Origin of the sequence: Hymenobacter glacialis (genome assembly GCF_001816165.1) — a bacterium.
GTDB lineage: Bacteria > Bacteroidota > Bacteroidia > Cytophagales > Hymenobacteraceae > Hymenobacter > Hymenobacter glacialis.
In genome coordinates, this window is the sequence record NZ_MDZC01000017.1 from 1 (window position 1) to 112,197 (window position 112,197).

The window sequence follows — 112,197 nt, forward strand, 5'->3', positions numbered from 1 at the left end:
CAAGTGGCCTACCGCTACCTGTTGGCCGACAGCTGGTACGCCTCGGCCGAGAACCTGAACGCCGTGTTGGGGTTGGACCATGATTTTATTATGGCCCTGGAATCCTCGCGCACGGTGGCGCTGAGCGAGAAAGAACGAAAGAATGGCCGCTTCCAAGCCCTTGATACCCTGTCTTTTCCCGATGGGCAGCCCGTGCGCGTCTGGCTGCGGTCCGTCGAGCCGGCGGTGCTGGTAGCCCGACAAGTCTTTACAAACAAAGACGGCTCGCAAGGCGTGTTATATCTGGTGAGCAGCGATACCAGTTTGGACCAAGCCCAACTCACGACGATTTACCAGAGAAGGTGGAAAGTTGAAGAATACCACAAATCACTGAAACAGAATACATCGATGGGCAAATCGCCCACCAAAAAGCCCGATACCCAGGCCAATCATTTTTTCGCCTCCATTCTGGCTTACACCAAGTTAGAAGTACTCAAACTGCAATTCGGCCTGGGGCATTTTCGCTTAAAAGCTCAACTCTATTTGACTGGGCTCAAAGCCATGCACCAGCAACTAGCCCAATTCACCGCGTAACATCAGTTAATGATATATAATCAATTTTAGAATTTATTATGACTCCGTCTTTCCCTAAAGCCTTTGACGTTAAAAACGGGACTCCTTCTTGAGTAAATTCATCTGCCTTCGGATAATCACCTCCGTAATTACCATCTTGTATTTTTTCACATACATCTCTTAATTTCCTCCATTTCCACTCCCCCTCAAACCCAGGGAAGCGCAAGGCCGGCACGTTCAGTTGCTTGGTTGCTGCGGTCATCACTTAAAAGGGCTTGGCGATTCCTAATTCGGCGCAGAAGTCGGCTACTACGCGGTCGGTGTCGTGCATCTGGGTTTCGAGCGCGGCCAGGGCGGCCGCCAGCTGCGGCAGGTCGATGGCCGCTTCGGCCTCAAACGTATCCACGTAGCGCGGAATGTTGAGGTTGAAGTCGTTTTCCCGGATTTCGGCCAGGCTGGCCGCGTGGCTGTACCGGGCCTCGGGGCGGCGCTCCCGGTAGGTGGCCACCAGCTTCTCGATGTCTTCGGGGCGCAGGTAGTTCTGGGTTTTCTCGCGGCCGAAGTGCTGACTGGCGTCGATGAACAGGACGCTGTCGGCCTGCTCGCGGCACTTCTTCAGCACCAGAATGCAGGTAGGAATGCTGGTGCCGTAGAAGATGTTGGCGGGCAGGCCAATCACGGCATCGAGGTAGTTGCGGTCTTCGATGAGGTACTGGCGGATGTGGCCCTCGGCCCCGCCCCGAAACAGCACGCCGTGGGGCAGCACCACGGCCATGGTGCCGTTCTCGGCTAGGTGGTGCACCATGTGCTGCACAAAGGCGAAGTCGGCCTTGGAGGCCGGGGCCAGCTTGCCGTACTGGCTGAACCGGTCGTCGGAGAGGTGCAGGGGGCTGGCGCTCCAGTTGGCCGAAAACGGCGGGTTGGCCACAATGGCCTCAAACTGCTGGTCGAGGTGCTGGGGGTGCTCCAGGGTATCGTCCTGCCGGATGTCGAACTGCTGAAAGTGCACGTCGTGCAGAATCATGTTCATGCGGGCCAGGTTGTAGGTGGTGCGGTTCAGCTCCTGCCCGTAGAACTTGCTCACCTCCTTCACCTCCTTGGCCACGCGCAGCAGCAACGAGCCCGAGCCGCAGGTGGGGTCGTACACCGACTTGAGCTGGGTTTTGCCGGTGGTCACCAACTTGGCCAGCACCTTCGATACCTCCTGCGGGGTGTAGAACTCGCCGGCCTTCTTGCCCGCGCCGCTGGCAAACTGCCCAATCAGGTATTCGTAGGCGTCGCCGAGCACGTCGGCCTCCGAGTCTTCCAGCTTGAAGTCGATGCGGTCGAGGTGGCCCAGCACCTTGGCGATGAGGTCGTTTTTGGCGGCCTCGGTGCGGCCCAGCTTGGTGGAGGTCAGGTCGAGGTCTTCAAAGAGCTTGTTGAAGTCGTCTTCGCTTTCGGTGCCCATGGTGCTCTGCTCGATGTGCTTGAGCACCTGCGTGAGCTCGTCGAGAATGAAGTTGCTGGCGCCTTCCTCCTGGTTGGTGGCGTTGCCCTTGCGGGCCATCTCGCTGAACAGTTCGGAGGGCAGCAGGAAGTAGCCCAGGCTGGCCAGCGCCTCTTCGCGGATGGCGTCGAGGTACTGCCGGCCCTCGGCGGTGTGCTCGTCGAGGTCGAGATACTTGATGCCGTCTTCGGCCAGAATGCGGTTGGCGTAGAGGTTTATCTTCTCGGAGAGGTACTTATAGAAAATGAAGCCCAGGATGTAGTCGCGGAACTCGTCGGCGTCCATTTTGCCGCGCAGGGTATTGGCAATGTTCCAGAGCTGCTGTTCGAGCTGGCGTTTGTTGTTGTCAGACATGTGGTGGCTGGTAGATTCCCGTTTTTTTGCTTGGGTCGGGAAGTACCAAAGCTAAGGCCGGGGGGCAGCTTTCGCATTAATGAGGGTAGCAAATACTGGCGGGTTACCTGACTGTTTGACACATACAGTCGTGTACTGAGCAAAGCGGCTGCGGGTGGCGCTACGCGGGGGCTTGAGGCGCTGAACTCGTCCCCGAATTAGAGAAGTAAGCGTAAGGGCTGTTAGAAAGGCTAGGAACAAACCGCCTTTTTATGGATGCCGTATTCCTTTGGATATCTTGCGCCCTGAACTCCCATTCTACTCCTGCCCGCATGGCAAACCTTTCCCCCGCTTCTGCGCTGCCCAACGATGAAAATGCCCGGCTTTTAGCCTTGCGTTCCTTTGATTTGCTTGCTGCCCTTGCCGAGCCCGTATTTGAAGAATTCGTTGCCCTAGCCGCACGCCTGTTTCAGGTACCCATCTCGCTGCTGTCGGTGGTGGAGGAAACCGATGTGCATTACCTGGCCAACGTGGGCATGCCCGGCCACCGCCAGCAGCCGCGCGTGGAGGCCCTGTGTTCCACTGCCATTACGCAGGGCCAGGCCGTGGTGTACCACGACGTGCTGCTGGAACACCCTACAAACATTCCGAAAGAAGCCCTGCAGGCGGCTGAGAATAACCACCTGCGGTTTTACGCCGGCGCCCTGCTGCACTTGCCAGACCAACGCCCGGTTGGCACGCTGTGCCTTATTGACCGCGAGCCCCGCCCCTTCACCCCCGACGAGCAGCACATTCTGGAGCTGCTGGCGGGCCTGGTAAGCCGCACCCTGGCCGTGCGCCACCAGTGCCGCGCCCGCCCAGGCACCGGCGAAGCCCAATGGACGCAGCTGAGCGCCGAGCTGCAGGAAGAAATTGGCGCCCTGAATGCGCTGGTGCGCTACCTCAACGCCCGCAATGGCAGCGAGGTACCCGTGCCCACCGCCTTTCTGGCCCAGGTAGAAGGCCGCATGCACGACTTGCAATCGGTGCTGGATGCCTATCATTTCCAATAAAAGCACTGCATTGCCCCGTAGCCGGGTAGCTCTTGGCGCTGAGAATAGCTGGTACACCGTAAACCATAACGAGGCATCCCGGTTCGCATTACTATTATTGAACAACGCCTGAGACAGGCAATGAACCTGGCAGCATTTCGGTGGCCCGGCTACCGGTAGCCGGTACGTCTTGTTTCCCTCCCTTTACTTATGATGAACGCAACTACCCCGCACCAGGAAGACGCCATGCAGGCGGAAATAGCCGAATTTACCGCCGTGCTGCACCAGCAGGGCGTGCACGAGGCCCTGGGCTACCTCAACCGCCGCACGCCCCACCGCTACACGGGCATGTGGCGTTTTGATGGCGACATGCTGCGCAGCGAGGTATTGTTTGACCGAAAAATGGCCGACGTGCGGCAGGGGGCCGATGCCCCAATGGCCGCTACGTACTGCTCGCTGGTGGGCCGCCACGAAGCCCCGGTTCAGATTCTGGACGCTACCGTGGACCCGCAGGCGCTGGGCATCGAAACCCCGGTAATCTCCTACTGCGGGGCACTCATTCGCGATGGAGAGGGCAAAGCCTTCGGCACGCTGTGCCACTACGACGTGCAGCGCTGCCAGGAGCGCACCACCGACCAGCCCCTGCTGACTGCCGCCGCACAGCTGCTGTATGAGCGGCTGCATTCGAGCACCGCGCAATAAGCCACACACAGCAAGAGCCCGGTAGCAGCACCGGCACCAGGGCCTACCCGCGACCGGCCAAATCCGGTGGCCGGCTAGCCGTGGGTGTACTGGAGTGCCCTACGTTGCTCACAGCCTAGGAAAACCGAGGGTGCTCAACAAGCCGCTGACCAGGGAGCATATGCAGGCCGTAGCGGATGAGCATTGGGGGGCGGGCCCGGTGAGTTGACCCAGGCCAACTTCAGCGCCTTATATTTTCTCCCACCGTACGGCGAACTCCTGCTTGCTGCAATGCATCCACAGGCGGGAGACGGGGTTGATGATGATGATTTCGGCTGGTCGCTCATCATCGGCAGGGCTCAGGCCTAACTCCAGCTCGTATTCCTGGCCGTTGCGGAACCCGGCGTAGCCGTCCATGCCGCGAAACGTGTACTTCTTTTTTTGAAACTCCATGCGGCAAAGGTAGCGGCCGAGCCGGCTGGCCGAAGGGAAATAATGACCGGTTTCCGGCCTGCTGCAAGCCACCTTGCCGAGGACGGTTCCGGGATAAAAACGTGCTGGCGTAGTGCACGCTGCTCTTATTTGGCTGCGCTTTGCGAACAGACTTTATTAAATAGCCTTAACCTGTGCCCCCTTTGGGCCGTATTAATGGGTAGCAGGCGGCCGTTTACATCCCGGCCGGCCCGCTGATACTGATGGCCGATACTTCCAAGAAAGACAATCAGAATAAAGAGCCCAATAAAATAGAGGTGCCGAAAGAAGGCGACCCGCTTTTCACGCTGCACCACGCCCAGGCGGAAGCCGCCGTTGCCGCGAAAAACGGCGATGATGCCAGCTCCGTGACCAATGAGTACATGACGGAGGAGCAACAGAAAAACGTGGACGATGCCATAGCCCCGCGCGACAGCCAGGGCTTTATCCGGGGCGTACACGAGCCCGGCATTATCGGCTCCAATGCCGGTGACCATAATTAACTCCGCTGGGCCCACCGTGAATGCGGCGGGCCAATGGTGACATGAAAAAGGCCTGCCCGGTAGCAACGAAGCTACCGGGCAGGCCTTTCTGTTTGGAGCACAATGGATGAATCACCGGCGGCGTACCAGTGCAAGTAGTCCACCATATAAGCTGCTAGAAGCGCGCCGACAGGCCGCCACCGCCACCGAAGCGGTTGTCGTAGCTGCCCACGAGCGAGAAATTGCGGGAGAGCAAATACTCCAGCCCGGTACTCCACACCACTTCCTTGGTGAAGCTGCGGTTGTTCTCGAGCTTGGTTACCCACCCAAAATCGGCCTGGTACTCGTAGTAGCCAAACGCTGCCAACCGGGGAAAAATCATGATTTCGCGGCCCAGGCTCAGGCGCGGGCGCAGCTTGTTATCGAGGCGGGCGTCGAGGCTGAACAGGTAGGGCGTGAGAAAGCGCAGGCCGGCTACGGCCGTGGCGGAGCTTTCGGTCATCATTTTGCCCGGGCCCGGCTCGTTGGGCACTGGCACGGCGCGGCGGCGGGTGTTTTCTATGTTTACGCCGCCGAACACGCGCAGGTAGTCGTAGAGGTAGCGCTCGTAGGTGGCCTCGGTTTCCATGTTGCGGTTCCAGCCGTACTCCACGCTCAGGTTGAACTGGTTGCGCAGGTCGGACGACGTCAGGTTGAGGCTGCTCATGTGCGAGGCCACGTCGAGCCGGCCCCAGGTGTAGTAGCGGTTGGTCTCGTGCAGCAGGTTGCTCAACGGAAATCCTTTCAGGCGCGGGTCGCGGGGCGTGTCGTAGCTCGCAATGCGGGCCATGCCGCCCATCATGTGGTAGAGAATATGGCAGTGCAGGAACCAGTCGCCCGGCTCGGTGCCCAGCACCTCAATCGTCACCTGATTCATGGGCGGCACGTTTACGGTGTGCTTGAGGGGCGAGTACTCCCCGTTTTCGTTGACGACGCGAAAAAAGTGCCCGTGCAGGTGCATGGGGTGGTGCATCATCGTCAGGTTGTTGTAGGTGATGCGCGTAATCTGGTTGCTGCGAATCGGGATTTTATCGGCCGATGACAGGGGCACGCCGTTCATGCTCCAGATGTAGCGCTGCATGTTGCCGGTGAGGTTGAGCAGGATTTCGCGCACGGGCACCGTGTCGGCGTAGGCCGTTTTCTGCGGCGCGCGCAGGTAGTCGTAGTTATACTCGGCGAACATATCCATGCCGCCCATGGAACCCGCTTTCTTCTGGCCGCCCATGTCCATGCCGGCCATCGGTTTGGCGGCGTCCGTTTTCATGCCCTTCATTAGCAGCTGGTGGCTAGCGTGGGCCGTATCGGCAGGCATCTTCATACCGGACATTTTATTTGCGCCAGCCATGTCCGACTTGGGTTTTGCGGGCTGGTCGTTCTTCTTCATGCCGTCCATCTGCTGGCCGCCGCCGCTCCTATCCATGTCGGCCATCGGCTTGTCGCCGCCCATATTCATGTCGCCCATCTTGTGGTCGCCCATTTTTCCGTGCTTTCCCTGCATGTCCATCTGCATGCCCCAATTAGCTTTCATCTGCTGGGCATCAACGTGGCTGGGGCGGAACTTGAGGGCGGGGGCGCCCATGCGCATCTTCATCTGAGCCATCTGCTGCATCAGCCCGATTTTGTCGGGGCGGGGCAGTACCGGGGCGGCCAGCTCTGGGCCAGTGCCCAGGTAGGCCGAGGTGGTGCCAGAGCCATCCTGGGCCATGGCCCGCAGCTCCAGCTGTCCGCTGGCGGGCACGGTCACCAGAAAATCATAGGTTTCAGCCACCGCGATGAAGGTTTTGTTGTGCTTCACCGGCACTACGTCCTGGCCGTCGGCGGCTACCAGCAGCGGGGCCTCGCCTCCAAACGTCATCCAGAACTGCGTCGAAGCCGAGCCATTGACGATGCGCAAGCGCACCCGCTCGCCGGGCCGGAATTCGGGGTAGCGCTGCACCGGCTGGCCGTTCACCAAAAAGGCATCGTAGTAGATGTCGGCAATGTCGAAGCCTTCCATGCGCTGCTTCCAGAAATTGAGCTGGGCCCCGAAGGCCCCGCGGGCCACCACGCGGTTGAGCGGCGTGGCCGTGCCCTTGCGGATGTTGTACCACTCGGTGCCCCGCTTGAGGAAGCGTAGCACGTTCTGGGGCTTCTGGTTGGTCCAGTCCGAAAGCACCAGCACCAGGTCCTTATCGTAGGTCAGGCGCTCCTGACGGGGCTCGATGACGATGGCGCCGTACACGCCGCTTTGCTCCTGCAGCATGGTGTGCGAGTGGTACCAGTAGGTGCCGCGCACCCGCTCGGCAATCAGGTTGTCGAGGCGCACCACGGCGCGGCGGCGCTCCTCCAGCTCCTGGCGCAAGCCCTGCTCCTGCTGGCTGAGCTGCTGCACCATCTGGTCTTCCTTGGTTTTCAGCGACAGCAGGTTTCGGTTTTCGTTGAGCTGGGTGTTCAGCAGGCTGCTTTTGCGGCGCTGCTGCTGGGTGAGGCCCGTAAGCTGCTGGTGCAGGCGCGTCTGCGCCCCCATAATGCGGGCTGCCTGGCGCTGGCGCTCCTCGGTGTACTGCCGCACGTAGCGCAGCCGCAGGGCAAATTGGTTGAACGAGTCAGAGGCAAACAGAAACATGAGCTTGTTGAAGCCATCGGCCGTTTTGGAGGCCGTATACAGCAGCCGCGCGTATTCGGTCTTCAGCTCCCGCAGGGTTTGCTGGGTCTTGAGGACCTGCGTGGCCGTTTGGTTCACATTGGATTCAATGCCCTGCAGCTGCGTTGAGATGCCCTGAATGACCTCCTTCTTCACCGTCAGCTTTTCCTTGATGACGTTGAGCTGGCCCAGGCTGGCTTTTTTCTTTTCCTGGGTTTGGTTTAGCTCTTGGCTGGTTCGCTGAATCTGGCGCAGGTTGCTCAGCCGTTCGCGCTCTAGCTGGGCCTTGCTTTTGGGGCGCGCGGCGGGCCGGGTGGTGGGGCTGGTTTTGGGGCGGGGCTTGGCTTTGGGGGCAGTGGTGGGGCGGGCCTTGGTGGTTTTGGCGGGTTGTTTTTTCGTATTCGGGCGCTGCTGCGCCACGACGGGCACGGCCAGCCACAGGCTCAGCACCAGCAGCAACCACACGGTTCCGCCTCTTCTCGCCCCAGCAATGCCTGCCGGGTTCCTCAACTCCTCGATTTGGTGTGCCTGTTTATCCAACGTGTGCCTTGCTGAGCTTTTTTGTTAATTCTGCCGCTTGTAGCCCTTGGGCACCGAGAAGGGAAAGGCCAGCCGCTCGCGGCCAGCATTCACCTTGGTGTAGTTGATGGCGGCCGTGGCCACCCCCGATTCGGGCTGCTGGGCCTGAATAAACGTAGCGTGCGCGAAGGACACACTGCCCTGCTCCTCCAACGGCCGGAAATCGGTGTAGTCCACCGTTAGGTTGCGCTTGGTGGCCTCGTCGCTCACTTTCAGTTGCTGCACGCGGCCGGTGCCGGCTTGCAGCAGGCGCTCTATTACCACATCGGCCAGCGGGTAAGCCACGCGCTGGCGACCCGCTTCCTCGGTGGTTACGGTGGGCGTGGTGCCGGTGGGCGCCGGCACGTAGTCGCCCAGCAGCAGGGCCTGCATCTGGGCAAAGCTCACCGGCACGTTCAGCAGCTTGCTGAGGTAGTCGTAGCCACCGGAGAAGTAGGTTTTTTCCAGGCGGTTGATGACGTGCACCGAGTCGTTGGTGAGCACGGCCCGCACCCCCTCAATACCCGCCAGTGAGGCCGATACCCAGATAATGCTGTCGCGGCGCATGCGCAAAGCCAGGTTGGCACCCTGCTTGTTGCCTTTGAGGCTGATTTGGGCCTTGCCCTTGGCGTTTAGAAACGTGAAGGTGGTGTTGGTGGCACGCACCGTGGACTCGGCTACCGGCACCGAGGTGCCGGGACCGATAGTGGAGGCAGTGGGCACCGCCTTGCGGGCGCAGCTCCCGAGCAACAGCCCCAGGGCCACCAGCAAAGTGAGTTTATTCATACAATTTTCGGTCTTTCAATTTGCGTTCCAGCAGGTCCGACGCCATGCCGGCTTTGCGGGCTCGCTGCCACTGGGCCACGGCTTTGTCTTTTTCACCCAGCTGGTACAGGACGTCGCCGTAGTGCTCCATCACCGACGCATCTTTGGTGCTTTCCAGCGCTTTTTCCAGCGCTGCTTTGGCGCCGGCGTAGTCTTTCATCTTGTATAATACCCAGGCATAGGTGTCGAGGTAGGTATCGTTGTCGGGGAACTGCTTCACTACTTTGCCCGACATCTGCTTGGCCTTCTCCAGCTTTTCGCCCCGCAACGACAGGTAGTAACTGTAGTTGTTCAGCACCTGCACGTTGTTGGGCTCGCTCACCAGCGCCGCTTCGTAGGCCGCATCCGATTTGTCGTACTGCTTCAACTCGTTGTAGGCATCGCCCAACTGAGCGTCGAACTGCCCCAACAGCGCGGGGTTATTCAGCACCAGCTTGCGGCCGTACTCCAGCGCTTTCACGCCTTTTTGTGGCTGCTTTTTGAGCAGATTGGCCACGCCGTTGTAAAACCAGAGCGACGACTGGTTCGGGAACAACTCCAAAGCGCGGTTAGTGTGCACGAGCAGGGAGTCGGTGTGGTTCAGCTCGGCATCAATGAGCACGACCTGCTCCCACAGCTGGAACTTGGAGTTGTCGTAGCGCAACGCTTTCAGATACGCGTCACGGGCCTCTTTGCGGTGGTTGGTCAGTGCCTGCACATCGCCCGCCACCGCGTACGCCTTGGCTTCTTTGGGAAATGCCTTGATGGTGGCGGCGGCCAGGTCCTGCGCCAGTTGGTTCACCGGCTCCTTGGGGCTGGGCAGCTGCTTGATATAGCCCACCAGAATGCGCACCCGCTCGTCGATGTCGAGCGACGGGTTGGCGAAAGCCAGCTTGAGCTGCTCAGCGGCCTGTTCGGGTTGGTTTTGCTGGCGGTACACTTCGGCCAGCACCATGTGGGCCTGGGGGTTGTCGGGGTCCACGCGCAGGGCCTGCTTGGCCACACGCACGGCATCGTCCATACGGTTATTGCTGGCGTACATCTCGGCCTGGGCCAGTACGTAGCGGCTTTCGTTGGGATTGGCCCGAATGAGCTTCTCCCCCTCGCCCAGCGCTAAATCCAGCTTGTTCTGCTTGAGGTAAATCTGCTGTTTCTTGAAGGAAATTTCGTCTACCTGCCCAAATTCCTTTTCGGCTTGCTCCAACGTAGCCAGGGCCTCGGGCAGCTTGTTCTGCACCAGGTACAAATCGGCCAGATTAAACAGGTAGCTGCCCGAGTTGGGCACCTGCTTGATGAGGGTGGCGTAGGTTTTGCTGGCCCCATCGTACTGTTTCTGGCTGGCCTGAATGGTAGCCAACAAGAGATAGTAATAGGCGTTTTTGGGGTCGAGGCGCGTGGCGGCCTCGGCGTAGTTGGTGGCGTCGCGCAAGTTGCCGCTTTGCAGGTTAGCCTCCGCTATTTTGTAGTTGACGGCCGCATTGTCAGGGTTCAGGGCGTAGGCCTTCAGCAGGTTTTCCAAGGCCTTGGGGTAGTCTTCCAGCAGGGCGTACTTCACCCCTTCCACAAACAGGGCTTCGGTGTGCTCTTTCTCGCGCTCGGTGAGGGGCGGTACCAGGGCACGCTTGGCCCGGGCATCGGCCAGTTTCTTGTTGAGGTCGCGCTGCTCTTTTTCCAACGCGCGCTGCTCCTTGCGCGTCAGCTTAGACGGGGGCGTCCCGGTGCCAGCACCGGACTGCGCGTAGCCAGAGGCCACCAGCCCCAGGCAAAACAACAGACTAAGAACAACTTGACGCATATGCAATAAAGCCGGACACGGGGCCCGGCTCACAAAATTACGGGTAATAATGCCCAACGACGCGGCCCTCCGCAGAAGGCCGCGTCGTTGTAACGCATTTACTCCCTAAAATGTCACACCCGCAGCTGGTTATAATCGCCCAGGCTCAAGTCGTCGGGCGTGCCGGTCACGGTAGCAAAGTTGCCAATCATCGAATTGGTGATAACGGCGTTGAGCACCGAAGCCGACTGCTGCACAATGGAGTTCGACAAGCGCGAGTCGCGCACGTTGGACTGGTCGCCCAGCGACACGTGCGGCCCCACCACCGAATCGGTAATAATAGCGTTTTCGCCGATGTACACCGGCTCGATGATAACGGAATTGGTGATTTTGGCCGATTCTGCTACCAGCGACTCGCCCCGCTCCTTGAGGTATTCCAGGTAGCGTTGGTTGGTGAATACGGTAGCGTCCTTGTTGCCGCAGTCCAGCCACTCGGTCACGCGGCCGGGCACAAACACGGTGCCCTTGTTCTTCATGTTTTCCAGGGCATTGGTGAGTTGGTACTCGCCCTTGTCCTTGATGTCGTTATCGAGCAGGTACTGCAACTCGCTGCGCAGGTACTCGCCATCCTGAAAATAGTAGATGCCGATGATGGCCAGGTCCGATACAAACGTCTGGGGCTTCTCCACAAAGTCGGTGATGCGACCCTGAGCGTCCAGCTTCACCACGCCAAACGGCTTGGGGTCGGCCACCTGCTGCACCCAAATGGTGCCGGGCACCGAAGAATCCAGCGTAAAGTCGGCCTTAAAGAGGGTGTCGGCGAATGCCACCACCACCGGGCCACTCAATGACTCCTTGGCGCACAAAATGGCGTGGGCCGTTCCCAGCGGCTCGTCCTGGTACACAATGGTACCCTTTGCGCCCACCGACTCGGCAATTTTCACCAAGCTCTTCTCTACCGCATCACCAAACCGGCCGATGATGAACGCCACTTCCTCCACTTGGTCGCCGCACACCTTAGCAATGTCCTCCACGAGGCGCTGCACAATGGGCTTGCCCGCAATCGGAATCAGGGGTTTGGGAACGGTGAGCGTATGGGGGCGCATGCGCTTGCCCATGCCGGCCATTGGTACGATGATTTTCATGTTGAGTTAGTGGTTTTGATGATTAGCGAATGAGTAAGAACGTCATGCTGAGCGCAGCCGAAGCATCTCGCGTGCAATACTAAATTCAATTGGTTTGATTAGTGGTGGCACGCGAGATGCTTCGGCTGCGCTCAGCATGACGTTTCGAGTACGCACGAGTGATTACCCAACGCCCGTACTTCCATACCCGCCCGCGCCGCGTTGGGTTGCGCTGAGCTCCTCTACGGGCTGCCAGGAAATGGTTTCGTGCTTGGCAACTATCAGCTGGGCAATGCGTTCGCCGTCGTTTACCACAAACGGTTCGTTAGATAGATTAACCAACAGCACCTTGATTTCGCCGCGGTAGTCGGCGTCAATCGTGCCGGGGCTGTTCACCAAGCCAATGCCGTGCTTGTAGGCCAGGCCACTGCGGGGCCGGATTTGCGCCTCGTAGCCCACCGGAATTTCCAGGCTGAGCCCCGTCGGAATCAGGGCGCGCTCCAGTGGCCCCAGCGTCACGGGTGCCTCCAGGTGGGCGCGCAGGTCGAGGCCGGCGGCGTGGGGCGTCTGGTATTCGGGCAGCGGGTGGTGGGAGGCGTTTATTACGGGAATATGCATAGTCAGTCACAAGAGAGACGCGCAAAGATAGCAACGGCCCTATACTGGCAGCACCTAAGCTAAACGGCTGCCGCTGCCGCCACCCGAGGGCGCTCAATGAGCCACAGCGCCAGCAAAAACCCCACCGTGAGCCCGGCGTGCCACGCGTGGCGCACCCACCAATCGGTGGGTTGCACCCACCAGCCCAGCGCCACCAGCCCGGCCGCGCCCAGCAGCCACAGCCCCAGCCGTAGCGCCGGGTACGGCACTGGAAAGTGTCGCTCGCCCAGCCGCCAGCACAGCATTGCCATCATAAAGTAGCACGCCAGCGTGGCAATGGCGCAGCCCAGGTAGCCCAGCACCGGAATCAGCAGGAAATTGAGGGCAATGGTGAGTACCGCGCCGCCCACCCCGATGTAGGTGCCGTAATAGGTTTTATCAGTGAGCTTAAACCACACCGACAGGTTGTAGTACACGCCCAGAAACAGGTTGGCCAGCAACAGAATGGGCACCACTACCAGCCCCTGCAGGTACTCCGGCCGCCGCAAAAACAGCTGCCCGAAGTCTTCCACGTTCAGGCTGATGCCCACAAATATCACGGCGCAGCACAGCGTAAACCACTTCAAAATCATGGCAAACGTAGCCGGCGAGTTCTTCTCGGTGCTTTGCGCGAAGAAAAACGGCTCGGCCGCGTACCTAAACGCCTGAATAACCAGCGACATGAAAATACTGAGCTTGTAGCACGCCCCGTATATACCCACCGCCGTCAGGCTGCTTTGGCCCGGATAAAAGTCCTTCGGCAGCCAGAGGGGCAACAGAATGCGGTCCAGTGTTTCATTTACCATGCCCGCCAGCCCCATAAACATGAGCGGATAGGCGTACTTAAGCAGCGGCCGCAACGGCTCCAGATTCAGGCGGAACCGGAAGCCCAGCAGCTCGCGCCACAGCAGCAGCAGCGTGAGGCCACTCGCCACCAGGTTGGAGAGGAAAACATAGCCCACGCCCACTGCGGGGTCGTACAGCCGCGCCACTAGCGGCTGCAGGCCCGGCAGCCATTCGCCGCGCATTACCGCCGGGCACAGCACAATAAAGAAGAGGTTCAGGGCTACGTTCAGCGCAATGCTGGCCAGCTTGATGGCAGCAAACTTGCGGGCCTTGTTCTCGAGCCGCAACCGGGCAAACGGAATAGCCGCCAGCGCGTCGAGCCCCAGAATAAGGGCCACCCACACCACGTACCGCTCGTGGCCCGCCGGAATATTCAGCAAGTCGGCCAGTGGCCGCGCCAGCAGCAGCAGCCCCGCCGTGAGCACCGCACTGCTCAGCAGCAGCAGGGTCTGCACCCGGCTATACAGTTCGCGCCGGTCGGTACCGGGGCGGTTGGCAAACCGGAAAAACGTGGTTTCCATCCCGTAGGTAAACACCACGTTCAGAAACGACACGTAGGCGTACAGCCCCGTCACCACGCCATATTCTGCCGCCGCGAAAGCGGCCGTGTACACCGGCACCAGCAGGTAGGTGAGCACCCGGCCCACAATGCTGCTCACCCCATACACGGCGGTTTGCGACGCCAGTTTTTTAACTACACTCATTCTTTATCAATGAAGAATGAGGAATGAAGAATGAAGAATTATTGCAACTGTCACTGGGGCAATTCCTTATTCTTCATTCCTCATTCTTCATTGCCGAAGGCCTATTTCCCGGTGAATACCGCCGCGCGCTTTTCCACAAAAGCCGTCGTGCCCTCCTTAAAATCGTCGGTTTCAAACGCCCGCCCGAAGGCTTTGGCCTCGGCTTCGTAGCCATTAGCATCTTTAGCGTAGTGCGCGTTCACGCATTCCAGCACCATGCCCACCGCTAGGGGCGCCTTGCCCAGAATTTTGCCCAGCAGCTGCTGGCAAAACGCCAGCAGCTCGGCCTGCGGCACCACGTGGTTCACCAATCCCAGGCGCAAAGCCTCGTCGGCTTTCACCAAGTCGGCCGTGAGCAGCAGCTCAATGGCCTTGCCCTTGCCAACGAGCTGGGGCAGGCGCTGGGTGCCGCCGTAGCCCGGCAGCAGGCCCAGGTTCACCTCGGGTTGCCCAAAGCGGGCGTTGTCCGATGCCACGCGCATGTGGCAGGCCATGGCCAGCTCGCAGCCGCCGCCCAGCGCGAAGCCGTTTACGGCCGCCACCACGGGCTTGGTGCTCTCCTCAATCCGGCAAAAGGCTTCCTGCCCGTGTTCGGCGGCGCGCAGGGCCTGGGCGGGCGTCAGGGCCGCCAGCTCGGCAATGTCGGCGCCGGCCACAAAGGCCTTCTCGCCGCTGCCCGTCACAATAATGCCGCGCACCTGGGGCTCGTCCAGCGCCTGTTGCATGGCCGCACCAATGTCTTCAATGGTGGCGGCGTTCAGCGCATTAAGCTTGCTGGGCCGGTTGATGGTGATGGTGAGGATGCCGCTGGCGGCATCCAGCTCATAGAGCAGGTTTTCGTAGGAAGCAGACATAGCGAGCAAAGGGCCTGAGTGATTTGGTCACGCCAAAGATAAGGCACGGGCCCGGCGGCACTGGGCAGGGCTTCCCCCTGCTGGTCGTCCCAGCACCCTTGTGCACCGAAACCCACCGCCAGGCACAGGTGAATTTTCCCAGCTTTGCCCCAGAATAAGCAATTGTTATTTACTCACATAATTAGCTTTATCAACACATCCTCTTTTCTTCACCTTACTGCGACACTTCAACGGGCTTTGTTTCCAAATTCAAAGAGTTTATCTCCAAAGGCGACGTCCTGGACCCAGCAGTCGGCGTCACCATCGGGGCGGCGTTTGGCAAAATCGCCACTTCGCTCACCCATGACATCCCCATACCCGTCCTGAGCTTGTTCACCGGGGGCATAGACTTGCAGAACATGTTCGTCGCGCTCGATGGCAAGTCCTACACCACGCTGGAGGAAGCTAAGAAAGCCGGCTCAGCTGCTCTGGCTTATGGCAACTTTATCAATGAGGTAATCTGCTTTCTCATCATCGCCTCCGTTATCTTCTGGGTGGTAAAAGCGGCCAATAGCGTCAAGAAGAAGCCCCTCGAAGTATCGGCCGTGCCCGCTGCCCCTACCGCCGAACAGCAGCTACTCATGGAAATCCGTGATTCGCTACGCACCCATCGCGGCTAAGAACACTCTTTCGTTCAACGTGAAAAAGCCGCTGTCCACCGAGTTGTGGGCAGCGGTTTTGTCGTTTTAGGCTCAAGTATTCATTTTATTGGGGATAGATAAATTGCCGAATCAAAATAAGTTGCGAGATTTGTTTTCGTTAATTGCAGTCGGTTATCATCCGGCCGCTGCATTGAACTCGCCTTGTCGCTCATCCGTTAGGCTGCCATCCTTCCTCCACTTCACCTGTCGTTGAAATGAAATTTCTGCTCGCTGCTACACTCCTAAGCGGTCTAAGTCTGGTTGCCGTTGGCAGTGCCGCTGCCCAGTCCGGCCCCGCATTTCCCACGCCCGGCCAAAGCAGCAGCGAAACCGGCGCGCGGCGCACCACCGGCAACAATGCTGAGGAATTGCTCCGCAACCAACGCCGCGCGGCCATGACGCCCGACCAAATCAAGCAGGACCAGCAAATGGAGCTTTTGCAAGCCCGCACCGGCAACACCAGCTTCGGTACCACCGACCGGCAGTTCGACTCTAACCGTAGCGGCCGTGGTTTCATGGTGCGCAAGTACAAAGCCAAAAAAGGCTTTTCGGAGCTCAAGCGCGGCATGAGCCACTCGGTAGGTGGCTCCAACCCTCCCGGCAAGCCGCTGGTACACAAGAGCAAAATGAAGAAGGATTTCTTCATCTTCTAACCCAAAAAATTAGTTTAGTTGCTCGTGGTTGGTTGTCAGCAAAACACTACTGATACCATAATAACTAACCAGTAGTAACTAACTACCCTCCATTCGTTAAGCACGAAAAAGCCCCGTCTGCATCTGCAGACGGGGCTTTTTCGTGCTTTCAGGCAGCGCCCTGTCCTTACAGGGTGCGCTTGATTTCCTTCTCTTCGAAGCCCTCAATGTTGTCGCCTTCCTGCAACTCGTTGAAGTTCTTGATGGAGATACCGCATTCGTAGCCTTGGCGAACTTCGTTCACGTCGTCCTTGAAGCGCTTGAGGTCCTGGATTTCGCCGGTGTGCAGCACAATACCGTTGCGCACCACCCGCACACGTGTCTTGCGCTGGAACTGGCCTTCCGTCACCATGCAGCCGGCAATGGAGCCCACCTTGGTGATGTTGAATACCATCCGTACTTCGGCATTGGCCGTCACCACTTCCTGCACCGTTGGGGCCAGCATGCCTTCCATGGCATCCTTCACCTCGTTGATGGCGTTGTAAATGATGCTGTACAGGCGGATGTCAATCTGCTCGTGCTCGGCCAGCTTGCGGGCACTCTGCGAGGGCCGCACCTGGAAACCGATGATGATGGCGTCGGAAGCCGAAGCCAGCAACACGTCGCTTTCCGAGATGGCGCCCACCCCTTTCGAGAGGATGTTCACCTTTACTTCCGGCGTGCTCAGCTTCAGTAGCGAGTCGGAGAGTGCTTCCACCGAACCGTCCACGTCGCCTTTCACCAGGATGTTGAGCTCCTTAAACGAACCGATAGCCAAACGGCGGCCGATTTCGTCCAGGGTAATATGCTTCTTGGTCCGGATGGTCTGCTCGCGGGCCAGCTGCAGGCGCTGGGTAGCCATTTCGCGGGCTTCGCGCTCCGTTTCCATTACCTGGATGCGGTCGCCAGCCTGTGGGGCACCGGTCAGGCCGAGTACCTGCACCGGCGTAGCGGGCGGCGCGGTTTTCATTTTCTTGCCGCGGTGGTCGGTCATGGCCTTCACACGGCCAAAGTGCGGGCCGGCCAGGATGATGTCGCCCACGTTCAGCGTACCGGTTTGCACCAGCACGGTGGTTACGTAGCCACGGCCTTTGTCCAGCGAGGCTTCAATTACGGTACCAATGGCGCCGCGGTCGGGGTTGGCTTTCAGGTCGAGCAATTCGGCCTCCAGCAACACCTTTTCCAGCAACTCCTCAATACCAATGCCCGATTTGGCCGAAACCTCCTGGCTCTGGTATTTGCCACCCCATTCTTCCACCAGGATGTTGATGGCCGAAAGCTCCTCGCGGATTTTCTCGGGGTTGGCCGAAGACTTGTCAATCTTGTTGAGGGCGATGATAATCGGCACCCCAGCCGCTTGCGCGTGGTTGATGGCTTCCTTGGTCTGCGGCATCACCGAGTCGTCGGCGGCTACCACAATAATGGCGATGTCCGTCACCTTGGCACCACGGGCACGCATGGCCGTAAAGGCTTCGTGACCAGGCGTGTCAAGGAACGTAATGGGCTGGCCCGATTTGGTGCGCACCTCGTAGGCACCAATGTGCTGCGTGATGCCGCCGGCTTCACCTTTGGCCACACTCGCGTCGCGGATGTAGTCAAGCAGCGACGTCTTACCGTGGTCGACGTGGCCCATGATGGTTACAATCGGGGCGCGGTGCTTCAGGTCGGCTTCGTCGTCGCCGGCATCGATGCTGATTTCTTCCTCTTCTTTCGACAGGAATTCCACGTCAAAGCCGAATTCGTCGGCAATCACAGTAATGGCTTCGGCGTCGAGGCGCTGGTTGATGGACACAAACATGCCCATGCCCAAACACACCTTGATTACCTCGTTCACGTTCACGTCCATCAGCGAGGCCAGGTCGTGGGCCGAGATGAATTCGGTGAGTTTCAGCGTCTTGGCATCAAGCTCGTTCTGCGCGCGCAGGGCCTCGCGGTCTTCTGCCAGCATGCTCCGCTTGTCGCGGCGATACTTGGCGCGGTTGGCCTGGCCGGTGGCTTTGTTGCCGCCGAGCTTGGCCAGCGTGGCCTTAATCTGCTCCTGAATCTGCTTCTCAGCTTGTTCAGGGGTGAGAGCGGGCGCATTAACCTTGGGAGCCGACTGACCGGTACGCTGACCGGGACCGCCGGGGCGCTGGCCGGGGCCGCCGCCGGGGCGGTTGCCCTGGTAGCCGCCACCCTGGCCGGGAGCACCCGCCGGGCGGTTGCCCTGGTAGCCGGGGCTAGGAGGCGAGGTAGTGCTGCCGGGAGGGCCAGGCAAGCGCGTGCGCTTCTTCTGGCCAGGGCCTGCTGGCAAGCCACGCTTGCTCACATCCGAAGAGGCAATGGGACGAGGGCCACGGCCACCCGGACCACGGCGGTCGTTGTTAATAGACGACAAGTCGATTTTGCCGAGAACCGTAAGGCCCTTCAGCGTGTCTGACTTGGCTACAATAGTGCTGGTGTCTTCGGGCGTGCCGCCATCGGCAGGCACCTCGGGAGTAGCAGTAGCGGGTGATATGGGAGCAGCAGCAGCGGGGGCCGGTGCAGCCGGAGCAGGCGCTGCCGGTGCAGCTGCCGGTGCAGCAGGTGTTGCTTCGGCTTTTGCCACTGGAGTAGCTACCGGAGCGGCTGGCACAGGAGCCGGTGCCGGGGCAGCGGGCTTTTCCGCTTTGGGAGCAGGCACAGCAACAACTGGAACCGGAGCAGCCGGAGCAACCGGTGCAGGGGCTGGCACTGCCGCCGGCGTTTCAGCAGGCTTGGCTTTGGGGGCCACTACCCGGCCACGGCTGTCCAGCTCAATTTTGCCCAATACCTTAAGGCCCGGTGCGGCTGGCGCAACGGGCGTTGGGGCGGGGGCAGGAGTTGGTGCGGCGGCCACGGGGGCAGCCGGAGCCACTGGAGTTGGAGCAGGCGCGGGCACTGGTGCCGCAGCCACGGGGGCAGCGGGCGCGGCCGGCTTGGGAGCAGGAGCAGCCGCAGGCACCGGGCGCGGGGCCGGGGCAGCAGGTTTGGGAGCCGCATCAAGGTCACTCTGGCGCTTGTCCTGAATGACCTTTTGAGCCTCCTGCCGGTCATGGGCATAGGCCGCGAACTCCTTCTCAAGCGAGGCCACTTGCTCACCAGTGAGCTTCGTGGTGGGCTTGTTCTCTACTTGTATACCTTTCTTGGCCAGGGCTTCGACCACCCTGTCCATTCCAATATTCAGGTCTTTGGCCGCCTGTTGTAGCCGTTTCGGGGTTGCTTCCGCCATTCTATCTGTTACTCGCGTTCGATACGCTTCTAAGTGCAAAGGTATTACATTAAATCTTGCCAGCAGGGCGCAAACCGCGCCAACTGGCACGATTTGTTACCCTTGCCGTACCGGCCGCGCGGGCGTCATTGGGCTGGCTCGGCGGGAGAGCTTGCGCCCGCATCCTCAGTAGCTGCTTTGGGTTGTTCGGTCATTTCAGCCTCCAAAGGGGTGTGTTCGGGGGTAGTTTCGGCTTCGGAAGCATGCGTAACGGCCGCTTCTTCGCCTTTTTCGTCATTTTTTGCCTCAGGAGCAGCATCGTTGGCGACGCGCTTTTTAGCGGCATCCAGCGAGCTGTCGTCGAGGTCTTCGTCGTCGGCAAATTCCTGGCGGATAATGCGGTACACATCGTCCACCATTTCTTCTTCCAACTCCGTGCGGCGCACGATGTCGTCCTTTTTAACAGCCAGTACGGCACGGCCGGTGTCCAGACCAATCTTTTTCAGTTCGGCCAATACCCAAGGCTCGATTTCGTCCTGGAACTCGTCCAGCGAAATATCTTCCTCGTAGTCAATGGCTTCGCGGAATACGTCGATTTCCATGCCCACCAACCGGCTCGCCAGTTTAATGTTGGCACCGCCACGGCCAATGGCCAGGCTCACCTGGTCGGGCTTCATGAATACCGAAACCCGGCCGCTCTCCTGGTTTATCTTCATAGAACCCACTTTGGCCGGCGATAGTGCCCGCGCAATATAGAGTTCTAAGTTGTCGGTGTAATTGATGATGTCGATATTCTCGTTCTCCAGCTCGCGCACCACGGGGTGGATGCGGCTGCCTTTCATGCCCACGCAGGCACCCACGGGGTCGATGCGCTCGTCGTAGCTTTCTACGGCTACTTTGGCGCGCTCGCCGGGCTCGCGCACCACGTTTTTGATGACGATGAGGCCATCGTAAATCTCGGGCACTTCCAGCTCGAACAAGCGCTCGAGGAAGGCCGGAGCAGCGCGGGAAAGGATGATTTTCGGCGTGCCGTTAATCACTTCCACGCGGTGTACCACGGCGCGCACGGTGTCGCCTTTGCGGAAACGGTCCTTGGGGATTTGCTCGCCCTTGGGCATCACCAACTCGTTGTCGTCCTTGTCCATGATGAGGGCCTCGCGGCTCCACACCTGGTAGACTTCCCCGGTCACTATCTCGCCTACCTGGTCCTTGTATTTCTGGTAGAGGTTGTCGCGCTCCAGGTCCTTCACGCGCTGAATGAGCGTTTGGCGGGCCATGAGCACGGCACGACGGCCAAAATCCTCGAGCTTCACGCCTTCGGCCACGGACTCGCCCACCTCGAAATCGGGCTCGATTTTCTGCGCGTCGGTGAGGGTGATTTTGTCGTGGTCCCAGATGTCCTCCGAGTTATCGTCCACGATTTCGCGGTTGCGCCAGATTTCCAGGTCACCGTTATCGGGGTTGATGATAACGTCGAAGTTTTCGTCCTGGTCGTACTTTTTGCGAATCATCGTGCGAAACACGTCGTCCAGGATGCTCATCATCGTGGGCCGGTCAATGTTTTTGCTCCGGGCAAATTCGCCGAAGGATTCGATTAGTTCGTGGCTGTTCATATTAATACTGTCATCCTGAGCGCAGCGAAGGACCTTATCATGTCCGGGCTGCAATGAGTTAGTAATTCTGACGAAAGCAGCGGTGATAAGATGCTTCCTTCGTCAGCATGACAAGAGGCTTACTTGAAAGAGATAACCACCTTGGCTTCCTGGATATCCGCGAAGGGATAGAAGGCGGCGGGCAGGGTGGTTTTCTTGGTTTTCTGTTTGATGACTTCTTCAATTTCCACGCCTTCCGGGGTGGCGGCGGTGAGGACGCCGGTTTTCTCGGTACCGTCGGCCAGCTTCAGGGCCAGGGAACGGCCGATGTGCCGGGTATACTGGCGTGGGTCGGTGAGGGGCTGGTCGGCACCGGGGCTGGTGACTTCCAGGGAGTAGGCAGAATCCTCGCCGTAGTGCTCGTCGATGCGACGGGCTAGGCGACGGCTGACGGTGGCACACGCCTGAATGGCCAGGCCAGTGGGGCCGTCGAGGGTGACGGTCACCTTCGGCAGCATCGAATCGGAGAGGGTGAGGCCCACGATGAACAGCTCCTCTTCGCCGATGGCGTCCTGGAGCATTTCCAGCAGTAGGGTACGGTCGAAATGCATAACTAGGGAAAAAAGCGGGCAAAAAAAGAGGGGACTGCGCGTCCCCTCTTTGCTAAAGCGAATACCAACTTCGGGTGCAAAGGTACGACAAGAGGCGGCGGAATGCAATACGAGCCCGGCGGTGGGTGACGCGCCCCTCACCCGCTCTGGCAGGCAGACCGCAAGCGTAGCACCATGACGCAACTTCTGCTTACAGATTACTGACTTTAGAACCACAAGCCCACCGGCAGGGTTTCACGACGTGGGCAGCAAAGGCAGCTCGTTATTCACGGTTAACAAAACAAAGTCAAATGAAAACCATTCAACTATTTCGCCAGGTGGCGTTCGGGCTGGCCACGGTGCTGACCACCAGCATTGCTTATGCGCAAACGGAGGCCCCGAAAGCAAAGGCCAGCCCTGCGGCCACTGCCAGCGGCAAGATTGGCAGCGCCAACGTGACGGTGAACTACAGCAGCCCGGCGGTGAAAGGCCGTAAGGTTTTCGGCGGACTGGAGCCTTTTGACAAAGTGTGGCGCGCCGGGGCCGATGAGGCCACCACGGTAGAGTTCAGCCAGCCGGTGATGGTGGAAGGCAAGGCCCTGCCCGCCGGCAAGTACAGCTTCTTCGTGATTCCGACTGCTGCAAAGCAGTGGACGGTTATTTTCAACAAAGAGCCAAATCAGTGGGGCGCCTACAAATACGACCAGAAGCTGGATGCCCTGCGCGTATTGGTGAAGCCCCGCAAGCCCGCTGCCATGGCCGAGCGGCTGGTGTACGAAGTGACGCCCAAAGGCTTGGTACTGCGCTGGGAAAACGTAGAAGTGCCCGTAATGGTGACCAGCAAGTCGTCGTAGGCACGGCACTTCCCCTTTTAACTGGGAGAGGAATCCACACCGCGGCACTTTTGCCCGGTTGGGGTTCCTCTCTTTGCATTTTGGGCGAACTCAGGCCCCCAACTCCGAGACTACAAAACTCTTTGCGGACTTTTGCAGTCTGCAACCAGCGGCTTAGCCCCTCTTTTCTTCTCGATATGACCCCCACCACCGAATACAAACTCACTCAATACAGCCACGGCGCGGGCTGCGGCTGCAAAATTGCGCCAGCCGTGCTCGACCAGATGCTGCACACCACCATTGCGCAGCCCCAGTACCCCAACCTGCTGGTGGGCAACGCCAGCCGCGACGATGCGGCCGTGTACGACATTGGCGGGGGCCAGGCGGTGATTTCGACCACCGACTTTTTCATGCCCATTGTGGACGATGCCTACGACTTCGGCCGCATTGCCTCGGCCAATGCCATTTCGGACGTGTACGCCATGGGCGGGCGCCCCCTGCTGGCCATTGCCGTGCTGGGCTGGCCCGTGGACAAGCTGCCGCCCGAAGTAGCTGCCCGCGTGCTGGAAGGCGCCCGCAGCATATGTGCCGAGGCGGGCATTCCGCTGGCCGGCGGCCACAGCATCGATTCGCCGGAACCCATTTTTGGGCTGGCCGTGACGGGTATGGTGAACATCGTGGACTTGAAGCAGAACGACACGGCCACCGCCGGCTCGGAGCTGTTTCTGACCAAGCCGCTGGGCGTGGGCATCCTGACCACGGCTCAGAAAAAAGGCATTCTGCGGGACGAGGACGCAGCTATTGCCCCCGCTCAGATGATGCAGCTCAACAAAATTGGGGCGGAGCTGAGCAAGCTGGACGCGGTGACGGCCCTAACCGACGTGACGGGCTTCGGCCTGCTGGGGCACTTGTCGGAAGTGTGCGAAGGCAGCGGCCTGACGGCAGAAATCGAGTTCTCGAAGGTGCCCCGCATCGCGGCGGCCGATGACTACCTGAAGCAGGGCAGCGTGCCCGGCGGCACCGGCCGCAACTGGGCCAGCTACGGCCACAAAGTGGGCCCCATCAGAGACGAGCAGCGGGCGTGGCTCTGCGACCCGCAGACCTCCGGCGGCTTGCTGGTGTGCGTGGCACCCCAGGGACGCGCGGCGGTGCTGGAGGTATTTGCCAAGCACGGGCTGGCGCTGGAAAGCTTTGGCCACCTGCGGGCCCGCGCCGAAGGCGAAGCCTGGGTGCAGGTGGGCGCATAGCCCAGCGCTTTACGTACATGAAATTCGCTTTTTTAAAGCCGCTGCTGGAAATAGCGGTAGTGCTCCTTCTGGTGCTGGGTGCGTTGCGATGGGTGACGAGCCTGTTTTCGAAGCGCACCCACGTTTACCAGGTGACGGCGGCGCGGCAAATGCGCCTGTTGTTTTGGCCGCTGCTGGCGTTGGGGGCGGGCCTGAGCGTGGTGCCGGCCGTGGCCATGGGCGGGCCCGAGGCCAGCACCTTCGAATGGGTGCTCACGGCCGGCTTCGTCCTGTTTACCCTGGCGTTGAGTGGCCCGGCGCTGCTGCTTCATGTGCGGTACTGGACGCTCAATGAGGGAACCGTGCTGGTTTTTCAACCGGCCGAAAACCGCCTGGAGGTGTATGAAGCAGAGCAGCGGGTAGCCTTTGAGCGGCGCGACCTGGTGAAAGTAGAGCGGGTTACGTGCCGGGCCCGCCGGACTTTTTGGGTGAAGTACGACTACCTGCGCCTGCACCTGCAGGATGGCCGTGTGGTGGTGCTCACTTCCCTGCTGGCCGATTTGGAGCCAGTGGCGGTGTTCCTGCGAAACTTACCCTCCGACAATCAGCAGAAAACCTGGTGCTGGGTGTAGAACTCCCGCCTTTTTATTTCGCCTGGCGGCGGTATAGTCCGGGTGTGCCAGTGGGCTGGTACACCCCGAATACCGCGGGCAGCAACTGCTTGAGGCGCGGCACCTGCGCCACTTGGTCGAGCAAGTAGTCCGGGGGGGAGGCGCTCACTTTCTGGGCAATGCGCACCACGGCGGCGTATTCGTTGAGGTGCCCGAAGTCGGCCTGGGAAAGCGCCCAGTCCAAGTACGGCGTGGCAGGCCGGTTATGGAAATATGCTCGGTCGTCCTGCCCCATAATGAGAAGGGTGTGGCCGCGCAGAGCCGCATAGCGCGGGTCGGGCTGGAGGCCGAAGCGGCTTTCGGCGGGCATCTGCAGCAGGGCTTCGAGGCGGGGCACGTGGGCCCGGTAGCGCAGCACCAGCGCCGCGTTGAGCACGAGCAGCAGCAGCAGCTCCAGCATCCAGTTGTGTTGGTAGCGCTGCCACAGAAACAAGCTAAAATACGCCAGTGGTGGCAGCAGCAGCACCAGCACGCCCGGTGCCGCCCCACGCTCTACGGCCGCCGTAGCAATGGCCACGGCCAGCCAGACCAGCATCATCTGCCGGAATTTTATCTGGAACACCAAGCCCAGCGACGTGCCCAACGACCGCAACAGGGCCAGCCCCAGTACCAGCACCGGCACAATGAGCAGGCGCAACTGCAAGCCGGCCGGCAGGCCACTGCTAATCAAATCGGTGAGGCCGGGCTGCAGGTGAAACTGCGTGAAGCCCGCCAATGCCCCGGTGTAGAAAAAGAACGTGGCCACCAGCGCGTAGGGAAAGAAAAACCCGCACAGCAGCAGCAGGGAACTCCGAAAAGAATTGGCCGCGAAAATAACCACCGCAAACAGGCCCACCACCACAAATAGCGCCAGAGGCAGGTAACACAAGGCCGCCACGCCAATAAAAAACCCAGCCCGGAACAACCGGCGGTTGTCATAGCCCTCCCGGGAAGTTGGCAGCAATGCACTGATGGCAAACACGACGAACGTGTGCCCCAGCAGCAGAGGCGAGAGCGTGTCCAAATCGGTACTCACGCTGCCCACCAGCAAGTAGGTGAGGGCGGCCAGGTAGCCGCGCTCGGGGTGCACATCGTAGCGGTTCAGCACCAGGTTGAGCCGGAAAGCCTGCGCCAGTAGCAGGGCAAGGGCAAATACCCGGTAGAGCCACACCGGGCGCGACATCACGGCCTCGAGCACCGCGAAGGTGGCGGCGGCCAATGGCGCGGTGCCGTCGTAAAGGTCGCGGTAGGGCATGGCGCCGCCGTATAGCCGCTCGCCTACTAGCAGGGCCCGCAGTTCGGCCGCCGTCACGGGCAGGCCCAGCCACAGCAGCGGCAGGCGCAGGGCCAGCACCAGCACCAGCAGGGCCAGCACCTGCGCAGGCAAAGAGCTTTTGAAAAAGCGAAGCAACTACGGGGACGTAAAAAAGACGGGAACGGGGGAGCCACGCAAAGGTATTGATCCCAAGACCTTCCCCGCTGCCCCGGCCAAGCGCCGTACTTCTAAATTACCTTCTTCCCCAATCCGTACCTTTGTTCTGTAATATGGAAAGCAAACGACAACAAAAAATGGCCAGCCTGCTCCAGCAGGAGCTGGCACAGGTGATGCAGCGCGACCTGCCGCACCTCTTCGGTGGGGGCCTGGCACCTAGCATCAGCATGGTGAAGGTGACGCCCGACCTGGGCCAGGCCCGCGTGTACCTGAGCCTGCTGTTGGGCAATGATGCCAACGAGCGGCTCGAAATTGTGCGCGATAACGCCAAGGCCATTCGCCAGGCGCTGGCCAAGCGCATTCGCCAAACGGCCCGCGTGGTGCCCGAGCTCATTTTCTTTCACGACGACAGCGCCGCCTACGCTGCCCATATGGACCAGGTGCTGGGCACGCTGGACATCCCGGCCGCACCCAAAGACGAGGCAGATGCTTCGGAGGAGAAACCTGCCCGGCCGCGCCTTTTCAAAGGAGAATAAGCTAGGGGGCATCTGGATGCATGGCTGCCAGGTAGTCGTGCGCGCATTTGCCCATCAAGCCATTCACCCACTCACCCATTCGCTTACTCACCGCCTTGTACTACGACCCGATAAAGAAGACGCTCGGCCAGGTATTCAACCGCACGCCGTGGCTGCGCCGACTGTTTTACCACTTGCTCGATTTGCTGTTGTTGCGCACCTGGCACGTGCACCGGGAGCTGCGCCAGTGGGCCAAGGGCCGCACCCAGGAGTCGCTGCACATCCTCGATGCCGGCTCCGGCTACGGGCAGTACACGTACTGGCTGAGCGGACTGAGCGCCAAATGGAACATTCTGGCCGTGGACGTGAAAGACGACCAAGTGGCCGACTCCAATCGGTTTTTCCGGCAGATTGGCCGCCGCAACGTGCAGTTTGCGGTGCAGGATTTGGTGCTGTACCAAGAGCCCAATTCCTTCGATTTGGCGTTGTCGGTGGACGTGATGGAGCACATTCTGGAAGACGTGGAGGTGTTTCGCAACATTCACGCTTCGCTGAAAGACGGTGGCATGCTGCTCATCTCCACGCCCAGCGACCAGGGCGGTTCCGACGTGCACGACGACGGCGAAACCAGTTTCATTGAAGAGCACGTGCGCGATGGCTACAACATTCGCGAAATCCAGCATAAGCTGAGCACGGCCGGTTTTGAGCGCATCGAAGCCCGCTACGCCTACGGCGAGCCGGGCCAGATTTCGTGGCGCCTCAGCATGAAGTACCCCATTCTGATGCTGGGCAAATCGCGCCTGTTTTTTATCCTGCTGCCGTTTTACTACGCCGTGGTATTTCCATTCTGCCTGCTCCTCAACTGGCTCGACGCCCGCACCGTGCACGATTCGGGCACGGGCCTGATTGTGAAGGCCTGGAAGTAAAACCCAATGGTGACCGAGTACACTCAAATTGCGCGGGTTTGGGGGCCGCTGTCCGCCGGTTTCGCGTTGTCGACACGCCATTTACGTCTCCGTTAGCGTAGCTTTCCGTTCCCAATCCTCGCACAGCCACTCTACCGCTACCGAAGGAGTCGTCCACTAAATCCGCTTAATCCGGGCGAAATCCGACGAATCCGTGCTTTATGAACGTTCCACTTCTCATTGCGCGGCGCTACTTTCTCTCGAAGAATAAGCGCAACATCATCACCATCATTTCGAATATTTCGATGATTGGGGTGGCGGTGGGCACCATGGCCCTGATTATCGTGCTGTCGGTGTTCAACGGACTGGAGGACCTGGTGCGCACGCTCTACGGCAAGTCGGACCCCAATCTGGTTATTTCGGCTACCAAGGGCAAGGCGTTTGACGTGGACCGCACCTTCCTGATGAAGCTGGAAAACACGCCCGGCGTGGCCCTGCTCACGGAGGTTGTAGAAGACAATGCCCTGCTGCAGTACCACGACCGCCAGATGGTGGTGAAAATGCGCGGCCTGAGCGACAACTACTTCGGCCAGAGTCAGATTGACGCCAATATTAGAGAGGGCGACCACCGCCTGCGCCGCGACAGCCTGGAGCTGGCCTTGGTAGGGGCTGGTGTGCAGCACGAGCTCAGCATCACGCTCAACAACCGCCTGGCGCCCATGCGCCTGCTGTACCCGCGCAACACACCGGGCAAAAAAACCCTCAGCATCGACCCGTCTAAGGCCTTCAATGAGCAGACCCTGATTGCGGGCGGCGTGTTCCTGATTGAGCAGCACATCGACGACAGCTACATCTTTGTGCCGCTTTCCTTCGCCCAGCGCCTGTTGGGCTACACCACCCGCCGCACCGCGCTCTACGTGAAAGTAGGCGCCAGCTTCGAGATAGACCAGGTCAAAGAGCAGCTCCGCAAGCAGCTTGGGCCAAGCTTCAAGGTGCAGGATTCGGATGAGCAGCACGTGAGCTTGTTCAAGGCCATTAAAGTGGAGAAGCTGTTCGTGTTCATCACCTTCACGCTCATCCTGCTCATTGCCTCGCTCAATATCTTTTTCTCCCTTTCGATGCTTGTCATTGATAAGAAAAAGGACATTTCGGTGCTGCTAGCCATGGGCGCCACCGAGAAAACCGTGCGGCAGACGTTCCTGCTCGTGGGGGCCATTGTGGCGCTGGTGGGCGCGGCCACGGGCCTCGTGCTGGGCGTGACGCTGTGCTGGCTGCAGCAATATTTCGGCTTTGTGAGCATGGGCATGGCCACGAGCGTAGTGGATGCCTACCCGGTGAAAATGCAGGTTTCGGACATTGTTTTCACCTGCCTGTCCATCATTCTCATCACCCTGGCCGTGAGCATTCGCCCCGCCCTAAACGCGAGCAAGCTGGACCTGCGGGAGAATTTGTAAGGCCGGACGCATCCCTGCTGCCCCCCCATCGTAAGGGTTCAACTCTGCTGTTATTGCCGTAAAGCTCTTCTGTGCCTGTTTACGCTTTCAGCCCTACCTTGCGCTTTCCGCGTGTCCGGCTATGAAAGTATCTACTGCAGAACCTTTTCAAATCGTTTACTCGCTCTTTGAGCACGAGTTCCTGGGCCATTTGTTTGCGGCTTATGTGGTGCAGCTAGGCCCCCGGGGCCAGCTCACGCTGCAGCACCAGACCGTTTCGGGGAAAAACGCGCACGAATTCGAAGCCAGCCTCGATGCCACCGACTTCGAGTTGGTGGAACTTTGCGACCAGATTCAGCAGGAAGCGGTGGTGAAGGAATTTTGGCCCCGCAAGATTGCCACGTCCGAATTTTTTCTCAAGACCTACAACGCCGAAAAAGGCGACAAACCGCTGCAGGAGGCCATTGCTAGGCACGTGCAGACCCGCATGGCCGCCCTGCTGGCCCGCTTGGCTGGCAAGCGCGTGTTCATCATGGGCCGCGATGGCGAACCCACTTGGAAGGAAATTGGCCTGGCGCCAGCCAAGGCTTCCATTTTGTTCCATTTCCGGCGCAACGACGATGGCACGCACTACTTCCCCACCATTCAGTACCAGAACCAGCGCCTCGACTTCCAGTACAAGGATGCCCTGCTGGTGTGCCTGCAGCCGGCCTGGCTGCTGCTCGGCGACTTGCTCTACTCCTTCCGGACTGAGGTAGACGGGCGCAAGCTGCTGCCTTTTCTGAAAAAGAAATTTATTGTGGTGCCGCGCAACGTGGAGGAGAGCTACTTCCAGAAGTTTGTGGCACCACTCATGGAATCCTTTGAGGTGCACGCTCGCGGCTTCGACATTCGGTCGGAGCGCTACGTGGCGCGCCCGCGGCTCACCTTCAGCGATGCGATGCCGGCCGCGCCCCCGCCCGAGGCGCCCGTGCGACCGCCCGGGCCGCCGCGCCGGGGCCGCATTCCGCTGCCCAAGCCCGTGGCCCCGCTCCTCACCGGCGGCGAAACCGAGCAGATTCATTTCGAGCTGAGCTTCCGCTACGGCCCGCACCTCATGCCCCTGGGCACCGACAAACCGGTGAGCGTGCGTCTGGAAAAAACCGACGAGAGCTACGTGTTTCACCGCCTGCTGCGCAACCCCGAGCAGGAGCAAGCAACAGTGGCCGAGCTACGGGAGCGCCTGCTCACGGTGGAAAACGGCCAAGCGATGCTGCCCAAGGGCGAAGCCTTTAAGTGGCTGCACGACAACACCACGGCCCTGGCCGAACTGGGCTACACCGTGGAAGCGGCTTCTACGGCCACCAAAAGCTACTTCATTGGGCCCACCAGCGTGCACGTGGGCATTCAGGAGGCCGGCGACTGGTTTGACGTGCGCGGCACCGTACGCTTCGGTGAAATTGAGGTCCCGTTTATCCGGCTGCGCGGGCACATTCTGCAGCGCCGGCGCGAGTTCAAGCTGCCCAATGGCCAGATTGCCATCATTCCCGAGGAGTGGTTTACGGACTACCTGGAGCTATTTGCTTTTGGGGAAGAAACCCCCGAAGGCCTGAACCTGCGCCGCCACCACCTGGCCCTGGTAGCCGATTTGCAGAGCAACGAGCTGGCCACCGTGCGCATGGGCCGCAAGCTGGCCAAGCTGCGCGATTTTGCCGAAGTAGAAGACCACCCCCTGCCCGTTGGCTTTTTGGGTGAGTTGCGTCCCTACCAAAAGGCCGGCTACAACTGGCTGCGCTTTGTGCAGGACTACCATTTCGGGGGCTGCCTGGCCGACGACATGGGGCTTGGGAAAGCCCAGCCGCTACATTCCAACATCCTTACGCCCAGTGGCTGGAAGAAAATGGGCGAGATAACGGTCGGTGATGCCATTATCAATTCGCAAGGCCGCACTTCGCGGGTAACGGGCGTCTTTCCGCAGGGCGAAAAGGAAGTTTTCAGGGTTACGTTCACCGATAATTCCACGGCAGAGTGCTGTGCCGACCATTTGTGGGCCGTGCAAAGTCCGGTGCAGAAGTACCGGGGCCAGGCGTATCAAGTGAAGGCTTTGCATGAGTTTAGCAACGACCTGCACGACAAACACGGCAATACCAGGTGGTTTATTCCGCTAGTAGAACCCGTGGAGTTGCCCGCGCAGCCAGTGCCAGTGGACCCTTATTTTATGGGCCTGCTACTTGGCGATGGCTGCTTCCGCCAAAACAGCATCAGTTTGTCGACTGCCGATGCCGAAATTGTAAACTACGTGGCCCAGACGCTACCAGCCAGCCTGGTGATGCGCCACGCAGCGGCAACCTATGACTATGCCCTTGTGAAGCGTGGTACGGGTTGGACTAATGAGTTGATGCAAATCATCAAAAATTTGGGTCTTAAAGGACTGGGATCAAAGGCCAAATTCATTCCCGAGTCCTACTTGTTGAATGATGTGGCCACTCGCCTCGCCGTGCTTCAGGGTCTAATGGATTCGGACGGGTATATGTCGGCAGATGGCGATGTGTGCCAGTTTTCTTCGATTTCGACAGCATTAATTGAAGGCGTCACGTTTCTGGTGCAGTCATTGGGCGGCACCGTAAAAGAATCGAACAAGATTCCGTCGTACACCCACAAAGGCGAAAAACGGAGCGGTCAGTTAGCCTACACGCTCACCCTAAGCTTCCCCCCGCGTATCCAGCCGTTCCGCCTGACCCGAAAGGCTACCCTCCACCGCCCCAAAACCAAGTACGAGCCCTATCGCGGCATCAAATCGGTGGAGCTGGTAGGTACCATGCCGGCGCAATGCATTTCGGTGGATGCTCCCGACCGTCTGTATGTGACGGACAATTTTGTTTTGACACATAACACCGTCCAGACGCTGGCCATGCTGCAGCAGCGCGCCGAAAGCGGCGAAGCGCAGAACGCTGCCTCGTTGCTGGTACTGCCCACTTCATTGGTGTTCAACTGGTTGAATGAAGCACAGAAATTTACGCCGGACCTGCGCGTGCTGGCCTATACCGGCACGTACCGCGACAAAAACCCCGACCGGTTTGCCGACTACGACGTGGTGCTGACCAGCTACGGCATTGTGCGGCTCGATACTGAAATGCTGGCCAGCTACAAGTTCGACTACGTAATTCTGGACGAGTCGCAGGCCATCAAAAATCCCTCATCCACTACCTCGCAGGCGGTACGCCAGCTGCGTTCCAAGCACCGCCTGATTCTCACGGGCACGCCCGTGGAGAACAGCACCATGGACCTGTGGTCGCAGATGTCGTTCATCAATCCCGGCTTGCTGGGCACGCAGGCTTTCTTCCGCAAGGAGTTTCTGAAGCCCATTGAGAAACACCAGGACGAAGGCCGCACCCGCCGCCTGCACGCGCTTATCAAGCCGTTCATTCTGCGCCGCCACAAGTCCCAGGTGGCCAAAGAGCTACCCGAAAAGACCGAGCAGCTAAGCTACTGCACCATGACCGAGGAGCAGGCCCACGCCTACGAGGAAACCAAGAGCTTCTACCGCAACAAAATCCTGCGCAACCTGGACGAAAACGGCCCGGCCAACACGCAGTTCCTGCTGCTGCAGGGGCTCACCCGCCTGCGCCAGATTGCCAACCACCCGCGCCTCGCCGACGATACCTACATCCACGAATCAGGCAAGCTGCGCGAAGTCCTGAGGATGCTTCGCAACGTGGTAGCTGAAGGACATAAAGTTCTGGTTTTTAGCCAATTTGTGCAGCACCTGGCGCTGGTGCGGGCTGCCTTGGATGAGCGGCAGATGCCCTATGCCTACCTCGACGGGGCCACCCGCGACCGGCCCGCTGAGGTAGCGCGCTTCCAGGAAACCGAAGACCTGAAAATCTTCCTCATCAGCCTGAAAGCCGGCGGCGTGGGCCTCAACCTCACCGCCGCTGACTACGTCTTCATTCTCGACCCGTGGTGGAACCCCGCCGTGGAAGCCCAGGCCGTAGACCGCGCCCATCGCATCGGCCAGCAGCGCCCGGTGTTCACCTACAAGTTCATCACCCAGGGCACGGTAGAGGAGAAAATCCTGGCGCTGCAGCGGCGCAAGCTGGCGCTGGTCAGCGAGCTGATTGCCACCGACGAAGCCGTAATTAAGCACCTCACGCGGGCTGATATTGAGGAACTGCTGGGGTAGCGAAGGGGTTTGTTTCGGAGAAAAGAGCGGCGTTTTTACGGCCAAGGCTGTGTGCTTTTTGGCGAAGCAAGCCGTTACTTTACAAAAAATGGGATTTTATGCCCTCAAAACTGTATTGTTAACATCCAAGCTGTCCTTTTTGCTGCTGGTGAATCCTTGCCTGGTACTCGTGCTGCTCATGTGCCCGGTGGTGCTGGTTGCTCAACCAGCACGCAAGGCCCTGCTCCCCACAGTATACACCAACGCGGGCGCCAACTACCAACTCACTTACCCGCCGACGTGGAAGGTGCGCAAAAACGTGGCCGGGGCGGAGGCCGCATTCTACGCCGGGGCGGCTTCGGAGCCGCAGCCGGCCGTGGCTACCCTTACCGTACAGCCCCTACCCGATACCCAGAAGGACTTGCCCATCACCACCTTTGGCGGGCAGGACTCGGTGTGGCGCAGCATAGTGCGGCTTCCGCAGGCACAGGTGTTACGGCTCGAACAGCGCGACCTGGGTCGCTACAGCGAGGTGAGCTACGACTACACCTACGTGCCTGCGCCGGCCAGCCCCACCCGCACTCACGTGGTGGGCCGCCGCATCCGGCGCAACGGCTACGACATTAAAGTGGAGTACCAGGGCGCGACCAGCCAGGACAGCATGTACCTGGCGGCGGGGCAGGAATTGGTTAAATCCTTTGCTTTCACCGGCAAGCCGCTGCCCAGCCGCCGCTACGCCGACCAGCTCTGCGACAACAAGATGTTTGGGATTGCGGCCACCCGCTACCACAACGGGCAGTGGGAAGACGACTGCCGCACCATTCACGAGTTTGCGAGCAACGACCTCACCGTTGCGCCCAAGATTCACCGGGAGGTGCTGCCGTTTCAGTCCTACGCGCTGGCCAAGGGATTTGATAATTGCCTTTACTCCGTGACCAAAGCGCCCACCGATGCGCCGGAGCTGGTGTACCGCTACAATCCGGCCACGCGCCAGGGCGGCTTCACCACGTGGCGGCTGCCGGCTCAGGGACCTGATGTGAGCTGGATTTCGGCGGCTACCGACGAGCGGGGCGACCTGTACTTTATGTCTTCTGATGCGAATAAGCTGGTGCGGGTGAGCCCCTACGACGGCAGCGTAACGCCCATTTGGGCCGCCGACCCGCTCCGGAGAGCGCCTTTTTACCCGCAGATTGGCTACAGCGGGGCGGGTTCCCACGGCAACTTCTGCCTCGACGATGCCAACACCATGTACCTCGTGTACAGCACCGACGGCTCGCTGCTCAAAATCGACCTGAAAAATCAAAAACCCAACCCCGAGATGATGGCCCTAAGCGGCCTGCCCGAACGCGGCGGCTACAGCGACTTGCTGATGCAGAACGACGAGCGCGGCCGGCGCCGGATGTACCTGGCCGGGCCCAAGGGGGTGTATAAAGTAGACCTGGCCCGGCGCCAGGCCACTCTTATGCGCAAAGGCACCTACACCGACCTGGCCGGCTGCAACCTGTTTAGCGTGGTGCGCCGCATGATAGCCCCACCGCCCGTGCCCACCACCGCCGCGTGGCGCGGCCGGGTCCTGAATGCCCTCACCTACCAGCCGCTGCCGCAGGCGCAGCTTCGCATGGGGCTTTCCGGCTTTGGCAAGATGGTGAAAATCAACCCCAAAGGCGCATTTTCTCATCCGGGCACCCCGGGGCTGACTTATACCTACCACGCCCAGCTCAACGGCTACATCGCCACCGACAGCACCTGGACGGCCGTTCCGGGCCCTTCGGTGCAGGACGTGCTGCTGCGGCCGCTTAGTGTGGGCACCACCGTGCAGCTGGCCAATGTGCAGTTTGAGCAGGGCCAGGCGGTGCTTCTGCCCTCGTCCTTTGCCGCGCTCGACAAGCTGGTGAGCTTACTGAACGACAACCCGGGCATGACCATTGAGTTGCGCGGCCATACCGACAACGTGGGCGACCCCGCCAAAAACGTGCTGTTGAGCCAGCAGCGTGCCACCACCGTGAAGGGTTATCTGGTGCGGAAGGGCATTGCGGAGGCACGCATTGCCGACACGGGGCTCGGGGGTGCCCAGCCCACGGCCAGCAATGCCCAGGAGGTGACCCGCAAGCTCAATCGGCGGGTAGAATTCCGGGTAACGGGCCTGCAATAACGTCCGCCCCACCCAGCTGGCGCAAACAAAGGAGCACCTGCCCCGTTGTGCTGGGTACTATGCACGTAACTCTTCGTACCACCGTAGCGCAGGCCCCGGCACAGGTAATGGCCGGCTTTACGCGCGCGCTTTTTGTGGCCCTGGCGCCACCGTTTCCCAGGCTGCGGGTGGTGCGTTTTGATGGGTGCCGCACCGGCGACAAGGTCGAGATTGAGCTGGATACGCTGGTGAAGCGCCTGCCGTGGACGTCGCTCATCACCGACCACGGCACGCTGCCTGATGGCACCTGTTTTTTTGTAGACGAAGGCCAGGCACTGCCCCCGCCCCTGCGTTTCTGGCGCCACCGGCACCTGCTGGAGCCCGGCCCAAAAGGCACCTGCGTAATCGTGGATGCCCTGGAGTACTGCACAGCCTCGCCCCTGCTCGATGCGCTGCTGTACCCGGCCATGTGGGCCCAGTTTGCCTGGCGAAAGCCCATTTACCGGCGCTGGTTCGGCAAGGCCTAACTAGAGGTCGAGCACCATTTTCACGTTGGTGCGCTGGTAAGGTGTGGGCGGTACGGGCACGTGCCGGAAGCCCAGTTTAGCGTAGAGCGCCAGCGCAGGCCTAAGCCGGGCATTGGAGAGCAGCTCGACGCGGTGGGCACCTAGCTGCCGGGCTTTGGCTACCACGGCCTGCCCAAGGGCCCAGCCGATGCCCAGACCCTGCGCCCGGGGCGAAACCGCCATTTTGGCCAGTTCATACACGCCTTTGTGCTCCTTGATGAGGGCGCAGGTGCCCACAATTGCTCCACCGTGGCTGGCCATGAAAATGTGGCCGCCGGGTGCCAGGATGTAGCCTTCGGGGTCGTCGAGCATCTCATTATCGATGGGCTCAATGGTGAAGTAGTGAGCTATCCATTCGTGGTTGAGGGCCCGGAACGCGGGCTGGTGCGCGGGTTCGTAGTCGAGAATAAGCAAGTCGGAATTCATACAAAAACAGGAAGGCGGCAAAGGCGATAACCGGAGTGCAAAGTTCGCACAGGCGCCGCCGTACCTTTGTGGCCTATGCTGAACCCCGCCACCATCGTCCTCAAAAACGGAAAAGACCACTCCCTGCGCCGCCGCCATCCCTGGGTGTTCTCGGGGGCCATTGCCCGCGTGAAGGGCGACACCCACGAGGGCGACCCTGTGCGCGTGGAAGCCATCGACGGCGAACTGCTGGGCGTGGGCCATTTTTCGGGCGGTGGCTCCATTGCCGTGCGCATGCTGGATTTTGGCGAAAACAGCGCCTTGCCTTCGCCTGAGTTCTGGGAGAAAAAGCTGCGCAACGCCTACCAGCTGCGCCAGCGCCTGGGCCTCACCGGCACGGCCGACACCAACGTATTCCGCCTCGTGCACGCGGAGGGCGACGGCCTGCCCGGTCTCATTATCGACGTGTACGGCGACGTGGCCGTGGTGCAGGCCCACAGCGTGGGCATGTACCGGGCCCGCCCCGAAATTGCCACGGCCCTGCAGGCTGTGTTTGGCGACAAGCTGCGCGCCATTTACGACAAGAGCGCCGAAACCGTGCCCGGCAATGCCGTGCCCGATGCCAAAAATGGCTACCTCTTGGGCGAAAGCACCGGCACGGAGCACTTGGTGATGGAGAACGGCCACCAGTTTGCCGTGGACTGGGAAACGGGCCAGAAAACCGGCTTCTTCATCGACCAGCGCGACAACCGCGCCCTGCTGGCCCGCTACTCGCCCGGCCGCAAGGTGCTCAACACGTTCTGCTACACGGGTGGCTTCTCGGTGTATGCCCTGGAAGCCGGCGCCGAGTTGGTGCACTCCGTGGATTCGAGCAAGAAAGCCATTGCCCTCACCGAGCGTAACGCCGAGCTTTCAAACCACGCCGACCGCCACACCGCCTACCCCGACGACGTGCTGGGCTTCCTCAAAAACCACTCGGCGCAGTATGACCTGCTGGTGCTCGACCCGCCCGCTTTTGCCAAGCACATGGGTGCCCGCCACGCTGCCCTCATGGGCTACAAGCGCCTGAACATGGCCGGCATTGCCCACCTCGCGCCCGGTGGGTTGCTCTTTACCTTCTCGTGCTCGCAAGTGGTGAGCCCCGAGCTGTTTGAAGGTGCCGTACTCGCGGCCGCCATTGAGGCGGGCCGTCCGGCGCGCATTCTGCACCGCCTCACCCAACCCGCCGACCACCCGGTGAGCCTGTTCCATCCGGAGGGCGCTTATTTGAAAGGGTTGGTGCTGGCGGTGGAGTAGCGCGGAAGCAGCTATAGCAATCGAAAAAACTTCCAGCACGTCGTGCTGACTAATCCCTGAACAACTTCTCTCATTTATGTCCCTTGCCAACACAGTGCTGATGGCGCGTCCCGCCAGCTTTGGATTCAACACTGAAACGGCCGATTCCAACCGCTACCAGCGGCAACTGACCGCGGCTGGCCTCACCGCGCAGGTGCTGGCCGAGTTTGATGCGGCGGTGGCCACTTTGCGCGGCCGGGGCGTGCGGGTGCAGGTTTTCGATGACGCGCCGGAGCCGGCCAAGCCTGATGCGGTATTTCCCAACAACTGGTTTTCGACCCATGCCGACGGCCAGTTGCTGCTCTACCCGATGTGTGCGCCTAACCGCCGCTCCGAGCGCCAGCCCGAACTTATAGCGGCGCTGGCTCGTGAATTTGATGTGCGCGAAGTCGTGGATTTGTCCGGGACGGAGCAGGAAAATCGGTTTCTGGAGGGCACTGGCAGCATCATTTTCGACCACGTACACCGGGTGGCCTACGCAGGCCTGTCGCCGCGCACCGACGCAGCTTTGTTTGAGCAGGTGGCCGAGCAACTGGGCTATCGGCCGGTGGCTTTCCGAGCCACCGACGCGCAGGGCCAGGAAATTTACCACACCAACGTGATGATGTGCGTGGGGCCGGGCGTGGCCGTGGTTTGCCTCAGCAGCATTGCCGATGCCACCGAACAGGCCGCCGTGGTGGCGTCGCTCACCGCCACCGGGCACGAAATAGTGGATATCTCGCAGGAACAGGTGGGCCGGTTTGCGGGCAATATGCTGGCCCTGGAGCCAGCCGCTGGCGGGCAGCCCCTGCTGGTAATGTCGCAGCAGGCCCACGACGCCCTTACCCCTACCCAGCGCCAGACGCTGGAACGCCACGCCGCACTGGTGCCGCTGGCCATTCCCACCATCGAAACGGTGGGCGGTGGCAGCGCCCGCTGCATGCTGGCGGAAGTATTCCTGCCAACCAAACCCGCTTAAACGGGGTTGTCATCCGACTACCGCCCTTGCTCTTCGTTTGACCGTGTTTCGTAAAAAGGAAAAAATAACGTCTTTGCGCCAGCCCGTGGCCGTTATCGGCGCGGGTATTGCCGGGCTGGCCACGGCCGTGCGGCTGGCTATCACCGGGCGCGCCGTCACGGTGTTTGAGACCAGCGGCACGTTTGGGGGCAAAATGCACCAGTTCAGTTTGCCGGGTGGGTACCGGTTCGATGCGGGACCGTCGCTATTTACGCTGCCGCAGCTGGTGGATGATATTTTCCGGCTGGCCGGCCGCGAGCCCAGCGACTACTTCCGCTACGAGCGGCTGGACCCCATCACCAACTACTTCTTTGCCGATGGCACCCGGCTCACGGCCTGGGCCGACGCTCAAAAGTTCGCCGCTGAAATTGAAGACAAGCTCGGGACGCCGGCGGCCACCGTCACGCAGTTTCTGGGCCGCAGCCACAAGGCCTACGATGCCACGGCGGGCACTTTTTTGCACAAATCCCTGCACAAAGCCAGTACCTACCTCAGCCCCGAAACGCTGAAGGCGGTGGCTGCGCTGCCCAGCCTGGGCCTGCTGGGCACCATGCACCAGCGCCACGCTCAGGCCTTTACCGACCCGCGACTGGTGCAGCTTTTCGACCGCTACGCGACCTACAACGGTTCGGACCCGTACCAGGCGCCGGCCACGCTGAGCATGATTCCGCACCTGGAACACGGCATTGGCGCGTTTTACCCGGAGGGCGGCATTTATGCCATTGCCAGCAGCTTGGCGCGGCTGGCCGAAGAGTTTGGGGTGAAGTTCCGGTACAACGAGCCAGTGGAGGAGATTGTGGTTGCCGAGGGCCGCGTGACCGGTGTGCGCACGGCGCAGGACGTGTACGATTTTGGTCAGGTAGTGAGCAACATGGACGTGGTGCCCACCTACCGCCGCCTGCTGCCGCGCGAGCCCGCGCCCGAGCGCACGCTCAGCCAGCCGCGGTCGTCCTCGGCGTTGATTTTTTATTGGGGCGTTGCGCGCGAGTTTCCGGAGCTGGACCTGCACAACATCTTTTTCTCGGCGGATTACCAGCGCGAGTTTCAGGCCATTTTTCAAGATAAGACCGTGGCCGACGACGTGACGGTGTACGTGAACATCACCTCCAAAAAAACGCCTGCCGATGCGCCCACCGGCCACGAAAACTGGTTTGTGATGGTGAACGTGCCCCACGACCAGGGCCAGGACTGGGACGCCCTCACCGCCAAAACCCGGGCCGTGGTGCTGCGCAAGCTAAGCCAGGTGCTGGGCAACGACCTAGTGCCGCTCATTACCACCGAAAAAGTATGGACGCCGCCCGGCATCGCCGCCGATACTTCCTCTTTTGGCGGGGCGCTCTACGGCAGCTCGTCCAACAACGCGCTGGCGGCGTTCCTGCGTCACCCCAATTTTTCGGGTCGGCTCGAAGGGCTGTACTTTTGTGGCGGCTCGGTGCACCCGGGCGGCGGCATTCCGCTCTGCCTGCTGTCAGCCAAAATCGTTTCTTCGCTTATTACTGAGGCCTGAGCACGGGCAATAGAAAGCGGCTAATGGGCCGCTTGTTGCTGTTTTTCGCTCCTCATTCCAACTTATGGTTGATTATACCGAGCCGCTACCGGCCGCCAATACCCGCTGGCTGCGCGTGGCCCAAGGGCTGATAGTGCTGTTCCACTTCACGGGCTTTGTGGGCCTGGCGTTCACCGATAACCCGGAGTTTTTTCTCCGCTTTACGCCGCTCACGCTGCTGCTCACGGCGGGGCTGCTGTTCTCGTTTCAGCCGGGCCGGCCCATGGGATTTTGGACTTTTTGCGTGGCGGTGAGCTTGCTGGGCTTTGCCGCCGAAGTGGTGGGCACTGCCACCGGCAAGCTGTTTGGGCACTATTCCTACGGCCAAACCCTGGGCTACCAGGTGCTGGGTGTGCCCTTGGCCATTGGGCTCAACTGGCTGGTGCTCACGTATGCGTGCGGTATTCTGGCGCGCTACGTGCCCCTGCCCGAGCTGCCCCGCACCATATTGGCGGCCCTGCTCATGGTGGGGCTTGATGCGTGCATGGAGCCCGTGGCCAGCACCTTTGATTTCTGGCACTGGACGGCCGACATCATTCCCTTTCAGAATTTTCGGGACTGGTTTATCCTGGCCTGCATCATGCAAATGCTATTCAACCGGGCAGAATTCAAGAAGGTAAACCCCTTGGTTCCGTTGGTTTACCTCACCCAGCTTCTGTTTTTCTTTCTGCTGGGCACCGTATAAACACGAGCCAGTGCCAGTGCAAATTGCACTGATTCGTTGCTAAATTCTCCGCTCACTCCTGTCAGCATCTTTTTTTCGCCTATGCCCCATTCTATTCCTTTGCGTACTTCTTTAGAAGCAGCGATGCCGGTTCTCTACCAGTACGGCCTCCGCACGGCGTCCGATGCCAAACTGGCCATGGCCATCGACATGAGCGTGACGGACCTGCAGGCGCAGTACCCCAGCCGCGAGGCCTTGGTGAGCGCCGCGGTACTAGCCGACACCGAACGCCAGAAACGTGACCACGTGGCCCTTTACGCAGAGTTTTCGTCGGCAGTGGAGCGCCTCTATGGGCTGTTGCGGCTCGGGCTGCGTGACTTGGCCAGCATACCGGCTGCGTTTTATAGCGAGTTGCAAAATGACTTTCCCAGTGCCTGGATGGTGGTTGTGGAGCACCTGAATACGTACTCGGCGCCGCAGCTACAACAACTGCTCAACGATGGAATCCGCAGCCGGCTATTTCGCTCCGACATCAACATCAACTTGGTGACCAAGGTGCTGATTGAACAAATCAACATGATGCTCAACCCGGTCATTTTTCCACCCGACCGCTACAACATGGCAGAGGTGTTTCGCAGTATTTTCCTCTACTACATTCGCGGCCTGTGTACCGACGAGGGCGCACGCGTTTCTGCAGACCATTTCGCGCGCATTTAAGTACTGAGCACCCCCTGGATGGAGTGCACCCAGAAAACCCGGTGAGCACCAGTCCACCCGTGTATTGCAGAAAAGACTGACCGCAGGCAGGCGGCGGGCATTATCTACTGGCAGTGCCGAAGCGAAAATGGGCAGAATAGTAGCATAATAAGCAGCCGTAAGACGTTTGCCCGAGCTGGACTTCATCATGTGTAGCGAACAAAGCAGGCTCTCGTACACCTGCTTGTCAAACTACAGGCATTATCTGATGCGCATCGGAACCGGGGTTTCTGGTGCTACATTCGGGCACCTGTCTTCGGCTCGATGACGGGTGCTGGCTGGGCATATTGCTCAGCTGCCATCGGCTTTGGCTTGTCACCGCGAAAGCTTATTCTCTGTACCAATGAAGCTATATCTAATGCGCGGGTGGCTACCGGCCGCAGCGTTGCTGTTGCTGGCGAGTTGCCAGAGCCAATCGTCGTCGTCGTCGGAAACAGCTGCTTCGGGCAGCCAGTCGCAGTCCTTGTCTTCGGATACCGCCAGCGTGCCGTCGCCAGCCGATGGCATCACGCCGGCGCTCATCCGGCAGCACATCAAAATGTTGGCCTCGGACGAGTTTCAGGGACGGCGGCCGTTCACGGCCGGCGAGGAGAAAACGACTGCCTACCTGGCCGCCGAATTTAAAAAGCTGGGCCTGCTGCCCGGGCCCGATGGCACCTACTTCCAGGCCGTGCCACTGGTAGAAATCACCGGAATGCCCGCTCCTACCGCTACCGTGAGCGGCAACGGCAAAAGCCTGACCCTGAACTACCGCACCGACTACATGGTGCTCACCGAGCGCGAAGTGCCGGCCGTGGCCGTCAGCAATTCGCCGCTGGTGTTTGCGGGCCACGGCGTGGTGGCGCCCGAGTACGGCTGGGACGACTACGCAGGCCTCGACGTGAAGGGCAAGACCGTGGTGGTGCTGATAAACGACCCCGGCAACGCGGGCACCGACACCACGCTCTTCAAGGGCAAGGCCATGACGTACTACGGCCGCTGGGGCTACAAGTACGAAGAAGCCGCCCGCCACGGCGCCACCGGCATCCTCATCGTTCACGACACCAAGCCCGCCTCCTACCCCTGGACGGTGGTGCAAAGCAGCAACGGCGGCGCCAAGCTGCACCCCCAGACGCCCGACCACGGCGCCAGCAAAGTGGCCCTGGAAGGCTGGATTACCCTCGACGCCGCGAAACGCCTGTTCACGGCCGCCGGCCAGAGCTACGACGAGGCCTACGCGGCGGCCAACAAGCCGGGCTTCCGCCCACGGGCCATGGGGCTGAATTTCAGCACGTCGCTGCGCAATAAAATCACCCTCAAGACATCCAAGAACGTGGTGGCGGTGCTGCCCGGCACCAGCCGCTCCAACGAGTACATCGTGTACTCGGCGCACTGGGACCACCTCGGCATCGGCCCGGCCATTGCCGGCGACTCGATTTATAACGGGGCCCTCGACAACGCCAGCGGCTGCGCCGGCCTGCTGGCCATTGCCAACGGCTTTGTGCAGGCCAGGCAGAAGCCCGGCCGCAGCATTGTGTTCCTGGCCGTGACGGGCGAGGAGCAGGGCCTGCTGGGCTCGGCCTACTACGCGCAGCACCCGCTGTTTCCGGTGAAGAATACCGTGGCCAACATCAACATGGACGGCTTGCTGGGCTTCGGGCCGATGCGCGACCTGACCATCACGGGCTACGGGCAGTCGGAGCTGGACGACTACGCCCGGGCCGCCGCCAAGGAACAGAACCGCTACGTACTGCCCACCCAGCACCCCGAAACCGGCAGCTTCTATCGCTCCGACCACTTCAATTTTGCCAAAGTGGGCGTGCCCGCGCTTTATGCCAAGGGCGAGTTTGACAGCCGCCTGCACGGCAAAGAATTTGCCAAAGAGCAGGGCGAGCTATTCGAGGCCAAGCACTACCACCAGCCCTCCGACGAGTTCGACCCGAAAGCCGACCTGCGCGGCGCCGCGCAGGATGCGCGGCTCCTGTTTCGCATTGGCCAGCGGCTGGCCAGCGAAACACTTTTCCGCAGTGGAAGGAAGGCTCGGAGTTCAAGGCCATCCGGGAGAAGAGCCGGCCGGTGCAATAGGGTTTGTTTGGACGCTTTTGCAGTGTCCTTTCGCACGGGTGTAGAGACGCAGGCTTCTGCGTCTCTACACCTTTTTTGACCCTATAATGCTCTGAACATTGTCGGATTTGCACTTTCCTATGCGCTGCTTGGGGGCGAACCGTTATGGCGATGCGCAGAATCAACCTAGGCTGATGGCTGTGCTGATGAGCTTGTCGAAACAGCTACTACCGCGCCAGCAGCCAGCCCAATAGCCCGGCCCGCGCCGTCCAGGCCAGGGTGCGCAGCCAGTTGGTGCGGATGAGGCCGTCGATGGCAATGTAGTCGTAGCCCTGCGCCAGGCGGTTGTGGAAGGGCACGGAGATGAAGAAGGTAACCGCCCAAACCACCACTACCAGCGCCAGGCTCCACCAGCCGGCGCCGCCGGGGAGGGCATGGCGCCCGGCCCAGGCCAGCCACGCGGCCAGGGCCAGCTCCACCACCATGGGCGCTAGCACCACGTAACTCATGCGGCGGGTGTGGGCCGTGTGGATGGCTTCCCAAGCCGCCTTAGGCACCTGCCCGAAGCTGGGATAATGCACCACCTGCACCGTCCAGATGAGGCCGGTGAGGTAGGCTGCAGCAGCAAAATTGAGCAAAAGCAGGAGGCGAAGCGACATGAGGGATAACATAATTATGGCCTCAACTTACGGTTTGTTTGCTTGTTTTCGGCACGTAAACGCTTCCAGAGGATTCGTTTCACAAACAGCCAGACAGGATAAGACTTCGGCGGGCGCTTGCTGTTGTGTAGGTTCGCACTGTACAATGTTGATTCAACTATGTCTGTAACCTCCGAAAGCCTGACCCACCTCTTCCCGCTCGACGAGGCGGCGATTCCCGAAGCCTGGCGCCGGCCCAAGCCGCTGCACCAGCGCCAGTACCTGCTCGACGGGGAGCTGCGCGAATGGAGCGGGGCGACCCAGGAAGTCCTCACGCCCATTTACACCCGCTTGACGGACGGCACCCTGGCGCCGCGCGTTATCGGCTCCTATCCGCTGCTCGACGAGGCGGAAAGCCTCAAGGCGCTGGATGCGGCCGTGCGCGCCTACGACCACGGCCGCGGCGAGTGGCCCGCCCTGAGCGTGGCCGAGCGCATTGCGGCGGTGGAGAAATTCACCCGCCTTATTGTGGACCAGAAGAAGGAAATCGTGCAGCTGCTGCTCTGGGAAATCGGCAAGTCGGCCGCCGATTCGGAGAAGGAGTTTGACCGCACCATCGACTACATCCGCAACACCATTGACGCGCTCAAGGACATGGACCGCGACTCTTCGCGCTTCACCATTGAGGAGGGCATTATCGGCCAGATTCGGCGTTCGCCGCTGGGCGTGGTGCTGTGCATGGGCCCCTTCAACTACCCCCTGAACGAGACGTTCTGCATGCTCATCCCCGCCCTCATCATGGGCAACACGGTACTTTTCAAGCCCCCGAAGCACGGCGCCCTGCTGCACTTCCCGCTGCTGCAGGCCTTTGCCGAAGCCTTCCCCAAGGGCGTGGTGAACACGGTGTACGGCCGCGGCAACGCCATTGTGCCCGCTCTCATGACCTCGGGCAAGATTGACGTGCTGGCGCTGATTGGGTCGAGCCGGGTAGCCGACTCGCTCAAAAAGCTACACCCCAAATCCAACCGCCTGCGGGCCGTGCTTGGGCTCGATGCCAAGAACGTGGCCATCATCATGCCCGACGCCGACCTGGACGTGGCCATCAAAGAATCGGTGCTGGGTGCGCTGAGCTTCAACGGCCAGCGCTGCACGGCGCTCAAGCTGTTTATGGTGCACGAAAGCATTGCCGAAGACTTTGTGCAGCGCCTTGCCACCGAAATTAACAAGCTGAAGCCCGGCATGCCCTGGGACGAGAAAGTGAACATCACACCCCTGCCCGAGCCCCAGAAGCCTAATTACCTGGCCGAGGTCATCGCCGATGCTCAGGCCAAGGGCGCGCGCATTGTGAACGAAGGCGGCGGCACCACGGCCGGCCCGCTGGTGTACCCAGCCCTGCTCTACCCCGTGCAGGAGGGCATGAAGGTGTGGCGCGAAGAGCAGTTTGGTCCGGTGGTGCCGGTGGCTTCTTTTGCCCATGTCGACCAGGCCATTCAGTACATCATCGACTCCGACCACGGCCAGCAGGTGAGCATTTTCGGCTCCGAATCGCAGGAAGTCGCCCACCTCGTCGACCAGCTGGTAAACCAGGTGAGCCGCGTGAACATCAACGCCCAGTGCCAGCGCGGCCCCGACACCTTCCCCTTCACCGGCCGCAAAGACTCGGCCGAAGGCACGCTCTCGGTGAACGACGCCCTGCGCTCCTTCAGCATTCGCACAGTGGTAGCCACCAAGCAGACGGAGGCCAACAAGCAGATTCTGAATGACATCGTGGACGGCCAGGAAAGCAGTTTCCTAAGCACACGGTTTATTCTGTAGCCCGCTTTTCTTGGTCAGTTAAAGCTGCCTGCACCGAAAGAACGTCATGCTGAGCGCAGCCGAAGCACCTCTACCGCACCATCTGTCATCCTGAGCCTGCGAAGGATCTTATCACCGGAGAACAAATCGTTTACCGGTGATAAGATCCTTCGCAGGCTCAGGATGACAGATGGTGCGGTAGAGATGCTTCGGCTGCGCTCAGCATGACGTTCTTTTTTTTGCAAACTACTGCTGCACAGTGGCTGCGGCGGCAGCCCTGGATACGGTTTGCGCCTGGGGCATGGTCAGCACAAACTCGGTAAAGGCGCCTTCTTCGGAATGGGCCACCAGCGTGCCGCCGTACCCGTTGGCAATGATGTCGTAGCTCAGCCACAGGCCCAGGCCGGTGCCTTCGCCGGGCGGCTTGGTGGTGAAAAACGGGTCGAAAATTTTGTCCATCACAGCCGAGGCAATGCCCAGGCCGTTGTCGCGCACGGCCACCTCCACCTGCCCATTGAGGTGGCGAGTGCGCACCCCAATGGCTGGGGCGTAGCCATCCCCGGTGGTTTCGGCCTTTTTGTGCACAGCATAAAAAGCGTTGGTGAACAGGTTGAGCAGCACGCGGCCCAGCTCCTGGGGCACCACGTGCAGCTGGCCCAGGTTCGGGTCCAGGTCCAGGGTGCGGGCTACCGTGAAGGTGCGGTGACGGCTTTGCAGGCCGTGGTAGGCCAGGCGCAGGTATTCCTCGCACAGGGCGTTGAGGTCCACGGATTGGCGCCGGCCGTTTTCGGCGTGGCCGTGGTCCAGCATGCCCTTCACGATGGCCGACGCCCGCCCACCGTGCTGATGAATCTTACGCAGGTTCTGTTTCAGGTCGTCAAACAAGCCATTGGCCAGCACCAGGTTGGGGGACGGCTGCTGCTGTTCTTCTTCCAGCTCCGCCAGCAGTTCCAGGCTCAGCTCCGAGAAGTTGTTGACAAAGTTGAGCGGATTCTGAATTTCGTGGGCTACCCCGGCGGTGAGCGCTGCCAGAGCCACCATTTTCTCGCTTTGTACCAGCTGCGACTGCGTGGCTTTCAGTTGGGTGAGGGTCTGGTCGAGGCGGTCGCGCTGGTGCTCAATTTGTTCGTTTTTTTCGTTGAGGGTGCGGTTGGCCCGTTGTTTCAGCACCACGTTGCGCACCAGCAGGCCCGCCAGCAGCAGCAGGCCCAGCACCCCCGCCAGCAGGCCGTAGATGCCCTGGCGCTGGCGGGCAGCTTTCTGGGCCTGCAGGGATATTTGGTCCTGCTGGCGCCCTATTTCATACCCGTAGCGCAAGCCACTTATTTTAACCTGTGCCCTCTCGCCTGCTATTGAGTCCTTGTAAGCCGCCCACAGGCCCGAGTATTTGTAGGCATCGGCAAAATCTCCACGGTTCGCGTGTGCCTTCGACAGCACCTCGCTGGCATTGCGCAGGCTTTCCAATGTGCGCGAGTTTCTGCCCAGCTCAAATGCGTGCCGGGCCAGGGCAATGGCGCTATCCGGCCGCCCGCCCAGCAGGTAGGCATGCGCCAGCGCCAGCTCGGCCGGGGGCAGATTGTACTTGTCCTTGTTGAGAACGGCGGCCTTACGCGCCTTGAGGGCGTACTTCAGCGCCTGGGCGTAGTTTTTCTGTTCGGCATACAGTTCCGACATGTCGGTGTTGTCAATCGTCGCGCTTTGTTCATCGCCCAGTTCATTGTTCAGGCGCTCGGACCGTTGAAAACAAGCCAGGGCCTCGTCCCAATTCTTACGCAGCTGGTAGGTATTACCCAGCAGGTTCAGGGCCGCTACCACCATGTACTTATCGGCCTGCGCATCCACTGCTTTCAAGGCTTTTTTTAGCACAGGCAGCGCCTCTTCGTGGTTGCCCGACTGCACGTAGACGCTGCCCACCGCCACCTGCAGCCGGCCGTGGGTAAGCTGGTCGCCGGCTTTCTCGGCATAAGGCAAGCCCGTTACGGCGGCCCGCAGCGAAGCCACCAGGTCGCCCACTGCCAGGTTAATAAAACTCAGCTGCAGGTACGTTTTGGCCAGGCCGGCCAGGTCGCCGCGACGCCTGAACAATGCCTGCGCCTGCTGGGTGTACTGCCGCGCCTGCGGGTAATTTTCCTGCCGGCGATAAAGGGTACCCAGCCGCACCAGCGCCTTGCCTTCGCCCACCGGGTAATTGAGTGCGCGGCACAGCGCCAGCGACTGCTCCAGCAGGGCAATGGCTTGCGGCAAGTCGGCCAGCATGGTTTCGTTGCTCAGCAGCTGCAGCCGTATGGCCCGGGTGGTGTCGCGGCGGGTTTCGTTGCTGAGCAGCGTGCGCAGGCTGTCAGCGGTGCGCGTTTGCGCCGCCGCGGAAAAGCAGTTTCCCAGACCAGCTATCAATATTACAGCAACCCAATACTTCATAGCTGGTGATGATTGGTGGTGATTACTGTAATCTAGTCATTGCGTAGCTTAAAGTCGCGTTGGTGGGTTGGAGCGTGTTTGTTTGCAGCAGTGGCAAGACACATTCCATTGCGTGGGTTACGGCACTGGTGGGTTGATGATGACCCCGTCGTATTCCTTAGCTTTTTCTAGCTTTTCAAGTAACACATTCTTTTTTCTTAAAACAGCCCGTACTGTTGTCACATAACCCACTCGGTTAGTAAGATTTTTATCACGCGGACCTTTAGGCCCTTTACCAGGACGCTCTTCTGCTTGGAAAGCTTCCGTCCGTTCAGCCCAATTATAGACGTCTTCTATTTCTGCTACATTATTAACATTACCTGATGGAAAAGGCACGTAACCAATTATACCCTTTGGTACATTGCCGACTATCATACTAGGTGGCAAAGCAGAGGTGTTTATTACAAGAATTTCTATTGTATCTTTTGGGAGGACACCGTACTTCCAGATGATGCGTATTCCACAGACTCATAGGAATCAGTAATAGGTTTTCCTGTGATGCGAGATTTATAAAACACAACTGCGTCATCGTAGTCTTTTTTGGTTTTAAACCGGACCTCAATAGAGACGGCATTTTCAAATTCCTTGGCAAGCCAAGCCGGAGTTCGGAAGGGAGAAGGTGCTGTTTCTGATTCCTTAGAAGAGGCATTAACGCTATCGGTTGCAGGACGGCTAGCAAAACCATTTCCAGTTGCTGTATCAGAAGCATTCCTACTTGAGTCACTGTTGACTTCGCTCACGTCGGCCCGTGTATTTTGGATGCCTTTCTGATTTATTTGGCCCTCTGACGCAGTTTTTTGGCTATCCTCTCGTTCCGAGCAGCCCATCACTAGCGCTATGAAGCATATAATTACCAAGCAAATAAAGTTTCTCATGTCTGGTAAATGTTAAGTGAAGCAAGATAGCAATTTAACATATAATATTTGTAATAATAAATTATTAATATATAATAAATACACAAAGTAGCTCAGCAACAATTTCCGTCTTGCCTCTTGTACTGTTTGAAGCTTGCACGGTTCACAAGCAACGTAGCAATTGCACTGCGTGCAATTGGCGTGAGGGTTTCTAGTAATTTCGAGTCTTTCGGTATTACGTCTTTCTCATCCGACGGCCCCTCACCTTCCCCGCATGAAAAAACACCTCCTTCTGTTACCCCTGCTGGCTGCTGCTGTGTCCGGCTGTCCGTCCAACTCCCTGAAAACAGCTAATTCCAGCGATAGCAAGCCCGACCTGCTCCACGCCGCCCTGGACACCACCGTGGCACCCGGCGACGACTTTTTCAGCTACGCCAACGGCACCTGGATCAAGAACAACCCCATTCCAGCCTCGGAGAGCAGCATGGGCATTGGCAAGAAGGTGCAGGAAGAGGTGTATGCCCGCCTGCGCCAGACCAGTATAGAAGCGGCGAAAGCCAATGCCGCCGCCGGTAGCAACCAGCAGAAAATCGGCGACTTCTGGGCCGTGGGTCTCGACTCGGTAAAGGCCGACAAGCTGGGCGCCACTCCCATCAGGGCCGAGCTGGACCGCATTGCGGCCATGAAAACCGTGGCCGAAGTGCCCGGCGTCATCGCCCGCGAAATTCCGCTGGGCGTGCGCGCCCTCATCGGCATCAACGTGAGCCAGGACGACAAGAACAGCGAGAAAATGGTCCTTACCCTGCGCCAGTCCGGCCTGGGCCTGCCCAACCGGGACTACTACTTCAACACCGACTCGCGCACCGCCAACATCCGGGCCGAGTACCTGAAACACGTGACCAACACCTTCCGCCTGCTGGGCCAGAATCCCGCCACTGCCCAGACCAACGCGGCCAAGGTGCTGGCCCTGGAAACGAGCCTGGCCAAGTCCTCGCGCAAGCTCGAAGCTCTGCGCGACCCCTACGCCAACTACAACAAGATGAGCATTGCGCAGCTCAACAAGCTCACTCCCGGCCTGGACTGGAAAACCTGGCTCACCCAAATGGAATTCACCGGCGTGGACACGGTCATTGTGGGCCAGCCCGAGTTCTACCAGAACGCCGCCCAGCTGCTCCGCACCACGCCGCTCGACGACTGGAAGGCCTACCTTACCTGGCAGCTCACGCGTACGTTTGCGCCCACGCTCAGCAGTGAGTTTGTTGAGGAGAATTTCCGCTTCTACAGCTCCGTGCTGCGTGGTGCCAAGGCCATCCGGCCCCGCTGGAAGCGCGTGCTCGACATGCAGGAAGATGCCCTGGGCGACGCCCTGGGCCAACTCTTCGTGAAAGAATACTTCAAGCCCGAGACCAAGGCCCGCTACGATACGCTGGTAAAAAACGTAGTATCCTCCTTTGCCGAGCACATCCAGAAAGTGGATTGGATGAGTGCTCCCACCAAAGTGGTAGCACTGGAAAAACTGCGTAAAATCACCCCCAAAGTTGGCTACCCCAGCAAGTGGAAAGATTACTCGACCCTGACCATTGACCGCAGTTCGCTGGCCGCAAATGTGATGCGGGCCAACCAGTGGCAGTACCGCTACGAGCTAAACAAGCTGGGCAAGCCCGTGGACCGCACCGAGTGGGGCATGACCCCACAGACCTACAATGCCTACTACAACCCCAGCAACAACGAGATTGTGCTGCCCGCCGCCGCCTTTGCGGTACCCGGCCTGCTCGACGCCGATGCCGACGACGCGCTGGTGTACGGCTACGCCGGCGCCAGCACCATCGGCCACGAGCTCACCCACGGTTTCGACGACCAGGGCAGCCAGTTCGACGCCAAGGGCAACCTGCACGAGTGGTGGAGCAAAGAAGACCGCCAGCGCTTCAACCAGCGCGTGGCCGGCATCGTGAAGCAGTTCAACGGCTACACCCTGCTCGACTCCCTGCACATTAACGGCGCGGCCACAGCCGGCGAAAACATTGCCGACCTGGGCGGCATCGTCATCGGCCTCGATGCATTTAAAAAGACCAAACAGTACAAGGAAGGCAAGAAAATAAACGGCCTCACGCCCGTGCAGCGCTATTTTCTGGGCTATGCCCTGGGCTGGCAAAACCACACCCGCGACGAGAGCCTGGCCAACCAGCTGCTCACCGACGTGCACTCGCCGGCCCAGTACCGCGTGAATGGCCCCATGGCCGACGTGCCGGCTTTCTACGAGGCTTTCGGCATCAAGCCCGGCCAGAAGCTGTACCGGCCCGATTCAACCCGCGTTATCATTTGGTAACGCACTAATGGTAAACAGATGAACAAAAAAGCCGCCGGCACTTGCCGGCGCTTTTTTGTTGCTGCGCGTCCGGCTGCGTTTACTGTGCGTGGACCCGCACTGTCTGGACGGTACTACCCGAAACCAAACGCACCTGGTAGTTGCCTTCTGCCAAGTAGCTCCCAACGGGAACTTGGTAGACGCGGTTGGCTTCGCCTACGCCTTCGCTCACCCGACGCACCAGGCGGCCCGCACTGTCGTAAATCGCCAGCGAGTAACGCTCGCCCTCTGCAACCTGGAACTCCGCTGTTGCCTGGTTCGAGAAGGGATTGGGGTATACGTCTAGCTCCGTAAGTTTCAAGCAGGCGGTGGTGATGAGTGGCTGAGTGGCACATTCGGCCTCGCAGCCACTGGCGTCCACTACAAACAGACGGTAAGCATTCGCCGACAGGCCCGTGAAAGTGAACCCACTGGTAACCGCCGGCGAGGTAGCCACGACGCTGCCCGTAGCGGCAAGGCGGAGCTGGTAGGTGTACGGAGCCGTTCCCCCCGTTGCACTTACCGGAATTTGACCAGCCGTGCCCACGCAGGCATTCACCACCTGGGAAAAGGTGACGTTCAGCCCAAGGACGGGTTGCGTAATGGTAACGGAGCTGGCCAGGGCGGCACAACCTTTAGAGTCTTGTGCTATGACTACGTAGGTACCTGCCTTCAGGGCGGTGAACAATCCTGAACTGTTGGAAAGGCCGCCGTTGAGGGTGAATGTGTACGGTGCGGTTCCGCCCGTTGCCTGGAGCTGTACCTGACCCGTAGCCGAGCCGAAGCAGGCAACAGCTGTTACCTTCGACGTCACCGAAATCGTGGCAGTAGTGCTCGTAATCGTGACGGCCAGCCCAGCCGAAACCTGTCCGTTGACTGCTACGCGCAAGGTGTAAGCACCCGGGGCCAAGCCCGTGAACACGCCCGTGGCGGACGTGAGCGATACGCCAGCACCCACCAGGGTGTATACCCCGCCGGACAAAGGCGCAGTCACGGTTACCGAACCGGTGGCCAGCACGCACGTGGGCTGCACCACCACGGCAACAGGCAAAGTTGGGAGCACCGTTACGGCATTAATGGTCACGTCTAGGGCCAGCGAAACGCAGCCGTTTAGCGTTGCGCTCAAGCTGTAGGAGCCCGCTGCCAGGCCTGTGAATGCGCCCGTGGCGGAGGTCAAGGACACGCCCGCCGTGGCGCCCACTCCCACCAAGGTGTAGGTGGCGCCGGAGAGCAGCGATGTCACCGTCACCGAGCCCGTGGCCAGCACACTTGTGGGCTGCACCACCACGGCGATGGGCCGGGCCGGGGCCGCAGGCACGGCGTTAATCGTGACGGCCAACGCGGCCGAAACACTACCATTCACCGCCACGCTCAGGCTGTAGGTGCCGGGAGCCAAGTTGGTGAACACGCCCGCGGCGGAGGTCAAGGACACGCCCGCCGTGGCGCCCACCCCCACCAGGGTGTAGGTGCCGCCGGAGAGTGGAGCCGTGACGCTCACCGAGCCCGTGACCAGCAGGCACGTGGGCTGCACGATGGTGACAATGGGCGTGGGCATGGGCGCGGCGTTGATGGTCACGGCCAGGGCTGGCGAAGTGCAACCGTCGAGCGCCACGCTCAGGCCGTAGGTGCCGGGAGCCAAGTTGGTGAACACGCCCGCGGCGGAGGTCAAAGACACGCCCGCCGTGACGCCCACTCCCACCAGGGTGTAGGTGCCGCCGGAAAGGGGCGATGTTACCGTCACCGAGCCCGTGACCAGCACACTCGTGGGCTGCACGATGGTGACAATGGGCTGAGCTGGAGCCGCAGGCACGGCGTCGATGGTCACGGCCAACGCGGCCGAGACACAGCCGTTGAGTGCCACGCTCAGGCTGTAAGTACCGGGAGCCAAGCCCGTGAATACGCCCGTGGTGGACGTGAGCGACGCGCCGGCCCCCATCAAGGTATAGACCCCATCGGAGAGCGAGGCGGTGACACTCACCGAACCAGACGCTAGCAGGCACGTGGGCTGCACGACGACGGCCACCGGCACGGCCAGCGCCGTGGGTGCCTCCTTAATGGTCACGGTTACGGCCGCGCCCACGCACCTGTCGAGCGCAGCGCTCAGGCTGTAGGTCCCCGGGGCTAAGTCGGTAAACACGCCCGTAGTGGACGTGAGAGAAATATTTGTCCCGATCAATGTATAGACCCCGCCGGATAAGGCCGCCGTCACGGTCACCGAACCGGTGGCCAGCAAGCAGGTAGGCTGCACCACCACTGCGATGGGCTGGGCCGGAGCTGTGGGCACAGCATTAATCGTGACAGCCAGCCCAGCGGAAACCTGTCCGTTGACTGCTACGCGCAAGGTGTACGCACCCGGGGCCAAGCCCGTGAATATGCCAGTCGCGGAAGTCAACGATACACCGGTTCCAATCAACGTGTAGGTGCCATTAGAGAGCGGAGCCGTGACGGTCAACGAACCAGTAGCCAGCAAGCAGGTGGGGTGCACCACCACAGCCACCGGCAGAGTTGGAACCGTGGGGGTTGCGTTAATGGTCACGTCTAAGGCAGTAGAAACGCACCCATTCAGCGTTACGCTTAAGCTATAAGCGCCAGGAGTTAGGTTCGTGAATATGCCCGTGGCGGAGGTTAAGGATACGCCTATTCCCACCAGGGCGTAGGTAGCGCCGGAGAGTGGGGCCGTGACGCTCACCGAGCCCGTGGCCAGCCCACTCGTGGGCTGCACCACAACGGCCACCGGCTGAGCCGGAACGCTAGGCACGGCGTCGATGGTCACGGCCAACGCGGCCGAAACCAGCCCATTCACGGACACGCTCAGGCGGTAAGCGCCGGGGGCCAGGCCCGTGAACACGCCCGAGGCGGAGGTCAAGGACACGCTCGCCGTAGCGCCTACTCCCACCAGGGTGTAAGTGGCGCCGGAAACCGGGGCTGTTACCGTCACCGAGCCGGAGGCCAGCAGGCACGTGGGCTGCACGACAACAGCCACCGGCTGAGCTGGCGCTGTAGGCGCCGCGGGGGTGGTTATGCTGACGCCCACCGAGGGAGGGCTGGTACTCCCACCAGCGGCGGCCGGGCAGGTGCCGGTGACGGTGATAAGGTACGAGGTGGCAGGCAGCAAGCCCGGCACGGCCACGGTGCCCGCCACGGTGGCATTTACTGTCACGACGGCGCCTAGCAGGGGCGTGGCCGTGACAGTATAAGGCCCGGTGGTGGTGGTGTTCCCCCCGGGAATTTCCACATTAACCGTGGTGCTGTTGACCACCGAAACCACTGGCGTACTCACTGCCAAGCACACGGTCGCCGTCGCCGTCACAGCAAAGTTCAGGGCATTAGACGTGAGCCCCGTAGGGTTCAGCACCGTAATCCTATTGCTGGCACTGGGCAGGGCCAGCAACGTGGCTGGAATGACAGCCTCGAGTTGTGTTCCTGACACTACGGTCGTGGCAAGCGGCGTGGCGTTGAAAAGCACCACGCTGCCGGGCAAGGCGAGGACTGGAGCCTGAAAATTGGTGCCCGTAACCGTAAGCGGCACGGCCAGGGAACCCGCCGTCGCCGAATTGGTGGAGAGCGTGGCAATAGTAGGGGCCTGTGCCTGCCCGGCTGTGGGGGCTAGAATGAAAAATATCATCCATGCCCAGGCAATTGGCCATGCCAGCCAGCGGGTGCTTGCCGAAACACGATTAGTAGTCTTTTGCATAAGTGATGAAATTGAGGTGGAAGGAAGAAGGAATTGCACTGAATTCAATCATCACAATTCCAAGACCAGCTATCCCTCAATTATTCAACATCGACACACTCAACTAGATAACCTCACCCCACGCCAAGAAGCAATTCCAATAATTGGAAGGTTTTCCATGTTATAGACTACATATTGGTTCTTGAACCTCCTATCATTTGCTCACTTGCCTTTCACCTCATCCTGCTCACACCTGCTTTCCCGGTTGGCTCTGGTTCATTGAAAACGAGTGTGGATGGGGTGTACTAGTTCAAGGTCAGATGCGGGCGTTGTTCATTGTAGAGGTAGATGAACTGTTCAACCAACAAGCGCAGGTCTACACCAGGTAGTCGGGGAGCACGAACAGGGGTCCGTCTTTCAAAACGCCATTGACCCGTTCGGACAGCGCGTTCTGGTAGCGCAAGAGCTAGTTCAGGTCCGCTGTGACGTTAAACAGCTTTTCATATCGGCGTTTCTGGTCGTGCAACACGGTTTTCGACTGCTTGAGGCGCTGTTTCAATTTCGGGCCCACGGCAGGGACGGTGCCGAAAAAAGGGGGCCCATCCTACTGAAAAGCCACGAAATGGGTAGCGTACCGCCAGCACCAGGACAGCACCGTGCTGCGACCTTGGCAGCCTTAGCGCCGCTGGGCCTGTTGTAACCCACTTCGCCGCGGCTAACTTCGCCCACCACGGCGAGTTTAAAGGGCAAATCGTAATCGCACCGACTACGCCACGCCCGCGCTTCGAACTCGGTTTTAATGACGCCTTTTGTAAAAGCTGTCAACCTGTTTTCGTACGAGACATCGGGCTCAAAAAAACCCTTACTTTAAAAAGAAGGGCTCTTTTGGGCTTTAATTTTTTCGACTTCTGTGGCTATGTTTTTGGCCATGGGCAGGCTCACCGTCACGTTGGTGCCGGCGCCGGGGCGGCTCTGGATAACCAGGGTGCCGCCGTGCCGGTGCACAAACGCCCGGCAAAGCGCCAACCCCAGTCCCAGGCCGGTGGTGGTTTGGGGCATGGCAGTGGCCTCGGGCAGGGCCGGGCCGCTCATGAGCGAGGCCACCGTGGCGGCATTCATGCCGGGGCCTGTATCGGTGCAGCTCAGAAGAACCATCTGGGCATCATCGGGGTCGGGAGCAGCCTCGAGGTGCACATGGCCACCAGTAGGCATGAATTTCAGGGAATTGCCTACCAGATTGCGCAGGATGGTGCGGGTCATGTTGCGGTCGGCCATCAGGCGCAGGTTGGCCGGGGCCGACAGGGTGATGTGCTGCCAGCTTGCGGCCGCCGTGGTCTGGTACAGGGCCTGGCACTCGGCAAACAGTTCCGATACCAGCAAGGGCGTGGGCCGGTAGTCCAGCTCCCCAGTTTGGCTCACAGCCCAGTTCAGCACGTTGTCAAGCAGGTGGTTGAGGCTGTCGGCTGCCTGGCGCACCAGTGCTGGCAGACGCGCCAGCCCAGCCTGGTCGTTTTGCGCGATGTAGGAATCAATCAAGCTGGTGACGCCCGCAAAAGCCGTGACCGGCCCGCGCAGGTCGTGGGCCACAATGGCGTACAGCTTGTCTTTATACCCCGCCACGGTGCGCAGCTCGGCCGAGGTTTGCTCCAGCGCTCGGTTGTTGGCAGCCAGGGCGGCGCGGTTGCGGCGCAGGTTGCGGTAGAAGTACGCCGTCACGAGCAGGCCAATGGCCAGTATGGCCACGGCCAGCACCAGCAAGCGGCTGCGCCATGCCTGCTCTTCGTTTTGCTGCGTGAGCTGGCGCATGCGGCGGGCCCGTTCCTGGGTCTCGTAGTTTACCTGGGCCGAGGCCAGCGTCTGGAAGGTTTGCCGGTTATTGAGCGTGTCGTTCAGGTCCACGTAGCGCTGGTTCCACTCATAAGCCTCCCGATACCGTTCCTGGTCGGCCGCCTGGGCTGCCAAGATGCTGTAGGAGTCCAGCACGCGTTCGAGGTAATTGCTTTGGCGGGCTACTTTCAGGGCCTCGCGAACGGCTGCATCGGCGCGCTCGGGCTGGCTGGTCTGGATGTAATACATCGCAAACATAATCAGCTGGTTGGCCTGGTTGCGCACCGCGTGTTGCCGCTTGCTGATGGCCAGCGCCTGCGTAAGCAACCGGTTGACCCGGCCCATGTTGCCCACGCGCATCTGGTACGTGGCCAGGCTGGAGAGGTAAGTGGACTGCGCCGTGGAGTCTCCCTCGCGCCGGGCCAGGGCCAGGGCCAGCGAGTCGTAGCGCATGGCCTGCGGGTACTGCTGCCGAAAGAAGAATAAGCTGCCCACGTTGCCCAGCAGCCGCATGCGGGTATGAGCACTCACCGCCGGCTGCGCCGCCAGCTGCAGTGCCCGCCGGTAGTGCCGCCAAGCCGTCACCGAGTCCCGGCGCTCGTGGTAAATGCTGCCCTGCGAAGTGTAAGCCCTGGCCAGGGCGTCCACATCGCCCAGGTTCAGGGCCAGGGCCTGCGCTTCAGTGAGCAGCGTGAGTGCTTCCGGCCCATTGGATAGGTTGGCGTAGCAGCTTGCCAGATTCAGGAGGCTGCGCAGCAGGCGGGGGGCACGCTCCTTTACAGGTAGTGTGCGGGCAAGGCCAACGGCCGCTTCGCCGTAGGGCAGGGCCCGTTCGGGCTGCTCGGCGCTGAGGGCCGTGGTCATGGCCTGTAGCAGCCGCAGCCGGGCAGTATCAGGAAGGCTGGTGTTGAGTTTCTGGCGAATGGCCTTCGTGCTGGTAGGCAACGGACGCTGCGCCACAGCCCGCTCCGGAAAGGATAGCAGCAACCCTATGGCTAGCAGCCACATTGGCAAAAGACCGGGCCACTTCATAATTAGCTGCATAGGGCTAGCCAAAGATAGGCAAGAGGCCGCTAATGCCCACACTTGAATACCTGCCCAGGCTTAGCAATTTATTTTAGAAACCCGGGCCTGGTGCCGGCCGCCTTCAAAATCGGTTTTCAGAAAGGCCGACACGATTTCGCGGGCCTGCTCTTCGCTCACGTAGCGTGCCGGCACACACAGTACGTTGGCATTGTTGTGCTGCCGAGCCAGGGCGGCCAGTTCGGGCAGCCAGGCAATAGCGGCACGCACGCCTTCGTGCTTGTTGGCCGTGATACACACCCCGTTGGCCGAGCCACAGAGGAGAATACCCTGCTCGGGTGCGCCCGCCGCCACGGCCGCCGACAGCGGGTGCGCCACATCGGGGTAGTCCATCGAATCGGCGGAATGCGTACCAAAATCCTGCACCTCGTAGCCCTGGCCGGCGAGCCAGGTACGAAGCATTTCCTTTTGGGCAAAGCCGGCGTGGTCGGAACCGAGAGCGAGTTTCATGGCAATAAGATTAGCGGGACGAATTCTGCTCCTGTGCCAGCTTGGCATTCAGGCGGGCGGTATCGCCGCGCCGCACCGTACGGGCAATGTTGATGCTCAACTCGTAGAGCAGCATTACGGGGATGGTTACAATGATTTGGGCGGTAATGTCGGGCGGCGTGATAACGGCCGCTATCACCAGAATTACCACAATGGCGTGCTTGCGGTACATCTGCATGATTTCGGGCGTAATCAGGCCGGCTTTGGCTAGGAAAAACACCACCATGGGCAACTCAAACACGAAGGCACAGGACATGGTCATCGTGGTGAGCGTGGAGATGTAGCTCTGCATGTCAATCTGGTTTTCGATGCTGGCGTCTACCGTGTACGAAGCCAGGAAGTTGATGCTGAGCGGCGCGGCCACGTAGTAGCCGAACAACAGCCCCAGAATGAACAAGATGGACACGAAGAACACGGCCCCCTGCGAGTTTTTGCGCTCGTGCGGGTACAGGCCGGGCTTCACAAAGCGCCATATTTCCCAGAACAGGTAAGGAAACGCCAGCACAATGCCCACCATGAACGACGTGCTGATGTGCATGGCCAGCTGCCCGCTCATTTCGCGGTTCTGAATCACGAAGTTGACGCTGTTCTCGCACGGCTCCGTGGAGCCCATAATTTCGCCCAGCCGGCAGAAGGCGCGGTAGGTCCAGAAGTCGTTGCGCGAGGGCCCCAGAATCAGGTCATGAAACAGGAATTCCTTAGCAAAAAATGCCGCAGTGGAGAATACCACCACCGAAATAGCCGCCCGGATAACGTGCCAGCGCAACGCCTCCAAATGGTCTATAAAGGACATTTCGTGCTGTTCGCCCAGCGGTTTACTTTGTTGCGGTTGAGGTTGCACGGAGAATCTGGAGAATATTATAAGTGAAGAAGAACTCGCTAAAAAGGAACGTCATGCTGAGCTGGCCGAAGCAGCTCAGCATGACTGCCCGTTTATCAGGGAAGTTGCCTTCTTCAATACGTAAAAACTACGCAAAAAGCGGATAGTCCTGCAGCCAGGTGTTCACCTGCTGCCGCACTTGCCCGATGCGGGTATCGTTGTCGTGGTGGGTGAGGGTTTCGTCAATCAGCTCTACAATGCGGCCCATGTCCGACTCTCCCAGCCCCCGGGTAGTTACGGCAGCGGAGCCTATGCGGATGCCGCTGGTCACGAAAGGCGACTTGTCGTCGAAGGGCACCATGTTCTTGTTGATGGTGATATCGGCCCGCACCAGCGTGTTCTCGGCCAGCTTGCCGCTCAGGCCTTTCGAACGCAGGTCGATGAGCATGAGGTGGTTGTCGGTGCCGCCCGAGATGATGTTGTAGCCCAGGCCCGTGAAGGCCTTGGCCAGCGCCTGGGCATTGCGCGCCACTTGCTGGGTGTAAGTTTTGAAGTCGTCGTTGAGGGCTTCGCCAAACGCCACGGCCTTGGCAGCAATCACGTGCTCGAGCGGCCCGCCCTGCGTGCCCGGAAACACGGCGCCGTCCAGCACGGCCGACATTTGGCGCATTTCGCCCTTTGGCGTTTTCAGGCCGAAGGGGTTTTCGAAGTCCTTGCCCAGCATGATGAGGCCGCCGCGCGGACCGCGCAGGGTCTTGTGGGTGGTGGTGGTCACAATGTGGCAATGCTCAAACGGCGAGTTGAGCAGGCCGGTGGCGATGAGGGCCGAAGGGTGCGAAATATCGGCCAGCAGCAGGGCGCCCACCTCGTCGGCAGCTTCGCGCAGGGCGGCGTAGTTCCAGTCGCGGGAATAGGCCGAGGCGCCGCAGATAATCATCTTGGGGCGCTCGCGGCGGGCAATTTCCTTGATTTTAGACCAGTCGATGAGGCCGGTTTCACGCTCCACCCCGTAGAAGCTGGGCTGGTAGAGCTTACCCGAAAAGTTCACGGACGAGCCGTGGGTGAGGTGTCCGCCGTGGCTTAAGTCAAAGCCCAGGATTTTGTCGCCGGGCTGCAGGCAGGCCAGCATCACCGCGGCGTTGGCCTGCGCACCGGAGTGGGGCTGCACGTTGGCCCAGGCCACGCCAAACAATTCCTTTACCCGGTCGATGGCCAGCTGCTCTACCTGGTCCACAATTTCGCAGCCACCGTAGTAGCGCTTGCCGGGCAGGCCCTCGGCGTACTTATTGGTGAGTACGGAGCCCTGGGCGGCCATTACCTGTTCCGAAACGTAGTTTTCGGAGGCAATGAGCTCTAATCCGTGGGTCTGGCGGGTTTTCTCCTGAGCAATGAGGTCGAAAACGGCGGTGTCGAGAAGGCTGGCGGGGGCGACTGTTTGCATAAGCGTAAAGGTAAGTATCAGTAAACAGTGAACGGTTATCAGTGAGCAATTGCCGGAAGTATACCCAAAACAAGCAGGTCCCTTTGCCGCCCCTTTAAAAGGAAACCGGTAACAGCCTTGCCTTCTGTGAGCCAACCCGCTTGACGCTGTATTTGCTGCAGCCGTTAGCCTTCGGCTTACTCCCTGATAACTGTTCACTGTTCACTGATTAAGAGTTTCCGTTGTTACTTGCCAGTGCCTTTGCCCCACCGCCATGTCCGCGCCCCTCGCCGAAACCCTTACCCAGCTGCGCGTCGGCAATCAGAAATTTCTGGTTGACTTCTACCAGCGCAGCCGGCACTTGTTTGCCCGCTGGGCGCAGCGCCAGTTCAAGCTGGAAGTACCGCAGGCCCACGCGCTGCTGCAGGATACCCTGCTCGATTTTTATGACCAGGTGGCCGATGGCCGCCTCACCCTGCTGCCCGCCGACCTGCGGGCCCACGTGTACGGCATGGCCCAGCAACGGCTCGACGCGCAAGTTCCCGCCAATGTGCCCCTGCCCGCCGCCGAGGCCAGCCGCCGCCAACGCCTGCTCACCCAGTTCAACCAGCTGGGCGCTGATTGCCAGCAGGTACTGACGTACTTTTACTTCCGGGGCTACCAATTTGAGAAGATGGGTGGCAAAATGGGTTTCCCCAACGCCACCGTGGCCCGCCGGCAGAAAAGCACCTGCCTGCGCAAACTTTACGAGCTGCTGAAATGAGTCCGTCGACTCCCTCCTCCGACCTACGCCCCTATTTCGACGACCTGGAAAGCTTCGCCGATGGCCAAATGACCCCGGCCGAACAGGAAGCCTTTGAGCTGCGGCTCGAGCAGGACGAAGCCCTGGCCGACGCCTACGCGGCCTACGAGCAAATTACCGCCGACCTGCGCTGGGCCGCGGGCCATAACACCCTCCGCCTGCGCCTCCAGGCCCTGGACGAACGCATGAACCAGCGCGGCGACGCCCTGGCCCGCACCGAACAGCTGGTGAAACGCCGCCGCCGCCGCTGGGCGGCACTGGGTTTTGTAGGGGCAGTGATGCTGCTGCTATCCGTCGGTGTGGCGGCTTGGTATTTTGGCCGCAGCGGCAATGCCCGGCCCACCCGCAACTGGGAGGCCTATTACCAGCCCGACCCCGGCCCCGCCGTGACCACAGGCCTGCTGCACAGCCGCCCGTTACTGGGCGAAGCCCTGGACCAGTACCAGGCCGGCCATTACCCGGCGGCACTGCACTCGCTCGGGCGCGTGTCGGCGACTAGCGTCGGAGCTGACACTTTGCTGTACTTGCGCGGCCTGATTTTGCTGCGGCAAGGCCAGGGCAATGCGGCGCAACTCTACCTGCGCCGGGTGGGCGACGAAAACAGCACCAGCGAGCTGGCCCGCCGGGCGCGCTACCACCTTGGCATGGCCCACTGGCAGGCCAACGAGCCTATAGAGGCACTAGCCGAACTGCGCGCCGTAGCCGCCGATGCCCAGAACCCATACCAGGCCTCGGCTCGCAAAGCGGTGGCCTCCGGCGTACTGGTGCCCAAAGAATAGCGTTCTGACCTTGATTGTCAGTTGTCAGTTGCTCGTTGTTAGATGAGCAATTATCTGCATCCCAATAACTGACAACGAGCAACTGACAACTGACAACCATAATCCCGGTTAGCGTTTGCCAATGGCGTAGGGAGGCTCCTGATTGGCTACCAGGTGCAGTTCCCAGGTGTCCAGGTTGAGGGCGGCCAGGTGGGCCAGCTCGGGATTGTGCCGGTACACGCAACCGGTATCCAGGCCCATTACCGCGGGTTTTGTTGCCGCCTTGGCGCGCACTTGCGCGGTGGGCGCGGGCACGTGGCCGTGCAGCAGGCGCTTGCCCTGCACACGGGAGGCATCGAAGTCAAACTTCTTGATGTTGAGCATGGCCGAGTGGTCACGGCGCATTTCGGCGGGGGGAAGCGCGAAGTTGTAGCCCGCGTGCACCAGCAGAAAATCGGGTAGCTCTATTTCGTAAGGCAGTGCGTTTAGCCACGCCAGGTAGTGCGCTGGCACATCGGCCATGCGCCGCACGCCGAAGCTGCGCAGCGTGGGCAGCCGGCCCCGGGGGCCCAGCCAGTCCCAGCGCCAGCGTTGGCGGGCAGCATCAAGCAGGGCCTGGTCGTGGTTGCCGCGCAGGCAGTGCACGCGGTAGCCGCTGGCTTGCAGGTGCATGAGGTAGTCGAGCACGCCGCGGCTGTCCGGGCCTTTGTTCACGTAGTCGCCCAGCAGGTAGAGCTCGTCCTGAAGGGTTAAGTGCAACTCCTCTTCCACCAGGTAGCGGAAGGTGTGCAGGCATCCGTGCAGGTCGGTGGTGGCAAAGCGGCGCACGGCAAAACAGAAATGCGAAGCGGAAAAAAAACGCCATGCTGCACCGGGCAGCATGACGCTTTTGTTTGAAGTTGCGGGAAGCTTAGTGGCTGCCGTAGGTAGGGCTGTCCAGCTCGGGCTTGTCCAGGTTGCGGTTGGGGTGGAGCAGGCCAGCATCCAGGGCCTCCTGCTCGAGCCGGTCCTGGGTGGCTTCGTCCTGCGTCAGCAAGGGCAAATCGCCGGCGCCTTTGGGCAGGCCTTCATTAGCCTGACTGCCTTTGCTCTCACCCGACTGCTGATTGGAATCGTTGCTGTTATTCGACATGATAAAAAGGGTTAGTAGAAGGAAATAAGGAAAGGGGATACGGGTTCTGACATCAGCTTGCTGACAAGCAGGCGCGCTGCCTACTGGTCGATGGCCGTGTCGCTGGCGTTGGGGTCGTTCAGTTCGGCGTTGGTATCGGTGCCGGTGATGGGCTTAATGGGGCGGGGCTCCATCTGGCCCATGCCCACGCGGGAGTTGGGGTTGCGCATTTCGTCGAGGCCGGGGCGGCGGTCGTGGGCGTCCAGCTCATCTACGGGGCGGCCCGAGGGAATGATGGTACCAGTATAGTCGTCCTCGGCGGGCATGTCCTGATTGGGGCGGTCGGGGCGGCCTTCGTCCTCCGAGCGCATATTGTCGCGGGGCGGGGCCATGTCGTCGGCGTTTTCATTCACGCCCACAGCCGTGGAGCCGCCGGAGGTGTCGGAGCCGAAGCCTTCCTTGCCGTCGCGGTTTCCAAAGCCGCCGCGGGCTGCTTCGTTCTTGGGCGGGTCGGCGTTGGGGATGTGGTGGCCGGCCTCCATTTCTTCGTTGGTCGTGTCATTGTTAATGACGCGAATGGGGCGATTGTTAGGGTCGATGGCCATGGGGAAGCATGAATAGGGTGAATAGGCAACTACACATTGGTGTACTTTAGTTTGGCCGTTTGGGTTTACGTACCCGGCCGTACTTCCCCCGAAAGCCACAATCTTTCGGGCCCGCTGCTTTCGGCGGCCCTAGCCACGCCTTAGGCCCGCGCCACTTTTTTTATTAAACAATCACACCCTGCCTTATGTGGACCGAAACCGACAACAGCCTGCGCTGCAGCTTCACGTTTGCTGATTTCAAAACCGCCTTTGCTTTCCTCACGGAAGTAGCGGCCGAGGCCGAGCGCCTCGACCACCACCCCTGGTTCAGCAACGAGTACAACGCCGTTGAATTCCGCCTGCGCTCCCACGATGCCGGCAACACCGTAACCCAGCGCGACCGCCGCTTGGCTGCGGCGATTGACGCGGCGGCCGCCCGGCATGGAGTGAGTTAAACGGGTGCCATTTTGCGCCGTGCTCTGGGCAACAGATGCCCTGCCAATCCCACGTTACCTTTGCCCCATGCCCAACACGGTCCTTTACCTCGTGCCCACGCCCATCGGCAATCTGGAAGATATTACGCTGCGGGCCATCCGCATTCTGGGTGAAGTGGGCACGGTGCTCTGCGAAGACACCCGCACCAGCGGCCGGTTGATGCAGCATCTGGGCATCAAAAAGCCGCTCCTCTCTTACCACCTGCACAACGAGCACCAGCAGGTGCCACGCTTGCTCGACCGCTTGGCCAAGGGCGAAACCATGGCGCTGATATCGGACGCCGGCACGCCCGGAATTTCCGACCCCGGGTTTCTGTTGGTGCGCGAGTGCCTGGCGCAGGGCCTGGGCGTGGAATGCCTGCCCGGCGCCACGGCGTTTGTGCCGGCCCTGCTCAAGTCGGGCTTTGGGGCCGAGCGGTTCACGTTCGAGGGTTTTTTGCCGGTGAAGAAGGGCCGGCAGACCCGGCTACGGGAGCTGGTTTCGGAAACCCGGACCATGATTTTTTACGAGTCGCCGCACCGCATTGTGAAAACGCTGGGCCAGCTGGCCGAAGTGCTGGGCCCGGAGCGGCCCGCCTCGGTGAGCCGCGAGCTCACCAAACTATTCGAAGAAACCGTAACCGGGACGCTGGCCAGCCTGGAGGCTGATTTCGCCGCCCGTCCCACTATCAAAGGAGAAATTGTCGTTGTCGTCGAAGGAAATCTTGCCCCGCCCGCCCGCGAGCCCCGCCCCGGCCGCGAAGACCGATACCGCCGTAGCAATGAAGATACCGATGACAACGACGACGTTGCCGCCGAAGACTAGCCGCCTGCGGCCGGCGGTGCTGGCCGTGCTGGGCGCCCTGCTGCTGTGGGGCGGCTGGGCCCCGTGGCCCACGGCCTGGCTGGTTCCGTTGTTGTTCATCGGCTGGGTGCCCTACCTGCTTATGGAGCGGCAACTAACGCTACAGGGCGCCCGCAAGCGCACGGTGTTCGGCTATACCTACCTGTTTCTGGTGCTCTGGAACGCCCTCACCACGTGGTGGGTGAGCTACGCCGAGCTTACGGCCGGCATTGCCGCCGTGGTGCTCAACGCTCTGCTCATGTGCCTGCCGCTCATGGCGTTTCGCCAAACCAAGAAGCGACTGGGCAACCGTGTGGGCTACGTTTCACTACCCATTTTCTGGATTGCCTTCGAGCAGTTGCACCTCACCTGGGACCTCACGTGGCCGTGGCTCACGCTGGGCAATGGTTTTGCCGCCGCGCCGCAGTGGGTGCAGTGGTACGAGTACACCGGTTTCCTGGGCGGCTCGGTGTGGGTGTGGGCCGTAAACTTGTTGGTCTTCTGGGCGTGGTGGGGCCGCGGGGGCATTCCAGCGTGGCACGTTTCGGGGCCGCGCCGGTGGCGCTGGGTTTTGCCCATGCTGACGATATGGGTGCCCATCATCATTTCATTAGCTATCGGCCGCAACTACCAGGAAAAGGGGCCCACGGCCGAAGTAGTCGTAGTGCAGCCCAACCTCGACCCGTACGTGGAGAAGTTTGAGGGCGGCGCCAAGTTTGTGCCCTACGACGAGCAGCTGACCCGGCTGCTGGCCCTGACCGAGCAGAAGCTCACGCCGCAGACGCGCCTCGTGCTCTGGCCCGAAACCGCGCTGGAAGAGTCCTACTGGCAAAACACCATAGACAGCAACTACAAGATTCTCCGCATTCGCGAGTGGATGCGGCGGCACCCCGGCGTGGCCCTGCTCACGGGCATCACCACCATCGATTCTTACCCCAATAAAGAGGCCGCCAGCGAAACCGCCCGCTACCGCGACGACTTGGGCTACTACGACATTTTCAACACGGGCGCCTACTTTGCCACGGCCGCCGCGCCCATTGCCTTCTACCACAAGTCGCGGCTGGTGCCGGGGGTCGAGAAGATTCCGCCCGTGCTGGCATCGGTTATTTCTCACATCGATTTGGGTGGCACGGTGGGCAGCGTGGGCAGCCAGGCCGAGCGCACCGTGTACCCGGCCCCGCCGGGCGCCCCGGCCTTGCGCGTGGCCCCCATCATTTGTTACGAGTCCATTTATGGCGACTTCGTGAGCGAGTACGCGCGCAACGGCGCCACGCTGCTCAGCGTGATTACCAACGACGCGTGGTGGCACGATTCGCCGGGCTACCGCCAGCTCTTCAGCTACGGGGTGCTGCGCTGCATAGAAACGCGCCGCGACTTGGCCCGCTCGGCCAACACGGGCTTCACCGGTTTCATCAACCAAAAAGGCGAGGTCATTCAGCGCGAGCAAGCCTGGATTCCCACCGCCAGCCGGGCCACCGTGCACCTCAACGATGAGCTGACTTTCTACGTGCGCTACGGCGAATTCATCGGGCGCGGTGCGCAGATTCTGGCGGTGTTGCTTTTGGTGGTTGCCGTGGTGATGGGGTGGCGCCAAAAGCAGTTGGCTCGTTAGGCACCTGCAGTTCCCTTCCTTATTTTAAGGCGGGGATGTTCGAGCCCACGGCTCGGACGTGGGTGGTTGAAGTTGTTGAACGATGGGCGAACGACTCCGCTGTCTGTCGTCCGGAGGTCGTTCAACGGCTTCACCACCCCAGCTTACGCTTCGCGTAAGCATCCCCTCCTTAAAAAAGGAGGGGAGTTTTTTCTTTCTTCGCCTTCGCTTATGCTCCCCGATTTCATTCAACTTTCTCTAAGCCTTGCGTCAATTTGCCGCACCACAGCCCAGTTCATCCGCCAGGAGGCGGCCACCTTCGACCGGGCAAAAATTGAGCACAAGGGCGTGCACGACCTGGTGAGCTACGTAGACCAGGAGACCGAGCGCCGGCTGGTAGCGGGCCTGCGCGAGCTGCTGCCCGAAGCCGGCTTTATTACCGAAGAGGGCACCGCCGGACCCGATTCCCACACCGAGGAATTCATCTGGATAATTGACCCGCTGGACGGCACCACCAATTTTGTGCACGGCCTGCCGGTGTATTCCATTAGTGTGGCCCTACTGCACCGTAAAGAACTGGTGGTGGGCGTGGTGCACGAAGTAAACCGCGACGAGAGCTTTCGGGCCGTGCGTGGCGGCGGCGCCTTTTGCAACGACCTGCCCATTCGTGTAACCGACATTTCGCTCCTCAACGAATCCCTCATCGCTACGGGCTTTCCCTACAAGGATTTTGGCCAGATGAGCACCTATCTGCAGGTGCTGGGTGCCTTCATGAGCCGCAGCCACGGCGTGCGCCGCCTAGGCTCGGCCGCCGTGGACTTGGCGTATGTAGCGGCCGGACGTTGCGAAGGCTTCTTCGAATTCAATCTTAATTCGTACGACGTGGCGGCCGGCATCCTGCTGGTGCGCGAGGCAGGCGGTCATGTCACGCAGTTTCTGAAAGATGGCGACCCCGTCTTCGGCCGCGAAGTGGTGGCCAGCAATGCCCACGTGCACCGCGAAATGCAGCAAACCATTGGCGAGTTCTGGGCCTAACCACGTGTCCCGAAGTGCTGGTTACTGTACTCGGGTTTAGTAATTTCGTAAACCATTCTTTTTCCTCTGCAGTTAACCTGGCATGATGCTGCTCGCCCTCACCTCCGTCGAAACCCAATATTTTCTGATTGGGGCCCTCTTTGTGGCCGCTGCGTTTTACGTGGGCCGCATTTTCTGGCGGGCATTCTTTAGCAAGACGGCCGCTGGCTGTGCCAAGGGCTGCGGCGGAGCCTGCGGCAGCTTGGATGTGGACCAATTGCAGCGCACCATTGAGGCGCGGAACACCTCGCAAGCCGGTCGCTAGCGCCTTCCCACGCATTTTATCCAGCTTTGTATAACCCGCCCCCGCCCCGGCTCCGTATAGCCGGAGCGGGGGCGGGCGGCGTTTGCGCCGTTACGTTCCGCCTTTCACTTTCCAACACACCAACGCCATGCAGGACAAAGAAGAAGAACGCTCACTCGTGAACGTTGAAAAAAAGCTGAATACGGATGGATTCACCCAGGATTTTACCGTGCGCGACGGCCGCCTGCAAACCATTGGCGATGACTCGAGCAAAAGCTACGCGCCTGACGAAGTAACCATCGTCGATTTCTACCGCTTCGAGGGCGAAAGCAACCCCGATGACATGTCCATCCTCTACGCCCTGGAAATGGCCGACGGCGTGCGCGGCACCATCTCCTCAGCCTACGGCACCTACGGTGACACCGATTCCTTCGAGTTTCTCAAGCAAGTAGAGGACTTGGGCAAAAACCTGACGAAGAAACACAAATAGCCTCATTTGGGCTGCCTGAAACGGGGGGTTGTTGGTGGCGAACATGCACTGTTCGCGGCCGGCAGTCCCCCGTTTGCGTAGCGGTCAGGCAAGGCCAGCGCTGCCGGGAATTACCCCCAAACTTTGGTGCCTTCCGAGCAGTTGCGGCACATATCAATCTGGTCGCGGCCTTTGAGCAGGCTGCCGCGAAACTGCTGGTACTTGGGGCCGCGCCAGAGTTGCCGGAAGGTTTCGGTTTTGAGGTCGCCCTGGCGGTATTCGGCGTCTTTGTCAAAGCAGCAGGGCACTACCAGGCCGTCCCAAGTGATAACGCACGAGTGCCACATTTTCCAGCAGTGGTCGACGAGCTTGTTTTTCAGACTCCAGGTGCCGTTGGCGTTGTTCTCGTACCGCGAGTAGTAGTCGATGGTAGGAATCAAAGGCGAGCCGTGCTGGTGGTCGTAAATCTGCGCGGTCTTGAACCACACATCGTCCACACCCAGGGCTTCGGCCAGCTGCTTGGCATCGTCAATCTGGTGCTCGTTGGGCCGCACCACCAGGAACTGAAAGATGATGCGCGGCGTGCTCGACTTGAGCTCCTTGCGCCATTTCACTACGTTGCGGGTGCCTTCCAGCACCTTCTCCAGCTTGCCGCCCACGCGGTACTGCTGGTACACGTCCTGGGTGGTGCCGTCGAGCGAGATAATGAGGCGGTCGAGCCCGCTTTCCACGGTGCGCCGTGCATTTTCGTCGTTGAGGTAATGGGCGTTGGTACTGGTGGCCGTGTAGATGCCCTTGTTGGCCGCGTACTTCACCAACTCCAGAAACTGCGGGTGCAGATACGGCTCGCCCTGGAAATAAAAAATCAGGTACCACAGCCGGCTGGCTACTTCGTCGATGGTTTTCCGGAACAAATCGGCCGGCAACATGCCCGTGGGCCGCGTGAAGGAGCGCAGCCCGCTGGGGCATTCCGGGCAGCGCAGGTTGCAACTGGTGGTGGGCTCGAAGCTCAAGGCCATGGGTAGGCCATGCATCCGGGCCTTGCCGGTTATTTTGCTCAGAATATAAGACCCAACAACCTGGGCGGTATTCCAGACGCGAAGCGGTGTGGCTTTGGATAAAACATTCAGGCCGTCGGCGAGCAGGGACATAGAAACTGGTAGAAAGCCTAAAAATAAGTCATCCCGAGCGAGCGAAGGACCTTATCGCGTCAGAACAAGTGGCGCTAGAAATGTTCTAACGGCTTTTCTGGCATGATAAGGTCTTCGCTCCGCTCAGGATGACTTATTCTATCGACGCGCTACTTCTTCGTTGTGGGGAAGTCGATGGCGCTGGTATAGGTACTGGCTTTGCCAAACGACTGGTTTATCTCATCAATAGCGGCGCGGCTACTCAGCCGCTTCGGCTTGGTGTTGAGGAAGGTACCATCCTCACCCACCAGCATGTAGGTAGGCACCTCCTGCAGGGCATAGTTCTGGGCCAGGGTTGAGCGTAGCCCTCCGCTGGGCACCCGCACATGCACACCGGGCAGTTTTTTCACGTTCACAAGCTGGCGCCAAGCCTGTTCGTTTTCGTCGAGCGCAATGTTGATAAAGGTGATGTTCTTGCCTTCAAATTTGCGAATCAGCTCCTGGGCGTAGGCCAGGTCCCGCAGGCACAAGCCGTTGGTAGTCTTCCAGAAGTTGAGGTACACCAACTTGCCCGCGTAGTCATGCAGATTTACCGTGTCACCACTTGCGGTGGGCAGCTTGAAATCAGGGGCCGGCGCGCCAATGGCAAAGTCCTTGTGCCGGTCGAAATCGGATTGCAGGATGGCGTAGTATTGGTTCTTAGGGTCGTAGTTGCGGAAATCATCCAGCATTGCCGCCGACTGCTTCACATGGCCAAACCGGAACGACTCCTGCAGGATGCGCCCCAGGATAATGGCACGGGTAGGACCGTTAAGCTTGCGGCTGGCCAGTGCATAGGAAGCCGTATAGAAATCCGGGTCGGAACGCTGGCGCTTTTCCTGTGCCACCGAAAAGTGCACGTAGTTCAGCAGGAATTCATGGTACAACTCGCTCTGTGCCGCATTGGGCTCGTTAAGCAAGCCCGGCTCACGCAGGAAATTGTAGTAAGTAGGCTCTAATTTCAGGCGGCCCTCGGTATTTACCACCTGCTCGCGCAGGTCCTGGTAAGTCAGCCGGTCGTTGGCGTAGGAGTAGACGATTTCGGCATGCGCGTAGTTGTAGAAATCCTGGGTAAACGACTGCTTGGCCGAGTGGTCTTCTAGGAACTCCAATTCGTGCTTGCGGCGGTACTCCAGGAAGGAAAGGAAAGGCGCTTCGTAGAGCTGGATGTTGTCGGGCAGAACCTGAAAACCATCGTTTTCTACAAATTGCGCATCGGCCTCTACCAGGTAGTTGTTAGCGTTGGCCGCCTGCTGCCGGTGGCGCTGCTCATCGGTGAGATTGCCGCGATTCCGCAACTTGGTGGCAAAGCCAGCAGGCACATCATTGGGCTTAAATTTCAGCGTGCCCGACATGTCGGTGCCCTTAAACCGCACGTCGATATCGGTACCGTTATCCAGATACAATGGGGCTACGTCGTCGCCGTACACCAAGTCGGCCTTGGTGGAGCCGCTCACGGGTATTACCAGCTTAAAGTCGCCTTTCTCGCCTATTGCCGCCCGAACGATTCTTTCGCGGGGGTCAAGCGGATTTTCGCGCAGTGCAACGGCCACCGAATCAGTAGTGGAACCGCTGATGCGGCCGGTGAGCACGGCCGTCCCCATGGCCACAGGGGCGCTGGGACGGACGGCGGGGCGAGCCACTGCGGGCGCGGGCATAGCAGGGGCCGTAGCGGCAGCGGGCGCAGCAGCAGGCATTTGCTGAGCCGATGACGGCACCGGTTGCGGCTGCGGCTGCGGTTTTGCGACGGTGGGCGCCTTGGTGGCAGTCGCCGCTTTTTTGACCGCGCCGGGGGCAGTGGTGCGCTTAGCTGCACTGGACGGGGCCACGGATTTCTTCTGAACCACGGCCGGCGATGTCGCCTTGCTTTGCGCCTGACCCAACAGCGGTGCTGCTAGCAAAGCCGTGCCCAGCAAGTAGCGCGCGTAGGTGATGAAGGATGACATCATACTCACTAAAAAACTAGAAGTCGGTGGGGGCCACCGACTGTTAATATGCGACCTGAAATTGCTGCTGACTGTCGAGTTTTGTATAGAATTCGCGGTAAAAGCCTATCAGCTGTCCGAAGATAAGGCATTTTAGTTTATAAAATCCAAATCTGCAGAACATCATCTTCCGAGCGGTTAGGCTTGTTGCTCTGGCAACTCTGGTTTAGGCGTACACTCAGCAACTGATAATCAATCTGCTCTTTAATTTAGCCGAATAGACCGTCGAGTACTTCATCGAGCCGGCTCACGGCGTGAACTTTCAAACCGAAGCGCGCAAGGTCCAGTCCTTTGCCATTGAACTGCGACACGTACATCTCCCGGAAGCCCAGTTTTTCGGCCTCGGCCAGGCGCTGGTCCAGGCGCGAAACCGCGCGAATTTCACCGCTCAGGCCCACTTCCGCGGCCAGGCACACGTTGCCGGGAATGGGTACGTCGTTGAGGGAAGAAACCACGGCCGCGCACACGGCCATGTCCAGCGCGGGGTCGTCGAGGCGCAGGCCGCCGGCAATGTTGAGGAACACGTCGTGCTGACCCAGGCGCAGGCCGGCCCGCTTCTCCAGCACGGCCAGCAGCATTTGCAGCCGCTTGGCGTCGAAGCCCGTGCTGCTGCGTTGCGGGGTGCCGTAGGTAGCGGGCGTCACCAGGGCCTGCACCTCCACCAGCAGCGGGCGGTTGCCTTCCAGCGTGGCCCCAATGGCCATGCCGCTCAGGCTTTCGCCCCGCTGCGAGAGCAGGATTTCGGAGGGGTTGCTCACCTGGCGCAGGCCGTCGCCCTGCATCTCGTAGATGCCCAGCTCGGAGGTGCTGCCGAAGCGGTTCTTGGTGGTGCGCAGGATGCGGTAGCTCATGTGCCGGTCGCCCTCAAACTGCAGCACGGTATCCACCATGTGCTCCAGTATTTTGGGACCGGCAATGCTGCCGTCTTTGGTAATGTGCCCAATGAGCAGTACCGGCGTGCTGGTTTCCTTGGCAAATTTCAGAAACTCAGCCGTGCACTCGCGCACCTGGCTTACGCTGCCTGCGCCGCTTTCCACCAGCGTGGAGTGCATGGTCTGAATGGAGTCGATGACGAGGATATTGGGCTGCACCTGGTCAATCTGCCGGAAGATATTCTGGGTGTTGGTTTCGGTGAGGATGTAGCAGCCCGGGTGTTGGCCGTCGGCCATGCGCTCGGCCCGCATTTTTATCTGCGCCTCGCTTTCTTCGCCGCTCACGTAAAGCACCTTCATCTGGCGCAGGCTCAGGGCAATTTGCAGCATGAGCGTGCTCTTGCCAATGCCGGGCTCGCCGCCAATGAGCACAATGGAGCCGGGCACGAGGCCGCCGCCCAGCACGCGGTTCAGCTCGCCGTCGGGGGTGATGATGCGGGGCTCGTCTTCGGCCAGAATATCACCCAAGGGCACCGACTTGGCGGCCTTCTTGAGGTTGCCGCCGGGCACGGTGCTGGCGGGCTTCCACTGCCCTGTGGTGGTGGCCACGGTTTCCTTTTGAATAACTTCTTCGACGTAGGTGTTCCACTCGCCGCAGGACGGGCAGCGACCTATCCATTTCGACGATTGAGCACCGCAGGATTGGCAGAAATAAACGGTTCTTGCTTTGGCCATATACAGGGAAACCAGCTACTAATGAGCCAGCTTTAGATAAGGGTTTTGGGACTGGAAAAGTGCCGGCAAAAAGGTCATTCGGCGCTTGTAAAGCAAGGTATTGTCTCCTGCAACGCACCCACAGCAGCAGCGCCCCCAACACAAGGTGCCTAACAAAGAATGAGGAATGCAAAACCGACCAGTGGGCCCGGATTTCGCATTCCTCATTCTTTGTTAGGCACCGCTGCTACTCGGCCATTACCAACTGCTCGGGCAGACGCATTAGGTAGTCGCCGTAACCGCTTTTGCACAGCGGCGCGGCAATGGCGCGGAGCTGGTCGGCGTCAATAAAGCCCTGACGGTAAGCCGCTTCCTCAATCGAACCGACTTTCAGACCCTGACGCTGCTCGATGACTTTGACGAATTCGCCGGCCTGCATCAAGCTCTCAAACGTGCCCGTATCGAGCCAGGCGGTGCCCCGGCCCAGAATCCCCACTTTTAGGGTGCCGCGCTTGAGGTACTCGCGGTTCACGTCCGTGATTTCGTACTCGCCGCGCGGGCTCATTTCGAGGTTTTTGGCGATTTCTACCACTTCGTTGTCGTAGAAATACAGGCCCGGCACGGCATAATTGCTCTTGGGCTGGGCCGGCTTCTCCTCGATGCTCAGGGCCTTCTTATCGGCATCAAACTCCACCACGCCGTAGCGCTCGGGGTCGTGCACGTGGTAGGCGAACACCACGCCGCCCTGGGGGTCGTTGTTCGATTTCAGCAATTCTTCCAGGCCCGCGCCATAAAAGATGTTGTCGCCGAGCACCAGCGCCACCTTGTCCTTACCTATAAAGTCAGCGCCGAGCACGAAAGCCTGTGCCAGGCCATTGGGCACTTCCTGCACCACGTACTGGAAATCACAGCCCAGGTTCTTGCCATCGCCCAGCAGTTTCTTGAACTGCTCCTGGTCGTGGGGCGTGGTGATAATCAGCACCTCCCGAATACCAGCCGACAGCAGAATGCTGAGCGGATAGTAAATCATCGGCTTGTCGTACACGGGCATGAGCTGCTTGCTCACAGCCAGCGTGAGCGGATGCAGGCGGGTGCCGGAGCCGCCGGCGAGAATAATTCCTTTCATGAGCGCAGGGTTTCGCTAAGTTTAAAATTTAAGTTTCGCTAAGTCGTAAGCGCAGGGTTTCGCTAAGCTTAAAAATTGATTATCGCGGCGGTTATTGTCCTTTGCGGAACTTGATTTTTAAACTTAGCGAAACTCTGCGCGCTAGTTACGCTCCTGAATGAACTCCTGGTTGGCCTTAAACCACGCCAGCGTCTGCTTCAGGCCTTCGCGAATACGGATTTGCGGCTGGTAACCGAGTAGCCGGTTAGCCTTGGATATATCGGCCAGCGAGTCGCGAATGTCGCCAGGCCGGTCGGGGCCGAACGTGGGCGCCAGGTCCGAGCCGGCTTCCTCGCGCAGGATGTCGTACATCTGCACCAGCGAGGTGCGGTCGCCCACGGCGATGTTGTAGACCTGGCCCAGCGCCTCCGGGTTCGTTACCAGGGCGGCGCGGATGTTGGCTTCCACGCAGTTCTCCACGAAGGTGAAGTCGCGGGTCTGGCCGCCGTCGCCGTTGAGCGTGGGCGCCTGGTTTTGCAGAATGGCGTCGATAAAGAGCGGAATCACCGCCGCGTAAGCGCCGCCCGGGTCCTGGCGCGGGCCGAAGATGTTGAAATACCGCAGGCCGATGATTTCCATGCCGTAAGTGCGGGAAAACACATCAGCATATAGTTCGTTGGCGTATTTCGTAACCGCGTAGGGCGAGAGCGGCTTGCCGATGCGGTCTTCCACCTTGGGCAGGCCGGGGTGGTCGCCGTAGGTCGAACTGGAGGCCGCGTACACAAAGCGCTTCACGCCCGCGTTTTTAGCGGCCGTCAGCATCTGCACGAAGCCGCCCACGTTCACGTCGTTGCTCAGCACGGGGTCGTTGATGGAGCGCGGCACAGAGCCCAACGCCGCCTCGTGCAGCACCACATCTACCCCCGCGCAAGCGGCGGCACAAACGGCCGCGTCGCGGATGTCCCCATCCATAATTTCCAGGGCCGGATTATCGGCGAAGAGCGCCAGGTTTTTGCGGAAGCCGTTGGAGTAGTCGTCCAGCGTGCGCACCTTTTTCACGCCGTACTTCAGCAGGTACTCCACCAGGTTGGAGCCAATGAAGCCCGCGCCGCCCGTGACGAGAAACGTTAATTTGTCGAGCGGCTGCTCGTGAAAAGGATTTTCGTACACTTCGTTTAGTTAAGAGTTATAAGTTGAGAGTTAAGAGTTGATTTTCAAGGGCTGGAGCTACTGTCGTGCAACTCTTAACTCTCAACTTTTAACTGAGGCGCTAGCGCCCCGCGTATTGCTGCTTGTTGTAGTCCTGGTAAGAGCCGCTGGTTACGTGGTTTAGCCACTCCTCGTTTTCGAGGTACCAATCCACGGTTTGGGCCAGGCCTTGCTCGAAGGTTACGCTGGGCTTCCAGCCCAGCTCGTTCATGATTTTGCTGCTGTCGATGGCGTAGCGCATGTCGTGGCCGGCGCGGTCAGTCACAAACTTGATGAGCTTGCGCGAGGTGCCCTGCGCCTGACCGGTTTTCTCGTCCACTACGTCGCAGAGCAGCTCAATTAGCTTGAGGTTCTGCCACTCGTTTACGCCGCCAATGTTGTAGGTTTCGCCGGCTTTGCCATTGTGGAACACTGCGTCAATTGCTGTGGCGTGGTCTTTCACGAAAAGCCAGTCGCGCACGTTTTCGCCTTTGCCATACACGGGCACCGGCTGGCCGGTGCGCAGGCGGTGAATAGCCAACGGAATCAACTTCTCGGGGAAGTGGTTGGGCCCGTAGTTGTTCGAGCAGTTGCTGAGCTTGATGGGCAGGCCGTAGGTGTGGTGCCAGGCCCGCACAAAGTGGTCGGAGCTGGCCTTGGAGGCCGAGTACGGCGAGCGGGGGTCGTAGGAAGTCTCCTCAGTAAACATTTCAGGACCGAAGTCCAACGAACCATACACCTCATCGGTGCTCACGTGGTAAAATACGTGGCCGTCGTAGCCGCCGGGCTGCCATAGGTTGCGGGCCGCATGCAGCAGGTTCACGGTGCCGATGACGTTCGTTTTCACAAAAGCCATGGGGTCGGTTATGCTGCGGTCCACGTGCGACTCGGCCGCGAGGTGAATCACGGCATCGGGCTCCTCGTTAGCAAACAACTGGTCGACGAACGACTGGTCCGAAATATCGCCCTTGATGAAGCGGTAGTTGTCTGCGTTTTCAATGTCGCGCAGGTTCTCCAGATTACCGGCGTACGTCAGCGCGTCAAGGTTGAGAATCTGGTAGTTCGGGTACTTATTAACGAACAGCCGAACTACGTGGGAGCCAATGAAGCCGGCGCCACCGGTAATGAGAATTTTCATAGGTTTGAATGGTTTGTCATGCTGAGCTTGCCGAAGCATCTCTACCGCAATACTAAAATTGATTACATACACAGTAGAGATGCTTCGACAGGCTCAGCATGACGGTCTGATTATTTTTTATCGGCCAACGTTTGCTGCCACTTCCAGGAGCTGGCCAGCGAGTCGAGCAGCGACGTTTCCGTTTTGAAACCCAGAACTTCCGCAGCCTTAGTGGCATCGGCGTAGATGGCGGGCACGTCGCCGGGCCGGCGCGGGCCGATGCTGTAGTTCAGCTTCTGACCGCTGGCTTGCTCGAAAGCCTGCACCACCTCCAGTACCGAATTGCCGTGGCCGGTGCCCACGTTAAAGGTTTCGACGGTGTCGGTGGCTTTGCGGTCCAACAGGCGCTGCACTGCCACTACGTGGGCTTTAGCCAGGTCCACCACGTGAATGTAATCGCGCACGTTGGTGCCGTCCGGCGTGTCGTAGTCGCTGCCGTTGATAGTCAGTTTCTCACGAATGCCGGCCGCGGTTTGGGTGATGTATGGCACCAGGTTATTGGGCACGCCCAAGGGCAGTTCGCCAATGCGGGCCGATGCGTGCGCACCAATGGGATTAAAGTAGCGCAGCAAAATGGTGCGGAGCTTGTTGTCCGGCGCTGCCGACACGTCGTGCACAATTTCTTCACACATCTGCTTGGTGCGGCCGTAGGGCGAGGAGGCCGGCTTGGTGGGCGTGGCTTCCGTCACGGGCAAGGCATCGGGAATGCCATACACGGTGCAGGACGAGGAAAACACCAGGTTTTCAACGCCAAATTCGGGCATCACCTTCAACAGCGTCAACAGTGAACCCACGTTGTTTTGGAAGTAAGCCAGCGGCTTGGCCACTGACTCGCCCACGGCCTTGAAGGCGGCGAAATGAATGACCCCCACAATGTCCGGCTCTGCCGCAAATACCTGGCGCAGAGCAGCCTCATCGGCGCAGTCGATACGATGCGTGGGCACTGCAGTGCCCAAAATGCCCTCAATACCCGCCAAAACCGATTCTTCGGAATTGCTGAAATTGTCTACAATAATCGGCTGGAAACCAGCTTGGTGCAGCTCAACCACAGCATGCGAACCGATGTAGCCCGCGCCACCCGTCACAAGAATTTTCATATTGTTCGCTAAGGACTAAATAATTACAAGCTCCAGTATTGCAGCTCTTTCATTTTACCGCGGTATAGGCCTTTTATGTCCACGAGTACGGCGTTGTCGGAGGTGATGGACTTGAAGTAGGCCTCGTCTTTGGCAGCATATGGGGCGTGGCTCACGGCCACAATCACGGCATCGTAGTCGGTACGCACGTCGTCGTTGTGGGTCAGGCGAAAGCCGTATTCGTGGTGCAGCTCGTCGGAGCTGGCGTGGGGGTCCACGATGTCCACGTTGACCGAGAAATTCTTCAGCTCCTGGATGACGTCGGCCACTTTGGAATTGCGGATGTCCTCTACGTTTTCCTTGAACGTAGCGCCCATCACCAGCACGCGGCTTTTGGCCACGTCCTTGCCTTTCTTAATCATCATCTGCACCGTCTTGCGGGCGATGTAGGCACCCATGTTGTCGTTGGTGGTGCGGCCGCTCAGAATCACCTTCGCGTCATAGCCCAACTCTTTGGCCTTGTAGGTCAGGTAGTAAGGGTCCACGCCGATGCAGTGCCCGCCCACCAGACCGGGCGAGAATTTCAGGAAATTCCACTTGGTGCCGGCGGCTTCCAGCACCTCGTAGGTGTTGATGTTCATGCGGTCGAAAATCATCGACAGCTCGTTCATCAGCGCGATGTTGACGTCGCGCTGGGTGTTTTCAATGATTTTGGCGGCTTCGGCCACGCGGATGCTGCTGGCGCGGTGCACGCCGGCGTCCACCACCAGCTCGTACACTTTGGCCACGGTATCCAGGGCCTCTTCGTCGTTGCCGGACACCACCTTCACGATGCGGCGCAGGGTGTGCTCCTTGTCGCCGGGGTTAATGCGCTCGGGCGAATAGCCCACTTTGAAATCGACGGGAAACTTCAGGCCCGAGAGGCGCTCCATCACCGGGATGCAGTCTTCCTCGGTGCAGCCGGGGTACACGGTGCTTTCAAACACCACGTAGTCGCCCTTTTTCAGCACCTTGCCCACCGAGCCGGAAGCGCCGAGCAGGGGCTTGAGGTCGGGCTGCGCGTGCTCATCAATGGGAGTGGGCACAGCTACGATGTAAAACTGGGCCTGGCGCAACACCTCCAGCGAATCGGTGAAGGTGATGTCGCAGCCTTCAAAATCCTTCTTTTCGAGCTCGCCGCTGGGGTCGATGCCCTGCTTCATCTGGGCCACGCGACCAGCATTGATATCGAAGCCAATAACTTTTAATTGCTTCGCGAATTCGAGGGCGATGGGCAAGCCCACGTAGCCGAGGCCGATGACGGCCAGGGTGGCCTCTTTGCGCAATAGTTGGTCGTACACTAGCTGAGTTATGAATTATGAGTTATGAATTATGAGTTTGCCCGGGGCCGCTTGGGTGCTGCTGGCGCTACGGGGCGTACCGTCTGGCCGGTGGCGCTCAACTCGTAGTGTTCGCCGCTTTCGGGGCAGGTAGCCCGTCGGTTGGTGTCGAACTCGAGGCGGTGGCCGTGGGCACTCATCCAGCCTTGCGGGCGGGCGGGCGTGCCGTATACGAGGGCATACGCCGGAACGTCGTGCGTGACCACGCTGCCCGCGCCCACAAAGGCGTAGCGCCCCAGCCGGACGCCGCATACGATGGTGGCGTTGGCGCCTACCGTCACGCCCTGCTCCAGGTACGTGGTCTGGTATTGCCCGGCGTCCTTGCGAGGCACGGCGCTACGCGGGTTTTTGATGTTGGTAAACACCACCGAAGGGCCCAAAAACACGTCGTCTTCGCAGATTACGCCGCCATAGAGGCTCACGTTGTTTTGCACCTTCACGTTGCGGCCCAGGGTCACGCCGTCGGCCACGAACACGTTCTGGCCCAGGTTGCACTGCTCGCCCAAATCGGCGCCGGCACAGACGTGGCTGAAATGCCAAATGCGGCTGCCCTGGCCTATCTGACAGCCCTCGTCGAGGATGGCGGTGGGATGGGCGTAGTAATCAGCAGCGGAATGAGGCATTCGGGGCAAGCGGGTGGTTTAGCCCGCAAAGGTACGGCAGCGAGCGGGGTTGGGGTTGTATTTTTGGGTAAACCGCTTAGTTCCGTCGTATTATGAGCCAGTCAGCCAGCCAAACCGAAGCCCACCTCCTCGTTTCGCCCGATGACTACCTGCGCCTGGAATGCGAAGCCGTAGAGAAGCACGAATACTACTATGGCGAAGTCCGGGCCATGGTCGGGGCCAGCTACGCTCACAACCGCATTTGCGCCAACCTGACCGTAGAACTTGGCGGCCAGCTCCGCGGTAAGAGTTGCGCCGTAGTGGGCAGCGACCAGCGCCTGCAGATTCTAAACGGCAGCGCCTACGTGTACCCCGATGTGACCGTGGTGTGCGGCCCGCCCAGCTTCAACGAAACCCGCAAACCCGAAACGCTGCTCAATCCCACGCTTTTGGTAGAAGTACTGTCCGAATCGACCGCCGATAAGGACCGCAGCGAAAAGTTCATGCTCTACCGCCAGATTCCCAGCCTGCAGCAGTACCTGATGCGGGACTCACAAACCCAATTGGCAGAACTGTACACCCGGCAACCCAACGGCTACTGGCTATTTATGGAAACCCGCGACCTCGCTGCCGTGCTGGACCTAAGCAGCGTGGGCGCCCAAGTGCCGCTAGCCGAGGTGTACGCAGGAGTTAATTTGTAGTCAAAACTTTATGCATACGTTCTGCGCTTCGGTGAAAAACCGCAGGGCTTCTAACCCTCCTTCGCGGCCCACGCCGGAGTTTTTCATGCCGCCGAAGGGCGTGCGCAGGTCGCGGTGCAGCCAGGTGTTCACCCACACAATGCCGCTGTGCAGGGCCTGAGCCACGCGGTGGGCCCGGTTCAGGTTAGTGGTCCAGATGGTGGCGGATAGGCCGTAGTCGGTGCTATTGGCCCAGCTTATGGCTTCCTGGTCGGTGTCGAAGGGCGTGAGGGTGACCACCGGGCCGAATATTTCTTCCTGGTTGGTGCGGCAGTCGTGGGGCAGGTTTTCAAACACGGTGGGCTCCAGGAAATAGCCGTTGGCGCACCGGCCGGGCACCGCTACCCGGTAACCGCCTGCCAGCAGCCGGCCGCCTTCTTCGTGCGCCAGCTTTATATACTCGAGCACTTTGTGCAAATGCGCTTCGCTAACCAGCGCGCCCTGCCTGGTGTCGGCCTCCAGTGGGTCGCCCACTTTTTGGGCTTCCAGCTGCCGGAGAAACTCGGTTTTGAAGGCTTCGTAAATCGGCCGCTCGATGAAGATGCGGGAGCCGCACAGGCAAATCTGGCCCTGGTTGGCAAAGCTGCTGCGGATGCTGGTGGCCACGGCGGCGGCCAGGTCGCAGTCGGCAAAAACGAGGTTGGGGTTTTTGCCGCCCAGCTCCAGGCTGAGCTTTTTGAACAGGGGCGCGGCGGTGCGGGCCAGGTGCCGCCCCGTGGCCGTGCCGCCCGTGAAGCTAATGGCCTTGATGCCGGGGTGTTCCACAATGGCCTGCCCGCAACCCGGCCCGGTGCCGTGCACGATGTTGAGCACACCTGCGGGCAGCCCGGCTTCCTGGCACAGCTCGCCCAGCAAAAAGGCGGTGGCGGGCGTGATTTCCGACGGCTTGGCCACCACGCAGCAACCCACGGCCAGGGCAGGCGCAATTTTCCAGGTGAAGAGGTAGAGCGGCAGGTTCCAGGGCGAAATGCAGCCCACCACGCCAATGGGGTGGCGCACGGTGTAGTTGAGGGCCACACCTTCCTGCACGTGCGCTTCGGTGGCAAAGTGCTCAGCGGCCGTGCCGAAGAAGTGGAAATTAGAGGCGGCGCGCGGAATGTCCATCACGCGGGCCAGGGCGATGGGCTTGCCGTTGTCGCGGCTCTCGGCCTGGGCCAGGCGTTCCAGGTTGGCATCAATCAGGTCAGCAATACACACCAGGATGCGGCCCCGCTCCTCGGCGGAACGGGCGCGCCAGGCGGGCAGGGCGGCTTCGGCGGCGCGCACGGCAGCGGCTACATCGGCGGGGCCGGAGTCGGGAATCTGGCCGTAAACCTGGCCGGTGGCGGGCTCGATGTTGTCGAGGTAGCGACCCGACAGGGACGCCACCAGCTGGCCGTTGATGTAGTTCTGAAGCTGAAGCATAGTGCTGAGGGGTAGTGGCAAAACTACTACTCCCGTGCCGCTGCTACTCCCCTACCGGCCCGGCGCAGGAATAGCGGGAATGTTGGTATCCGAAATCAGGTAAAGCGGCCGTTGGCGCACATTGGCCGAGAGCCGGGCCATGTACTCGCCGATGATGCCCACCGAGATAAGCTGCACCCCGCCCAAAAACAGTATGCTTACCATCAGCGACGGCCAACCCGGCTGGTAGTCATGGGTCACGAAGCGCGAATACAGCGTATAAATGCCCACCAAAAAAGCAACGCCTGACACCACGAATCCGCCAATGGTGGCGGCTTTGAGTGGCACATCCGAAAAAGCGGTAATGCCGTCCAGCGCCAAGCGTATCATTTTGCGGTAAGTGTAGCCGGTTTCGCCGCCAGCCCGCTCCGCCCGGTCGTACTCTACGAACGTTTGGCGATAGCCAATCCACGAAATCTGGCCCCTGATGAATTTATTCTGCTCGGGCATGAGCCGCAGCCCTTCGACTACTTTGCGCGAAATGATGCGGAAATCGCCGGTATCGACGGGAATGGAAATGTGGGTGATGCTGGCCAGCACGCGGTAAAACAGGCGGGCGGTAATTTTTTTGGCCACGCTGTCGCCCTGGCGGGAACGCCGTTTGGCGTACACTACTTCGTACCCCTCGCGCATTTTCTGGTACAGTTGCGGGATGAGCTCGGGCGGGTCCTGCAGGTCGGCGTCGATGATAACCACAACCTCGCCCGCGGCCCGGTCCAGCCCCGCCGTCACGGCGATTTGGTGGCCGAAATTGCGGCTGAAGTCAATGTAGCGCACCCGTTCGTCGCGGGCAGCCAGGTTCAGCAACAACGGCAGCGACTGGTCGCGCGAGCCGTCGTTGACGAAAACCAACTCGAAGCCCCCGGGCAGGGCCATGGGCTCCAGCACCGCCAGCAGGCGTTGGTAGAGCTCGCCAATGTTGGCTTCTTCGTTGTAAATGGGGATGATGACGGACAGCTCCACGCGGGCTAGTAGGGGGTCAGGCCCGGAGGAAAGGCATCAGGCCGGCTTCTGAGCCAACGCAAACACACTTACACCCAAAGGCAGGTTGAAGTAACGCAACAAGCGGTTTTCGGCTTTCACCCACAGCAGCAACAGGGTGTTGGCGGGGCCGGCAAAATGATGCAGGTCGCCGGTAGCCCCGGCCTTGGGCTCGGATGAGGCCGGGCCGGCCAGGAGCCGACGCCCCAGCCGCAGAGCGGCGGTAGGGAAATACATGGCCGCATTCCAGAACGAGCTGCGCTGGGCGCGCAAGCCGGCTTGGGTGAGGGCCGCAACCAGCCCGTGACGGGAATAGCGGCGGAAGTGGTGGTTCACCACGTCGTGCTCGCTCCAGAGGTAGGCGTGGGCGGGCACAAATACCAGCAGCTGGCCGCCCGGCTTGAGCACCCGCGCCCACTCGCGCAAGGCCTTGCCTTCGTCGCCGATGTGCTCGAGCACATCGGAGGCAATAACCAGGTCGAACCGGGCATCGCCGAATTCCAAAGCCGCGCCGTCCATTACCGAAACATGGGGCACGCCGCGAGCTTGAGCCAGCTCAATGGCGGGCTCGCTCACGTCGATGCCCGTGATATCGGTGTAGCCCGCGGTACGTAAGCGCTGCATCAGGGGGCCGCCGGAACAGCCAATTTCCAGTATGGCGGCGGAAGCGGACAGGTTCAAGCTCTTGACCAGGTCGTACACCGCGTCGCGGCGGCTGGCAAACCACCAGTGCTGCTCTTCCAGCTGGTGGTATTTGGCTTCATAAGTTAAGTCCATGCCGGGCAAAAGTACACAATTTGGATTACCACCTGCTTTCTTAATCCCACCTTAAAATGTGGAGAAACCAGCCATTTCAGTCCGGCCATGCATTATTCAGAAACATTGATTATCAAGGAGTCAGCGAATAGGTGTTTTTCACCAGTCGGCGCTGCTTGCCTTCGCCCACGTAGTAATACACGTCGGTGTTCACGGGGCGAATCAGCAGGTCGTCGGCCAGCAGGTCGCGGGTTTCATAAAGCACTTCCAGACGCGTCACGCCGGGCAGCAGCCGGAAGGGCACCACTACGCGCACCCACCCATTCAGTACTTCTGTGGTCTTGCGGCCGTCCACTACCGACTCGCCCACCTGACCTTTGGCGTCGTAGAGCTTGACGCGCATGTTGCCGTAGCCATAGTCGGACTTGCCATTTATCCAGACCGAGGCCTCGTAGCGGCCGGTATCAGCCGGCGCGGGCACGGGCCCATCGTAGAGCGTGGAGAACCCGTCCTTGGCTTGGTACCAGGCACCGGGGCTCAGGCGCCCACGACGGTCGGCTGCTTTATCGAAGGATTCGACCAACACGCCGGCGGAAGTAGTGGCCTGGAGCCCACCCGCGCGCACCGGCAGCATGGGCAGCAGGGCCGCGGCAGTGGCACGCTCCTGGGCCAGGGCGGTGGCGGCCAGGGCGGCAATGGGCAGCTCGTAGAGCGCGGCTTCGGGCGCCTGCACGATTAGCCTGGCCAGGCCCACGAGGCGCTGCTCGGCCTCGGTGAGGTAGTCGGGCGTGACAAGCAGCAGCAGGGGCTTGTTGTTAGGAAAATGAGCCAACAGCTCCTTGGGCACTAGGGGGCTGCTCAGCAGCTGGATGTGCTGCATGGCCTGGCCCACCGAGGCGCGCGACACGTAAGTGGCCAGTAGCGGCAAGCCGCTGATAGCCGACGCTTTGTCGGCCTGATAAATGGAATTGCTGCTGCCGCTGAGGTCGAACTTGTCGGTACCCATGTTGTAATAAGGCAGTGGCATGATGGCCTGAAATTCGGACACGCTGCGGTTGGCCCAGGTGAGGCGGGCCAGCACGCTGGTGCTGGGGTCGAGGAAGTCGTGGGCGCCGGTGCCCATCATCACCTGGTCGGCTTTGGTGGAAACCTGTAGCCAGGCCTCGGTGGCCCACAACAGCAGCAAGGGCGCGCCCAGCCAGGCCAGCTGGGGCCGACCGCGGCGGCGCAGGTAGCGCCACCACCGGTACAGGGCATAGGCCGCGTAGGTGGTGGCCACGTAATAAAACGGCCAGGCAAAACGCCCCAGCGAGCGAAACTGCTTCACCGGCCCGGAATGGTCGGTGACCCACGAAAACCACTCCCATTTAAAAGGAATGCCAAAAGCCAGCACCAGCAGCAGCGTGGCCGCCCACAGCCCAGTGCGCAAGTGCAGCGGCAGGGCCGGCCGCCACAGCCGCTGCCATTGGCGCCGCCGCACCACCGCCACCACACCCAGCACCACCGACGCCAGCAGCGTGGCCGTGGCTACGAGCCCGATGTAGGAAAAACCTTCGTCGTTGTAGTCATCGCTGGGCCAGGTGGCGCGCCACCAGTCGTGCAGCGGCCCCAGCACAGGCGTAAACACGGTGCGCAGCGTGGACAGGTACACGGTGAGGCCGTAGGGGTTCGGCGGCCGGTCGGCGACGTGGTCGGTGGCCCATATATAGCCCCGGAACAGCAGCAGCGGCAGCAGCGCCGCCAGCAGCATGCGCCCCAGCCAGGGCCGCATGCGCGGCTGCTGCCAGGCCAGCACCAGCACGTGCCCCAGCAGAAAGAAACAGCCGCAGGCCAGGAAATACAGCATCACGGCGCCAGTCAGGATGCTGCACAGGCCAAACAACACGTACCAGCGCCACGCGCGTGGCGTCTCCTGGATGCGGATGATGCAGTACCAGAGCATGGGCACGAAGCAGGCATAGCTCAAGGACACGTGGCCGTCGAGCCGAAGCACCTGCGGAGCCATGAATCCAATGAGCAGGGCCAGCACCCCAGCGTAGAGCACCGGCAGCCGGGTGCGGCGCAGAATGGCGTACATCACCACCGGCGTGACCACCAGCGAGGACAGGGCCAGCATGTTGGTAATGCCCACGGTGTAGCGCCCCACGGGCAGCCCCAGCCGCTCCAGCAGCGCCATGACCGCGGCGATGAGCGGCTGCAGGTTGGGGTAGTTGAAATGCTCCCCAAACGGGTAGTTCATGCCCGTGAAGCGGTTGCCGGAGTCGTGCAGGGTGTAGAACGCGGTGGCGTAGTAGCTCTGCAGCGCATCGCCGCCCGCCTTAAAGAAGTAGTTGTTGGGGTGGGCCAGCACGGGGCCGAACAGCACGACGAGCAGGATGGTGGCCGCCAGGGCCACGCCACCCATGCCCCACCAGTGGGCGTTGCGGAAGGTCAAATTCATGCAGGCAGAAGGCAACGGGTGAAGCACCCGGAAGAAGTCAGATTGGTCATGGAAGCACACCGCCGCTCGGCGGCGGTTTTTACCGCTTTCAAAACTACGGCTCAATTCAGGAGTGCGCGCCGCTACCCCGGGCACTATCGTCGGGCGTGGCGCCGGTTCACCAACCCGACGAATAGACTAGTTTTGTTCTTATCTATTCGCGATTCTCAACTACTTACCTAATGGGGAAACATCTTCTCAGCTCCTTTGGCCTGCTGGCCGGAACCTGCCTGCTCCTGGCCTCCTGCGCGGGCAAGGACGACAATGTGAAAGGCAACCTAGTGACCCGCAACGACTTTGAAGCCGTGCTGGGCTGGGGCGGCAACGCCGACGTGAGCGTGACCAGCGAGAAGGCACACTCCGGCAAGTACTCGGTGAAGGTGGGCCCCCAGAACGAGTACGGCTACACCTACGTGAACACGCTTGGCAACATGAGCACGGCCAAAACCAAATCCATTACCCTTTCGGCGTGGGTGTGGATGCCCAACAACCAGCAGGCTGCCACCCTGGCGCTGTCGGTCACCCGCTCGCCGGAGCAGGGCACCTCCGTGTTCTACGGCGGTATCGACCTGACCAAGGCCGTGACCAAGTACAACACTTGGCAGAAAGTATCGCAGACGTTTACCATGCCCGACTCGGTACAGTCCACGAACCAGCTGAAGTGCTACTTGTGGCGCACGGCGACCAACGAAAACGTGTATGCCGACGACATCACCATCAGTGTCAACGACTAGGCTGCGGCGGCTGGCGGCGGTGGCCGGGACCTCGCTGCTGGCCGCCTGCTCCTCGAATGAGGCCGGCCGCTGGGTGGGCGACTACGTGACCGCCAACGACTTTGAGGCCCTGCGCGGCTGGGGCGTTGATGCCAATTCCCTCACCCGCGACCACGCCCACTCCGGGCAGTATGCCACCTTCGTGAACGCCGAGCGCGAGTACGGCCTCACCTTCGACATGCCCCTTAACCAGGCCAGCGTGCACCCCCTCAAGGGCGTGGCTGTGGAGGCCTGGGTGTACCTGCCCACGCCGCAGGCCGCCGCCTCGCTGGAAGTGCAGGTGCAGCTGCCCGGCACCGAAAACCGCCAGGCTTTTGCTGGCAGCATCAAGCTGGCCGACCAGGTGAAGGAAGGCGCAAAGTGGACCCGCGTGCGCCAGGAATTCGCCTTTCCGGCCGGCCTGCCCGACGAGGCGCACCTGCGCATTTTTCTGTGGCGCAACGCCAGCAGCCTACCAGTGTACCTCGACGATTTGAAGGTGAAAGCCCTTGAATAAGCGGCTGCGCCGAAGCCGCTGGAACTTGAAATCGAATACACCCGAACGTCATGCTGAGCGCAGCCGAAGCATCTCTACCGTGGAAGTAATCAATTTTACTATTGCGGTAGAGATGCTTCGGCTGCGCTCAGCATGACGTTCGATTTGATTCATGCCGTTCAACCTTTCCCTCCCCTTACAACCTCCCCTGCCGATGCGCTTCCTCCCTACTGCGGCTCCGACCAGCTGGTTCCAGCGTGCCTGGCTGTGGCAGGCCGGCGTCTACCTGAGCTTTTGGGTGGAGCTGCGGCTGTTTACGGACCTGCGGCTGCACTACGGGCCGCTGTGGAACCCGGTGCTGTTCTACGCTTCGTCGCTGCTGCTGTGCGTGTTTGCGGGGCTGTATTGGCTCGACCGGCCCGTGGCCCCGCCCGACCCGCTGCAAGCCAACCGGCGCTTCCCGCTGGTGTGGGTGGGGCTGGTGCTGGGGGCGGTGCAGGTGCTGTACGCGCAGGCGCCGGTGATTGCCTCTCGTGCCATCGACGTGCGTTCGTCGGATATTATTCCGATTCTGCAGGCGTACGTGGCGCGGTTTCGCAGCGGCGAGGTAGTGTACCGCTACCTCACCACCCTGCCCTACCCGCTGTTTCCCAACCACTTGCCTATGCAATGGCTACCCTACGTGCCCGCCGATGAGCTGGGCATCGACTACCGGTGGTGGGCCATGGGCATTCTGCTGCTGCTGGGGTTTGGGGCATACCAATTCACGCTGGCCCGGCAGCCGCTCTCCTGGCTGGGCTTCGCTCTGAAAGTGGCGCTGCCTTCCTACGTGCTCTACCGCCTCATCACCCGGGACGGCGAGCTGTATGCCCATCCCGTGGAACCCACCATTATTGCGTACTACTGCGTACTGGCGGCCAGCGTGCTGAGCCGTTCGGCGCTGCTTCAGGCTCTTGGCCTGGTGCTGTGTTTGCTCTCGCGGTATTCGGTGGTGTTCTGGGTGCCGTTTTACCTGTGGGTGTTGTGGCGCGAGGCCGGACGGCGGCACGCCATTGCGGTGGCGGCGCTGGTGCTGGCGGGCATAGTGGGCATTTACGTGGTACCGTTTCTGAGCAAAGACTGGACGATTTTCACCCACGCCCTGAGCGAGTACCGCATTGCCACGCTGGGTGAATGGAGCCGCACCGACGGCCTTGACGGCCACCCGCCCCAGCTTTTTGCGGGCGTGGGCCTGGCATCCTGGTTCTACACCTACGGCCCCGCCGACATCGCCGCCCGCATCGGCCTGCTCCAGAAGGCGCACGTGCTGCTCTCGCTGGGCGCCGTGCTGCTGGCCGCGGGCCTCTACCACCGCCTGCGCCTGCGCTTCGACTACCGCCTGTTCGCGCTCATCGCCCTGAAGTTTTACCTGGCCACGTTTTACGCCTTCATTCAGATTCCCTACCCCTACCTCACGTCGCTGGGCTTGTTCATTTCGGTGTTTGTGGTGATGATGACAGGGGCGGGGCAGCGGATAACAGTTCCGGTATCAGCCCAAAAAGAACGTAGAGAACGTCATGCTGAGCTTGCCGAAGCATCTCTACCATGCCACCTCACCCCCTGACCCCCTCTCCAAAAAAGAGGGGGCACCGGTCATGCTCCTGATGAGCTTGGCGATGGATTCTTCCTCACGAACCGGTGCCCCCTCTTTTTTGAAGAGGGGGTCAGGGGGTGAGGTGGCATGGCCGCGCTCAGCACAACGGCCTAACAGCGTTATCATTCCTCGCGGATACCCTATCCTCATTCCATGAAGCCCCGTTTTTCCCATCCGTACTCGCTGCTGGCTATCCTCATCCTGTTTCTGCTGATGGTGCAGGCGCGGCTGTGGGCGCCGTATTGGGACACGCACAACGTGCAGGCCATCCTTACCTGGGATGCCATGGGGTACTACATCTACCTGCCGGCACAGTTCATTTACCACGACCTGGGCCACATGGGCTTCGCCAATGACATCATGCGCGAGTACAACCCCAGCAGCTCGTTTTACCAGGCGTTTCAGGTGCCGGGTGGGCCCGAGGGGCAGCTCGTGACCAAGTACACCTGCGGCCTGGCCCTGCTCTGGACGCCCTTTTTCCTCCTGGGCCATTGGGCCGCTGCGTGGCTCGATTATCCACAGGACGGGTTTTCGCCGCCCTACCAGATTGCCATTGCCTTCGGCGGGCTACTGTTTGCGCTGCTGGGCCTGGGGCTGCTGCGCCGGGTGCTGCTGCGCTACTTCTCCGACGTAGTGACCACGCTGGTGCTGGTGCTGCTGGTGCTGGGCTCCAACTACTTCCAGTACGCGGTATTTGACGCGGCCATGGCCCACAACTACCTGTTCACGGGGTACGCGCTGCTGCTCTGGCTCACCATCCGGTGGCACGAGCGGCCCACGCGGGGCGGCGCGTTTGCCATTGGCCTCACGGTAGGCATCTTGGTGCTCATTCGGCCTTCTGAAGCGGTGGCGGCCGTGGTGCCGCTGCTGTGGGGCGTGGGCTCGGTAGCGGCGGCGCGCGCGAAGCTGGCACTGCTACGCACCCGCTGGGCCGATGTGCCGCTGCTAGTGCTGGGCGGCGTGCTGGGCGTGCTGCCGCAGGTACTGTACTGGCACTGGGCCACGGGCCACTTCATTTTCTACAGCTACGGCGACCAGCACTTTAGCTTCCTGAAGCCGCACGTTTGGCAGGTACTGTTCAGTTTCAAGAAGGGGTGGCTCATTTACTCGCCGCTGCTGCTGCTGCCGCTGGCGGGCCTGGTGGTGCTGTGGCGCACCCACCGGGCGGTAGCGGTGCCGGTGCTGGCCTTTGTGGTGCTCAACCTGTGGGTGGTGTCGGCCTGGGACATCTGGTGGTACGGCGGCAGCATTGGGCAGCGGGCGCTGGTGCAGAGCTACGCGGTGCTGGCCCTGCCCTGGGCCGCCGCGGTAGCGTGGCTGCTGGCACCCGCCCGGCGCCCGGCGCTGAAGGCGGCCGCCGTGGTGGCGGCCGTGCTGCTGGTCGATTTGAACCTGTTCCAGCACTGGCAGTACATGCGCTCCATCATCCACCCAGAGGAGATGAACAACCGCTACTACTTTGCCGTGTTCAACAACACCATGCCCACGCAGGCCGATTTCGCCCTGCTCGACGTGAAGACCCGGTTGCCCAAAGCGGAGCGTTTCTACCGCCCGCAGGTCATCGGCAAGCTGGATTTTGAGAATCAACCTCCGGACGCGGCCACCGGCATTTCGGCCGACATGGGCTACTACAGCCGCCAGTCGTTCCGGGCCGATGCCCAACACGCCTACGGCCCCGCCCTCACCATCAAGCTGGCCGATGCCGGCCTCACACCCGGCCAGTACGTGCGGGCCTCTTGCCGGGTGTATTCGGACTATGGCGCCTGGGGCAACAAGCTGGTGATGAGCGTGGAGCGCGACGGTAAAAACGTGGTCTGGAACGCCATCCGCCTGCAAAACAACCTCAGCCTCAACCGCTCCTGGAACCTGGTGCACTTCGACGCTCCCATTCCCGCCGAAGCCCGCCTCACCGACATCCTCAAAATTTACGTGCTCAGCGAAAACGCCTCCGGCTGCTACATCGACGACGTGCAGGCTGAATGGATGAAGCCCAGCACGAGTTGGTAGGGTGCGCTTAACAACGTGAACAAAAAGAACGTCATGCTGAGCGCAGCCGAAGCATGACGTTCTGAGTCTCAGCCGGACGTTGTGGAATTTACAGCCCCAGCAGGCCGTACTTGATAATGCAGTAGATGGCGCGAAACCCGTCGCGCCAGCCTATTTTCTTGCCTTCGGCGTAGGTGCGACCGTAGTAGCTGATGCCCACTTCGTAGATACGCACGTTGGGCACGCGGGCCACTTTGGCCGTCACCTCGGGCTCGAAGCCGAAGCGGTTTTCCTCTAAGGTCAGGCTCTGCACAATGTCGCGGCGGAAGAGCTTGTAGCACGTTTCCATGTCCGTCAGGTTCAGGTCGGTGCACATATTGGAGAGGAAAGTGAGCACCTGGTTGCCGATGCTGTGCCAGAAGAACAGGATGCGGTGCGGGTTACCGCCCATGAAGCGCGAGCCGAACACTACGTCGGCAAAGCCCTTGAGTACGGGCTTGATGAGCAGGTTATACTCTTCGGGGTCGTATTCGAGGTCGGCGTCCTGGATGATGATGTAGTCGCCGGTGGCTTCGCGGATGCCGGTGTGCAGGGCCGCGCCCTTGCCCTGGTTCACGGCGTGGCTCAGCAGGCGCAGGCCCAGCTCGGGGTAGCGCGCGGCGTAGGCCCGGATGGTGTCGGCCGAGGCGTCGGACGAGCAGTCGTCGACCAGAATTATCTCCTTGCCAATATTATTCACCAGCCGCAGCTCGCGCAGCAAATCCAGAATCTGATGGATGGTGCGGGCCTCGTTGTAGACCGGGATGACGATGGACAGCGTGTCGAATTTTACCAAAACAGGAAGGGCTTGCGTAGGGCAAAAGTAACAGAATTTGGGCCTTGGAATGATAAAAAGAACGTCATGCTGAGCTTGCCGAAGCATCTCTACCGCAATAGTAAAATTGATTACTTACTCGGTAGAGATGCTTCGGCAAGCTCAGCATGACGTTCTCTCGCAAGAGCAGCTACAAACTTCCGGTGCGGCCGCCGTCCACTGGCACGCTGGTGCCGTTGATATAGCCAGCCGCCGGCGAGGCCAGAAAGGCTACCGCGGCCGCCACTTCCTCGGCCAGCCCAAAGCGGCGGGCGGGAATGAGCTTGAGCATCTCGGCTTCCACGGCTTCGGCCGCTTGCCCGGTTTGGGTCACTTTTTTCTCCACCAGCGAGTGGTGGCGCTGGGTGAGCGTGGCGCCGGGCAGCACGTTGTTCACCGTGATGCCGTGCGGGCCTAGCTCGTTGGCCAGGGTTTTGGCCCAGCTGGCCACCGCGCCGCGAATGGTGTTGCTCACGCCCAGGCCCGGTAGCGGCACTTTCACCGAGGTGCTCACGATGTTGACGATGCGCCCGTAGCCGGCCGCCTGCATGCCCGGCACCACGGCCTGGGCCAGCAAGTGGTTGCACACAATGTGCTGGTTGAAGGCAATGCGCAGGGCCTCGACCGGGGCCGCCAGCAGGGGGCCGCCGGGAGGGCCGCCGGTGTTGTTCACCAGGATGTGGAAGCCTTCGGGGTGCGCGGCCAGGTAGGCCTGCACCACGGTTTCGAGCTGGCTGGGGTCGTCGAAATCAGCCACCAGGTAGTTGTGGCGCGCTTCGCCGGGCGTGGGCAGGGCGGCGGCGGTTTCGCGCAGCCGCGCTTCGTTGCGGGCCAGCAGCGTGACACTGGCTCCCTGAGCGGCCAGGGTTTCGGCCACGGCCCGGCCTATGCCCTGCGTGGAGCCGCCCACCAGGGCGCGGAGAGAACTGAAGGGAAGGCTCATGCGGGGCGTGGCAAAAAGATTTGGAGCGTTGCTTTGTGGTACGGCCGGGCACGGACTAGCCATTTCCAGCTCATTTCACCGATTCATTCAGTGTTATTATCGCAAGCAAAGCTACCTAACCGGCGCGTGGCACTCCTGGTGCTGGTCATCTTTGGCGTGGCCTACGGGCTGCTGGCGCTGGTAAACCACTACCTGTTTCGCTCCTACGCCTACGACCTGGGCATTTACAACCAGGCCCTGTGGGACTATGCGCACCTGCGGCTTAACACCAATTCGGTGATGCGCTACAACAACCTGCTCGGCGACCATTTCACGCTGGTGCAGCTGCTGTACGCCCCGCTGTACTACCTGTTTGGCTCTTACACGCTGGTGGTAGTGCAGATTGGACTGGTGCTGGGCGGTGGCTACGGAGCCTGGCGCCTGCACCTGCTGCGCACCCAGGGCCGGCAGCCAGGCGCGGCCATTGGGCTGCTGGTGCTGTTCTTGAGCACCTGGGGCATTTATTCGGCCCTGGCTTTCGACTACCACGACAACGTGCTGGCCGCCATGCTGCTGCCCTGGCTGCTGTACTGGCTGGAGGCCGACCGGCGCGGCCGGGCTACTGTGGTGGCCGGGCTGATAGCGGCCAGCAAGGAAAACATGGCGCTCTGGCTGGTATTCATTGCGCTGGGGCTGGCACTGCTGCACTGGCGCACCCCGGCGCGGCGCTACTGGGCGCTGGCGGTGGCCGGGGGCGCGGCGGTGTATTTTCTGGTGGTAGTCAAGCTCATCATTCCGGCCTTGGGCTCGGGCGATGCCTACCTCTACCAGACGCAATACATTGCCGTGGGCCGCTCGACCGGCGAGGCCATCCAAACCCTGCTTACGCGGCCGGGCTATGTGCTGGAGCTGCTGTTTAAAAACCACTTGCCAAACCCCAATGGTAGCCTGGTGAAAGCCGAGCTGCACGCCATGGTGCTGCTGTCGGGGGGGCTGGCGCTGCTGCGCCGGCCGACGTATCTGTTCATGTTGGCCCCCATTTATGGGCAGAAGCTGCTGTCGGGTAATATTTCGCACTGGGGCATCAACGCGCAGTATTCGGTGGAGTTTGTGCCCGTGCTGCACGCGGCCCTGAGCCACTGGCTGGCCACGGGAGCGGCCCCGCGCCGGGCGCAGTGGCTGGCCACCGGGGCGGCCACGCTGGCCCTGGCTGCTACCATCGTTTCGATGCAGGTGCGCAAGGCCCCGGGGTTCAATAAAGCAGCGGCGCAATTCTTCCGGGGCCGGCATTACCAGCGCGGCTTCAATGCGGGTGCGGTTCACCAGGGGCTGGCCCTGGTGCCGGCCGGGGCCCGCGTGAGCGCCACTACGCCGCTGGTGTCCCATTTGGCGGCCCGTCCCTACATCTACCAGTTTCCCTACGTGGCTGATGCCGACTACATTGTGGCCCTGCGCGCGAAATCAACCTATCCGCTTACCCTGCCCGGGCTGGACGCGCAACTGAACGAATACCAGACCAACGGCCACTGGCGTGTGCTGCTGGAGCAACCACCACTGCGCATCCTGCAGCGCATTCGGCCGCTGCCCGAACCGAGCCGCCGCTTTTTTGCGCGGCGGGCCGAGGGCGGGGCCGACAGCACGCGCGGGCCGGGTGCCCGGCAGTAGCTTAGCATTTCCAACCACTTTCCACCCCTCCTCCTCATGATAACGCGCCCCTTTAACTTCCAGAAGTGGATTGACGAGCACCGCCACCTACTCAAGCCCCCGGTGGGCAACCAACAGGTGTTCAAAGACAACAAAGACTTTATTGTAATGGTGGTGGGCGGCCCCAATGCCCGCAAAGACTACCACGTGGACGCGGGCGAAGAGCTGTTCTGGCAGATTGAGGGCACGATGACCGTCAAAATCATTGAAGATGGCCAGCCGGTCGACATCACCATCGGGCCCGGCGAAATGTTCCTGCTGCCACCCCACGTGCCGCACTCGCCGCGCCGGCCGGCTGGCACCGTGGGCCTGGTGCTGGAGCGCTACCGCGAGGCGGGCGAGTTGGACGGCTTCCAGTGGTACTGCGAAAACTGCGGCCATAAGCTGCACGAGGAGTTCGCCACCATCACCGACATCGTGGCCCAGCTGCCGCCCATCATGAACAAGTTCTGGGCCTCCGAAGACCTGCGCACCTGCAAAAAGTGCGGGACTGTGATGGCGCCGCCAGCGCCAGTGGTTAGCGGTGAGTGATTAGCGGTGAGTGCCTGACGGACCGAAACGACCACCCGGCACTGCCCCCTAACCGTTTACCACTAACCGCTAACCACTCGCTTCGTGCTTTCCATCGACATTCATACCCACATTCTGCCCGAGCGCTGGCCCGATTTAGCCGAGCGGTACGGCTACGGTGGGTTCATCCGGCTGGACCACCACAAGCCGTGCTGCGCCCGCATGATGCAGGACGACAAGTTCTTCCGCGAAGTGCAGGACAACTGCTGGGACCCCGCCGTGCGCTTGCGCGAGTACGACCAGTTTGGGGTGCAGGTGCAGGTGCTCAGCACGGTGCCGGTGATGTTCAGCTACTGGGCCCGGCCCGCCGACTGCCTCGACCTGAGCCAGCTCCTCAACGACCACATTGCCGGCGTGGTGGCCCGCTATCCCACCCGCTACGTGGGCCTGGGCACGCTGCCCATGCAGGCGCCCGCCCTGGCCATTCGCGAGCTGGAGCGCTGCATGAAAATCGGCCTGGCCGGCGTGCAGATTGGCTCGCACGTCAACGACTGGAACCTGGACGCGCCGGAGCTGTTCGAAGTATTTGCGGCGGCCCAGGAGCTGGGCGCCTGTGTGTTTGTGCACCCCTGGGACATGATGGCCCAGCAGAAAATGCCCAAATACTGGCTGCCCTGGCTGGTGGGCATGCCCGCCGAAAGCACCCTGGCACTCTGTTCGCTGATATTTGGCGGAGTGCTGGAGCGGCTGCCCAGGCTGCGCGTGGCCGTAGCCCACGGCGGCGGCTCGTTTGCCAGCACCATTGGGCGCATTGAGCACGGCTGGCAAGTGCGGCCCGACCTCTGCGCCGTGGACAACCCCCACAATCCGCGCAACTATTTGGGCAAGTTTTGGGTTGATTCCCTCGTGCACGACCCGCTCATGCTGGACTACCTGGTGAAGACCCTGGGAGCCGATAAAATCACCCTGGGCAGCGATTATCCCTTTCCGTTGGGCGAGCTGGAACCCGGCCAGCTGATAAAGTCAATGCCGTTCACAGCCGACATCAAAGCCCGGATGCTGGGCCAGAACGCGCTGGACTGGCTGGGCCTGGCGCAGGAAAAATTCACTAGCCCCGCTGCTCTCCTCACCGGGCGCTAGCCGGCCCTGGCCCGAATCTTTCCGGCCCGCGAATGCCGCGCCCGCGCCCCAACGCCGATATTTGTATCCTATGATTGATGTTTCTGCTTCCCCCACTGCCGCCGAGCTTGACGCAGCCGACCCGCTGGCCGCTTTTCGCCAGGAGTTTCACTTCCCTCCGGGCCCCGACGGCCGCCCGAGCGTTTACCTGTGTGGCAACTCCCTGGGCCTGCTGCCCAAGGCCGCCCGCGCCGCTGTTGAGCAGGAGTTTGTGGCTTGGGAGCAGCGGGGCGTGGAAGGTCACTTTCACGGCGAATCGCCCTGGATGCACTACCACGAAACCCTGACCGACGCCACGGCCCGGCTAGTGGGCGCTCGCCCGCTGGAGGTGGTGGTGATGAACAGCCTGACCGTGAACCTGCACCTGCTGCTGGTGTCGTTTTACCGCCCTACGGCCACGCGCTATAGGATTTTGATGGAAGGCGGGGCTTTCCCCTCCGACCAATACGCCATTGAGAGCCAGGCCCACCTGCACGGCCTCGACCCGGCCGATGTGATTGTGGAGCTAATGCCGCGCTCCGGTGAGCACACCCTGCGCACGGCCGACATCGAAGCCAAAATTCAGGAGCTGGGGGACTCACTGGCCACCGTCCTCATCGGGGGCGTGAACTACTACACCGGCCAGGCCTACGACATGGCCGCTATTACGCGGGCGGGCCACGCCGTGGGCGCCTACGTGGGCTTCGACCTGGCCCACGCGGCCGGCAACCTGGAGCTGCAGCTGCACGACTGGGACGTGGACTTTGCCTGCTGGTGCACCTACAAGTACCTCAATTCCGGTCCCGGCGGCACGTCGGGTGTGTTCATTCACGAGCGGTTTGCCCAGCGGCCCGATTTGTTGCGCCTGGCCGGCTGGTGGGGCCACGACCCCGCCGTGCGCTTCCAGATGAAAAAAGGCTTCCGGCCCATGCCCGGAGCGGCGGGCTGGCAGCTCTCCTGCAGCCAGGTTTTTCCCCTGGCCCTGCACCGCGCCAGCCTCGCCATTGTGGAGCGGGCCGGGGGCATGCCCGTACTGCGCCGCAAGAGCGAGCAGCTCACGGCCTACCTCGAACACCTGATTCGGGCCGTGGGGCTGCCCAGCTCCCAGCTCGAAATAATCACTCCTTCTGACCCCGCCCAGCGCGGCGCGCAGCTGTCGCTGCTGGTGCACCAGCGGGGCCGCGAACTGTTCGACTTCCTGGCCCAGGAAGGCATCATCGGCGATTGGCGCGAGCCCAACGTCATTCGCCTGGCCCCCGTACCGCTTTATAATTCGTTTGAGGACGTGCGGCGCGTGGGCGATGCGCTGACTCGTTTCTTTAAGTAAGAGCGGGCCCGCAGGGAATGAAGCGCTCGGCATTCCCAGTGTACCAGCCCCCGTCCTGTTCCTCTTTGCCCATTCTACACCCCTCGTTTTTCCATGGAAGATTACGCCGCTAAGATGCTGCTCAAGACCGACGCGGCCCTGCGCGAGTACGTGACCGGCCATGCCCAATACCGGGAGGCCGCCGTGCTGGCCGCCCTCGACGAGCTGCGCCGCCGCGGCCAGCCCGCGCCCGAAGAAGCCACCCTGCGCCCCGGCCTGGAAGTAGCCGCTACCACTCAGCGCCAAGTGGAAGAAGCTGCCGAAGCCGAGCAGCAGCAAGCAGCCCTCGCCGCCGACCCCGAAGCCGCCGCCGCCGCTGGCCCCGCGCTGTATTCGCCGGCCGCCATTGTGCTGTTCTCCATGTTTTCGGTGGTGATTGGGGGCGTGCTGATGTCGCTGAACCTCTACCGGGTGGGCCGCAAGCAAGCCATTTGGGGGCTGATAATTTTCAGCGTTGCTTACGCTTACCTGGGCTCGCTGGCCGTGGCATGGGCCACCACCATTGGACTAAGCCCAATTTGGGGAGTACTGATATTCAACTTATCGGCGGCACTGGCCTATGTGCTGTGGTTCTGGCCGCGCTACCTGGGCACCACTGCCTTCCGCAGCCGCAGCGTACTGATACCGGTACTGATATGCATGGCCGTGTTATGGGGCGTTCAAAAGCTCACCCCCTACCTGATGGATAACAAGGCAGTGCGCGAGCAGATGAAGGACATCATGCCGAAGCAATAGACACAGACGTATTCAGAAGAAAGAAAAGAACGTCATGCTGAGCGGAGTCGAAGCATCTCTACCTAGTAAGTAATCCTAATGACTGGATTCACTATTGCGGTAGAAATGCTTCGGCTCCGCTCAGCATGACGTTCCTTTTTTTTCCTAAAACACTTCTGCTTACCAGCGGTAGAGCACTGATAACGCCTTGATACCGTACGGCCTCACCGTGTACACCTCCTTGCCCAGGCTGTCGGGGTAGGGCTCGGGATGGGTGCGGTAGGCCCCGAGGAAGTACTGTTCTTTGCCGGGGCCGCCCACCCGAAACCGCGCCCGGTCTTCGGGCTTCATAATGGCGAGGTTGTTTTCGATGAGGCCGCCGTTCTGGGCCGTCACGTTGAGTACGGGGGCGTCGTCGTGCTGCAGAATCCACTCCAGACCCTGCCGGTAGCTCAGGCCCCAGTAGTCGCGCTCAAACAGCTGCTCGGCCTGCGAGGGCGCCAGAAATGAGAAATACACCTGCTGCTGCGGGTGCGCCTGCACCATGCGGGCCACGGTGTAGGCCATTTCGCCGCCCGCCCCCAGCGCGAGGCCCAGCGCCACCGGGCGCCCCCAGCGGTGCTGCCGGCTGGCCCGCCACAGTGCCACCGCCCCGCGCCCGGCCAGCAGCAGCATGGCCGGATACACAAAGTACAGGTGCCGCCAGCCGTCGTAAATCACCGATTCCAGGACAATAATCATGATAATCGGCAGGCTGAACCAGCCCAGAAAAAGGACGTCCAGGCGGCCCTCGAAGGTGCGCAGGTACGCTAGGTTGCGGCGTACCAGGGCATACAGCATTCCAAGTACGCCCAACACAAACCCCACCGTGTAGGCCACCGGCGTGGTGACGATAATCCAGACCGGGGCGTAGTGCCAGGGCAGCTCCAGGGTGCCCACGCGCCGCCCCAGGTACACGACTTCCCCAATCCAGCGGAATTTCTTCATGTTGTCGAAGGCGGTGAGGAAATTCTCTACCGGGGCCTCCCACAGGTACGGCCAGCCCGCCACGATGCCCAGCACGGCCACCACCAGAAAAACCGGCACGGCCAAGGCCAGCCGCCCGCGCTCCCGCGGGGCAGGGCTACCAAAAACGGCTTCCAGCAGGAGCATGCCCAGCGTCATGGCCACAAGCAGCACGCCGAGAATGCGGACGTCTACCGCAGCGGCGGTGGCCAGCCCGTGCACGGCCGCGCGGCCCAACGACGGCCGTTGCAGCAGCCGCACCAGCGTGTAGGCGCCCAGCGTGAAGAACGCGAGAAACACAATGTCTTTGCCGTTGTAAAATGCCTCGGCGAAAAACCGGGGCGACAGCACCAGCAAGGCGCTCACTATTAATCCCCAACGCCAGCTGCTAAATCGGATTCGGCCCAGATTATACAGCGCCCAGACACCCAGCGTGAACACCAGAAACACCGCAAAATGGCGCAGCAGGAAGTACGTGCGCGAATCTTCCAGCTGCAGGCTCTGGTCGAGCAACGCCAGGGGCATCTCAAAAAACACGCCGTGGTCGTTTTCGAGGTAGCCGTGTATGTCCGGCGTATCGCCAAACAGGCCGTGCTCGCTCACCAAGTCAGGCGCCACGAGACTGGCCACGTACTTGGCGCTCACCATGCCGTTCAGGCGGTCCACCGGCTCGTCCCAGGACACGCCGTAGTCCTGGTAGAGGCCCAGTCCCAGCAGTAGCAGCACCACAAAATAGGCGCGGACGTAGAAGCCCCGCGGATTGGCCGAAACGTAGCCACGCAGGAAATCCCGCAGACGTGATAGAAGCATAGAGGAAAGCGGTACTACGGGTGGGCCCACTGGCCCGGTAGCGCCCCAAAAGTACTTCTCGCAGGACCTTATTGGCGAAGCCGGCCAACGGCAGGGCCGTTTGCGTTGTTACCGCATTCTCTCGTTAACAGCCCGGCGCTGCGCCAAAACACCCATCCCGCTACCTTGCTTCCCATGCCACTACTATCCATTCCCCTCCCGCAGGCCGACTTGCTTTTTGACCCCGATTTTCTACCGGCGGCGGAGGCCAATGCCCTGCTTGCCCACTTTATAGCCGACGTCGCGTGGGAGCAGCGCGCCATCCGCATGTTTGGGCGGGAGCTGCCGCAGCCGCGCCTCACCGCCTGGCACGGCGACCCCGCCGCGCGCTATACCTATTCGGGCCTCACCTGGGAGCCCCGCCCCTGGACGCCGCCGTTGCGCGACCTGTGCCAGCGTCTGGAAGCCAGTACCGGGGCCCGTTTCAACAGCGTGCTCCTGAACTACTACCGCGACGGCCGCGACAGCATGGGCTGGCACGCCGATGACGAGCCCGAGCTTGGTACGGCCCCAATTATTGCCTCGCTGAGCCTGGGCGCTACCCGCCGCTTCCGCCTGCGGCCCATCGGCTCCCGGGCCGGGCTGGCGCCTATCGGCCTCGACCTACCCAACGGCAGCCTGCTGCTGATGCGCGGCCTCACGCAGCAACACTGGCAGCACGCCCTGCCCAAAACGGCCCGCCCGGCCGGTCCGCGCCTCAACCTCACGTTTCGCTGGGTAGCGGGGTAGCGAGGGGCCTACTGGCTGGGTAATTAGTAGCAGCCGTTGTTTTCATCCATTTTGCCTCGCTTTTGTCAATTAGTAGCGGATGTCGGGATGGCCCGCTAGCTGCGGGTCCCACTCTTCGCTCACCAGAAACTGGCCAACGCGCAGCGTTGTCAGCACAGGGTTGAGGACCACGGCTTTGGCCATCATGCGCCGCCATGCTGCAGCACCTGGGGCGCAGGAAATATCAGTGCTCTTGGGCAGCACCAGCAACTTGGCCTGGCGGCTGGCAGTGCGCCACCGCCACCGCATGTACCCCATGCGCTTGTACCGAAATCGGAAGTGTGTCATAACAGTGGGCCGTTAACAAGGGGAGCAGATTCGTGCCAACACATCAAAGACAGTGACTGGATTGCATTATATTAATAATTTACGATTAACTGGGCAGTATACTCGACAAACACGACCGTAACCGCGCCGAGCCAGATTGAAACCACCTTCTCGCTGCGCTAACGGCCTTTTGCCCGTTCTTAAAGTACAACCACCACTTGCGTAGTAGCTTCGCCGCCACACCTTCCTTCCGCTTATGCCCACTGCTACTCCTTCCCATGCACCTGCCGAAACCCTCACCGTACTAGGAGCCGGCCTGGTGGGCACGCTGCTCTCGCTGTACCTCGCCCGGCGGGGCCATGCCGTGCAGTTGTTTGAGCGCCGGCCCGACCCGCGCCTGGAAGGGTCTCAGGAGGGCCGGTCCATCAACCTGGCGCTGTCGGACCGGGGCTGGCGGGCCCTGGAAGGCGTGGGCGTGGCCGACGACATCCGGCAGGTGGGCATCCCGATGACGGGCCGTATGATGCACGACACGCAGGGCACCCTCACCCGGCAGCCCTACGGCGAGGCCGGCCAGGCCATTTACTCCGTCAACCGCGGCCACCTCAACCGGTGCCTGCTCGACCTGGCCGAAGCCCAGCCCCGGGTGCGCCTCCGCTTTGGCCAGCAGTGCCTGCGCACCGACCTCAGAAAGCAGGAGCTGCACCTGCTCGACACCGAAACCCAGCAGACGCGCACGGAGCCCTACACCCGCTTGTTCGGCACCGATGGAGCGTTTTCGGCCGTGCGCGGGGCCCTGCAGAAAACCGACCGCTTCGACTACTCGCAGGACTTCCTGGAGTATGGCTACAAGGAGCTTACCATTGCGGCCGGGCCGGGGGGCGCGTGGCAAATGGAGAAAAACGCCCTGCACATCTGGCCGCGCGGGCAGTACTTGATGATTGCGCTGCCCAACCTCGACGGCTCGTTCAACTGCACCTTGTTTTTTCCCTACGAGGGCGCCGAAAGCTTTGCCGCGCTGCAAACCCCAGCCGACGTCGCCGCTTTTTTTGAGCGGGTATTTCCCGATGCCGTGCCGCTGATGCCCACGCTCACGCAGGAATTTTTTGAGCACCCCACGGGGTCCATGGTCACCATCAAGTGCTTCCCGTGGAAGTACGACGACGACGTGCTGCTGATTGGCGACGCCTCCCACGCCATTCTGCCCTTCTACGGACAGGGCATGAACTCGGGGTTTGAAGACTGCAGCGTGCTCAACCAGCTGCTCGAAGAGCACGGCGATGACGACTGGGCCACCGTTTTTACAGAATTCCAGACCCAGCGCAAGCCCAACGCCGACGCCATGGCCGACCTGGCCCTGTACAACTTCACCGAGATGCGCGACCGGGTGGGCGACCCGCGCTTTTTGCTGCAGAAGAAAATTGAGTCCAGAATCGCCGGCCAGTTTCCGGGGCGTTGGACGCCGCTTTACTCGCAGGTCACGTTTTCGCACACGCCCTACGCCGAGGCCTGGGCCGCCGGCCAAACCCAAGATGCCATCATGGCCCGCCTCATGCCCCACATTCACACCGAGGCCGACTTTGACCAGCCCGCCGTGCAGGAACTGGTGCAGCAGGAAATGGCCAACAAGCGCTAAGGAAATAATTCAAAGGAGTAAACAGCGCTTGTTAAGCCGTTAGAAAGCAACCATTGCTGTTTCTGCTCTACTTTCCAGGCCATCGGCTGCCACCGTTTGCGTGGTGAATGGTTACTTTAGAGCGCTAAGCGACTAACCGCTGCCGTAAGAAGCTTAACTCGTTCTGTGCGTACTTGCCCCCTGCCTCCCCTCCTTCCCCCCGCTATGTTGACCTGCGCCATCATCGACGACGACGAGATTAACCGTCTCACGCTCGAGCACTACGTTGAGCTCACGCCCAACCTCAAACTGGAAGCCTCGCTGGCCGATGGCATTGCCGGCCTGACGTTTTTCCGCGAAGGAAACCGCGTGGACGTGTTGTTTCTCGACATTGAGATGCCCCACCTCAGCGGCCTCGAGCTGCTGCGCGTGCTCACCGACCCGCCCGAAGTCATCATTACCACTTCCCGCCAGGATTCGGCCGTGGACGCCTTTGAGCTGCGCGTGACCGATTACCTGGTTAAGCCGTTCGATTTTGCCCGCTTCACCCAGGCGGTGCAGCGGGTGCAGTCGCGGGTGGTGCCCGCCGCCCCAGCTCCCCCCGAAGCCCCTGCCAACACCGACCTTTTTGTGAAGGTGAACAGCCGCATGGTGCGCATCGATTTCGATGAGGTGCTGTACGTGGAAGCCCTGTCTGACTATGTCAACATCGTGACGGCCAAGCACAAATACATTGTGTACACCACGCTCAAGGCCTTGGAAAACCGCCTGAGCACCTTCCCCAACTTCATTCGGGTGCACCGCAGCTACTTGCTCAACACCCAGCACATCGAGTCCATTGAGGACAACACGGCCAACCTGCGCGGCGGCCACTTCGTGCCCATCGGCAAGTCGTACCAGGACGGGTTCTACAAGAGCCTGCAGCGCATCTAGAAGCTAGCTAGACGGGCAAAATCAGTACGTCATGCTCATCTGGCGTCCGCGCAGTCGAAGCATCTCGCGTGTGGTAGTAATTCATTCTAAGTACTGGCGCAGCAGTAACCGTATTCGATTCGGGCCTGCTGGTCTGACCGCCCCAGGCGGTCTGACCGGTTGAAGCACCAGCAATTTCGGTCTGACGACGACCAGTCAGACCGCCTGGGGCGGTCAGACCGGAGCATACGCTTACCGCTGCATTCGTACTTACTATTGTGGTAGAGGTGCTTCGACTGCGCGGACGCCAGATGAGCATGACTGTTTTTTTGTGATAAGCACTTAGCCTTCCTCGGGCGCGGCGGTGGTCACCTGCTGGTAAACCGGCAGCTCGTAGAACGGGCGCAGTAGGCGCACTACGTCCAAGGCATCGGCCAGGGCTTCGTGGGCTACGTCGCGGTCGGGGAACCGGGCGCGGGCCTTGCAGATGCTCATGCTGGGCAGGCGCGAGTCTTTGCGCCAGTTGAGGTAGAACGCGGCGGGGTCGAGCATGGCCGGGTCGGCGCGCACGAGGTGACCCCAACCAGGCAACTCTTTGAGAAAGCCCAGGTCGTAGGACGCCACGTTTTTGCCGGCCATGGTCACGGAAATGTGGCCTTTGGCAGTGGGCCGAAACCCGTGCGCCAGCAGGAATTCATAGAACTGGGGCAGCAGCTCATCGGGGGTGCACAGCTCAGGGTTGGGGGCTTTGCTGGCCAGCTCCACCAGCAGGCGGGCGTTGAGGGCCAGTGCGCCGGCCGTGCCCACGTACTCGGGGTGGCGCACCACGCGCCGGAACGCGGGCAGCTGGGCCAGCGGCAGCGGGCGGCGGCTGTCTTCGATAACGGCGGCCAGCTCCAGCACCTGGTGGCGCTGCGGGTGGGGGCCGGAGGTTTCAAGGTCGAGGGAAACGTAGCGCATGAAGTCGGGAACCTGCCTGGGAATAGGCATAGGAAAGCAACGCTCTGTGCGAAGCCGTTGCTACCGTCAACGGCTGCTGCAGCTGTCAGTTAGGGCAGGTGGCAAAAATAACTCGATGTATTCGGCTGCAGCGGGTTAATTGTCGTACCATTTGCCACCGTACTTTCGCCCAATGACCGACACAGCCGCCGCCGCTCCCAAGAAGAAGCTCTTCCTGCTCGACGCTTTTGCCCTCATCTACCGCTCGCACTTCGCATTCAGCAAAAACCCGCGCATCAACTCCAAGGGCATGAACACCGGCGCCGTGCTGGGTTTCACCAACACGCTGGTGGAGGTGCTGCAAAAGGAGAAGCCCACGCACATCGGCGTGTGCTTTGACAGCGCCAAGAAGACGTTCCGGCACGAGCAGTACGCTGAGTATAAGGCTCAGCGCCAGGCCATGCCCGAGGACATCGGCATCGCCCTCCCATACATCAAGAAAATTATTGAGGGCTTCCACATCCCCATTTTGAAAATGGACGGCTACGAGGCCGACGACGTGATTGGGACGTTGGCCCAAAAGGCCGAAAAGGAAGGTTTCGAGGTGTTTATGATGACGCCCGACAAGGACTACTGCCAGCTGGTGACGGAAAATATCAAAATCTACCGGCCCGCCTTTATGGGCAACGCGGCCGAGATTCTGGACGTGGCCCACGTGCTGGCCCGCTTCGAGATTGAGCGGGTGGAGCAGGTGATTGACATTCTGGGTTTGCAGGGCGATGCCAGCGACAATATTCCCGGCATTCCCGGCATCGGCGAGAAAACGGCCAAAACACTGATTCAGAAATACGGCTCGGTCGAAAACCTGATTGCCAACACCGACCAGCTCAAAGGCAAGCAGCAGGAAAATGTGCGCAACTTTGCCGAGCAGGGCCTGATGAGCAAGGAGCTGGCCACCATTCATGTGAACGTGCCGCTGGACTTTGAGGCCGACAAGCTGGTGCTGGACGCGCCCGACGAAGCCACCCTGCGCGAGCTGTTTGAGGAGCTGGAGTTCCGGCAGCTGGCGGCCCGCGTGCTGAGCGGCGGCGGCCCCCAGCGCACCCCGGCCGGCGTGGCCGCCCCCGGTAGCAAACCCACGCGCCGCCCCAAGCTGGTGGCCGGCGACCAGGCCACCCTCTTCGGAGACGCGGCCGTAGCCAGCGGTGCTGAAGAAGGCGAAACCGGCCACTACGGCGCGCCCAGCGGCCCGCGCAAGCGCCTGGAAGACGTGCCCTACCAGTACCACATGATGGACACGCCGGAGCTACGCAAGTCACTCTTGTCCTTTCTGTTGCAGCAAACCGAAGTGAGCTTCGACACCGAAACCACGGGGCTGGATATTATGACGGCGCGGCTGGTGGGCCTCAGCTTTTGCTGGCTGCCGGGCGAGGCCTACTACGTGCCCGTGCCCACCGAGGACCCGGCCGCCGTGCAGGGCATCGTGGAGGAGTTCTGCCCGTTTTTCGAGGCCGCGCACATCCTCAAAATCGGCCAGAACATCAAGTACGACCTCACCATTCTGCGGCACTACGGCGTGGAGGTGAGCGGGCAGCTCTTCGACACGATGCTGGCTCACTACCTCATCGAGCCCGACATGCGCCACAACATGGACGTGCTGGCCGAAACCTACCTGCACTACTCGCCGGTGTCCATCACCGAGCTCATCGGCCCCAAGGGCAAGAAGCAGAAAACCATGGCCGACATTCCGCCGGCCGAGGTGAAGGACTACGCCTGCGAAGACGCCGACGTGACCCTGCAGCTCAAGCACGTGTTTGAGCCCATGCTGCGCGACCTGGGCCTGTTGGGCCTGCTGAACGACGTGGAAAACCCGCTGGTGCCCGTGCTCAGCAGCATCGAGTACGAGGGCGTGCGGATTGATTCCGAGGCCATGACCGAGTACTCGGCCGAGCTGCAGGGCTACATCACGGAGCTGGAAACCCAGATTTTCCGCGAGGCCGGCCAGGAGTTCAACATCGGTTCGCCGAAGCAGTTGGGCGAGGTGCTGTTTGATAAGATGGACATCGGCAAGGGCAAAATCAAGAAAACCAAAACCGGCCAGTACGCCACCGGCGAGGAAATCCTGAGCCAGCTCGCCACCGACAACCCCATTGCCGCCCTCATTCTGGAATACCGCCAGCTCACCAAGCTGCGCAGTACCTACGTGGAGGCCCTGCCCCAGCTGGTGAACGAGGCCGATGGCCGCGTGCACACCAGCTTCAACCAGGCCGTGACGGCCACCGGCCGCCTGAGCAGCACCAACCCCAACCTGCAGAACATCCCCATTCGCACGGAAAAGGGCCGGGAAATCCGCAAAGCCTTCGTGCCGCGCGACGACCAGCACGTGCTGCTGGCCGCCGACTACTCCCAGGTGGAGCTGCGCATCATGGCGGACTTCTCGGGCGACGCCACCATGATTGAGGCCTTCCGCCTGGGCCAGGACATTCACAACAGCACCGCCAGCAAGGTCTTCAAAGTGCCCCTCGACCAGGTGGACTCGGAAATGCGCCGCAAGGCCAAAACCGTCAATTTTGGCATTATCTACGGCATTTCGGCCTTCGGCCTCGCCCAGCGCATCGGCATCAGCCGCAAGGAAGCCACGGAAATTATCGAGACCTATTTCCAGGAATTCCCCTCGGTGAAGCAGTTCATGGACGAGAGCATCAACCGGGCCCGCGAGCTGGAATACGCCGAAACGCTGCTCAAGCGCCGCCGCTACCTACGCGACATCAACTCGCGCAACGCCACGCTGCGCGGCTACACCGAGCGCAACGCCATCAACGCCCCCATCCAGGGCACGGCCGCCGACATTATCAAGATGGCCATGATTAACATCTACCACTGGCTGCGCGAGGAAAAGCTGCAAACCCGCATGATTCTGCAAGTGCACGACGAACTGGTCTTCGACGCCGTGCAGGAGGAAGTAGCCTACATCACCCCCAAAATCAAGGAGCTGATGACCACCGCCCTACTGCTGCCCCGCGGCGTGCCGCTGGAAGTGGAAGTGGGCACCGGCCGCAACTGGTTGCAGGCGCACTAGCTGGTTGTACTTTATTGGACCGTCATGCTGAGCGCAGTCGAAGCATCTCTACCGCGTAAGTAATAAGGTTCACTACTGCGGTAGAGATGCTTCGACTGCGCTCAGCATGACGGCCTTTTAACTACGGTTACTTTTGCTTCTCTACTCAAAAAACACAAAAGAGCCCGGCACGTCAGACGCGCCGGGCTCTTTTTCGTGGGTTAGCCGCCTACTACTTCTTCTGCGTCACCTTAGTCTTGCCCGAAACCTTGTCTTTTACTTCGGTTTCGTTCTTTTTCTCGTCGCGCTTGGTAGCGGGGTCGGTGTGCTTGGGGGTATTGGGGGTGTTGGTGGAATTAGACATGGCTGGAAATGTGGTTGGTGAAAAGATGCCGTGTTCTACGTTTGATTTGGAGGAACGGCCAACCTGGCACCGCTTAACGTCCAACTGATTTAGCGAAAGGTGCCACAGTGCAGCGGTCCGTTGGGCGTCAGCCTGTAACTTGGCGCCTCATGAAACAGCTTGTCTTTCTGGCCGCTGCGGCCCTGCTCACCAGCCCTCACGCCTACGCCCAGGCGCCCCCCGAAACCCTGCTGCTGCGCGAGCCGGCCCTGAGCCGCGACCGGCTGGCCTTCAGCTACGCCGGCGACATCTGGATTGCGAGCCGCGATGGCTCCAACCCGCAGCGCCTCACGGTGGGGCCGGGCGTGGAAACCAGCCCCCATTTCTCGCCCGACGGCCAGTTCATCGCCTTCACCGGCGACTACGACCGCAACGCCGACGTGTACGTGGTGCCCGTGAGCGGCGGGCAGCCGCGCCGCCTCACCTGGCACCCCTCGGCCGAAACCGTGCGCGACTGGACGCCCGACGGCACGCGCATTGCCTACGTCTCCGATGCCGGGGGCGAGTACCAGCTGCGCGTGCAGGACCAGCGCGGCACCACGCCCGCCGAAACCTACTCGCTGGGGCCGGCCTCGTTCTACTTCTACCCAATGTGGTCGCCCGATGGCAAGAAAATAGCCTACACCGACAAAAAGCTGAACCTGTGGTACCTGGACCTGGCCTCGAAAAAGACCACCCGGGTTGCAGCCGACACCTACGGCCCGCTGCGCGGCGAGCCGGCGCTGGACCCGGCGTGGTCGCCCGACGGGCAGTGGCTGGCATATTCGCAGCAGATGCCCAACCACTTGCGCACCGTATTTGTGCACCACCTGCCCAGCGGGCGCCGCGCCGCCGTGAGCGACGGCCGCAGCAACGCCACCGCGCCCGCCTTCAGCCGCGACGGCAAGTACCTGTTCTTCGCCGCCAGCACCGACGTGGGCCTGCGCACCACCTGGCTTGACATGACGTCGTATGACCGCCAGAGCAAGAGCACGCTCTACGTGGCCGTACTCAACCGAAAGGACGCCTCCCCTTTTGCCCCGCAGAGCGACGAGGAAAAAGACGCCGCCACCCGGCCCGACTCCGTGGTAGTGGGCAAGCCGGTGGGCAACCGCGCCGCGCCCAAAGTGGCCATTCGGGACCTCAAAGGCAAGAAGCCGGCGGGCGTGAAGGTGGTGATTGACACCGTTGGGCTGGGCCAGCGCATCCTGGTAGTGCCCGGCTCGGCGGTGGGCGAGCTGAGCGCGGTGCAGGCCGCTGATGGCAACAAGCTGTTTTACCTCGAAGCCGTGCCTGCTGCCGCGCCGGCCGGCCCCGCCGATGTGGCGGCCCAGCCCACCCAGCGCCTGCACCGCTTCGATATGAAGGAGCGCAAAGACGAGGTATTCATGGCCGAGCTGAACGGCTACGCGCTGAGCGCCGACGGCAAAAAGGTGCTGTACATGGCCCCTAACAACGCCCATGGCATCGTGGAAGCCGCCGGCAAGCCCACTGCCACCGATGGCAAGCTCAGTCTCACGGGCCTGGACGCCTACATCGACCCGCGCCACGAGTGGGCCCAGATGTTTGACGAGGTGTGGCGCCTGCAGCGCGACTACTTCTACGACGCCAACATGCACGGCCTGGACTGGGCCGCCACCAAGAAAAAGTACGCGTCCTTCCTGCCCCACGTGGCACACCGCGCCGACCTCAACTACCTGTTTGGCGAGATGATGGGCGAGATGGTGGTGGGCCACAACTACGTGAGCGGCGGCGACATGCCCGCCCTCACGGCCGGCCCCGTGGGCCTGCTCGGGGCCGACTACGAGGTGGCCAACGACCACTACCGCTTCCGGCGGGTGTTCAACGGCGAGAGCTTTAACCCCGGCCTGCGCGCGCCGCTCACCGGCCCCGGCGTGGGCGTGGCGGCCGGCGACTACCTGCTGGCCGTGAACAACCGCCCGCTGCGCGCTACCGACAACGTGTACAGCTTCTTTGAGAACACCGTGGGCAAGCAAATCACCCTGCTGGTAAACGACAAGCCCACCACCAAAGGCGCCCGCGAGGTGACGGTGGTGCCCGTGGCCAGCGAAGCCACCCTGCGCCGCATCGCCTGGGTAGAAGACAACCGCCGCAAAGTGGACGCCCTCACCGGCGGCCGCGTGGCCTACGTGTACCTGCCCAACACCGGCGCCGAGGGCTACGAGTTTTTTAACCGCTACTACTTCAGCCAGTTGGACAAAGAGGCCATTATCATCGACGAGCGGTTCAACGGCGGCGGCTTCGTGGCCGACTACATCATCGACCTGCTCAACCGGCCGCTGCTCAGCTACTGGGCCCCGCGCGAGGGCAAGGCTTTTACCTCGCCGGGCGCGTCCATTTACGGGCCCAAGGTGATGCTGGTGAACGAGTACGCCGGCTCGGGTGGCGATGCGCTGCCGGCCTTTTTCCGGCGGCGCGGGCTGGGCACCGTGGTGGGCAAGCGCACCTGGGGCGGCCTGGTGGGCATTTCGGGCTACCCGCCCCTGCTGGACGGCGGTAGCGTGACCTCGCCCAGCTTCGCCATCTACAGCCCCGACGGCAAGTGGGAAATCGAAAACGAAGGCGTAGCGCCCGACATCGAAGTAGACATCCTGCCCAACGCCACCCAGAACGGCGCCGACCCCCAACTGGCCAAAGCCGTGGAAGTCATCATGGCCGACCTGAAAAAGCAGTCCTTCAAGCCCCTGCCCATCCCCGTGCAGCGCCCGCTCCGCGGCCGGGAGTAGCGGGGCCAGACGCTGTGCTGCCCCCTCTCTGTCATGCTGAGCGCAGCGAAGCATCTTCTCACGTTTGTCGTAGTGGTTCTGCGGTGAGAGGATGCTTCGCTGCGCTCAGCATGACGTTCGTGCTTTTTTACGACGCTTGCTTTCGCATGACTACTTACCGAGCTGCTGTTAGCTCTACTTTGGCAGGTTAAGGCGCGTGTGCTCTGGGCAGCTTTTGGGCGTTGGCTTTCGCTCGTTGATGAACGGCGGCGAGCAAGGCATCGTCCTGATGCAGAAAATTTTGCAGTTTCTGGGCCAGTACGAGTTTGAGGCTGGCGAAGGAGAGGTTGGGAATGGTTTCGCGTTCGTGCACTTGCGTATCGAGCAGCAGGTGCAAGGCCATCATGGTCAAGGCGACGTGGTGCTGCCAGGCGGGCCAGGAGCGGGTCTGGTTCTGGTGCAGGCCGAGTTGATGCTTGGCTTCCTGAAACACGCGCTCAATCCATTAGCGCTGCATCTGCCGGTAAAGCGCCTGCGCCACGCCCAACGCCGGGGCCTGGGGCGGCGTGTAGCAGAGGCTGTACTTGACCTGTGTGCTGTATACTTCCCGGGAAATAAGCAGGTGCAGGACCTGCGCCGGCACGCCGAGTTCCCAGCGCCAGACGGGCAGCAGCACGGCCTGGCGCACCAGAGGACCTTTTTGGCCCGGCCGGTAGGGCACGATTTGCCAGTCGCGGGCCGGCACCTGGGCCGCCAGTTCGGGCAGGGCCTGCGCCGTGCCCAGGGGCGTGACCCGGCGCGGCGGCCGGCCGCGTCCCGACCACACAGGTGGCACGGCCGGCGTGGGGTCGGCCCGGTACAGATGCAGCCCCGTCCCGAGGTTGAGCACTTAGGCCTGCGCCCATTGCTGCAACGCCTGACGCAGGGCCGGCGAGTTGCCGTAAGCCGCGTCGCCGCCCACCCAATCGGCCCGAACCAGGCCCTGGCCCAGCAGGTGCTCGACCAGCGCCGCGGCCAACGCGGGCTTGCTGCGGTAGGCCCGCGCCACTAGAGCCTGTTATGCACTGATTCGTAAATTAGGGGTATGACCGCGACGCGAAGCTACCCAAGTGATGTGAAGGATGACGAATGGGCGTTTGTAGCCCCTTATTTGGCCCTGCTGCGGGAGGACGCGCCCCAGCGGCGGCACCCGTTGCGGGCCCTGTTTA

The 112,197-nt window shown here is 61.0% G+C and carries 93 protein-coding genes and 2 pseudogenes; 47 read left to right on the top strand and 48 right to left on the bottom strand.

The features are described 5' to 3' along the window. Positions 1-573 (top strand): transposase (locus tag BEN48_RS01885; RefSeq protein WP_141764573.1); only part of this gene is annotated, 573 nt, incomplete at its 5' end. 244 nt (positions 574-817) lie between these two features. On the opposite strand, the gene BEN48_RS01890 is transcribed toward BEN48_RS01885, so the two are convergent. Continuing rightward, positions 818-2,395: a type I restriction-modification system subunit M gene (locus BEN48_RS01890; RefSeq protein ID WP_070732393.1), complete on the bottom strand. Its 1,578-nt coding sequence runs from the start codon at positions 2,393-2,395 to the stop codon at positions 818-820. Between the two features lie 311 nt (positions 2,396-2,706). Between BEN48_RS01890 and BEN48_RS01895 the strand changes: the two genes are divergently transcribed. Next, on the top strand, positions 2,707-3,426 hold the full coding sequence (locus BEN48_RS01895; protein WP_070732395.1) for a GAF domain-containing protein: 720 nt from the start codon (positions 2,707-2,709) through the stop codon (positions 3,424-3,426). Between the two features lie 189 nt (positions 3,427-3,615). Further along, positions 3,616-4,107: a hypothetical protein gene (locus BEN48_RS01900; RefSeq protein WP_070732397.1), complete on the top strand. Its 492-nt coding sequence runs from the start codon at positions 3,616-3,618 to the stop codon at positions 4,105-4,107. 228 nt (positions 4,108-4,335) lie between these two features. Here the strand turns inward: BEN48_RS01900 and BEN48_RS01905 are convergent, their stop codons facing one another. Continuing rightward, entirely contained in the window at positions 4,336-4,539 is a 204-nt protein-coding gene (locus BEN48_RS01905) for a hypothetical protein (RefSeq protein ID WP_070732399.1), read from the bottom strand. 242 nt (positions 4,540-4,781) lie between these two features. On the opposite strand from BEN48_RS01905, the gene BEN48_RS01910 reads away from it, so the two are divergent. Continuing rightward, positions 4,782-5,060, top strand: coding sequence for a hypothetical protein (locus tag BEN48_RS01910; RefSeq protein ID WP_070732400.1), 279 nt, complete (start codon positions 4,782-4,784; stop codon positions 5,058-5,060). A gap of 154 nt (positions 5,061-5,214) precedes the next feature. On the opposite strand, the gene BEN48_RS01915 is transcribed toward BEN48_RS01910, so the two are convergent. The 7 genes from BEN48_RS01915 to BEN48_RS01945 form a co-directional block, all read right to left on the bottom strand. After that, the gene (locus tag BEN48_RS01915; protein WP_241502138.1) at positions 5,215-8,166 is read right to left on the bottom strand and encodes a multicopper oxidase domain-containing protein; all 2,952 of its coding nucleotides are present in this window, start codon (positions 8,164-8,166) and stop codon (positions 5,215-5,217) included. A 99-nt stretch (positions 8,167-8,265) separates the two neighbouring features. Next, the gene (locus BEN48_RS01920; protein WP_070732402.1) at positions 8,266-9,045 is read right to left on the bottom strand and encodes a DUF4292 domain-containing protein; all 780 of its coding nucleotides are present in this window, start codon (positions 9,043-9,045) and stop codon (positions 8,266-8,268) included. Further along, positions 9,038-10,858, bottom strand: coding sequence for a tetratricopeptide repeat protein (locus tag BEN48_RS01925; RefSeq protein WP_083320672.1), 1,821 nt, complete (start codon positions 10,856-10,858; stop codon positions 9,038-9,040). Before BEN48_RS01925 ends, BEN48_RS01920 begins: the two co-directional genes overlap by 8 nt. A gap of 113 nt (positions 10,859-10,971) precedes the next feature. Beyond that, positions 10,972-11,982 (bottom strand): sugar phosphate nucleotidyltransferase, encoded by a 1,011-nt coding sequence (locus tag BEN48_RS01930; protein WP_070732404.1) that lies wholly within the window; start codon positions 11,980-11,982, stop codon positions 10,972-10,974. Between the two features lie 162 nt (positions 11,983-12,144). Beyond that, on the bottom strand, positions 12,145-12,579 hold the full coding sequence (dut, locus tag BEN48_RS01935) for a dUTP diphosphatase (RefSeq protein ID WP_070732406.1): 435 nt from the start codon (positions 12,577-12,579) through the stop codon (positions 12,145-12,147). Between the two features lie 59 nt (positions 12,580-12,638). Further along, positions 12,639-14,147: an oligosaccharide flippase family protein gene (locus tag BEN48_RS01940; RefSeq protein WP_070732408.1), complete on the bottom strand. Its 1,509-nt coding sequence runs from the start codon at positions 14,145-14,147 to the stop codon at positions 12,639-12,641. A gap of 101 nt (positions 14,148-14,248) precedes the next feature. Then, a complete protein-coding gene (locus tag BEN48_RS01945) occupies positions 14,249-15,040 on the bottom strand; it encodes an enoyl-CoA hydratase/isomerase family protein (protein ID WP_070732410.1) in 792 nt (263 codons plus the stop codon). 197 nt (positions 15,041-15,237) lie between these two features. Between BEN48_RS01945 and mscL the strand changes: the two genes are divergently transcribed. Together mscL and BEN48_RS01955 are read left to right on the top strand one after the other, a co-directional pair. Continuing rightward, positions 15,238-15,699: a large conductance mechanosensitive channel protein MscL gene (mscL, locus tag BEN48_RS01950; RefSeq protein ID WP_070732412.1), complete on the top strand. Its 462-nt coding sequence runs from the start codon at positions 15,238-15,240 to the stop codon at positions 15,697-15,699. A 236-nt stretch (positions 15,700-15,935) separates the two neighbouring features. After that, on the top strand, positions 15,936-16,373 hold the full coding sequence (locus tag BEN48_RS01955) for a hypothetical protein (protein ID WP_070732414.1): 438 nt from the start codon (positions 15,936-15,938) through the stop codon (positions 16,371-16,373). Between the two features lie 166 nt (positions 16,374-16,539). Here BEN48_RS01955 and infB read toward each other — a convergent pair whose 3' ends face one another. From infB to BEN48_RS01970, 3 genes and pseudogenes are all read right to left on the bottom strand, one after another. After that, positions 16,540-19,620, bottom strand: a complete 3,081-nt coding sequence (infB, locus tag BEN48_RS01960) for a translation initiation factor IF-2 (RefSeq protein WP_070732416.1) — start codon at positions 19,618-19,620, stop codon at positions 16,540-16,542. Positions 19,621-19,979: 359 nt separating this feature from the next. Further along, positions 19,980-21,212 (bottom strand): annotated as a pseudogene (nusA, locus tag BEN48_RS01965) (transcription termination factor NusA); the annotation flags it as partial. Between the two features lie 119 nt (positions 21,213-21,331). Next, positions 21,332-21,802 carry a ribosome maturation factor RimP gene (locus BEN48_RS01970; RefSeq protein WP_241502139.1) on the bottom strand — a complete coding sequence of 157 codons (471 nt, stop codon included), beginning with the start codon at positions 21,800-21,802 and terminating at the stop codon, positions 21,332-21,334. Between the two features lie 290 nt (positions 21,803-22,092). On the opposite strand from BEN48_RS01970, the gene BEN48_RS01975 reads away from it, so the two are divergent. From BEN48_RS01975 to BEN48_RS01985, 3 genes are all read left to right on the top strand, one after another. After that, complete coding sequence (locus tag BEN48_RS01975; protein ID WP_070732420.1) at positions 22,093-22,635, top strand: DUF2911 domain-containing protein; 543 nt, start codon at positions 22,093-22,095, stop codon at positions 22,633-22,635. 176 nt (positions 22,636-22,811) lie between these two features. Beyond that, positions 22,812-23,861, top strand: a complete 1,050-nt coding sequence (gene selD, locus BEN48_RS01980; protein WP_070732422.1) for a selenide, water dikinase SelD — start codon at positions 22,812-22,814, stop codon at positions 23,859-23,861. Positions 23,862-23,878: 17 nt separating this feature from the next. Then, positions 23,879-24,472 carry a hypothetical protein gene (locus BEN48_RS01985; protein WP_070732425.1) on the top strand — a complete coding sequence of 198 codons (594 nt, stop codon included), beginning with the start codon at positions 23,879-23,881 and terminating at the stop codon, positions 24,470-24,472. 13 nt (positions 24,473-24,485) lie between these two features. Here BEN48_RS01985 and BEN48_RS01990 read toward each other — a convergent pair whose 3' ends face one another. Next, the gene (locus tag BEN48_RS01990) at positions 24,486-25,901 is read right to left on the bottom strand and encodes a hypothetical protein (RefSeq protein WP_070732427.1); all 1,416 of its coding nucleotides are present in this window, start codon (positions 25,899-25,901) and stop codon (positions 24,486-24,488) included. A gap of 134 nt (positions 25,902-26,035) precedes the next feature. On the opposite strand from BEN48_RS01990, the gene BEN48_RS01995 reads away from it, so the two are divergent. The 6 genes from BEN48_RS01995 to BEN48_RS02020 all read left to right on the top strand — a co-directional run bounded on the left by BEN48_RS01995 (position 26,036) and on the right by BEN48_RS02020 (position 35,574). After that, positions 26,036-26,458, top strand: coding sequence for a ribosome-binding factor A (locus BEN48_RS01995; RefSeq protein ID WP_070732429.1), 423 nt, complete (start codon positions 26,036-26,038; stop codon positions 26,456-26,458). A 47-nt stretch (positions 26,459-26,505) separates the two neighbouring features. Beyond that, positions 26,506-27,363 carry a class I SAM-dependent methyltransferase gene (locus tag BEN48_RS02000; RefSeq protein WP_241502140.1) on the top strand — a complete coding sequence of 286 codons (858 nt, stop codon included), beginning with the start codon at positions 26,506-26,508 and terminating at the stop codon, positions 27,361-27,363. Positions 27,364-27,563: 200 nt separating this feature from the next. Beyond that, entirely contained in the window at positions 27,564-28,796 is a 1,233-nt protein-coding gene (locus BEN48_RS02005) for an ABC transporter permease (RefSeq protein WP_070732433.1), read from the top strand. A gap of 121 nt (positions 28,797-28,917) precedes the next feature. Further along, on the top strand, positions 28,918-32,937 hold the full coding sequence (locus BEN48_RS20130) for an SNF2-related protein (protein ID WP_070732435.1): 4,020 nt from the start codon (positions 28,918-28,920) through the stop codon (positions 32,935-32,937). A gap of 148 nt (positions 32,938-33,085) precedes the next feature. Further along, entirely contained in the window at positions 33,086-35,068 is a 1,983-nt protein-coding gene (locus BEN48_RS02015) for an OmpA family protein (protein ID WP_158010077.1), read from the top strand. A gap of 59 nt (positions 35,069-35,127) precedes the next feature. Then, the gene (locus BEN48_RS02020) at positions 35,128-35,574 is read left to right on the top strand and encodes an SRPBCC family protein (protein WP_070732438.1); all 447 of its coding nucleotides are present in this window, start codon (positions 35,128-35,130) and stop codon (positions 35,572-35,574) included. Here the strand turns inward: BEN48_RS02020 and BEN48_RS02025 are convergent, their stop codons facing one another. Then, positions 35,575-36,039, bottom strand: coding sequence for a GNAT family N-acetyltransferase (locus BEN48_RS02025; protein ID WP_070732440.1), 465 nt, complete (start codon positions 36,037-36,039; stop codon positions 35,575-35,577). A gap of 78 nt (positions 36,040-36,117) precedes the next feature. Between BEN48_RS02025 and BEN48_RS02030 the strand changes: the two genes are divergently transcribed. From BEN48_RS02030 to BEN48_RS02055, 6 genes are all read left to right on the top strand, one after another. After that, positions 36,118-37,314 carry a class I SAM-dependent rRNA methyltransferase gene (locus BEN48_RS02030; protein WP_094122914.1) on the top strand — a complete coding sequence of 399 codons (1,197 nt, stop codon included), beginning with the start codon at positions 36,118-36,120 and terminating at the stop codon, positions 37,312-37,314. Between the two features lie 76 nt (positions 37,315-37,390). Then, positions 37,391-38,311 carry a citrulline utilization hydrolase CtlX gene (gene ctlX / locus BEN48_RS02035; RefSeq protein ID WP_070732444.1) on the top strand — a complete coding sequence of 307 codons (921 nt, stop codon included), beginning with the start codon at positions 37,391-37,393 and terminating at the stop codon, positions 38,309-38,311. Between the two features lie 43 nt (positions 38,312-38,354). Continuing rightward, a complete protein-coding gene (crtD, locus tag BEN48_RS02040) occupies positions 38,355-39,857 on the top strand; it encodes a 1-hydroxycarotenoid 3,4-desaturase CrtD (protein ID WP_241502143.1) in 1,503 nt (500 codons plus the stop codon). 64 nt (positions 39,858-39,921) lie between these two features. Then, positions 39,922-40,581 carry a carotenoid biosynthesis protein gene (locus tag BEN48_RS02045; RefSeq protein ID WP_070732446.1) on the top strand — a complete coding sequence of 220 codons (660 nt, stop codon included), beginning with the start codon at positions 39,922-39,924 and terminating at the stop codon, positions 40,579-40,581. A gap of 99 nt (positions 40,582-40,680) precedes the next feature. Continuing rightward, positions 40,681-41,277, top strand: coding sequence for a hypothetical protein (locus BEN48_RS02050; RefSeq protein ID WP_125932434.1), 597 nt, complete (start codon positions 40,681-40,683; stop codon positions 41,275-41,277). Positions 41,278-41,659: 382 nt separating this feature from the next. After that, positions 41,660-43,459, top strand: a complete 1,800-nt coding sequence (locus BEN48_RS02055) for a M28 family metallopeptidase (protein ID WP_094122912.1) — start codon at positions 41,660-41,662, stop codon at positions 43,457-43,459. A 127-nt stretch (positions 43,460-43,586) separates the two neighbouring features. Here the strand turns inward: BEN48_RS02055 and BEN48_RS02060 are convergent, their stop codons facing one another. Continuing rightward, positions 43,587-44,018, bottom strand: a complete 432-nt coding sequence (locus BEN48_RS02060; RefSeq protein ID WP_070732451.1) for a hypothetical protein — start codon at positions 44,016-44,018, stop codon at positions 43,587-43,589. A 159-nt stretch (positions 44,019-44,177) separates the two neighbouring features. Between BEN48_RS02060 and BEN48_RS02065 the strand changes: the two genes are divergently transcribed. Beyond that, entirely contained in the window at positions 44,178-45,812 is a 1,635-nt protein-coding gene (locus BEN48_RS02065) for an NADP-dependent glyceraldehyde-3-phosphate dehydrogenase (RefSeq protein ID WP_070732453.1), read from the top strand. A gap of 225 nt (positions 45,813-46,037) precedes the next feature. On the opposite strand, the gene BEN48_RS02070 is transcribed toward BEN48_RS02065, so the two are convergent. The 3 genes from BEN48_RS02070 to BEN48_RS18535 all read right to left on the bottom strand — a co-directional run bounded on the left by BEN48_RS02070 (position 46,038) and on the right by BEN48_RS18535 (position 49,123). Continuing rightward, entirely contained in the window at positions 46,038-48,209 is a 2,172-nt protein-coding gene (locus tag BEN48_RS02070; protein ID WP_083320673.1) for a tetratricopeptide repeat protein, read from the bottom strand. Between the two features lie 117 nt (positions 48,210-48,326). Continuing rightward, positions 48,327-48,623: a hypothetical protein gene (locus tag BEN48_RS18530; protein WP_125932435.1), complete on the bottom strand. Its 297-nt coding sequence runs from the start codon at positions 48,621-48,623 to the stop codon at positions 48,327-48,329. Positions 48,624-48,661: 38 nt separating this feature from the next. Beyond that, positions 48,662-49,123 carry a hypothetical protein gene (locus BEN48_RS18535; RefSeq protein WP_125932436.1) on the bottom strand — a complete coding sequence of 154 codons (462 nt, stop codon included), beginning with the start codon at positions 49,121-49,123 and terminating at the stop codon, positions 48,662-48,664. 253 nt (positions 49,124-49,376) lie between these two features. On the opposite strand from BEN48_RS18535, the gene BEN48_RS02075 reads away from it, so the two are divergent. Next, complete coding sequence (locus BEN48_RS02075; protein ID WP_070732456.1) at positions 49,377-51,428, top strand: M13 family metallopeptidase; 2,052 nt, start codon at positions 49,377-49,379, stop codon at positions 51,426-51,428. A gap of 79 nt (positions 51,429-51,507) precedes the next feature. On the opposite strand, the gene BEN48_RS02080 is transcribed toward BEN48_RS02075, so the two are convergent. The 5 genes from BEN48_RS02080 to BEN48_RS02100 all read right to left on the bottom strand — a co-directional run bounded on the left by BEN48_RS02080 (position 51,508) and on the right by BEN48_RS02100 (position 60,779). After that, a complete protein-coding gene (locus BEN48_RS02080) occupies positions 51,508-55,071 on the bottom strand; it encodes a T9SS type A sorting domain-containing protein (protein WP_070732458.1) in 3,564 nt (1,187 codons plus the stop codon). 915 nt (positions 55,072-55,986) lie between these two features. Beyond that, on the bottom strand, positions 55,987-57,954 hold the full coding sequence (locus BEN48_RS02085; protein WP_070732460.1) for an ATP-binding protein: 1,968 nt from the start codon (positions 57,952-57,954) through the stop codon (positions 55,987-55,989). A 96-nt stretch (positions 57,955-58,050) separates the two neighbouring features. Further along, positions 58,051-58,479, bottom strand: a complete 429-nt coding sequence (rpiB, locus tag BEN48_RS02090; RefSeq protein WP_083320675.1) for a ribose 5-phosphate isomerase B — start codon at positions 58,477-58,479, stop codon at positions 58,051-58,053. 10 nt (positions 58,480-58,489) lie between these two features. After that, positions 58,490-59,311 carry a twin-arginine translocase subunit TatC gene (gene tatC / locus BEN48_RS02095; protein WP_070732464.1) on the bottom strand — a complete coding sequence of 274 codons (822 nt, stop codon included), beginning with the start codon at positions 59,309-59,311 and terminating at the stop codon, positions 58,490-58,492. A 175-nt stretch (positions 59,312-59,486) separates the two neighbouring features. After that, complete coding sequence (locus BEN48_RS02100) at positions 59,487-60,779, bottom strand: serine hydroxymethyltransferase (protein WP_070732466.1); 1,293 nt, start codon at positions 60,777-60,779, stop codon at positions 59,487-59,489. Between the two features lie 253 nt (positions 60,780-61,032). Between BEN48_RS02100 and BEN48_RS02105 the strand changes: the two genes are divergently transcribed. Both BEN48_RS02105 and BEN48_RS02110 read left to right on the top strand, forming a co-directional pair. After that, the gene (locus BEN48_RS02105; protein ID WP_070732468.1) at positions 61,033-61,521 is read left to right on the top strand and encodes an RNA polymerase sigma factor; all 489 of its coding nucleotides are present in this window, start codon (positions 61,033-61,035) and stop codon (positions 61,519-61,521) included. Then, positions 61,518-62,339, top strand: a complete 822-nt coding sequence (locus tag BEN48_RS02110; protein WP_070732469.1) for an anti-sigma factor family protein — start codon at positions 61,518-61,520, stop codon at positions 62,337-62,339. Before BEN48_RS02105 ends, BEN48_RS02110 begins: the two co-directional genes overlap by 4 nt. 108 nt (positions 62,340-62,447) lie before the next feature. On the opposite strand, the gene BEN48_RS02115 is transcribed toward BEN48_RS02110, so the two are convergent. From BEN48_RS02115 to BEN48_RS02125, 3 genes are all read right to left on the bottom strand, one after another. Further along, positions 62,448-63,146 carry a metallophosphoesterase gene (locus BEN48_RS02115; RefSeq protein ID WP_158010078.1) on the bottom strand — a complete coding sequence of 233 codons (699 nt, stop codon included), beginning with the start codon at positions 63,144-63,146 and terminating at the stop codon, positions 62,448-62,450. Between the two features lie 82 nt (positions 63,147-63,228). Next, positions 63,229-63,450 (bottom strand): hypothetical protein, encoded by a 222-nt coding sequence (locus tag BEN48_RS02120; RefSeq protein WP_070732473.1) that lies wholly within the window; start codon positions 63,448-63,450, stop codon positions 63,229-63,231. 80 nt (positions 63,451-63,530) lie between these two features. Next, positions 63,531-64,034, bottom strand: coding sequence for a hypothetical protein (locus BEN48_RS02125; RefSeq protein WP_070732475.1), 504 nt, complete (start codon positions 64,032-64,034; stop codon positions 63,531-63,533). A 185-nt stretch (positions 64,035-64,219) separates the two neighbouring features. On the opposite strand from BEN48_RS02125, the gene BEN48_RS02130 reads away from it, so the two are divergent. The 6 genes from BEN48_RS02130 to BEN48_RS02155 all read left to right on the top strand — a co-directional run bounded on the left by BEN48_RS02130 (position 64,220) and on the right by BEN48_RS02155 (position 68,729). Beyond that, positions 64,220-64,468, top strand: coding sequence for a 4a-hydroxytetrahydrobiopterin dehydratase (locus tag BEN48_RS02130; RefSeq protein WP_070732477.1), 249 nt, complete (start codon positions 64,220-64,222; stop codon positions 64,466-64,468). Positions 64,469-64,535: 67 nt separating this feature from the next. Then, positions 64,536-65,312, top strand: a complete 777-nt coding sequence (rsmI, locus tag BEN48_RS02135) for a 16S rRNA (cytidine(1402)-2'-O)-methyltransferase (RefSeq protein WP_070732479.1) — start codon at positions 64,536-64,538, stop codon at positions 65,310-65,312. Next, positions 65,281-66,942 carry an apolipoprotein N-acyltransferase gene (gene lnt, locus BEN48_RS02140; protein ID WP_070732481.1) on the top strand — a complete coding sequence of 554 codons (1,662 nt, stop codon included), beginning with the start codon at positions 65,281-65,283 and terminating at the stop codon, positions 66,940-66,942. The genes rsmI and lnt overlap by 32 nt, the downstream gene beginning before the upstream one ends. A gap of 210 nt (positions 66,943-67,152) precedes the next feature. Continuing rightward, positions 67,153-67,956 (top strand): inositol monophosphatase family protein, encoded by an 804-nt coding sequence (locus BEN48_RS02145; RefSeq protein ID WP_070732483.1) that lies wholly within the window; start codon positions 67,153-67,155, stop codon positions 67,954-67,956. Between the two features lie 82 nt (positions 67,957-68,038). Beyond that, positions 68,039-68,260 (top strand): hypothetical protein, encoded by a 222-nt coding sequence (locus BEN48_RS02150; protein WP_070732485.1) that lies wholly within the window; start codon positions 68,039-68,041, stop codon positions 68,258-68,260. Between the two features lie 127 nt (positions 68,261-68,387). Continuing rightward, positions 68,388-68,729, top strand: coding sequence for a hypothetical protein (locus BEN48_RS02155; RefSeq protein WP_070732487.1), 342 nt, complete (start codon positions 68,388-68,390; stop codon positions 68,727-68,729). Between the two features lie 110 nt (positions 68,730-68,839). Here the strand turns inward: BEN48_RS02155 and BEN48_RS02160 are convergent, their stop codons facing one another. From BEN48_RS02160 to BEN48_RS02200, 9 genes are all read right to left on the bottom strand, one after another. After that, the gene (locus tag BEN48_RS02160; RefSeq protein WP_070732488.1) at positions 68,840-69,859 is read right to left on the bottom strand and encodes an SPASM domain-containing protein; all 1,020 of its coding nucleotides are present in this window, start codon (positions 69,857-69,859) and stop codon (positions 68,840-68,842) included. 149 nt (positions 69,860-70,008) lie between these two features. Beyond that, complete coding sequence (locus BEN48_RS02165; protein WP_083320677.1) at positions 70,009-71,826, bottom strand: TlpA family protein disulfide reductase; 1,818 nt, start codon at positions 71,824-71,826, stop codon at positions 70,009-70,011. Positions 71,827-72,071: 245 nt separating this feature from the next. Beyond that, positions 72,072-73,469 carry a DNA repair protein RadA gene (gene radA / locus BEN48_RS02170; protein ID WP_070732493.1) on the bottom strand — a complete coding sequence of 466 codons (1,398 nt, stop codon included), beginning with the start codon at positions 73,467-73,469 and terminating at the stop codon, positions 72,072-72,074. Positions 73,470-73,695: 226 nt separating this feature from the next. Beyond that, positions 73,696-74,574: a glucose-1-phosphate thymidylyltransferase RfbA gene (gene rfbA / locus BEN48_RS02175; RefSeq protein WP_070732496.1), complete on the bottom strand. Its 879-nt coding sequence runs from the start codon at positions 74,572-74,574 to the stop codon at positions 73,696-73,698. Between the two features lie 141 nt (positions 74,575-74,715). Further along, the gene (locus tag BEN48_RS02180; protein ID WP_070732499.1) at positions 74,716-75,723 is read right to left on the bottom strand and encodes an SDR family oxidoreductase; all 1,008 of its coding nucleotides are present in this window, start codon (positions 75,721-75,723) and stop codon (positions 74,716-74,718) included. Between the two features lie 100 nt (positions 75,724-75,823). Next, a complete protein-coding gene (gene rfbB, locus BEN48_RS02185; RefSeq protein ID WP_070732501.1) occupies positions 75,824-76,879 on the bottom strand; it encodes a dTDP-glucose 4,6-dehydratase in 1,056 nt (351 codons plus the stop codon). Positions 76,880-76,989: 110 nt separating this feature from the next. Next, a complete protein-coding gene (galE, locus tag BEN48_RS02190) occupies positions 76,990-78,015 on the bottom strand; it encodes a UDP-glucose 4-epimerase GalE (RefSeq protein ID WP_070732503.1) in 1,026 nt (341 codons plus the stop codon). A 23-nt stretch (positions 78,016-78,038) separates the two neighbouring features. Continuing rightward, positions 78,039-79,334: a nucleotide sugar dehydrogenase gene (locus BEN48_RS02195; protein WP_070732505.1), complete on the bottom strand. Its 1,296-nt coding sequence runs from the start codon at positions 79,332-79,334 to the stop codon at positions 78,039-78,041. A gap of 29 nt (positions 79,335-79,363) precedes the next feature. Beyond that, positions 79,364-79,996, bottom strand: a complete 633-nt coding sequence (locus BEN48_RS02200) for an acyltransferase (protein WP_070732507.1) — start codon at positions 79,994-79,996, stop codon at positions 79,364-79,366. A gap of 92 nt (positions 79,997-80,088) precedes the next feature. Here BEN48_RS02200 and BEN48_RS02205 point away from each other — a divergent pair, with 92 nt between their 5' ends. Next, positions 80,089-80,676 carry a Uma2 family endonuclease gene (locus tag BEN48_RS02205; protein WP_070732509.1) on the top strand — a complete coding sequence of 196 codons (588 nt, stop codon included), beginning with the start codon at positions 80,089-80,091 and terminating at the stop codon, positions 80,674-80,676. Here BEN48_RS02205 and BEN48_RS02210 read toward each other — a convergent pair whose 3' ends face one another. The 4 genes from BEN48_RS02210 to BEN48_RS02225 all read right to left on the bottom strand — a co-directional run bounded on the left by BEN48_RS02210 (position 80,677) and on the right by BEN48_RS02225 (position 86,335). Beyond that, positions 80,677-82,119 (bottom strand): aldehyde dehydrogenase, encoded by a 1,443-nt coding sequence (locus BEN48_RS02210; protein WP_070732511.1) that lies wholly within the window; start codon positions 82,117-82,119, stop codon positions 80,677-80,679. A gap of 51 nt (positions 82,120-82,170) precedes the next feature. Then, positions 82,171-83,121 (bottom strand): glycosyltransferase family 2 protein, encoded by a 951-nt coding sequence (locus tag BEN48_RS02215; protein WP_070732514.1) that lies wholly within the window; start codon positions 83,119-83,121, stop codon positions 82,171-82,173. A 36-nt stretch (positions 83,122-83,157) separates the two neighbouring features. After that, positions 83,158-83,916, bottom strand: a complete 759-nt coding sequence (locus tag BEN48_RS02220; protein WP_070732515.1) for a class I SAM-dependent methyltransferase — start codon at positions 83,914-83,916, stop codon at positions 83,158-83,160. 112 nt (positions 83,917-84,028) lie between these two features. Continuing rightward, entirely contained in the window at positions 84,029-86,335 is a 2,307-nt protein-coding gene (locus tag BEN48_RS02225; RefSeq protein ID WP_070732517.1) for a hypothetical protein, read from the bottom strand. A gap of 221 nt (positions 86,336-86,556) precedes the next feature. Between BEN48_RS02225 and BEN48_RS02230 the strand changes: the two genes are divergently transcribed. From BEN48_RS02230 to BEN48_RS02245, 4 genes are all read left to right on the top strand, one after another. Beyond that, positions 86,557-87,108: a carbohydrate binding domain-containing protein gene (locus tag BEN48_RS02230; RefSeq protein WP_070732519.1), complete on the top strand. Its 552-nt coding sequence runs from the start codon at positions 86,557-86,559 to the stop codon at positions 87,106-87,108. After that, positions 87,095-87,643: a carbohydrate binding domain-containing protein gene (locus BEN48_RS02235; RefSeq protein WP_125932437.1), complete on the top strand. Its 549-nt coding sequence runs from the start codon at positions 87,095-87,097 to the stop codon at positions 87,641-87,643. Before BEN48_RS02230 ends, BEN48_RS02235 begins: the two co-directional genes overlap by 14 nt. A 193-nt stretch (positions 87,644-87,836) precedes the next feature. Then, positions 87,837-89,225: a hypothetical protein gene (locus BEN48_RS02240; RefSeq protein ID WP_070732523.1), complete on the top strand. Its 1,389-nt coding sequence runs from the start codon at positions 87,837-87,839 to the stop codon at positions 89,223-89,225. A 183-nt stretch (positions 89,226-89,408) separates the two neighbouring features. After that, positions 89,409-91,262, top strand: a complete 1,854-nt coding sequence (locus tag BEN48_RS02245; RefSeq protein WP_070732525.1) for a hypothetical protein — start codon at positions 89,409-89,411, stop codon at positions 91,260-91,262. An 88-nt stretch (positions 91,263-91,350) separates the two neighbouring features. On the opposite strand, the gene BEN48_RS02250 is transcribed toward BEN48_RS02245, so the two are convergent. Together BEN48_RS02250 and BEN48_RS02255 are read right to left on the bottom strand one after the other, a co-directional pair. Continuing rightward, positions 91,351-92,076: a glycosyltransferase family 2 protein gene (locus BEN48_RS02250; RefSeq protein ID WP_070732527.1), complete on the bottom strand. Its 726-nt coding sequence runs from the start codon at positions 92,074-92,076 to the stop codon at positions 91,351-91,353. Positions 92,077-92,245: 169 nt separating this feature from the next. Then, a complete protein-coding gene (locus BEN48_RS02255) occupies positions 92,246-93,037 on the bottom strand; it encodes an SDR family oxidoreductase (protein WP_070732528.1) in 792 nt (263 codons plus the stop codon). 126 nt (positions 93,038-93,163) lie between these two features. Here BEN48_RS02255 and BEN48_RS02260 point away from each other — a divergent pair, with 126 nt between their 5' ends. The 5 genes from BEN48_RS02260 to BEN48_RS02280 all read left to right on the top strand — a co-directional run bounded on the left by BEN48_RS02260 (position 93,164) and on the right by BEN48_RS02280 (position 98,489). Further along, positions 93,164-94,681, top strand: a complete 1,518-nt coding sequence (locus BEN48_RS02260; protein ID WP_070732530.1) for a DUF2079 domain-containing protein — start codon at positions 93,164-93,166, stop codon at positions 94,679-94,681. A 36-nt stretch (positions 94,682-94,717) separates the two neighbouring features. Beyond that, positions 94,718-95,251, top strand: coding sequence for a 3-hydroxyanthranilate 3,4-dioxygenase (locus BEN48_RS02265; protein ID WP_070732531.1), 534 nt, complete (start codon positions 94,718-94,720; stop codon positions 95,249-95,251). A gap of 84 nt (positions 95,252-95,335) precedes the next feature. After that, positions 95,336-96,370: an amidohydrolase family protein gene (locus BEN48_RS02270; protein ID WP_070732533.1), complete on the top strand. Its 1,035-nt coding sequence runs from the start codon at positions 95,336-95,338 to the stop codon at positions 96,368-96,370. A gap of 70 nt (positions 96,371-96,440) precedes the next feature. Next, positions 96,441-97,715: a kynureninase gene (gene kynU, locus BEN48_RS02275; protein WP_070732535.1), complete on the top strand. Its 1,275-nt coding sequence runs from the start codon at positions 96,441-96,443 to the stop codon at positions 97,713-97,715. Positions 97,716-97,808: 93 nt separating this feature from the next. Further along, positions 97,809-98,489 carry a hypothetical protein gene (locus tag BEN48_RS02280; RefSeq protein ID WP_070732537.1) on the top strand — a complete coding sequence of 227 codons (681 nt, stop codon included), beginning with the start codon at positions 97,809-97,811 and terminating at the stop codon, positions 98,487-98,489. 159 nt (positions 98,490-98,648) lie between these two features. Here the strand turns inward: BEN48_RS02280 and BEN48_RS02285 are convergent, their stop codons facing one another. Then, positions 98,649-100,283 carry a glycosyltransferase family 39 protein gene (locus BEN48_RS02285; protein ID WP_070732539.1) on the bottom strand — a complete coding sequence of 545 codons (1,635 nt, stop codon included), beginning with the start codon at positions 100,281-100,283 and terminating at the stop codon, positions 98,649-98,651. A gap of 174 nt (positions 100,284-100,457) precedes the next feature. On the opposite strand from BEN48_RS02285, the gene BEN48_RS02290 reads away from it, so the two are divergent. After that, the gene (locus BEN48_RS02290) at positions 100,458-101,051 is read left to right on the top strand and encodes an alpha-ketoglutarate-dependent dioxygenase AlkB family protein (protein ID WP_070732541.1); all 594 of its coding nucleotides are present in this window, start codon (positions 100,458-100,460) and stop codon (positions 101,049-101,051) included. A gap of 69 nt (positions 101,052-101,120) precedes the next feature. On the opposite strand, the gene BEN48_RS02295 is transcribed toward BEN48_RS02290, so the two are convergent. Then, entirely contained in the window at positions 101,121-101,378 is a 258-nt protein-coding gene (locus tag BEN48_RS02295; protein WP_125932439.1) for a hypothetical protein, read from the bottom strand. Between the two features lie 235 nt (positions 101,379-101,613). Here BEN48_RS02295 and BEN48_RS02300 point away from each other — a divergent pair, with 235 nt between their 5' ends. Together BEN48_RS02300 and BEN48_RS02305 are read left to right on the top strand one after the other, a co-directional pair. Further along, complete coding sequence (locus BEN48_RS02300) at positions 101,614-102,993, top strand: FAD-dependent oxidoreductase (protein WP_070732545.1); 1,380 nt, start codon at positions 101,614-101,616, stop codon at positions 102,991-102,993. Positions 102,994-103,197: 204 nt separating this feature from the next. After that, complete coding sequence (locus BEN48_RS02305) at positions 103,198-103,905, top strand: LytR/AlgR family response regulator transcription factor (RefSeq protein ID WP_083320680.1); 708 nt, start codon at positions 103,198-103,200, stop codon at positions 103,903-103,905. A gap of 321 nt (positions 103,906-104,226) precedes the next feature. On the opposite strand, the gene BEN48_RS02310 is transcribed toward BEN48_RS02305, so the two are convergent. After that, positions 104,227-104,874, bottom strand: coding sequence for a 3'-5' exonuclease family protein (locus BEN48_RS02310; RefSeq protein WP_070732547.1), 648 nt, complete (start codon positions 104,872-104,874; stop codon positions 104,227-104,229). A 142-nt stretch (positions 104,875-105,016) separates the two neighbouring features. On the opposite strand from BEN48_RS02310, the gene polA reads away from it, so the two are divergent. Continuing rightward, positions 105,017-107,902, top strand: a complete 2,886-nt coding sequence (gene polA, locus BEN48_RS02315; RefSeq protein ID WP_070732549.1) for a DNA polymerase I — start codon at positions 105,017-105,019, stop codon at positions 107,900-107,902. 211 nt (positions 107,903-108,113) lie between these two features. Here polA and BEN48_RS19900 read toward each other — a convergent pair whose 3' ends face one another. Next, positions 108,114-108,245, bottom strand: coding sequence for a hypothetical protein (locus BEN48_RS19900; protein WP_262489457.1), 132 nt, complete (start codon positions 108,243-108,245; stop codon positions 108,114-108,116). 149 nt (positions 108,246-108,394) lie between these two features. Between BEN48_RS19900 and BEN48_RS02320 the strand changes: the two genes are divergently transcribed. Continuing rightward, a complete protein-coding gene (locus BEN48_RS02320; protein ID WP_070732551.1) occupies positions 108,395-111,010 on the top strand; it encodes a S41 family peptidase in 2,616 nt (871 codons plus the stop codon). Positions 111,011-111,197: 187 nt separating this feature from the next. On the opposite strand, the gene BEN48_RS02325 is transcribed toward BEN48_RS02320, so the two are convergent. The 3 genes from BEN48_RS02325 to BEN48_RS18905 are packed head-to-tail and all read right to left on the bottom strand — an operon-like array spanning position 111,198 to position 112,037. Continuing rightward, complete coding sequence (locus tag BEN48_RS02325) at positions 111,198-111,482, bottom strand: hypothetical protein (protein WP_070732553.1); 285 nt, start codon at positions 111,480-111,482, stop codon at positions 111,198-111,200. A gap of 12 nt (positions 111,483-111,494) precedes the next feature. Next, the gene (locus BEN48_RS02330; protein WP_070732555.1) at positions 111,495-111,878 is read right to left on the bottom strand and encodes a hypothetical protein; all 384 of its coding nucleotides are present in this window, start codon (positions 111,876-111,878) and stop codon (positions 111,495-111,497) included. Beyond that, complete coding sequence (locus BEN48_RS18905; RefSeq protein WP_141764574.1) at positions 111,879-112,037, bottom strand: transposase; 159 nt, start codon at positions 112,035-112,037, stop codon at positions 111,879-111,881. It lies immediately after the preceding gene. A gap of 36 nt (positions 112,038-112,073) precedes the next feature. Between BEN48_RS18905 and BEN48_RS19530 the strand changes: the two are divergent. After that, a pseudogene (locus BEN48_RS19530) lies at positions 112,074-112,197 on the top strand (IS5/IS1182 family transposase); the annotation flags it as partial.

Bases quoted from the DNA above. Each gene is read 5' to 3' on its own strand.
- BEN48_RS01890 (WP_070732393.1), bottom strand. From the start codon at position 2,395: ATGTCTGACAACAACAAACGCCAGCTCGAACAGCAGCTCTGGAACATT.
- BEN48_RS01895 (WP_070732395.1), top strand. From the start codon at position 2,707: ATGGCAAACCTTTCCCCCGCTTCTGCGCTGCCCAACGATGAAAATGCC.
- BEN48_RS01900 (WP_070732397.1), top strand. From the start codon at position 3,616: ATGATGAACGCAACTACCCCGCACCAGGAAGACGCCATGCAGGCGGAA.
- BEN48_RS01905 (WP_070732399.1), bottom strand. From the start codon at position 4,539: ATGGAGTTTCAAAAAAAGAAGTACACGTTTCGCGGCATGGACGGCTAC.
- BEN48_RS01910 (WP_070732400.1), top strand. From the start codon at position 4,782: ATGGCCGATACTTCCAAGAAAGACAATCAGAATAAAGAGCCCAATAAA.
- BEN48_RS01920 (WP_070732402.1), bottom strand. From the start codon at position 9,045: ATGAATAAACTCACTTTGCTGGTGGCCCTGGGGCTGTTGCTCGGGAGC.
- BEN48_RS01925 (WP_083320672.1), bottom strand. From the start codon at position 10,858: ATGCGTCAAGTTGTTCTTAGTCTGTTGTTTTGCCTGGGGCTGGTGGCC.
- BEN48_RS01930 (WP_070732404.1), bottom strand. From the start codon at position 11,982: ATGAAAATCATCGTACCAATGGCCGGCATGGGCAAGCGCATGCGCCCC.
- dut (WP_070732406.1), bottom strand. From the start codon at position 12,579: ATGCATATTCCCGTAATAAACGCCTCCCACCACCCGCTGCCCGAATAC.
- BEN48_RS01940 (WP_070732408.1), bottom strand. From the start codon at position 14,147: ATGAGTGTAGTTAAAAAACTGGCGTCGCAAACCGCCGTGTATGGGGTG.
- BEN48_RS01945 (WP_070732410.1), bottom strand. From the start codon at position 15,040: ATGTCTGCTTCCTACGAAAACCTGCTCTATGAGCTGGATGCCGCCAGC.
- BEN48_RS01955 (WP_070732414.1), top strand. From the start codon at position 15,936: ATGAAATTTCTGCTCGCTGCTACACTCCTAAGCGGTCTAAGTCTGGTT.
- infB (WP_070732416.1), bottom strand. From the start codon at position 19,620: ATGGCGGAAGCAACCCCGAAACGGCTACAACAGGCGGCCAAAGACCTG.
- BEN48_RS01970 (WP_241502139.1), bottom strand. From the start codon at position 21,802: ATGCATTTCGACCGTACCCTACTGCTGGAAATGCTCCAGGACGCCATC.
- BEN48_RS01975 (WP_070732420.1), top strand. From the start codon at position 22,093: ATGAAAACCATTCAACTATTTCGCCAGGTGGCGTTCGGGCTGGCCACG.
- selD (WP_070732422.1), top strand. From the start codon at position 22,812: ATGACCCCCACCACCGAATACAAACTCACTCAATACAGCCACGGCGCG.
- BEN48_RS01985 (WP_070732425.1), top strand. From the start codon at position 23,879: ATGAAATTCGCTTTTTTAAAGCCGCTGCTGGAAATAGCGGTAGTGCTC.
- BEN48_RS01995 (WP_070732429.1), top strand. From the start codon at position 26,036: ATGGAAAGCAAACGACAACAAAAAATGGCCAGCCTGCTCCAGCAGGAG.
- BEN48_RS02005 (WP_070732433.1), top strand. From the start codon at position 27,564: ATGAACGTTCCACTTCTCATTGCGCGGCGCTACTTTCTCTCGAAGAAT.
- BEN48_RS20130 (WP_070732435.1), top strand. From the start codon at position 28,918: ATGAAAGTATCTACTGCAGAACCTTTTCAAATCGTTTACTCGCTCTTT.
- BEN48_RS02020 (WP_070732438.1), top strand. From the start codon at position 35,128: ATGCACGTAACTCTTCGTACCACCGTAGCGCAGGCCCCGGCACAGGTA.
- BEN48_RS02025 (WP_070732440.1), bottom strand. From the start codon at position 36,039: ATGAATTCCGACTTGCTTATTCTCGACTACGAACCCGCGCACCAGCCC.
- ctlX (WP_070732444.1), top strand. From the start codon at position 37,391: ATGTCCCTTGCCAACACAGTGCTGATGGCGCGTCCCGCCAGCTTTGGA.
- BEN48_RS02045 (WP_070732446.1), top strand. From the start codon at position 39,922: ATGGTTGATTATACCGAGCCGCTACCGGCCGCCAATACCCGCTGGCTG.
- BEN48_RS02055 (WP_094122912.1), top strand. From the start codon at position 41,660: ATGAAGCTATATCTAATGCGCGGGTGGCTACCGGCCGCAGCGTTGCTG.
- BEN48_RS02060 (WP_070732451.1), bottom strand. From the start codon at position 44,018: ATGTCGCTTCGCCTCCTGCTTTTGCTCAATTTTGCTGCTGCAGCCTAC.
- BEN48_RS02065 (WP_070732453.1), top strand. From the start codon at position 44,178: ATGTCTGTAACCTCCGAAAGCCTGACCCACCTCTTCCCGCTCGACGAG.
- BEN48_RS02070 (WP_083320673.1), bottom strand. From the start codon at position 48,209: ATGAAGTATTGGGTTGCTGTAATATTGATAGCTGGTCTGGGAAACTGC.
- BEN48_RS18530 (WP_125932435.1), bottom strand. From the start codon at position 48,623: ATGATAGTCGGCAATGTACCAAAGGGTATAATTGGTTACGTGCCTTTT.
- BEN48_RS18535 (WP_125932436.1), bottom strand. From the start codon at position 49,123: ATGAGAAACTTTATTTGCTTGGTAATTATATGCTTCATAGCGCTAGTG.
- BEN48_RS02075 (WP_070732456.1), top strand. From the start codon at position 49,377: ATGAAAAAACACCTCCTTCTGTTACCCCTGCTGGCTGCTGCTGTGTCC.
- BEN48_RS02080 (WP_070732458.1), bottom strand. From the start codon at position 55,071: ATGATATTTTTCATTCTAGCCCCCACAGCCGGGCAGGCACAGGCCCCT.
- BEN48_RS02085 (WP_070732460.1), bottom strand. From the start codon at position 57,954: ATGTGGCTGCTAGCCATAGGGTTGCTGCTATCCTTTCCGGAGCGGGCT.
- rpiB (WP_083320675.1), bottom strand. From the start codon at position 58,479: ATGAAACTCGCTCTCGGTTCCGACCACGCCGGCTTTGCCCAAAAGGAA.
- tatC (WP_070732464.1), bottom strand. From the start codon at position 59,311: ATGTCCTTTATAGACCATTTGGAGGCGTTGCGCTGGCACGTTATCCGG.
- BEN48_RS02100 (WP_070732466.1), bottom strand. From the start codon at position 60,779: ATGCAAACAGTCGCCCCCGCCAGCCTTCTCGACACCGCCGTTTTCGAC.
- BEN48_RS02105 (WP_070732468.1), top strand. From the start codon at position 61,033: ATGTCCGCGCCCCTCGCCGAAACCCTTACCCAGCTGCGCGTCGGCAAT.
- BEN48_RS02110 (WP_070732469.1), top strand. From the start codon at position 61,518: ATGAGTCCGTCGACTCCCTCCTCCGACCTACGCCCCTATTTCGACGAC.
- BEN48_RS02120 (WP_070732473.1), bottom strand. From the start codon at position 63,450: ATGTCGAATAACAGCAACGATTCCAATCAGCAGTCGGGTGAGAGCAAA.
- BEN48_RS02125 (WP_070732475.1), bottom strand. From the start codon at position 64,034: ATGGCCATCGACCCTAACAATCGCCCCATTCGCGTCATTAACAATGAC.
- BEN48_RS02130 (WP_070732477.1), top strand. From the start codon at position 64,220: ATGTGGACCGAAACCGACAACAGCCTGCGCTGCAGCTTCACGTTTGCT.
- rsmI (WP_070732479.1), top strand. From the start codon at position 64,536: ATGCCCAACACGGTCCTTTACCTCGTGCCCACGCCCATCGGCAATCTG.
- lnt (WP_070732481.1), top strand. From the start codon at position 65,281: ATGACAACGACGACGTTGCCGCCGAAGACTAGCCGCCTGCGGCCGGCG.
- BEN48_RS02145 (WP_070732483.1), top strand. From the start codon at position 67,153: ATGCTCCCCGATTTCATTCAACTTTCTCTAAGCCTTGCGTCAATTTGC.
- BEN48_RS02150 (WP_070732485.1), top strand. From the start codon at position 68,039: ATGATGCTGCTCGCCCTCACCTCCGTCGAAACCCAATATTTTCTGATT.
- BEN48_RS02155 (WP_070732487.1), top strand. From the start codon at position 68,388: ATGCAGGACAAAGAAGAAGAACGCTCACTCGTGAACGTTGAAAAAAAG.
- BEN48_RS02160 (WP_070732488.1), bottom strand. From the start codon at position 69,859: ATGTCCCTGCTCGCCGACGGCCTGAATGTTTTATCCAAAGCCACACCG.
- BEN48_RS02165 (WP_083320677.1), bottom strand. From the start codon at position 71,826: ATGATGTCATCCTTCATCACCTACGCGCGCTACTTGCTGGGCACGGCT.
- radA (WP_070732493.1), bottom strand. From the start codon at position 73,469: ATGGCCAAAGCAAGAACCGTTTATTTCTGCCAATCCTGCGGTGCTCAA.
- rfbA (WP_070732496.1), bottom strand. From the start codon at position 74,574: ATGAAAGGAATTATTCTCGCCGGCGGCTCCGGCACCCGCCTGCATCCG.
- rfbB (WP_070732501.1), bottom strand. From the start codon at position 76,879: ATGAAAATTCTCATTACCGGTGGCGCCGGCTTCATTGGCTCCCACGTA.
- galE (WP_070732503.1), bottom strand. From the start codon at position 78,015: ATGAAAATTCTTGTGACGGGTGGCGCGGGCTACATCGGTTCGCATGCT.
- BEN48_RS02200 (WP_070732507.1), bottom strand. From the start codon at position 79,996: ATGCCTCATTCCGCTGCTGATTACTACGCCCATCCCACCGCCATCCTC.
- BEN48_RS02205 (WP_070732509.1), top strand. From the start codon at position 80,089: ATGAGCCAGTCAGCCAGCCAAACCGAAGCCCACCTCCTCGTTTCGCCC.
- BEN48_RS02210 (WP_070732511.1), bottom strand. From the start codon at position 82,119: ATGCTTCAGCTTCAGAACTACATCAACGGCCAGCTGGTGGCGTCCCTG.
- BEN48_RS02220 (WP_070732515.1), bottom strand. From the start codon at position 83,916: ATGGACTTAACTTATGAAGCCAAATACCACCAGCTGGAAGAGCAGCAC.
- BEN48_RS02225 (WP_070732517.1), bottom strand. From the start codon at position 86,335: ATGAATTTGACCTTCCGCAACGCCCACTGGTGGGGCATGGGTGGCGTG.
- BEN48_RS02230 (WP_070732519.1), top strand. From the start codon at position 86,557: ATGGGGAAACATCTTCTCAGCTCCTTTGGCCTGCTGGCCGGAACCTGC.
- BEN48_RS02240 (WP_070732523.1), top strand. From the start codon at position 87,837: ATGCGCTTCCTCCCTACTGCGGCTCCGACCAGCTGGTTCCAGCGTGCC.
- BEN48_RS02245 (WP_070732525.1), top strand. From the start codon at position 89,409: ATGAAGCCCCGTTTTTCCCATCCGTACTCGCTGCTGGCTATCCTCATC.
- BEN48_RS02255 (WP_070732528.1), bottom strand. From the start codon at position 93,037: ATGAGCCTTCCCTTCAGTTCTCTCCGCGCCCTGGTGGGCGGCTCCACG.
- BEN48_RS02265 (WP_070732531.1), top strand. From the start codon at position 94,718: ATGATAACGCGCCCCTTTAACTTCCAGAAGTGGATTGACGAGCACCGC.
- kynU (WP_070732535.1), top strand. From the start codon at position 96,441: ATGATTGATGTTTCTGCTTCCCCCACTGCCGCCGAGCTTGACGCAGCC.
- BEN48_RS02280 (WP_070732537.1), top strand. From the start codon at position 97,809: ATGGAAGATTACGCCGCTAAGATGCTGCTCAAGACCGACGCGGCCCTG.
- BEN48_RS02285 (WP_070732539.1), bottom strand. From the start codon at position 100,283: ATGCTTCTATCACGTCTGCGGGATTTCCTGCGTGGCTACGTTTCGGCC.
- BEN48_RS02290 (WP_070732541.1), top strand. From the start codon at position 100,458: ATGCCACTACTATCCATTCCCCTCCCGCAGGCCGACTTGCTTTTTGAC.
- BEN48_RS02295 (WP_125932439.1), bottom strand. From the start codon at position 101,378: ATGACACACTTCCGATTTCGGTACAAGCGCATGGGGTACATGCGGTGG.
- BEN48_RS02300 (WP_070732545.1), top strand. From the start codon at position 101,614: ATGCCCACTGCTACTCCTTCCCATGCACCTGCCGAAACCCTCACCGTA.
- BEN48_RS02305 (WP_083320680.1), top strand. From the start codon at position 103,198: ATGTTGACCTGCGCCATCATCGACGACGACGAGATTAACCGTCTCACG.
- BEN48_RS02310 (WP_070732547.1), bottom strand. From the start codon at position 104,874: ATGCCTATTCCCAGGCAGGTTCCCGACTTCATGCGCTACGTTTCCCTC.
- polA (WP_070732549.1), top strand. From the start codon at position 105,017: ATGACCGACACAGCCGCCGCCGCTCCCAAGAAGAAGCTCTTCCTGCTC.
- BEN48_RS19900 (WP_262489457.1), bottom strand. From the start codon at position 108,245: ATGTCTAATTCCACCAACACCCCCAATACCCCCAAGCACACCGACCCC.
- BEN48_RS02320 (WP_070732551.1), top strand. From the start codon at position 108,395: ATGAAACAGCTTGTCTTTCTGGCCGCTGCGGCCCTGCTCACCAGCCCT.